This is a genomic window from Faecalimonas hominis (genome assembly GCF_054660755.1).
In genome coordinates, this window is the sequence record NZ_BAAHSH010000049.1 from 1 (window position 1) to 97,881 (window position 97,881).

The 97,881-nt window shown below is 39.6% G+C and carries 108 protein-coding genes, 1 pseudogene and 1 other annotated feature; of the genes and pseudogenes, 92 read left to right on the top strand and 17 right to left on the bottom strand.

Translation table 11 applies throughout. The annotated features are described in order from the left end of the window. Positions 1 to 97 precede the first annotated feature (97 nt). Positions 98 to 456: a binding site (T-box leader), on the top strand. 46 nt (positions 457 to 502) lie between these two features. The 3 genes from leuS to ACYQ35_RS09015 all read left to right on the top strand — a co-directional run bounded on the left by leuS (position 503) and on the right by ACYQ35_RS09015 (position 3,814). Then, positions 503 to 2,926, top strand: a complete 2,424-nt coding sequence (gene leuS / locus ACYQ35_RS09005; RefSeq protein ID WP_459832564.1) for a leucine--tRNA ligase — start codon at positions 503 to 505, stop codon at positions 2,924 to 2,926. A gap of 306 nt (positions 2,927 to 3,232) precedes the next feature. Beyond that, entirely contained in the window at positions 3,233 to 3,640 is a 408-nt protein-coding gene (locus ACYQ35_RS09010; RefSeq protein ID WP_459832568.1) for a hypothetical protein, read from the top strand. Between the two features lie 3 nt (positions 3,641 to 3,643). Continuing rightward, positions 3,644 to 3,814, top strand: coding sequence for a hypothetical protein (locus tag ACYQ35_RS09015; RefSeq protein WP_459832571.1), 171 nt, complete (start codon positions 3,644 to 3,646; stop codon positions 3,812 to 3,814). A 130-nt stretch (positions 3,815 to 3,944) separates the two neighbouring features. Here ACYQ35_RS09015 and ACYQ35_RS09020 read toward each other — a convergent pair. Continuing rightward, positions 3,945 to 4,055, bottom strand: a pseudogene (locus tag ACYQ35_RS09020) (transcriptional regulator); the annotation flags it as partial. Between the two features lie 351 nt (positions 4,056 to 4,406). Between ACYQ35_RS09020 and ACYQ35_RS09025 the strand changes: the two are divergent. From ACYQ35_RS09025 to ACYQ35_RS09035, 3 genes are all read left to right on the top strand, one after another. Then, positions 4,407 to 4,859 carry a helix-turn-helix transcriptional regulator gene (locus tag ACYQ35_RS09025; RefSeq protein ID WP_459832574.1) on the top strand — a complete coding sequence of 151 codons (453 nt, stop codon included), beginning with the start codon at positions 4,407 to 4,409 and terminating at the stop codon, positions 4,857 to 4,859. 365 nt (positions 4,860 to 5,224) lie between these two features. Beyond that, positions 5,225 to 5,749, top strand: coding sequence for a hypothetical protein (locus ACYQ35_RS09030; protein WP_459832579.1), 525 nt, complete (start codon positions 5,225 to 5,227; stop codon positions 5,747 to 5,749). A 10-nt stretch (positions 5,750 to 5,759) separates the two neighbouring features. Continuing rightward, complete coding sequence (locus ACYQ35_RS09035; protein ID WP_459832582.1) at positions 5,760 to 6,239, top strand: NUDIX hydrolase; 480 nt, start codon at positions 5,760 to 5,762, stop codon at positions 6,237 to 6,239. Between the two features lie 74 nt (positions 6,240 to 6,313). On the opposite strand, the gene ACYQ35_RS09040 is transcribed toward ACYQ35_RS09035, so the two are convergent. The 4 genes from ACYQ35_RS09040 to ACYQ35_RS09055 form a co-directional block, all read right to left on the bottom strand. Further along, entirely contained in the window at positions 6,314 to 7,870 is a 1,557-nt protein-coding gene (locus ACYQ35_RS09040; RefSeq protein WP_459832585.1) for an ABC-F family ATP-binding cassette domain-containing protein, read from the bottom strand. Positions 7,871 to 7,977: 107 nt separating this feature from the next. Next, a complete protein-coding gene (locus ACYQ35_RS09045; protein ID WP_009460702.1) occupies positions 7,978 to 8,235 on the bottom strand; it encodes a spore coat protein in 258 nt (85 codons plus the stop codon). A gap of 10 nt (positions 8,236 to 8,245) precedes the next feature. Next, positions 8,246 to 8,428, bottom strand: coding sequence for a hypothetical protein (locus ACYQ35_RS09050; RefSeq protein WP_009460704.1), 183 nt, complete (start codon positions 8,426 to 8,428; stop codon positions 8,246 to 8,248). A 63-nt stretch (positions 8,429 to 8,491) separates the two neighbouring features. Then, complete coding sequence (locus ACYQ35_RS09055) at positions 8,492 to 9,202, bottom strand: gamma-glutamyl-gamma-aminobutyrate hydrolase family protein (protein ID WP_459832590.1); 711 nt, start codon at positions 9,200 to 9,202, stop codon at positions 8,492 to 8,494. Positions 9,203 to 9,269: 67 nt separating this feature from the next. Here ACYQ35_RS09055 and ACYQ35_RS09060 point away from each other — a divergent pair, with 67 nt between their 5' ends. The 17 genes from ACYQ35_RS09060 to ACYQ35_RS09140 all read left to right on the top strand — a co-directional run bounded on the left by ACYQ35_RS09060 (position 9,270) and on the right by ACYQ35_RS09140 (position 23,857). After that, positions 9,270 to 10,235, top strand: a complete 966-nt coding sequence (locus ACYQ35_RS09060; RefSeq protein WP_459832593.1) for a dipeptidase — start codon at positions 9,270 to 9,272, stop codon at positions 10,233 to 10,235. Between the two features lie 108 nt (positions 10,236 to 10,343). Then, complete coding sequence (locus ACYQ35_RS09065; RefSeq protein WP_009460711.1) at positions 10,344 to 10,718, top strand: GntR family transcriptional regulator; 375 nt, start codon at positions 10,344 to 10,346, stop codon at positions 10,716 to 10,718. Then, the gene (locus tag ACYQ35_RS09070; protein WP_009460713.1) at positions 10,715 to 11,617 is read left to right on the top strand and encodes an ABC transporter ATP-binding protein; all 903 of its coding nucleotides are present in this window, start codon (positions 10,715 to 10,717) and stop codon (positions 11,615 to 11,617) included. Before ACYQ35_RS09065 ends, ACYQ35_RS09070 begins: the two co-directional genes overlap by 4 nt. Then, positions 11,592 to 13,589 carry a DUF6449 domain-containing protein gene (locus ACYQ35_RS09075; protein ID WP_459832598.1) on the top strand — a complete coding sequence of 666 codons (1,998 nt, stop codon included), beginning with the start codon at positions 11,592 to 11,594 and terminating at the stop codon, positions 13,587 to 13,589. Before ACYQ35_RS09070 ends, ACYQ35_RS09075 begins: the two co-directional genes overlap by 26 nt. Before the next feature lie 26 nt (positions 13,590 to 13,615). Continuing rightward, entirely contained in the window at positions 13,616 to 14,884 is a 1,269-nt protein-coding gene (locus ACYQ35_RS09080; protein WP_459832601.1) for a polysaccharide deacetylase family protein, read from the top strand. A 101-nt stretch (positions 14,885 to 14,985) separates the two neighbouring features. Then, the gene (locus tag ACYQ35_RS09085; protein ID WP_009460719.1) at positions 14,986 to 15,417 is read left to right on the top strand and encodes a DMT family transporter; all 432 of its coding nucleotides are present in this window, start codon (positions 14,986 to 14,988) and stop codon (positions 15,415 to 15,417) included. Positions 15,418 to 15,505: 88 nt separating this feature from the next. After that, on the top strand, positions 15,506 to 16,066 hold the full coding sequence (locus ACYQ35_RS09090) for a helix-hairpin-helix domain-containing protein (protein ID WP_459832605.1): 561 nt from the start codon (positions 15,506 to 15,508) through the stop codon (positions 16,064 to 16,066). A gap of 11 nt (positions 16,067 to 16,077) precedes the next feature. Further along, positions 16,078 to 16,767, top strand: a complete 690-nt coding sequence (locus tag ACYQ35_RS09095) for a response regulator transcription factor (RefSeq protein WP_009460723.1) — start codon at positions 16,078 to 16,080, stop codon at positions 16,765 to 16,767. Next, the gene (locus tag ACYQ35_RS09100) at positions 16,724 to 18,184 is read left to right on the top strand and encodes a sensor histidine kinase (protein ID WP_009460725.1); all 1,461 of its coding nucleotides are present in this window, start codon (positions 16,724 to 16,726) and stop codon (positions 18,182 to 18,184) included. Before ACYQ35_RS09095 ends, ACYQ35_RS09100 begins: the two co-directional genes overlap by 44 nt. Before the next feature lie 14 nt (positions 18,185 to 18,198). After that, positions 18,199 to 19,119, top strand: coding sequence for a GerMN domain-containing protein (locus tag ACYQ35_RS09105; RefSeq protein WP_459832610.1), 921 nt, complete (start codon positions 18,199 to 18,201; stop codon positions 19,117 to 19,119). After that, positions 19,120 to 19,776: a ComEC/Rec2 family competence protein gene (locus tag ACYQ35_RS09110; RefSeq protein WP_459832613.1), complete on the top strand. Its 657-nt coding sequence runs from the start codon at positions 19,120 to 19,122 to the stop codon at positions 19,774 to 19,776. A 196-nt stretch (positions 19,777 to 19,972) separates the two neighbouring features. After that, positions 19,973 to 20,230 carry a hypothetical protein gene (locus ACYQ35_RS09115; RefSeq protein WP_373152619.1) on the top strand — a complete coding sequence of 86 codons (258 nt, stop codon included), beginning with the start codon at positions 19,973 to 19,975 and terminating at the stop codon, positions 20,228 to 20,230. 157 nt (positions 20,231 to 20,387) lie between these two features. Then, positions 20,388 to 20,843, top strand: coding sequence for a very short patch repair endonuclease (locus tag ACYQ35_RS09120; RefSeq protein ID WP_373152618.1), 456 nt, complete (start codon positions 20,388 to 20,390; stop codon positions 20,841 to 20,843). Further along, positions 20,833 to 21,747 (top strand): group I intron-associated PD-(D/E)XK endonuclease, encoded by a 915-nt coding sequence (locus ACYQ35_RS09125; RefSeq protein WP_373152617.1) that lies wholly within the window; start codon positions 20,833 to 20,835, stop codon positions 21,745 to 21,747. The genes ACYQ35_RS09120 and ACYQ35_RS09125 overlap by 11 nt, the downstream gene beginning before the upstream one ends. Positions 21,748 to 21,825: 78 nt before the next feature. Next, on the top strand, positions 21,826 to 22,368 hold the full coding sequence (locus tag ACYQ35_RS09130; RefSeq protein ID WP_156341923.1) for a Bsp6I family type II restriction endonuclease: 543 nt from the start codon (positions 21,826 to 21,828) through the stop codon (positions 22,366 to 22,368). Positions 22,369 to 22,476: 108 nt separating this feature from the next. After that, entirely contained in the window at positions 22,477 to 23,448 is a 972-nt protein-coding gene (gene dcm / locus ACYQ35_RS09135; RefSeq protein WP_156341924.1) for a DNA cytosine methyltransferase, read from the top strand. Positions 23,449 to 23,593: 145 nt separating this feature from the next. Further along, positions 23,594 to 23,857 carry a hypothetical protein gene (locus tag ACYQ35_RS09140; protein WP_195583269.1) on the top strand — a complete coding sequence of 88 codons (264 nt, stop codon included), beginning with the start codon at positions 23,594 to 23,596 and terminating at the stop codon, positions 23,855 to 23,857. A 48-nt stretch (positions 23,858 to 23,905) separates the two neighbouring features. Here the strand turns inward: ACYQ35_RS09140 and ACYQ35_RS09145 are convergent, their stop codons facing one another. The 4 genes from ACYQ35_RS09145 to ACYQ35_RS09160 form a co-directional block, all read right to left on the bottom strand. Then, positions 23,906 to 24,172: a hypothetical protein gene (locus ACYQ35_RS09145; RefSeq protein ID WP_055179925.1), complete on the bottom strand. Its 267-nt coding sequence runs from the start codon at positions 24,170 to 24,172 to the stop codon at positions 23,906 to 23,908. Between the two features lie 41 nt (positions 24,173 to 24,213). After that, positions 24,214 to 24,579, bottom strand: a complete 366-nt coding sequence (locus tag ACYQ35_RS09150; protein WP_459832624.1) for a hypothetical protein — start codon at positions 24,577 to 24,579, stop codon at positions 24,214 to 24,216. Positions 24,580 to 24,693: 114 nt separating this feature from the next. After that, on the bottom strand, positions 24,694 to 25,254 hold the full coding sequence (locus ACYQ35_RS09155) for an ImmA/IrrE family metallo-endopeptidase (protein WP_459832628.1): 561 nt from the start codon (positions 25,252 to 25,254) through the stop codon (positions 24,694 to 24,696). A 15-nt stretch (positions 25,255 to 25,269) separates the two neighbouring features. Next, positions 25,270 to 25,596 (bottom strand): helix-turn-helix domain-containing protein, encoded by a 327-nt coding sequence (locus tag ACYQ35_RS09160; RefSeq protein WP_459832631.1) that lies wholly within the window; start codon positions 25,594 to 25,596, stop codon positions 25,270 to 25,272. Positions 25,597 to 26,177: 581 nt separating this feature from the next. Between ACYQ35_RS09160 and ACYQ35_RS09165 the strand changes: the two genes are divergently transcribed. The 48 genes from ACYQ35_RS09165 (at position 26,178) to ACYQ35_RS09400 (ending at position 68,754) form a co-directional block, all read left to right on the top strand. Next, on the top strand, positions 26,178 to 26,372 hold the full coding sequence (locus ACYQ35_RS09165) for a hypothetical protein (RefSeq protein WP_009262627.1): 195 nt from the start codon (positions 26,178 to 26,180) through the stop codon (positions 26,370 to 26,372). Positions 26,373 to 26,604: 232 nt separating this feature from the next. Next, positions 26,605 to 26,940, top strand: a complete 336-nt coding sequence (locus tag ACYQ35_RS09170) for an HTH domain-containing protein (RefSeq protein ID WP_009262626.1) — start codon at positions 26,605 to 26,607, stop codon at positions 26,938 to 26,940. 77 nt (positions 26,941 to 27,017) lie between these two features. Beyond that, positions 27,018 to 27,422, top strand: coding sequence for a DUF7768 domain-containing protein (locus ACYQ35_RS09175; protein WP_368444980.1), 405 nt, complete (start codon positions 27,018 to 27,020; stop codon positions 27,420 to 27,422). Positions 27,423 to 27,640: 218 nt separating this feature from the next. Then, on the top strand, positions 27,641 to 27,943 hold the full coding sequence (locus ACYQ35_RS09180) for a hypothetical protein (RefSeq protein WP_459832637.1): 303 nt from the start codon (positions 27,641 to 27,643) through the stop codon (positions 27,941 to 27,943). Further along, positions 27,943 to 29,073: a DUF2800 domain-containing protein gene (locus tag ACYQ35_RS09185; protein ID WP_459832642.1), complete on the top strand. Its 1,131-nt coding sequence runs from the start codon at positions 27,943 to 27,945 to the stop codon at positions 29,071 to 29,073. The genes ACYQ35_RS09180 and ACYQ35_RS09185 overlap by 1 nt, the downstream gene beginning before the upstream one ends. 5 nt (positions 29,074 to 29,078) lie before the next feature. Next, complete coding sequence (locus tag ACYQ35_RS09190) at positions 29,079 to 29,624, top strand: DUF2815 family protein (protein WP_459832645.1); 546 nt, start codon at positions 29,079 to 29,081, stop codon at positions 29,622 to 29,624. Between the two features lie 49 nt (positions 29,625 to 29,673). Next, on the top strand, positions 29,674 to 29,952 hold the full coding sequence (locus tag ACYQ35_RS09195) for an NUMOD4 domain-containing protein (protein WP_244342631.1): 279 nt from the start codon (positions 29,674 to 29,676) through the stop codon (positions 29,950 to 29,952). Then, a complete protein-coding gene (locus tag ACYQ35_RS09200) occupies positions 29,937 to 31,877 on the top strand; it encodes a DNA polymerase (protein WP_459832649.1) in 1,941 nt (646 codons plus the stop codon). The genes ACYQ35_RS09195 and ACYQ35_RS09200 overlap by 16 nt, the downstream gene beginning before the upstream one ends. A gap of 13 nt (positions 31,878 to 31,890) precedes the next feature. Then, the gene (locus ACYQ35_RS09205; protein WP_459832654.1) at positions 31,891 to 34,242 is read left to right on the top strand and encodes a virulence-associated E family protein; all 2,352 of its coding nucleotides are present in this window, start codon (positions 31,891 to 31,893) and stop codon (positions 34,240 to 34,242) included. 254 nt (positions 34,243 to 34,496) lie between these two features. Continuing rightward, entirely contained in the window at positions 34,497 to 34,781 is a 285-nt protein-coding gene (locus ACYQ35_RS09210) for a VRR-NUC domain-containing protein (protein ID WP_156341934.1), read from the top strand. Then, entirely contained in the window at positions 34,762 to 36,108 is a 1,347-nt protein-coding gene (locus tag ACYQ35_RS09215) for an SNF2-related protein (RefSeq protein ID WP_156341935.1), read from the top strand. The genes ACYQ35_RS09210 and ACYQ35_RS09215 overlap by 20 nt, the downstream gene beginning before the upstream one ends. Position 36,109: 1 nt before the next feature. Next, positions 36,110 to 36,598 (top strand): hypothetical protein, encoded by a 489-nt coding sequence (locus tag ACYQ35_RS09220; protein ID WP_459832671.1) that lies wholly within the window; start codon positions 36,110 to 36,112, stop codon positions 36,596 to 36,598. A gap of 15 nt (positions 36,599 to 36,613) precedes the next feature. Further along, the gene (locus ACYQ35_RS09225; protein WP_009262614.1) at positions 36,614 to 36,979 is read left to right on the top strand and encodes a type II toxin-antitoxin system PemK/MazF family toxin; all 366 of its coding nucleotides are present in this window, start codon (positions 36,614 to 36,616) and stop codon (positions 36,977 to 36,979) included. Positions 36,980 to 37,048: 69 nt separating this feature from the next. Beyond that, entirely contained in the window at positions 37,049 to 37,360 is a 312-nt protein-coding gene (locus ACYQ35_RS09230; protein ID WP_117468116.1) for a hypothetical protein, read from the top strand. Between the two features lie 5 nt (positions 37,361 to 37,365). Then, complete coding sequence (locus tag ACYQ35_RS09235; protein ID WP_156341937.1) at positions 37,366 to 37,785, top strand: ribonuclease Z; 420 nt, start codon at positions 37,366 to 37,368, stop codon at positions 37,783 to 37,785. Continuing rightward, entirely contained in the window at positions 37,778 to 38,767 is a 990-nt protein-coding gene (locus tag ACYQ35_RS09240; RefSeq protein WP_178601329.1) for a DNA/RNA non-specific endonuclease, read from the top strand. Before ACYQ35_RS09235 ends, ACYQ35_RS09240 begins: the two co-directional genes overlap by 8 nt. Positions 38,768 to 39,115: 348 nt before the next feature. Next, positions 39,116 to 39,469, top strand: a complete 354-nt coding sequence (locus tag ACYQ35_RS09245) for an HNH endonuclease (protein WP_029730683.1) — start codon at positions 39,116 to 39,118, stop codon at positions 39,467 to 39,469. Positions 39,470 to 39,758: 289 nt separating this feature from the next. Further along, positions 39,759 to 40,214 (top strand): hypothetical protein, encoded by a 456-nt coding sequence (locus tag ACYQ35_RS09250; RefSeq protein ID WP_009262608.1) that lies wholly within the window; start codon positions 39,759 to 39,761, stop codon positions 40,212 to 40,214. Beyond that, on the top strand, positions 40,189 to 41,445 hold the full coding sequence (locus ACYQ35_RS09255; RefSeq protein WP_244342646.1) for a site-specific DNA-methyltransferase: 1,257 nt from the start codon (positions 40,189 to 40,191) through the stop codon (positions 41,443 to 41,445). The genes ACYQ35_RS09250 and ACYQ35_RS09255 overlap by 26 nt, the downstream gene beginning before the upstream one ends. Next, entirely contained in the window at positions 41,423 to 42,700 is a 1,278-nt protein-coding gene (locus tag ACYQ35_RS09260) for a DNA cytosine methyltransferase (RefSeq protein ID WP_029730681.1), read from the top strand. The genes ACYQ35_RS09255 and ACYQ35_RS09260 overlap by 23 nt, the downstream gene beginning before the upstream one ends. Positions 42,701 to 42,766: 66 nt before the next feature. Continuing rightward, positions 42,767 to 43,531, top strand: a complete 765-nt coding sequence (locus tag ACYQ35_RS09265; protein ID WP_459832686.1) for a phage terminase small subunit P27 family — start codon at positions 42,767 to 42,769, stop codon at positions 43,529 to 43,531. Positions 43,532 to 43,666: 135 nt separating this feature from the next. Further along, a complete protein-coding gene (locus ACYQ35_RS09270; protein ID WP_459832691.1) occupies positions 43,667 to 44,557 on the top strand; it encodes an amidoligase family protein in 891 nt (296 codons plus the stop codon). Positions 44,558 to 44,653: 96 nt separating this feature from the next. Next, a complete protein-coding gene (locus tag ACYQ35_RS09275; RefSeq protein WP_459832696.1) occupies positions 44,654 to 45,112 on the top strand; it encodes a gamma-glutamylcyclotransferase family protein in 459 nt (152 codons plus the stop codon). Continuing rightward, a complete protein-coding gene (locus ACYQ35_RS09280; protein ID WP_459832702.1) occupies positions 45,096 to 45,491 on the top strand; it encodes a DUF4314 domain-containing protein in 396 nt (131 codons plus the stop codon). The genes ACYQ35_RS09275 and ACYQ35_RS09280 overlap by 17 nt, the downstream gene beginning before the upstream one ends. A 92-nt stretch (positions 45,492 to 45,583) precedes the next feature. Beyond that, positions 45,584 to 45,763, top strand: a complete 180-nt coding sequence (locus ACYQ35_RS09285; protein WP_459832705.1) for a hypothetical protein — start codon at positions 45,584 to 45,586, stop codon at positions 45,761 to 45,763. Between the two features lie 76 nt (positions 45,764 to 45,839). Next, entirely contained in the window at positions 45,840 to 46,319 is a 480-nt protein-coding gene (locus ACYQ35_RS09290) for a phage terminase small subunit P27 family (RefSeq protein WP_009266521.1), read from the top strand. After that, a complete protein-coding gene (locus ACYQ35_RS09295) occupies positions 46,319 to 47,866 on the top strand; it encodes a terminase large subunit (protein WP_459832711.1) in 1,548 nt (515 codons plus the stop codon). Before ACYQ35_RS09290 ends, ACYQ35_RS09295 begins: the two co-directional genes overlap by 1 nt. Before the next feature lie 18 nt (positions 47,867 to 47,884). Continuing rightward, positions 47,885 to 49,144: a phage portal protein gene (locus tag ACYQ35_RS09300; protein ID WP_055179977.1), complete on the top strand. Its 1,260-nt coding sequence runs from the start codon at positions 47,885 to 47,887 to the stop codon at positions 49,142 to 49,144. A gap of 297 nt (positions 49,145 to 49,441) precedes the next feature. Then, positions 49,442 to 50,149 (top strand): head maturation protease, ClpP-related, encoded by a 708-nt coding sequence (locus ACYQ35_RS09305; RefSeq protein WP_459832717.1) that lies wholly within the window; start codon positions 49,442 to 49,444, stop codon positions 50,147 to 50,149. A gap of 18 nt (positions 50,150 to 50,167) precedes the next feature. Further along, positions 50,168 to 51,370, top strand: a complete 1,203-nt coding sequence (locus tag ACYQ35_RS09310; RefSeq protein ID WP_459832722.1) for a phage major capsid protein — start codon at positions 50,168 to 50,170, stop codon at positions 51,368 to 51,370. Positions 51,371 to 51,387: 17 nt separating this feature from the next. Beyond that, entirely contained in the window at positions 51,388 to 51,657 is a 270-nt protein-coding gene (locus ACYQ35_RS09315) for a head-tail connector protein (RefSeq protein ID WP_459832725.1), read from the top strand. After that, on the top strand, positions 51,657 to 52,019 hold the full coding sequence (locus tag ACYQ35_RS09320; protein WP_009266515.1) for a phage head closure protein: 363 nt from the start codon (positions 51,657 to 51,659) through the stop codon (positions 52,017 to 52,019). Before ACYQ35_RS09315 ends, ACYQ35_RS09320 begins: the two co-directional genes overlap by 1 nt. Then, positions 51,997 to 52,374 carry an HK97 gp10 family phage protein gene (locus ACYQ35_RS09325; protein ID WP_459832729.1) on the top strand — a complete coding sequence of 126 codons (378 nt, stop codon included), beginning with the start codon at positions 51,997 to 51,999 and terminating at the stop codon, positions 52,372 to 52,374. Before ACYQ35_RS09320 ends, ACYQ35_RS09325 begins: the two co-directional genes overlap by 23 nt. Then, positions 52,374 to 52,691, top strand: coding sequence for a hypothetical protein (locus ACYQ35_RS09330; RefSeq protein WP_370771581.1), 318 nt, complete (start codon positions 52,374 to 52,376; stop codon positions 52,689 to 52,691). Before ACYQ35_RS09325 ends, ACYQ35_RS09330 begins: the two co-directional genes overlap by 1 nt. Before the next feature lie 2 nt (positions 52,692 to 52,693). Beyond that, the gene (locus tag ACYQ35_RS09335; RefSeq protein ID WP_029730668.1) at positions 52,694 to 53,281 is read left to right on the top strand and encodes a major tail protein; all 588 of its coding nucleotides are present in this window, start codon (positions 52,694 to 52,696) and stop codon (positions 53,279 to 53,281) included. Continuing rightward, positions 53,278 to 53,652, top strand: a complete 375-nt coding sequence (locus ACYQ35_RS09340; protein WP_459832732.1) for a hypothetical protein — start codon at positions 53,278 to 53,280, stop codon at positions 53,650 to 53,652. The genes ACYQ35_RS09335 and ACYQ35_RS09340 overlap by 4 nt, the downstream gene beginning before the upstream one ends. Before the next feature lie 266 nt (positions 53,653 to 53,918). Continuing rightward, a complete protein-coding gene (locus ACYQ35_RS09345) occupies positions 53,919 to 54,371 on the top strand; it encodes a VOC family protein (protein ID WP_459832735.1) in 453 nt (150 codons plus the stop codon). Positions 54,372 to 54,430: 59 nt separating this feature from the next. Continuing rightward, positions 54,431 to 54,766 (top strand): MmcQ/YjbR family DNA-binding protein, encoded by a 336-nt coding sequence (locus ACYQ35_RS09350; RefSeq protein WP_177975479.1) that lies wholly within the window; start codon positions 54,431 to 54,433, stop codon positions 54,764 to 54,766. A gap of 103 nt (positions 54,767 to 54,869) precedes the next feature. Beyond that, on the top strand, positions 54,870 to 57,860 hold the full coding sequence (locus ACYQ35_RS09355; protein ID WP_459832738.1) for a phage tail tape measure protein: 2,991 nt from the start codon (positions 54,870 to 54,872) through the stop codon (positions 57,858 to 57,860). Beyond that, positions 57,857 to 58,507, top strand: a complete 651-nt coding sequence (locus ACYQ35_RS09360) for a phage tail family protein (RefSeq protein ID WP_009262586.1) — start codon at positions 57,857 to 57,859, stop codon at positions 58,505 to 58,507. The genes ACYQ35_RS09355 and ACYQ35_RS09360 overlap by 4 nt, the downstream gene beginning before the upstream one ends. Next, positions 58,504 to 59,961 carry a phage tail spike protein gene (locus tag ACYQ35_RS09365; RefSeq protein ID WP_459832743.1) on the top strand — a complete coding sequence of 486 codons (1,458 nt, stop codon included), beginning with the start codon at positions 58,504 to 58,506 and terminating at the stop codon, positions 59,959 to 59,961. The genes ACYQ35_RS09360 and ACYQ35_RS09365 overlap by 4 nt, the downstream gene beginning before the upstream one ends. Positions 59,962 to 59,973: 12 nt before the next feature. Beyond that, positions 59,974 to 61,791: a hypothetical protein gene (locus ACYQ35_RS09370; protein WP_029730661.1), complete on the top strand. Its 1,818-nt coding sequence runs from the start codon at positions 59,974 to 59,976 to the stop codon at positions 61,789 to 61,791. Positions 61,792 to 61,802: 11 nt separating this feature from the next. Next, positions 61,803 to 62,357: a hypothetical protein gene (locus ACYQ35_RS09375; RefSeq protein WP_117468131.1), complete on the top strand. Its 555-nt coding sequence runs from the start codon at positions 61,803 to 61,805 to the stop codon at positions 62,355 to 62,357. A 7-nt stretch (positions 62,358 to 62,364) separates the two neighbouring features. Beyond that, a complete protein-coding gene (locus ACYQ35_RS09380) occupies positions 62,365 to 64,284 on the top strand; it encodes a DUF859 family phage minor structural protein (RefSeq protein ID WP_459832749.1) in 1,920 nt (639 codons plus the stop codon). A 63-nt stretch (positions 64,285 to 64,347) separates the two neighbouring features. After that, entirely contained in the window at positions 64,348 to 64,761 is a 414-nt protein-coding gene (locus ACYQ35_RS09385; RefSeq protein ID WP_117468133.1) for a phage holin family protein, read from the top strand. 31 nt (positions 64,762 to 64,792) lie between these two features. After that, positions 64,793 to 65,755: an N-acetylmuramoyl-L-alanine amidase gene (locus tag ACYQ35_RS09390; RefSeq protein WP_459832754.1), complete on the top strand. Its 963-nt coding sequence runs from the start codon at positions 64,793 to 64,795 to the stop codon at positions 65,753 to 65,755. Between the two features lie 148 nt (positions 65,756 to 65,903). Next, on the top strand, positions 65,904 to 67,400 hold the full coding sequence (locus ACYQ35_RS09395) for a recombinase family protein (protein WP_156341956.1): 1,497 nt from the start codon (positions 65,904 to 65,906) through the stop codon (positions 67,398 to 67,400). After that, positions 67,357 to 68,754 carry a recombinase family protein gene (locus tag ACYQ35_RS09400; protein ID WP_156341957.1) on the top strand — a complete coding sequence of 466 codons (1,398 nt, stop codon included), beginning with the start codon at positions 67,357 to 67,359 and terminating at the stop codon, positions 68,752 to 68,754. Before ACYQ35_RS09395 ends, ACYQ35_RS09400 begins: the two co-directional genes overlap by 44 nt. A 9-nt stretch (positions 68,755 to 68,763) precedes the next feature. On the opposite strand, the gene ACYQ35_RS09405 is transcribed toward ACYQ35_RS09400, so the two are convergent. The 6 genes from ACYQ35_RS09405 to ACYQ35_RS09430 form a co-directional block, all read right to left on the bottom strand. Continuing rightward, positions 68,764 to 69,687 (bottom strand): DUF6551 family protein, encoded by a 924-nt coding sequence (locus tag ACYQ35_RS09405; RefSeq protein ID WP_156341958.1) that lies wholly within the window; start codon positions 69,685 to 69,687, stop codon positions 68,764 to 68,766. A 2-nt stretch (positions 69,688 to 69,689) separates the two neighbouring features. Beyond that, on the bottom strand, positions 69,690 to 70,643 hold the full coding sequence (locus ACYQ35_RS09410) for a hypothetical protein (RefSeq protein ID WP_156341959.1): 954 nt from the start codon (positions 70,641 to 70,643) through the stop codon (positions 69,690 to 69,692). Further along, positions 70,640 to 71,041: a hypothetical protein gene (locus tag ACYQ35_RS09415; protein ID WP_009262575.1), complete on the bottom strand. Its 402-nt coding sequence runs from the start codon at positions 71,039 to 71,041 to the stop codon at positions 70,640 to 70,642. Before ACYQ35_RS09415 ends, ACYQ35_RS09410 begins: the two co-directional genes overlap by 4 nt. Beyond that, the gene (locus ACYQ35_RS09420; protein WP_459832766.1) at positions 70,998 to 71,783 is read right to left on the bottom strand and encodes an integrase; all 786 of its coding nucleotides are present in this window, start codon (positions 71,781 to 71,783) and stop codon (positions 70,998 to 71,000) included. The genes ACYQ35_RS09415 and ACYQ35_RS09420 overlap by 44 nt, the downstream gene beginning before the upstream one ends. Further along, entirely contained in the window at positions 71,776 to 73,644 is a 1,869-nt protein-coding gene (locus ACYQ35_RS09425) for a recombinase family protein (protein ID WP_055180006.1), read from the bottom strand. Before ACYQ35_RS09425 ends, ACYQ35_RS09420 begins: the two co-directional genes overlap by 8 nt. A gap of 124 nt (positions 73,645 to 73,768) precedes the next feature. Continuing rightward, entirely contained in the window at positions 73,769 to 74,158 is a 390-nt protein-coding gene (locus tag ACYQ35_RS09430) for a helix-turn-helix domain-containing protein (RefSeq protein ID WP_009262572.1), read from the bottom strand. Between the two features lie 219 nt (positions 74,159 to 74,377). On the opposite strand from ACYQ35_RS09430, the gene ACYQ35_RS09435 reads away from it, so the two are divergent. From ACYQ35_RS09435 to hemW, 8 genes are all read left to right on the top strand, one after another. Next, positions 74,378 to 74,590, top strand: a complete 213-nt coding sequence (locus ACYQ35_RS09435) for a hypothetical protein (protein WP_009262570.1) — start codon at positions 74,378 to 74,380, stop codon at positions 74,588 to 74,590. Positions 74,591 to 74,773: 183 nt separating this feature from the next. Continuing rightward, entirely contained in the window at positions 74,774 to 75,037 is a 264-nt protein-coding gene (locus ACYQ35_RS09440; protein ID WP_455725012.1) for a helix-turn-helix domain-containing protein, read from the top strand. 233 nt (positions 75,038 to 75,270) lie between these two features. Beyond that, a complete protein-coding gene (locus tag ACYQ35_RS09445; RefSeq protein WP_009262568.1) occupies positions 75,271 to 75,594 on the top strand; it encodes a helix-turn-helix domain-containing protein in 324 nt (107 codons plus the stop codon). A gap of 61 nt (positions 75,595 to 75,655) precedes the next feature. Beyond that, entirely contained in the window at positions 75,656 to 76,342 is a 687-nt protein-coding gene (locus tag ACYQ35_RS09450; RefSeq protein ID WP_009262567.1) for a hypothetical protein, read from the top strand. A 113-nt stretch (positions 76,343 to 76,455) separates the two neighbouring features. Then, on the top strand, positions 76,456 to 78,039 hold the full coding sequence (locus tag ACYQ35_RS09455; RefSeq protein WP_459832816.1) for a DNA internalization-related competence protein ComEC/Rec2: 1,584 nt from the start codon (positions 76,456 to 76,458) through the stop codon (positions 78,037 to 78,039). A gap of 43 nt (positions 78,040 to 78,082) precedes the next feature. After that, positions 78,083 to 79,069 (top strand): DNA polymerase III subunit delta, encoded by a 987-nt coding sequence (gene holA, locus ACYQ35_RS09460; RefSeq protein ID WP_459832776.1) that lies wholly within the window; start codon positions 78,083 to 78,085, stop codon positions 79,067 to 79,069. A 35-nt stretch (positions 79,070 to 79,104) separates the two neighbouring features. Further along, positions 79,105 to 80,919 (top strand): translation elongation factor 4, encoded by a 1,815-nt coding sequence (lepA, locus tag ACYQ35_RS09465; RefSeq protein ID WP_009460733.1) that lies wholly within the window; start codon positions 79,105 to 79,107, stop codon positions 80,917 to 80,919. 82 nt (positions 80,920 to 81,001) lie between these two features. Next, positions 81,002 to 82,126 (top strand): radical SAM family heme chaperone HemW, encoded by a 1,125-nt coding sequence (gene hemW, locus ACYQ35_RS09470; protein WP_009460735.1) that lies wholly within the window; start codon positions 81,002 to 81,004, stop codon positions 82,124 to 82,126. Positions 82,127 to 82,178: 52 nt separating this feature from the next. On the opposite strand, the gene ACYQ35_RS09475 is transcribed toward hemW, so the two are convergent. Together ACYQ35_RS09475 and ACYQ35_RS09480 are read right to left on the bottom strand one after the other, a co-directional pair. Continuing rightward, positions 82,179 to 83,336: a hypothetical protein gene (locus ACYQ35_RS09475; protein ID WP_459832783.1), complete on the bottom strand. Its 1,158-nt coding sequence runs from the start codon at positions 83,334 to 83,336 to the stop codon at positions 82,179 to 82,181. A gap of 3 nt (positions 83,337 to 83,339) precedes the next feature. After that, entirely contained in the window at positions 83,340 to 84,773 is a 1,434-nt protein-coding gene (locus ACYQ35_RS09480; protein ID WP_459832785.1) for a DUF3502 domain-containing protein, read from the bottom strand. 249 nt (positions 84,774 to 85,022) lie between these two features. On the opposite strand from ACYQ35_RS09480, the gene ACYQ35_RS09485 reads away from it, so the two are divergent. From ACYQ35_RS09485 to ACYQ35_RS09545, 13 genes are all read left to right on the top strand, one after another. Continuing rightward, positions 85,023 to 86,042 (top strand): alpha-hydroxy-acid oxidizing protein, encoded by a 1,020-nt coding sequence (locus tag ACYQ35_RS09485; RefSeq protein ID WP_459832788.1) that lies wholly within the window; start codon positions 85,023 to 85,025, stop codon positions 86,040 to 86,042. A 154-nt stretch (positions 86,043 to 86,196) separates the two neighbouring features. Next, entirely contained in the window at positions 86,197 to 87,240 is a 1,044-nt protein-coding gene (gene hrcA / locus ACYQ35_RS09490; RefSeq protein ID WP_009460743.1) for a heat-inducible transcriptional repressor HrcA, read from the top strand. Between the two features lie 27 nt (positions 87,241 to 87,267). Beyond that, positions 87,268 to 87,876: a nucleotide exchange factor GrpE gene (grpE, locus tag ACYQ35_RS09495; RefSeq protein ID WP_009460745.1), complete on the top strand. Its 609-nt coding sequence runs from the start codon at positions 87,268 to 87,270 to the stop codon at positions 87,874 to 87,876. Between the two features lie 138 nt (positions 87,877 to 88,014). Further along, positions 88,015 to 89,877 (top strand): molecular chaperone DnaK, encoded by a 1,863-nt coding sequence (gene dnaK, locus ACYQ35_RS09500; RefSeq protein ID WP_009460747.1) that lies wholly within the window; start codon positions 88,015 to 88,017, stop codon positions 89,875 to 89,877. 97 nt (positions 89,878 to 89,974) lie between these two features. Beyond that, positions 89,975 to 91,162 (top strand): molecular chaperone DnaJ, encoded by a 1,188-nt coding sequence (gene dnaJ / locus ACYQ35_RS09505; RefSeq protein WP_459832793.1) that lies wholly within the window; start codon positions 89,975 to 89,977, stop codon positions 91,160 to 91,162. Positions 91,163 to 91,164: 2 nt separating this feature from the next. Beyond that, the gene (locus ACYQ35_RS09510; protein WP_459832795.1) at positions 91,165 to 91,692 is read left to right on the top strand and encodes a GNAT family N-acetyltransferase; all 528 of its coding nucleotides are present in this window, start codon (positions 91,165 to 91,167) and stop codon (positions 91,690 to 91,692) included. A gap of 110 nt (positions 91,693 to 91,802) precedes the next feature. Continuing rightward, the gene (locus tag ACYQ35_RS09515; protein WP_459832798.1) at positions 91,803 to 92,558 is read left to right on the top strand and encodes a prolipoprotein diacylglyceryl transferase; all 756 of its coding nucleotides are present in this window, start codon (positions 91,803 to 91,805) and stop codon (positions 92,556 to 92,558) included. Positions 92,559 to 92,611: 53 nt separating this feature from the next. Continuing rightward, a complete protein-coding gene (locus ACYQ35_RS09520; RefSeq protein ID WP_459832801.1) occupies positions 92,612 to 94,018 on the top strand; it encodes an MATE family efflux transporter in 1,407 nt (468 codons plus the stop codon). 49 nt (positions 94,019 to 94,067) lie between these two features. Then, on the top strand, positions 94,068 to 94,445 hold the full coding sequence (locus ACYQ35_RS09525) for a RidA family protein (RefSeq protein WP_009460757.1): 378 nt from the start codon (positions 94,068 to 94,070) through the stop codon (positions 94,443 to 94,445). A 13-nt stretch (positions 94,446 to 94,458) separates the two neighbouring features. Further along, positions 94,459 to 95,295 (top strand): Mrp/NBP35 family ATP-binding protein, encoded by an 837-nt coding sequence (locus ACYQ35_RS09530; protein ID WP_009460759.1) that lies wholly within the window; start codon positions 94,459 to 94,461, stop codon positions 95,293 to 95,295. A gap of 123 nt (positions 95,296 to 95,418) precedes the next feature. Continuing rightward, positions 95,419 to 96,753 (top strand): putative DNA modification/repair radical SAM protein, encoded by a 1,335-nt coding sequence (locus ACYQ35_RS09535; protein ID WP_459832807.1) that lies wholly within the window; start codon positions 95,419 to 95,421, stop codon positions 96,751 to 96,753. Beyond that, positions 96,731 to 97,498: a TIGR03915 family putative DNA repair protein gene (locus tag ACYQ35_RS09540; RefSeq protein WP_459832810.1), complete on the top strand. Its 768-nt coding sequence runs from the start codon at positions 96,731 to 96,733 to the stop codon at positions 97,496 to 97,498. The genes ACYQ35_RS09535 and ACYQ35_RS09540 overlap by 23 nt, the downstream gene beginning before the upstream one ends. A gap of 123 nt (positions 97,499 to 97,621) precedes the next feature. Further along, positions 97,622 to 97,852 carry an HPr family phosphocarrier protein gene (locus ACYQ35_RS09545; protein ID WP_009460765.1) on the top strand — a complete coding sequence of 77 codons (231 nt, stop codon included), beginning with the start codon at positions 97,622 to 97,624 and terminating at the stop codon, positions 97,850 to 97,852. The last annotated feature ends 29 nt before the right edge of the window (positions 97,853 to 97,881 follow it).

Consider the following 97,881-nt stretch of genomic DNA (forward strand, 5'->3'; position numbering starts at 1 on the left):
ATCAAAAATGGTTTATACTATTTTGTCACATTTTCTTAGGAAACTTGACAAATAAAAGGCAGATGTGTACAATAAAAAGAGTTATTAATTAAATAAGATAATGACAAGGAAGAGGAGTATTAAGAGCCTATCGTTTGCAGAGAGTTGTCGTTTGGTGCAAGACAACAGCGTAATCTCCCAACTCGCCTCGGAGTTCTTTTGTTGAAATATATTTGATGAGTACCTCGAAAGTACTTCAAAAGTACCTCGTCAAGTAACATATGTGGAAACAACTACATCGCTAGGTTCGTAAGAACCTCACCAAGCCGATGAGTTGTGCCTTGTTACTAGACTCGAAAGTACCTCGTCAAGTAACATAGGCAGAAGCGGGACTTCCCGTTATAGAAGAAATGAGTGCATTTTGTGAGAGCAGAATGAATAAGAGTGGTAACGCGGATAGACCTTTTCGTCTCTTTTTTTGAGATGAGAAGGTTTTTTTATAAAGAAATAGGAGGAGAAAATCATGGCAACACCTTATAATCACAAGGCGATTGAAAAAAAATGGCGTGAAAACTGGGAAAAGAATCCGGTAAACGTCAAAGCAGATGAAAATGGACAGAGAGAAAAATATTATTGTTTGGATATGTTCCCATATCCTTCAGGAAACGGTCTTCACGTAGGACACTGGAGAGGTTATGTTATCTCAGATGCATGGAGCCGTTACAAATTATTACAGGGACATTATATCGTACACCCAATGGGGTGGGACGCATTCGGTCTTCCAGCAGAAAACTATGCTATTAAAATGGGTGTTCACCCGTCCGTATCAACAGAAGAAAATATCAAAAACTTCAAAAAACAGTTAAATGAAATCTCTGCATTATATGACTGGGATATGGAAGTAAATACGACAGATCCTGCATTTTATAAATGGACACAGTGGATTTTCGTGAAAATGTTTAAAGAAGGATTGGCATATGAGAAAGAATTTCCAATTAACTGGTGTCCGTCATGTAAAACAGGATTGGCAAACGAGGAAGTTGTAAACGGTAAATGTGAGCGTTGCGGAACAGAGGTAACAAAGAAAAACCTTCGTCAGTGGATGCTTCGCATTACAAAATATGCAGACAGATTATTAAATGATCTGGATAAATTAGACTGGCCGGAAAAAGTAAAGAAAATGCAGGCAGAATGGATTGGGAAATCTTACGGTGCAGAAGTAGATTTTAAAGTAGACGGAAAAGATGAAAAAATCACAGTTTACACAACAAGACCTGATACATTACACGGTGCTACATTTATGGTGCTTGCACCTGAACACGCTCTGGCAAAAGAACTTGCTACAGACGAAACAAGAGAAGCGGTAGAAAAATACATTTTGGATTCTTCAATGAAATCAAATGTAGACAGACTTCAGGACAAGGAAAAAACAGGTGTGTTTACAGGTTCTTATGCAATCAATCCGATTAACAATGCGAAAGTACCGATTTGGCTGTCAGACTATGTATTGGCAGACTATGGAACAGGCGCAATTATGTGTGTACCGGCTCATGATGATCGTGACTTTGAATTTGCCACAAAATTCAATATTCCGATTATTCAGGTAATTGCCAAAGACGGCGAAGAAATTGAAAATATGACAGAGGCTTACACAGACGCAGTAGGAACAATGATTAATTCCGGAGAATGGAACGGAATGGAATCAGCAGTACTGAAAAAAGAAGCCCCGCACATGATTGAAGAAAGAGGAATCGGTAAAGCGACGGTCAACTTCAAACTGCGTGACTGGGTATTCTCACGTCAGCGTTATTGGGGTGAGCCAATTCCGATTGTACATTGTGAACACTGCGGCGCAGTTCCTGTTCCGGAAGATCAGCTTCCACTTACATTGCCGGACGTAGATTCCTATGAGCCGACAGGTACGGGAGAATCTCCGCTTGCGGGAATTGAAAGTTGGGTAAATACAACTTGTCCGGTTTGTGGTAAACCTGCAAAACGCGAAACAAACACAATGCCTCAATGGGCAGGTTCTTCATGGTATTTCCTTCGCTATGTGGATAACCATAATGCAGAAGAACTTGTATCGAAAGAAAAAGCAGATGAAATGTTACCGGTAGATATGTATATCGGTGGTGTTGAACATGCAGTTCTTCACTTACTATACTCACGTTTCTATACAAAATTCTTATATGATATAGGGGCAGTTGACTTTGACGAACCATTTAAAAAATTATTCAATCAGGGAATGATTACAGGTAAAAATGGTATCAAGATGAGTAAATCAAAAGGAAATGTTGTATCTCCTGATGATTTGGTAAGAGATTACGGCTGTGACTCACTTAGAATGTACGAATTATTTGTAGGACCACCTGAATTAGATGCTGAGTGGGACGACAGAGGAATTGACGGTGTATACCGCTTCTTAAACCGTGTATGGAATCTTGTTATGGACAGCAAAGACGCTGATGTAAAGGCGACAAAAGAAATGATTAAGATTCGCAATAAAATGGTATATGATATTACAACACGTTTAGAGAGTTTCAGTTTAAATACAGTTGTTTCAGGATTTATGGAATACAACAACAAACTTTTGGACATTGCGAAAAAAGAGGGTGGAGTAGATAAGGAAACATTAGGAACGTTTGCAATCCTTCTCGCACCGTTTGCACCGCATATGGCAGAAGAATTGTGGGAACAGTTAGGAAATGCAGGAAGCGTATTCCATGCAGGCTGGCCGACATACGACGAAGAGGCAATGAAAGATGATGAAATTGAAGTTGCGGTACAGATTAACGGAAAAACAAGAGCGGTTGTGACAATTCCGGCAGAAATCTCTAAAGAAGATGCGATTGCGGCAGGAAAAGAAGCGGTTGCGGATAAATTGACAGGAACAATCGTAAAAGAAATTTATGTTCCGGGAAGAATTATAAATATTGTGCAGAAATAAGCAGTGCGAATAATGGAAGAGATGAGATTACCCTGCTTGTAGGAGTAAGATCATCTCTTTTGTTATTCATAGGGCGTATGCCCGTCAACCGACATGGAGCGAAGCGGAATGGAGGTTGCCAGCATGGGTTATGATATGTAAAATGCTTGGAAATATTGAAAAGTTCGCTTAAAATCAAGGTTTACGGACATTTTTCTTCAAAGAAAAGGTATCGTAGAATACCGCAAAATATCGTAACAGATTTTTAAAATGGAGTAAAATTGGAGTAAAGATTGAAAGAAAATGGAGTAAATATTTCAAGAAGACATGAAAGGAATGACGCAGATAGTAGGGATATTGTCTGCGTTATTTTTGTTAAGAAAAGCAGGCAAGGAATTTGCTGTGGCAGATTATTTGTCAAAGAATATAAAAGAGGTTTCTGTATTTGTTCCCTCTTCAGCACAGGAAAAGGGAATTGACTTGTTATTATATAAATTTTCTAATGGTGTGAATTTGATAAATACAATACAAGTCAAGATGTCGAGAGCTTATTATAATTTAAATTCAAAATATCAAGGTATGTTATGGTACAATAGATTTGAACCGCAAAACAATGCGGATTGGTTTATTTTAGTCGGTATATATGCAAATTGTCCTAAAGATGTAAATGCTTCAATTAAGGCATTTGAATGGGACACGATTATGCTGGCGTTTAAAAATAAAGAAATGAAGTAATTTATGGACGAAGTTCGATTGAAAACAGATATTGAAAGAAAAGATAAGATGTTTGGTTTCGGTTTCAATGAAAAGAGCAAGATAGTTCAAACAAGAGGGTATATAGAAGAACGTGATATGTCCCAGTATCTGATTGAAAATAGGATTGAAGAAATTAGAAATTCATTTCGATAAGAAAAGTTGTTTAAAGGAAATAAAAAATCGCGATATTTACATAGGCTGTAAAGAAACAAAAGAAAAGGTATATGAGGAGGAACGAGATGAAAGGTTTTAATTTGAAAAAGGAATTGAAAAAAAGGAAAGCAAGATACTCGGAGCAGGAGTTGTTATAAAAGACATATTGCAGGGGTGTATTATTTTTTTGTGTATTCTCCATAGGTACACTTTCTCCATAAAGCCAACGCAAATCTATATCTGATTTGGTGTTTGCCTATTCGGACGGTTCGCCGGTTTATTATTACAACGTTAATAGTGAAATCCATACTTTGAGGCATACATACGCTACAAGGCGCTATGAAAATGGAATAGACCAACAGGTAGTACAGAAACTCTAAGGTCATTCCACGCCGGTAATGACAACAGATTTATACATGCATGCTTCAGAAAAAAAGAAAAAGCGGTAGAAGTAAGTCTGGAATTAACAGGGAGTAGAGAAGAAGTTACAGATAAACAGTTGTTACCAAAATGGAAACAAGGAAAATACATACTGGTACTTTTATTTTAAGTTCTATCGTTATATGATGTGAATGAAAGAGAGGTATGGAGTATGGCATTAAGTGATAACATCAAAAAATTCAGAGAAGAAAAAAATCTCACTCAGCAACAACTTGCGGATAAGTTATATGTTTCAAGACAGACAATTTGTCGTTGGGAAAATGGTTCGAGATGTCCGGATTTGATTACTGCAAAAAAACTGGCATTAGAACTAGATGTAAGTATGGACGAACTTATATCTGATGAAGATGTAAATGACACTCAAGTAAATTATGGGATATGGAAATCAGAGAGGATACAAAATCGGACACGTCTGCAAGAACTCCGCAAAAAATTATTGAATTTTATGGAAATTTTGGGTTCCATATTTATGGCGATTATTCTGCTTTTTCGTGTTCAGTTAGAGAGGGATATACCATTATGGCTTACCATTAGTTTCTTTTGTATAGCAATCCCATTGATTGCAATTAACTTACTGATTTCTAAAAAAATAAGAGAAATGTAGTGAGACCAAGGAACAAGGCGAAGCCGATAGGGCGTATGACCTATAAAGGTATTGGAGAATACCGCAAAATATCGTACCTGATTTTTAAAATGGAGTAAATATTTCAAAGGTGTAATGGAAACGGCGTGGATAGTGGAAACATTATCTGCGCTGTCTTTTTGAAATAAATGATGTGAGAAATTAAAAGATATGATATCCTATAGGTAATTGGAATTGACCGAGCAGAGAGAGGGATACTCTTGAACTTATCTTCAAGAAGATGGGCAGTTAGAGAAAGTTAAAGAATTCTTAAAAAATACAGCATAGAATCATAACTTTTCCATAGTATACTTTAAATCAAGAAAGGCGAAATGGGAGGAATAGACATGAAAAAGCAAAAGAAAGGATTTTTGACATTTATCTGCTCTTTAATACCGGGAGCGGGAGAGTTGTATATGGGATTTGAAAAACAGGGAATGAGTATTTTGATTACATTTTGGGGAATCGTTGCTATATCGGCGCTTACGGGAATGACATTTATTCTCTGTCTCTTACCGATTATCTGGTTTTACAGTTTTTTCCATACACACAATTTGAAAAATTTGACCGAAGAGGAATTTATGCTGGAAAAAGACAGATACCTGATTAATTTGGGATATGTAATGGAAAACAAAGAAGAATTATTACAAAAATACCGTGCAGTAATTGCAGGAGCGTTGATTTTAATTGGTGCAGCAGTGATTGGAAAGTCTTTGGTAAGAGTTCTTTGGAATGTTATACCGATGTATCTGTATGATGTTTTTTCTTCAGCGATTCATTTAATCGGAGGAGGAGTTGTAGGAATAGGAATCATTATTTTGGGAGTATATTTTCTGCGTAAAAGAGATGAGGCCGAAGAGGCAGAAGAATAGGTGAAAAATTATGAGATTAACAACGCTTTGTTATATTGAAAAAGATGACAGTTATCTTATGCTGCATCGTGTCAGTAAGAAAAATGATGTAAATAAAGATAAGTGGATTGGAGTTGGCGGCCATTTTGAAGCAGGGGAAAGTCCTGAGGATTGCCTTCTGCGGGAAGTAAAAGAAGAGACTGGACTGATGCTTACTTCTTATCGGTTTCGTGGACTTTTGACGTTTGTGTTCAATGACAATGAAGCGGAATATATCTGCCTTTACACTGCAGACGGATTTGAGGGAGAAATAACAGATTGTGACGAGGGAACTTTGGAATGGGTTTCCAAAAAGAAAATTCCGGAATTGAATTTGTGGGAAGGCGATAAAATTTTCTTTGAATTGTTGAATAGAAATGAGCCGTTTTTTTCCATGAAATTAGTGTATCAGGGAGATATGCTTGTTGATTGCGAGTTGAATGGGGAGAAGATATTGACGAGAAAGGAATAAAATGTGTCGAAACTGTGAAAGGGGACGTAGTATTTTTTAAGTTTACTACGTCCCCTTTCACAGTTTTTTCACAATTAAAAGATTTTCGTTGTCCATTTTGTACAGTCCCAAACCTCATTTACCACATCGCGGTAAAATTCAGGTTCATGACAAATCAGAAGAACACTTCCCCGATATTCCTGAAGGGCGCGTTTTAATTCGTCCTTTGCATCTACGTCCAAGTGGTTCGTAGGCTCGTCGAGAAGCAAGATGTTTGTTTCACGGTTGATTAATTTGCAGAGGCGTACTTTCGCCTGTTCACCACCGCTTAGAACACGCACCTGACTTTCGATATGTTTTGTTGTCAGACCACATTTTGCAAGAGTGGAGCGGACTTCATACTGTGTGAAAGAAGGAAATTCACTCCAAATTTCTTCGATACAGGTTGTTGTGTTATCCTGTGCGGTTTCCTGCTCAAAATATCCGATTTGCAGATTTTCACCCAACTCTACAGAGCCGCTCAATGCGGGAATCAGCCCGAGAATACTTTTCAAAAGTGTTGTCTTTCCGATACCGTTTGCACCGACAAGGGCAATCTTGTGTCCGCGTTCCATAGCGAGTGTGAGCGGTTTGGAGAGTGGCTCGTCATATCCGATGACAAGGTCTTTTGTCTCAAAAATATATTTTCCCGGAGTGCGTCCTGTTTTAAAATGAAATTCCGGTTTCGGGCGTTCAGCGGCAAGTTCGATAATATCCATTTTATCCAGTTTTTTCTGGCGGGACATTGCCATGTTTCTTGTGGAAACGCGGGCTTTATTGCGGGCGACAAAATCCTTTAATTCGCTGATTTCCTGCTGCTGGCGTTTGTAGGCAGCCTCCAATTGTGCTTTTTTTACTTCGTAAACCTGCTGGAAGTGTTCGTAATCTCCGACATATCGGTTTAATTCCTGATTTTCCATATGATATACGATATTGATAACATCATTCAGGAATGGAATGTCGTGGGAAATCAGAATAAAGGCATTTTCATAGTCGATAAGATAACGTTTTAACCAGACAATATGTTCTTCGTCTAAATAGTTTGTAGGTTCGTCCAAAAGAAGAATGTCGGGTTTTTCCAACAAAAGTTTGGCGAGAAGGACTTTCGTTCTCTGTCCGCCGCTTAAATCTGTTACGTCTCTTTCCAATCCGATGTCAAGTATGCCGAGGGCTCTTGCAACTTCTTCGATTTTGGCGTCAATTACATAGAAATCATGTAAAGTCAGGGTGTCCTGAATGCTTCCAAGTTCTTCCATCAGTGTAATCATTTCGTCTTCATCTGCGCTGCCGAGAGAGTCGCAGATGTCATTCATTTTCTTTTCCAATTCAAAAAGATAGGCGAAAGCGGATTTTAATACGTCGCGGATTGTCATGCCTTTTTCTAAAACAGTGTGCTGGTCCAGATAGCCGACACGGACATTTTTAGCCCACTCGATTTTGGCTTCGTCAGGCTGAAGTTTACCGGTTACGATATTTAAAAAAGTGGATTTTCCCTCTCCGTTTGCACCGACAAGACCAATGTGCTCTCCTTTTAATAAACGGAAGGAAACGTCCTCAAAAATAGCACGGTCGCCGAAACCGTGTGATAAATGTTCAACGTTTAATATGCTCATAGATAACTCCTTAATATACATTCATTTTCTATCCTATTTTACATGATAAACGTCTTTTTGTCATCAGTAATTATGTAAATGAAGACACCCGAAGGTGTCCTCAAATATTATTTCATTGTCCCCTGTGTCAAAATGGATTTTACATGTTGTTTTTCTTCGGCAGTTGCTTTTGCGGCAGGCACATAATAACTTTTTTCGCGGGCAATCTGATACAGTTTTTCCTGTGACATTTCGCACTCGTTACGCAACTGTTTTAAGCATTGTTTTAATTCCTTGTTTTCTGTCTGGGAAATCATTTCTCCAAACATTTTTAATTCACCGTTTGCTCCTACAAGGGCATCTGCTACCATAGTTTTTTCGTCCATAATTGTCCTCCTATAAGAATTTTAACAATTCCTGTTTGTTTTTCATTGCACTGTCAGCACTGTCCTGAAACAGTTTTTTGATTTCAGGGTCCTGTGCAAAAGATGCGTAGTCAGTCATTTTGCAGTGTGTTGTGGAATATCCGCCGATAAGGTGGCGAAGGTTTTGTAAATCCAAAATTGAAATATCTTCCATGATACTCTCCTCCTTAAATATAATAATCATCTGACAAGAGTAGTATGGCTGCTTTCGTGCAAATTATTCATCTGCCAATCGGGACGCATGAATAAAAGAAGAGAACAGCCTCCTCATAACAGGCGTTGAGCGGTACATGGCCTCCGGGTGCCATTGGACGCCAATGGAAAAAGAGTGGTCGGTGAGTTCAATCCCCTCAATAATTCCGTCAGAAGTGTGGGCGCAGGAGATAAGCCCTTTTCCCAGCCGGTCAATGGTCTGATGATGATAACTGTTTGTATAGACAATATTCCCGATGATTCTGTGTAAATGGGTGCCGGATTTCACCGTCACTTTGTGGCTGATATCTTTTCGGGAGAAAGAGCGCTGCATATGATTTATGGAATCTTTTACTTTTATAGAAATGTCCTGACAGACGGTTCCGTTACAGGCAACATTTAAAAGTTGCATTCCCCGGCAGATGGCGAGAACGGGTTTTCCGCTTAAAAGTACATGGCGCATAAAACGAAGTTGAAAAATATCTAAAGTAATATTGGTTTCTCCAAGTTTGTCCACAGGTTCCTGTCCAAAAAGAAGAGGAGTGATATCTCCTCCTCCGCAGAATAAAAATCCGTCACAGAGGGAAATGTATTCATGAATGGCAACGTTTGATTTGACAAGAGGAATAATCAGGGGAAGACCGCCTGAATATCGCACCGCCTGTACATAGGAATTTGTTACAAACTGTCTGTTTTCCGAAAGTCCGCAGACAATAATGGCAATTTTAGGTTTCATATTGTTTTTTTTTCCTTTTTTGTATAGTATATACCATAAGCCAAAAAACATACCGGAGGGAGAGAAAATGGATAAATTAATTGACTTGCACTGTGATACGATTTGGAGACTGATGGAAGCGGGGAAAAATGCCACATTGGAGAACAATCCTTTTTGTGTGAATTTGAAAGAGATGAGACGGGCAGATACAATGGCACAGTTTTTTGCCTGTTTCGTGGATATGCAATGGTTTCAGGAAGAAAATAAATTTGAGGAGGGCTATCAATATGTAAAAAAGATGATAGAACGGCTGAGAAAAGAAGTGGAACATTTTTCGGATAAGATTGCATTTGCAAAAAACGAAAAAGAAATAGAAGAAAACAGAGAGGAAGGAAAAATTTCTGCCATACTCACAGTGGAGGAAGGAGGAATTTTAAATAATAAAATAGAAAGAATAGAAGAACTCCGAAACGAAGGAATCCGTCTTATGACAGTCTTATGGAATTACGAAAATTGTATCGGTTATCCAAACAGCAAAAATGCGGAGATAATGGCGAAGGGGCTTAAACCGTTCGGTTTTGAAGTGATAGAGAGAATGAACTATGTGGGAATGCTGATAGATGTTTCACATCTTTCGGACGGCGGATTCTGGGATATTTTACAGACAAGCAGAGTGCCGGTCGTTGCGTCTCACTCAAATGCGAGAGCGCTCTGTCCTCACCCGAGAAACATGACAGACGATATGATTCGCGGACTGGGAGAAAAGGGCGGTGTCATCGGAGTTAATTTTTACCCTCCGTTTATTCGGGAAAGTGGGAAAGCGACAGCGAAAAACATTGTAAGTCACATTCAACACATCGCAAATGTGGGAGGAATGGAAAGTGTCTGCATCGGAACGGACTTTGACGGATTTACCGGAGAAGAAGGAGAGATAGGGAAAGTTGGGCAGATAAATATTCTTTATGAGGAGTTGAAAAGGGCAAAATTTACGGAAAAACAGATAGAAAAGATTTGGCGGGGAAACGCAATGCGTGTAGTAAAAGAAGTGATATAATTGTAACATAAATGTAATACAAAGTGTGTTGACAGTACAACACACTTTTATTACAATGTAAGTGTACTAACACTGATAGTACATTTGAAACGGTAGAAAGGAGAAAAAATGATTGCAATAGATTATCAGAATAGAAAGCCGATTTATGAGCAGATAGTGGAAAAATTTCAAATGCTGATTCTAAAAGAAATTTTACCTTCGGGAAGTCAGATGCCGTCTGTGCGTTCTTTGGCAGTAGAACTTTCTATCAATCCAAATACAATTCAAAAAGCATATGCCACTCTGGAGCAGCAGGGTTACATATACCCCATCAAGGGAAGAGGGAACTTTGTTGCGGAAAGTACTGAACTGAAAGAGCAGAAGAAAGAGGCTTTCTCAGAGAAAATGAGGGAACTTGTCAGGGAAGGAATAGAGTTGGAAATTTCTAAGAAGGAATGTCTTGATGTGTTTGAGAATTGTTGGAAGGAGGAAAAGAGTTCATGATTGAAGTGCGCGATATCTGCAAGACGTTTGATGGTCTTAAAGCAATTGACCATGCGACGACAAAGATTATGGAGGGGCAGATCTTTGGTTTAGTAGGAAGCAACGGGGCAGGGAAAAGTACATTTCTCAGAATGTTAAGCGGAGTATTAAAAGCAGATGCAGGAGAGATATTAATAGACGGGGAGAATGTTTATGAGAATATAGAAGTGAAGGAAAAGATTTGCTTTTTATCCGATGTAGCGTACTTTCCGGCAAATGCGACAGGAAAGACAATGTGTGATTACTATTCGATAATGTACAAAGATTTTAATCCTTCACAATTCAATAAACTGGCAGAGAAATTTCAATTAGACATTTATAGAAAAATCAGTACATTTTCAAAGGGTATGCAAAAGCAGATGTCCATGTTATTGGGAGTGTGTACAAACACAAAATATTTATTCTGTGACGAAACATTTGACGGTTTGGATCCGGTTATGCGGCAGGCGGTAAAAAGTCTGTTTGCATCGGAAGTGATTAACAGAGGTTTTACACCGATTATCGCCTCTCATAATCTGAGAGAGTTGGAGGATATCTGCGACAGTATAGGACTTTTACATAGAGGAGGAATCCTGTTTACAAAAGACTTGGAGAATATGAAGTTCCACATTCATAAAGTACAGTGTGTAATTACAAATCCGGTGATGGAAGAGAGACTCCTTGCGGAACTGGACATATTGTACCACGAAAAGCAGGGTTCGATTTTGAGTTTTATTTCAAGGGGAACAAGGGAAGAGATAATGGAAAGAGTGGAAGAAAAAGAACCGATTTTTATGGAAACAGTACCTCTTTCTTTAGAAGAAATATTTATCAGTGAAATGGAGGTGGAAGGATATGACATCAAAAATTTCCTTCTCTAAATTGATAAAAGAAGATATAAAGAAACGGGCATGGCTGTTACTTTTGTCCATCACGATTTTTATTATTATCATTCCCGTGTTGACTGCAATTAAAATAGAGGGTGCATTGCCGGGAGGAGTAAGCAGTTCATCTGAAACATGGCGGGAAGTGCAGACATGGTTTTTATCGGAAATGGGATTTTCTAATATCTATATGTGGTCTGCGATCATTCTTGGGGGAGTTTTGAGTGGAATAACATCATTTTCATATTTACACTCAAAAAATCAGATTGATTTTTACCACAGTTTTCCGATAAAGAGGGAGACATGGTACTTTGTAAACTATATAGGCGGTGTCATTCAGATTGTAGTGCCGTATATCATAGGGTATATTTTGCTGCTGGCAATCGGTATTGTAAAAGGGGTGGCAAGCCCGCAGCTTTTTCATCAGAGCAGTGTGATTATGGGAATGATGGTGCTTGTGTTTTTGCTCGTATATGGGACAACCGCACTGGCGATGATCATTACGGGAAAACTGCTTGTAGGAATACTTGGAACGATTATATTTTTTTCGTGGGGTTCTGTAATCGTAGCATTGAAAAATTATATTATGCTTCAGATTTTTGAAAATTATATGACGGAAGAGATGGTGACGGGGTTTCTCGAAAACATGAAAGAAGGCGGGGGCTGGTATTCTCCGATATTGATGTATGATAAGATAAGACAATATTATGAGTTGGGAAAACCGATGTTTCCGCTTGTTATGGTACTGATATTTGTCATTGCACTTATTTTTCTTTTAGGGCTGTTTGCGTTTAAAAAGAGAAAAATGGAAAATGTCGGAAAAGCTATCGTATACTCCAAGTTGGAATCTATTGTACAGATTGTTATCACAGTGTCAGCGGGCGTGTTTTTCTCAGTTATAGTAAGCAGTCAGAACCAGACGCGGGGCATGAAAAACGGTTGGCTGTATGGAATAGCAGTTGTCTCGGTAGTGATCGTGTACGGTATCATTTCGTTTATTTATAACGGAGATGTGAGAATATTATTTGAAAAGAAAATACCATTTTTTCTTTCAATGGGAATAACTTTGGTAGTATTAACCGTTTTTCAGTTCGATATACTTGGGTATGATGAGTATGTGCCGGAAAAAGACAAGATAGAAACGATGGCAATAGATTCTTATGATGCAAACTATCTGCTGAATTACAGAGGATTGTGGGATAATAGAAGTTACAAAGAACATCTGGTAAAATTAAAGACAACACAGTTTGAACCGATGTATTCCCTGATAAAAGATACTCTGAAAGAGGGAAGTAAGCCAAATGCCGAAAATACAACGGTGAATATCGGATATTATCTGAAAAACGGCAGAAAAATATATCGGAAATATCAGGTAAACAGGGAAAAACTGCTGTTATGTCTGGACAGAGCCATGACAGATGAAAATTATAAAAGGGAAATATTAAAAATAGGGGAGATAGATGCTGACGAAAAAAGTTCCGTCTCATTTGAAAATATCAGATCGGAGAACATTCCGGTTAAATTGAACGAGGCGGAGAGGGAAAATTTATATGATCAGTATTATAAAGACATGGAAAAATATCCGTTGTCAGATATTTTAGACGGGGAGATTATCGGAAGATTGTATTATAAAAGCAAAAAGGACGAACGTGTTCTGTATGTTTTTAAAGAATATAAGGATTTTATTTCTGTGTTAAGTCAATATTGTGAAGTTCCCGATAAGATTACACAGCAGGAAGTGACATCTATCACGGTAGAGGATTTCAGAGATTCAAATAATCTGAAAGAGATAACAGTTCAGGCAACTGAGAAAGAGAAAATCCAAAGTATACTGGACAGTTTAAGTTACACGGAGATGGATTCATATAGTGGAAACATAGAACCAAATGTATATGTTTCCATTGCAACAGAAGATGATTTGATTAGTGCATTTATAAAAAAAGGGAAGATACCGGAATTTTTAAAATAATGGCACGGAGGAAAAGGTGAATATAAATGAAAAATACAAGGGGAAGAAGTAGAAATATAAGAAGCAGAAGACGTAGAATCTTAATCAGTAAAATAATCATTTGTGTTGTCGTTTGTATCGGAGTGATTTTTGGAATAAAAACAGCGGCAAATACATTTTTTCAAAAGGCGGCAAAAATAGTGTTAAAAGCAGACGATGCTGAGATGAGGGAGGGGCAGACCATTCCGGAAATAAAGGTCAATGTTACGGTACAGGGGGAGAAGGATATCGTATTGGATAAGAAAACGGGATATACTGTTCAGAAACTAATTGATGATTTGAAAAATGGTGAGAACTACACCGTTACAAATGAAACAGACGGGAAAACAGAGGGAAGTTTTCCGGTAAAAATTGTTTTGAAGGAAGAGATAAAAGAAAAATTAAAAAACGAGTGGAAGGGGAAAGTTTCGATTGAGACAGAAGAGTCTAAACTCGTTGTAAAAAATGCCCTGGGTGATTGGGAAGGAAATAAATTTAAAAAAGCAGACGGTCAGTATGCCATGAATGAATTTGTCAAAATGAAAGACGGAACATATTATTTTGATGAAAAAGGGGAAAAAGTAACGGGGCAGAAAGACATAGGAATTAAACGCTGCGTATTTTCCGCTGACGGAAAACTGGAGTCAGAAAAGTTTATTGGTCTGGATCCGACAAAACCGATGATAGCACTTACGTTTGATGACGGACCGGGGGCAGAAGCGGGAAGGATTTTGGACGTGCTGGAGAAATACAATGCGAGGGCAACGTTTTTCATGGTAGGACCGATGGTAAACAGATATCCGGAAACCGTAAAACGAATTTCAGACTTAAATTGTGAATTGGGTAATCACTCGACAAATCACCCGAAGTTGACAAAGTTAGATGCAGCAGGAATTAAGAAAGAAATTCAGACGACAACAGACGCTATTGTAAAAGCGACAGGTGGAAAAGGCCCTACGGTAATGCGCCCTCCGTTTGGTGCGGTAAATGAAACCGTAAAGCAGACGGTTGGATTTCCGATTATTATGTGGTCAGTAGATACATTGGATTGGAAGACAAGAAATACACAGAAAACAATTGATAATGTGTTAGCGAACGCAAAAGACGGAAGTGTCGTGTTAATGCATGATATACACAAACCGTCAGTTGATGCGGCTGTTCAGTTGATTCCGAAATTAATCGAGAAAGGTTATCAGTTAGTAACGGTAAGCGAACTTGCGGAGGCGAGAGGAATTGATTTACAAAACGGTGTAAAGTATTCACAGTTCTATAAATAATGAAAAGGCAGAGATTTCTCTGTCTTTTTTAATACTTCCGAATAGAAAAGCAATGCGAGGACATAATATGTTAAAAAGAAATGTTCTGGGAGGAATCAATTATGGTTGGATTTATTATTGCTCTTCTGTCGGGGGCGTTGATGAGCGTACAGGGAGTGTTTAATACGCAGGTGACAAAGACAACCGGAATGTGGGTGTCAAATGCATGGGTGCAGTTGACTGCATTTCTTCTCTGCGTAGTGGCATGGTTTTTCGCCGGAAGGGACAGTGTCATGACTATCGCAAAAGTTGAGCCGAAATATGTTTTGCTTGGCGGTGTTATCGGCGCAGGGATTACGTGGACGGTCATTAAGAGTATGGAACAGTTAGGACCGGCTAAAGCGGCGCTTCTCATCGTTATTTCGCAACTTATTGTCGCCTATGTAATTGAGGTTTTAGGATTGTTCGGTGTGGAGAAACAGCCTCTTGAGTGGAGGAGGGTAATCGGTATGATAATAGCGCTTGTAGGAGTGGGAATTTTCCAGTGGAAGTAGTTGTATTTGAATAGGAAATTCGTTATAATATGTATGTCTAAGCATAGAGGGGTATTGTAATTTTGATAAAGAATTACAAGGAGGATTTATGCGTAGAATATTATGTTATTGTTTGGGAATTTGTATAGCAATTTGTATACTCGCCGGCTGTCAGAAGAAGGAGACGGTTCAACTTGAGGAAGTGACTGAGAAGGAAGATGCGACAGAAGAGGAGGAAGTTTCTGAGAACATTCAGGTTGTTTATGTCTGTGGGGCGGTAAGGAAACCGGGCGTTTATAGGCTGCCTGCCGGAAGCCGCATATATGAAGCCATTGAGATGGCGGGAGGTATGACAGAGAAGGCTGATAAGGCGGCGCTGAACCAGGCTGAGAAGATTAAGGACGAAGCACAGATTTGTGTTCCTGAGAAAGCAGCAGAGGGGGAAGCCGCACAGGAGAGTCAGACGAAAGACGACGGCAAAATCAATTTGAACACGGCAACGGAGGAAGAATTGATGACGCTTACGGGAATCGGACAGTCTAAGGCGAAAAGTATTATACAGTATAGAGAGGAAAAAGGGAGATTTCAGTCAATCGAAGAAATAATGGAGATTGAGGGAATCAAAAGCGGTGTATTTAATAAAATAAAAGAACAGATTGTAGTAAGATAAGGGAGAAGGTTATGGGTAAAAAGGTTTTGGTTGTAGATGACGAAAAGTTGATTGTAAAAGGAATCCGCTTTAGTCTGGAGCAGGACGGAATGGAAGTAGATTGTGCATATGACGGAGAAGAGGCGCTTGAAAAGGCAAAAGCACAGGAATATGATTTGATTTTATTGGACATTATGCTTCCTAAATATACAGGATTTGAAGTGTGTCAGATGATAAGAGAATTTTCAGACGTTCCGGTTGTCATGTTGACGGCAAAAGGTGATGATATGGATAAAATTTTGGGACTTGAGTATGGGGCAGATGACTACATAACAAAACCGTTTAATATATTGGAAGTAAAGGCACGTATCAAAGCAATCATGCGCCGCACGGGTAAGAGTGTAAAAGAAAAAGAAGACAAGAATATTATTTTGAAAAACGATATGAAGATTGACCGCCAGAGCAGAAGGGTTTATGTGGACGGGAAAGAAATTAATCTGACGGCAAAAGAGTTCGATTTGCTGGAACTTTTGGCGACAAATCCGGATAAAGTATACAGCAGGGAAGAACTTCTTAACATTGTTTGGGGATATGAATATCCGGGCGATGCGAGAACGGTTGACGTTCATGTCAGAAGACTTCGTGAGAAAGTAGAGCCAAATCCGAGTGAGCCGAAGTATGTATATACAAAGTGGGGAGTTGGTTACTATTTTAGGGGTTAAGGAGAAGATGAAAAACAAGTTTTTTAAAAGTCTGCGGTTTCGCATTCTTTTATTGCTTGTTCTTTTTGGAATTATTCCGTGTGCGATTTTAAAGTCAGCAATTTTGGACAATTATATTGACCGGACCGTATCTGCAAGAACCGCGGAGATTCAAAATCAATGTGCAATTCTATCGAATCAGTTAAAAAGTTATAACTATCTGATTGATGCCAAATCTGAAGTAGTCAATGCGGAACTGACGCAATTATCTAATATTTATAATGGTCGTATTTTGGTGATTAACGATGAATTCCGGATTGTGAAAGACACATACGAACTGGAAGAAGGAAAGACGGTTGTTTCAGAAGACGTCTTGAAATGTTATCAGGGAAAGGGAACGACATATCACGATAAAAAGAACCACTACGCTGAGGTGACAATACCGGTTAAAGACGGCAAAAAAGTTGTGGGAGTTATTTTGATGAGCGTTTCGACTGATGCTATTTTAAATAATCAGGTGGAACTGGAAACGAAAGCTACAATTATTGTAATCACAATGGCGATTATTATTTTGCTGCTGGCATTTGTACTTTCTGCCCTTATGGTAAAACCTTTTGCAAGAATTACGAAGGCGATTGAAGATGTAAATGAGGGATATGATTCGGATAATCTTCATGAGAATGCGTATACGGAAACAACATTGATATCGGAAGCGTTTAATAAGATGCTTGGGCGTCTTAAGGTAGTCGATGATTCCAGACAGGAATTTGTATCAAATGTCTCTCACGAGTTGAAGACACCTCTTACGTCAATGAAAGTGTTGGCGGATTCCCTGCTTGCACAGGAAGACGTTCCGGTAGAACTGTATCAGGAGTTTATGGGTGACATTGCGGAAGAGATAGAAAGGGAGAATAAAATCATCAATGATTTACTTTCTCTTGTAAAGATGGACAAAACAACGATGAACCTGACCGTACAGCCGGAAAATATCAATGAACTGGTGGAACGTATTTTGAAACGTTTAAGACCTATAGCGGCGCAGCGCAATATTGAACTTGTATTTGAGTCGTTCCGTCCTGTGACGGCAGAGGTGGACGAGGTGAAACTGACATTGGCGCTATCCAATCTTGTGGAAAATGCCATTAAGTACAACAGGGACGATGGCTGGGTACATGTTTCCTTAAATGCAGACCATAAGTATTTTTATGTGAAAGTTGCGGATTCGGGAATCGGAATTCCGAAGGAAGATACAGAGCATATTTTTGAAAGATTTTATCGTGTTGATAAATCACATTCAAGAGAAATAGGCGGTACGGGACTTGGACTTGCCATTGCTCGAAATGCGATTGTTATGCACAGAGGTGCGGTAAAAGTGTACAGTGAAGAGGGAGAAGGAACGACATTTACCGTTCGTGTTCCGCTGACGTACATCGTTTAAAAGAGGGAAAGTATATGAAGAGGCAGAAAATAACAGTAATAATAGGTGTTCTGATGCTTGTACTTTTGTCGGGCTGTCAATCAAAAGAGGAAAAAGAAGGGAAAGGTCCTTTTCTTTATTATGTTAATATGGAAGGAACTGCACTGGAAAAAGAATCCTATGAAATAAAAGAAGATACACCTGAGAAAGCAGTAAATAAAATGCTTGAGAAACTGGCAGAAACGCCTGAGACAATCGAGGTAAAGGCGCCTATTCCGCCGGAAGTAAAGATAAAAAAAGTGGAAGTCAAGGCAGATGAAGTGCATATCCATATGAATGAGAAATACTTGGAACTGGAAGAGGTAGAAGAAATTCTCTGCCGCGCGTCCATTGTGCAGTCGCTGACACAGATTGATGGGATTGAAAAGGTGGCGTTTTATATAGGAGAAGAACCGTTCAGAACGAAAAGCGGAGATGTTGTAGGTTTTATGAAAGCGGATTCTTTTGTAAAAGATACGAAAAATGCGTTGAAGTCCAGCCAGCAGACGACACTGACTTTGTTTTTCGCAAATGAGAAAGGGGACGGGCTTATTTCCGAAAAAGTAAATGTAAGATATTCGGGAGATACGTCCATAGAAAAACTTGTTATTGAGCAGTTGATGAAAGGACCGGAAACGAGCGGGGCAAAACCTGTATTGCTTTCGCAGGTAAAAGTATTGAATGTTTCCGTGAAAGACGGAATATGTTATGTAAATTTTGATAAACAATTTTTGGAGCAAAAGTTTGATGTTGAACCGAAAGTTGTTATTTACGGCATCGTCAATTCACTGATCAGTAACGGAAAAGCGAGCCGTGTACAGATTTCAGTGGAGGGGGAAACATCGGTAAAATTTCAGGAGGCAGTTTATCTGAATGAGCCTTTTGACAGAAATGTGGAATTAGTAGAGCATGAATAAATGAGAAAAAGACCACTTTGTATAGTTTGCAGTATTCTTATTGCCGTACAGGTTTTCTTGTTTGTGGCGGGAATCAGAGAGATGGTTCCCGCCACAGAGTCTTTTAAAGAGTTTGAAGGGAAACGGGTCGGTGTATCGGGGCAAATCTATCGAAAAGAAAAGAGTTCTAACGGGCAAATCTTATATCTGAAAGATGCAAGGATTCTGCATCGGAATCACAGAATAAAAAATATAAAAATAACGGTGTATGATAAAACGATGATGAAAACCGCACTCGGAAATAAAATTTCTGCTGTGGGGACAGTTCGTTTTTTCGATGTGCCAAGAAATTTTGGGAACTATGACCAGAAATTTTATTATGAAAAACAGGGGATTTCTTTGTCCGTCTTTTCCACGAAAGTGAAAATGCTGTCAGAGGAAACATGGGCTGTAAGAGAAGGACTTTTAAAGTTTCGGGAAAAATGTCATCAGATTGTATGTGGCATATTGGGAAAAGAAAAAGGCGGTATGATAAGTGGAATATTACTGGGAGAAAAAAGTGAGATGAGTCCAAAATGGAAGGAAATGTATCAGGTAAACGGAATAGGGCATATTTTGGCCATTTCCGGTGTCTGTTTTCTGTGTTGGGTATTTCTAATAGGCGAAAGAATGGCTTAAAATGGGCGTTTGTGAGCATTGAGCTTAGAAAAAACACATATTTTAATTGTGTTTTTACGCCTTGTTTTGCACCTGAGAGTGATTTGCAGAACTGATGGGGTAAGTGATAATAAAACTTTCTAACGAAACTAAATACAATTTCGCAAAAGATGTACAATATTTGGCGAAAACATATTATTTTACGAAAGGGACATGTATGGAAAAAAAGATTGTGGCAATCCGATATTATAATGTATGGTTCTATTTGCATGTCAATTCAGAGCAGGATATGGTAAAAATCTCATATTTGACAGATAGAATTGATGCTGGAGAACAGATGGTAATGAAAGATATTTATCAATGGTGTCAGGGACATGGAATAAAATATAATTCAAAATTTGTATATAGAAAAGAGTTTTCCATTTGGGCAAATTTATGGAATTTATATTCATATGTACGTGCAAAAAAGAAATAGATATATTGCTTTCATAAAACAGTCATATTGTAAATTGTTTTAAATAGAAGCGGATTGTGTTCATATAAAACACGATCCGTTTTGCTATTCATTTTGCTCATAATCTGTTAAAATATATACATAAAAATGGAACTGTAGTTGGAGTATAGAAAAGCCTATGGATAATTTAACTAAAGAACAACGTCATAAAAATATGAAAAATATAAAGAGTAAAGATACAAAAATAGAGGTTGTACTTAGAAAAGAATTATGGCATCGCGGATATCGTTATAGGAAAAATTATAATGAATTACCGGGAAAGCCAGATATTGTTTTAACCAAGCAGAAAATTGTGATTTTTTGTGATTCTGAATTTTTTCATGGTAAAGATTGGGAAGTACTGAAACCAAGACTTGAGAAAGGTAATAATGCAAACTACTGGTTGAAAAAAATAGAACGCAATATTACCAGAGATCAGGAAATTAATCAACAGTTAAATTTTTTAGGGTGGACAGTAGTTCGTTTTTGGGGAAAAGAAATATTAAATAATACTGATGAATGCATTAAAGTAATAGAAGAAACTATATTTGAATCAACATGTAATAGCTTGGAGGAAGATTGGGATGGAAATTAATTTTGAACATAAAAATGATATCGGGATATTTATAAAAGACAACATTGAGAATATAAATAATAGGATTTCGGATTTTAAGGACTTATCAAATTATGGAGTTGATTTTGATGATACAGATATAAAGAGGCATTTATCTGAAAAATTGAATTCCGAATCACAAGAAACGATAGAAGCTCTTATTAAAAGATTTGAAGAATTAGGAGCTCAGAAAAATCAAATTGTTACTGTTTCAAATGAGTATGTTTTATATAAAAAAGATGTTGAAAGATTGATTGAAGCCGACACATTTAGACAATTACAAATGGAAAATTCAGAAGAGTTGCAAAATGCAATAGTATCAACGATACTAGATAATTCAGAACTGGTGGAAACAAAGAAAAAATTTATAAAAAGAGCTTTAAAAAATATTACCCGAAAAAGTTTATATTTATTATTACAGAATGGATTTCAAGTAAACATTAATCATTTGGAGAGTGGAACGATGACTGCAAATGGTGGGGATTCAGCACAATTTCTGTTTGTATCACGTGCTATTTTAGCAGGATTCAATTGTTCTAATGTTGATGTACGATCTAGTAGATATGATTCGGTAATTGATTATAAAGGACATATATTTAAAGTGCAAGTTAAAGGAATTAGTTCAGATACAATTAGTTTCAAAGATAGAGATCGTGGTGGAAGAGGAATAGACACTCATAATGAAAGAAATAGAGGTAAGAGGATTACTTCTCAGGATTGCGATTTATATGTAGCCGTAGACAAATTAGTGGGGTTATGCTATTTAATACCTATGAAAGAGATAGATCCTTGGTCAGATGAAGAAATAAAAAGTGTTAGTGTTAGTAAGCTGGGAGAGTATTTAGAAAACTGGGACGTGATTGAACGTTTATATCAGGAATTATAGTAAGAAAAATATTATTCTATGTTTTTTGAGATACCTGTGATAAAATGTACATAAACATATTTGAGGAAGGTGAGAGAAATGCCTATATACAATGAATTTGGTCATGTTACTATTGACGAGGCTAGGATTGATGAAACGTGTAATGCATATTTTAAATGGAAGGATTTAAATACATACATTTCAAACAATAGTCATAGAGGAATTAATATGCCAGATGCTATTAGTGAACCTATGGGATGCTATTGCCTAGATTTGCTTTGGAACAGGGGCGATGAAGTTGGAGATGCAACAGATCCTAGAACAGGGAAAAAAATTGAGTTTAAAGCGACATCACGTTTCGATGGAGATTTATCATCGTTTGGACCAAAATGTGTTTTCGATGATCTAGTTTTTTTACGTTTCAAACTTGATGAGAATTTATTATATATTTACGATCTGAAAATAGATTCTGAAGAGTTTGGAAAATATCCAGCCAATAAAAGTCAAACAATACAAGATCAAAAAAATCAAGGTCGAAGACCACATGTGAGTTTACAGACATTGTTTGTAGATGCACAAGGGCTTGAACCAGACATTATTTTTGATATTAGACGTTGCAGAATTATTAAAGATAATCGATAAATGATAGGCGGGAATTTATCCCGCCTATCATTTATAAATTATATTGCGGCGCGCCGCGATTTATGGTAAAATTGCAACTAGCGAATTAATAGGAGGAAATGAATAGTTATGTATAGTGTTGCATCATTTTTTGCAGGTGTTGGCGGCATTGATTTAGGATTTGAAGAAACAGGAGAGTTTCAAACAGTTTATGCAAATGAATTTGATAATTATGCGAGTGAAACTTTTGAATTAAATTTCCCAAAAGTAAAAGTTGATACCAGAGATATCCATATAGTTCCTACAGAGGATGTACCAAAGACGGATGTAATTATAGGAGGATTTCCCTGCCAAGCATTTTCAATAGCTGGATATAGAAAAGGTTTTGAGGATGAAAAAGGACGGGGGGAATTATTTTTTGAATTGGTAAGGATGCTCGAAGAAAAAAGACCAAGAGTAGCATTATTTGAGAATGTCAAAAATCTTGTAGGGCATGATAACGGAAACACTTTTCGAGTTATATGCGAGCAACTAGAAAATTTAGGATATCATTACACATATCAGGTTTTAAATGCTATGAATTATGGCAATATGGCTCAAAATCGAGAAAGAATATATATTGTGGCTTTTAGGGAAGCGGGAGATTTTAGTAAATTTCAATGGCCATTACCAGTACCATTGACAAAAACAGTAAAGGATATTATCGATTTCAAAGTAAAAGAGAACGAAAAATATTATTATACGGAAGGAAAGTACAAAGGCGATATTTATAAGTTACTGGTGGAAGCAACGAAAGATGATGATATAAATAATCCGGCAATATATCAGTGGCGAAGAAAATATGTAAGGCAGAATAAAAGTGGCGTAGTACCAACTTTAACAGCTAATCAGGGAGAAGGGGGACATAATGTGTGTATCATTAAGTCAAAATATGGCTTAAGAAAAATGACGCCGAGAGAATGTTTTAATACACAAGGATTTCCTAATAATTTCAAATTACCTAAACAAAGTGATGCACGCCTATATAAACAAGCTGGGAATTCAGTATGTGTTCCTGTAATTAATCGAATTGCAGAGGAAATATTGAAAGCGTTACAGTAATATTTTTTATGAGTTTAGAAGTGATGAAGGATTGACAAAAAGAACATGTGTTCGTATAATAAAAGTATCGCTACAGAAATACCAGGCAGGGAGTTGTTAAGCAGACCAATCAATATAGTTCCGGTATTGGAGGTGTAAATTAACAATGGAGTTAGAAGAGTACATTAAAGATGCTACGGATGAGGCAATGAGTGATTACATAAAATCTGAAAAGTATAAAGAACACAAGAAACAAATTAATGATTTATTACGGAACATGAGAGAAAATCTTTCATCAGAAAAAATGATTTTACTGAATCAGCTATTGGATGCAATATCGGTATGTGATGGAGCATTTGCATCAGAAGCGTATTTGCAGGGCGTTGTTGAAGGAATTGCGTTGTGCAAAAAGAAGATTAGATCTGTTTGAAAGAAAAGCTGATGCACACCTTGATGAAGGTAGTGCATCAGCTTTTTTCTATTCACTTTTATTGTCCAGTGTTTTATTTTTTAATGCAATTCCACTTACAACACCACGAAGATAGGCGGCGGAAGCAAAATCACTATGTTGTTGTCCCAAGACATTTACTAATCTGTTTAAGGTTGAAACTTGATCTGGGGTCAATTCGGAACGCAGAGAATATAGAAGTTTTTCGATTTCTTCTCCTTGTTGCTTGTATGTTTCGGTAGTCAGGTAATCTTTCATTTCATCGTCAATGGCATCTTTAATATATTCTTCAAGCATTTTAATACCTCCAAATGCTGCTGTGATATTTGCGGGTTACGTTATGCGAATATCATACTGTCAGCATCATCGGTATCCAGACCACGAATCTGGTTACGGTGAAGATACACATTTCGGAGTCGATATGAATAATTCCGAAATGATAAGGTGGCTGACTTGGCGATAGGAATGAATAAAACTGCTTTTATATATGCGTGCAGGGAGCAGCAGGATGAGCATCGATCCTCCTTTGTTCTGTGATATAAGAAATCATGCATGAAAGCGATTAAGCTCATTAGATGTTCATGGACTTTATCAATAAGCTCATCAATAACATTTTCTACAATTTCATAGACCAGTTTATGTAAGGCATCATGGATAACTTTTATAGAAAATGTGACTTCTTCGTTTGTTTTTTTAATAATCATCCGAGATTCTTCCATACGCTAAATTCACCTCTTTTCTTTGTTGAGTCAAAAACTCTATATATTGTAGTATGTATTATTATAATACACAATATATAGAGTTTCAAGGGTTAATTGTTATGCGGCTAATCCAAATAATTCTAACATTCGGATTTCGACTGGTTCGTAATCAGCGGGACCATATTGTAGCCACTTATGATAATAGCACATGGAATAGTATGCTGCTTGGATGGATAGGTCAAATTTAACTGCAACATCAATATAATCATCGCATTGTGCATAATGAATCAATGGTGGTGGCGCAATACTATATTTTGCAAAAAAGTTTGCTTCCGTTTCTGCGAGTTCACTCTCTTGGGTATGATCTAACCGGATATGCCCAATTTCATGAAGGATTGTCCAACGTTGGCGTTCGTGGCTGTTTTCATCATTATAAAAAATAACCCACATAAACATACCAGAGACTTTATCCTCTACTAACATATGAAAGCCATCCATACTGATGTTCATAGCGGTTACCAATTTTTTTCCCTTTAATTTAGAATAGGGAACTAATCGGTAATTTAGTCTTCTTGCAATTTCCATGCAGTCGATGGGGTATGTGGTTAATCCGCATTCTTCATACATATCGACTACATTTTCTTTAATGTTTTCATATTGAGAGTCGCTCAGATACAAAAAATCAGTCCTTTCTTAGTCATCTGGCTCAAGAAGGGCATTAATCAGTTCGTTTCTTTGTTTCCGAGTCATTTGGGATGCGTTACGTGCAATGAGTCGGTGGATTTTGTAATACTCACTCTCAAAATCGCCAACTTCTTCTGTACCTAATAAATAGTCGGAAGTTGTGTGTAATGCGGTGGAAATATTAGCGATGACAGGACCTTTGGGGGTACGATCATTGCTGATATAGCGAGACATGGAAACTTCGGTAACACCTACTTTTTCAGCCAATTCTCTTTGAGTCAAACCATTTTTTTCTAATAGTTCAGCAATCCTACCTCCTAATGTGTTTTCATTCATCTCTTAATTACCTCTTTCTAAATTGAATTTGCATATGCTCTGCAGGGCTCTTGCGGCTCTTGCGTCTTTGGCATTTTGCAGTGTATGGCTTCTCGTTTTTTGGGAATATTGTTTGTCAGCACTTTAGTTTATTGAAAAAATATATTCAATTTGGGAGTGTGCTATTACCGTTCCCGATGGTCGTTTAGCTCCAACTGGCTTGCTCTTATGACTGGCTCATTTTGTCCTTGCACTACAGCAATCATACAAATACTTCTTGCATTCTCTTTTGTGTAGTATAATATAAAATTTTAATCATAAAAAATAAAAAAGGAATACTGAACTATTTACCAAAAATATATCATAACTTACCATTTGTGTCAATCTAAAAAGATGAAATGCGTGAAAAAAGTAGTACTAAACCACGATTTAGCATTATGCAAAACTAAAAATAGGATTGACAACTTACCGATTGTTTAATATAATTCGGTTTATAAGATGAAGAAATGGAAGAAAAAGGAAATTATTTTTTTACACAATACTTACCAAATGGTTAAAAATTAAAACAAAAAATTTCCAAATAAAATCAAGAGGAGAGTGACATGATGAAAGAGAAAATGATGAGCATTCACTTACGGTGTCCGTGGTGTGAAGGAAGTGAAACATTAGCAGATGGAAAAGGAAAAGTAACGATATCAGTCCAGTGTCCAAAATGTAAACATATTTATAAAGCGGATTTAGATACTGGAAAGACCGAAAAATCAAAAGCGCAAATGCGACTCAAAAATAGAAGATAGAGCTGACTGATCGTCGGGGTTTATTATAACCACCATTAAGATCGGAGCAAGATTGTAATTTTACAGTCATGCTCCGATTTTTTTTATCACGATGTGTTTTTACTTTTTTGAAAAGCGAAACGGAGAATAAATACATAGAAAAACTTTTGCGAAAAAGTTTCAAATAGGAAATTACCCTTCCTATTTGAGTTCTATATTACAGACAGACGGAAAGGAAAGGAGGGAAAAAGCTGTGAGTGCAAACGAAAGAAGAGCAGAGATCATGAGAATCATGGTCGCACGAAGACAAGAGAATATGCAGGTTTTGGCTTCTGAGCTTGGCGTTTCAGATAGAACAATCCGAAATGATATCGTAGCACTTACAGCTGAGTATCCTCTGGAAACTTATAGAGGTAACGGAGGCGGTGTCCGTATCGCCGAATGGTATCACCCACATAAAAATATTATGTCGCAAGAGCAGATTTCTGTTTTGGAACAGTTAATGGAAAAAGCAGATGATGCACAGAAGAAGGTGCTAGACCAAATGCTCCGTGAATACGGCTCGAATAAGTACCGTCCTGCTGTTTAGGACAAGCCTAGTGACGACTTGGTGGTCCGTAAGTAGAAACTGTAAATTGACATATAGAGAAGAAAGGATAAAAGAAGATGAGTAAAAAGATTGCATATATCATTCATCCATTTAGGGATAACAAGGAAAGTAATGAAAAGAATATGAAGTTTATCGCAGCTGTTGCTGTTCGTTCCGGTACAGTTCCGATTGCAACTGCTTTGTATTTTCCACATTTTTTAAACGAAGAAGATGAAGCTGAGAGATTGGAAGGCATTGATTGTGGATTAACACTTATGGAGTGCTGTGATGAGGTGTGGCTGTTCGGTTTTAATATTTCTGAAGGGATGAAAATGGAATTGGACTGTGCAAGGGAATTGAAACTTCCGGTTCGTCTCTACGATATGCATATGAACCGTATCAATCTCAGGACACTTAAAGCAGATAAGAGAGTGACACCAGAATACAGGGATGCCATTCATCGTTTAAAACTTGTACGGTAGGTACTGAAAATGTTAGGGCAGGTAAACGCCTGTTACTTTCTGAAACCGGGTGACCGCTTGATGGTCATCCGGGCAAAAAGAAAACGGAAGGTAACGGTAGTGAAAGAGTATCCGTATCACATTCTTGTGGATGTTGGGATGTATAAGGAAAGTATCAACAAAATTGATGTGCTGACAGAAGATGTCAGGCTCATCCATCGATAGAAAGGATAACGATCATGAATAAAGGATTATTACAAATTGCGGAAGGTTTTGCAATGGTTGCAGAAGGCTATAGGAAAATGGCATCTGAAGGGATTGAAATTCCAAAAGATATTCAGACAGAGGAAAAGCCGGAAAAATCAAGTACACCGGAGAAAAAGATTTCTATTACAGAGGTCAGGGCTGTTATGGCAGAAAAATCCCGTGCAGGAAAAACGCAGGAAATCAAACAGCTATTGAAAGAGTTCGGTGCGGATAAGTTATCTTCAGTACCGGAAGAACGGTATGAAGAACTAATGAAAAGGGCGGAGGTGCTGTAATGGGGAAACATGCAAAATACTCGCCATCCAGCGGGTATCGGTATATGAATTGTCCTCCAGCTCTTTTGCTGGAGGAACAGTTCCCGGATGAAGAAAGTCCTTATTCTGCTGAAGGTACAGCAGGGCATAAGCTGGCGGAGCATCTGATAAAGAAGCATTTGAAGATTCGAAGCAGAAGACCAACTTCCGATTACTATAGCGATGAACTTTTGGAAGCTGTAGATGAATATGTTCAGTATGTGATTGAACAGATAGAAGAAGCAAAGGATATCTGCTCTGATCCGGTGTTTTCCGTGGAACAGAAAGTAGATTTGAGCTTTCATGTAAAGGATTGTTTTGGTACAGCGGACATGGTGATTGTTACGGATAAAAAGGTTCATATTATTGATCTGAAACTGGGAAAGGGCGTACAGGTGGATGCTGAAAATAATACGCAGTTGATGATTTATGGTTTGGGGATGTTGGATATAGCGGAGATGCTTTTTGATATTGAGACCATAGAACTTACCATCGTTCAGCCGAGAATCAGCCATTTTTCCACATGGGGAATCTCAGCAGAAGAACTGCATCAATGGGCAGAACAGGAATTTGAACCGAAAGCGAAAATGGCGTTGGACGGAGAAGGAGAATACAAAGCCGGGGAGTGGTGTCGTTTTTGCAAGGCGAGGTTTCAATGCAGGGCAAGAGCAGACGAGTATCTTCATTTGGCACAAATGGAATTTTCACAGCCAGCGTTACTATCGGATGAAGAAATTGCAGAAGTGTTGTCAAAAGCGGATGCACTAAAGAAGTGGGCAGAAGAAATTTACACTTATGCGCAGAACGAAGCAATCACGAATCGAAAAGAATGGCCGGGATTCAAACTGGTACTTGGAAGAAGCAACCGGAAATATACCGATGAAGAGGAAGTGGCGGAAGCTGCAAAGACAGCGGGCTATACCGATATTTACCGGACGAGTCTTATCAGCATTACAGAAATGGAAAAGCTGATGGGAAAAAAGAAATTTAATGAAATCTTGGGCAGTTATGTGTACAAGCCGGATGGGAAAGTCACATTGGTACCAGATTCAGATAAAAGAGAAGCAATTTATATTTCAACCGCAGAAGCGGATTTTAGTCAGGAGGATTAATGATTATGAGTACGAGAGTAAACAACACGAAAGTTATTATTTCAGCGAGAGCATCCTATCTTCACGCATTTGAGCCGGATTCCATCAATGGATCTGATCCGAAATATTCCGTTAGTCTGATTATCGATAAAAAAGACACGGATTTGATTGCAAAGATCAAGAAAGCAGTTGAACAGGCAAAAGAAGACGGGAAGTCAAAATGGGGAGGTAAAATCCCTGCAAATCTGAAATTACCACTTCGTGATGGAGATTTGGACAGGCCGGAAGATGAAGCCTATGCAGGAGCATATTTTATTAATGCGAATAGCAAACAGGCACCACAGGTAGTGGATAGAAATGTGCAGCCGATTTTGGATCAGGGTGAGCTGTATTCAGGATGTTATATCCGTGCTTCCGTTACTTTTTACGCATATAACAGTAACGGAAATAAAGGAATTGCGGCAGGACTTGGAAATATTCAGAAAGTTCGTGATGGAGAGCCACTTGGTTCCAGAATGAATGCAAAGGATGAATTCGATGCAGTAGACGGTGAGGATGATTTTCTGGCTTAAGAATAAACGGGGGCGGATTTCCGTCCCCTACATAAAAGGAGACGTAAGGATGGAAATATGGAAAGACATAAAAGGGCAGGAAGGCCGGTATCAGATCAGCAGTACAGGGAGACTTAGAAGAATGCCGAGATATGTAAAAGGGAAGAGTGGCTCGCTGCGGAGACTGCCAATGCAGACATTGGAGCTCACCTATGATGAGGTAAAGAAAATCAAAAGGAAGTTAGAAGAGGGAGAGCATGTGCTGAAGATTGCAGAGGAATTTAACATTTCAAGAAAAGTGGTAAGCAAAATTAAAAGCGGGAGGTCTTATGCATGGGTAGAACGTTAGCGATAGATATTGAAACATATTCGGATGTGGATCTGATTTCCTGCGGTGTATATAAGTACAGCAGTTCTCCCCATTTTGAAATTTTGCTGATTGCATATTCCGTAGATGATGAGGAAACGGTCTGCATTGACGTGGCGAACGGAGAAGAACCTCCGAAGGAATTTATTGAGATGTTATTTGATGATACCGTGACAAAAACAGCGTTTAATGCAAATTTTGAGAGAACCTGCTTTTCAAATTATTATCAGCATTCATTCAGACCAGAAGCGTGGAGATGTACGGCGGTACAGGCGGCCATGTTAGCCCTGCCTCTTTCATTGGAAGGAGTAGGTGCGGTTCTCGGATTGGACAAACAGAAAATGACGGAAGGAAAAGAATTGATTAAATATTTTTGCAGCCCGTGTAAAGCCACAAAATCAAATGGAGGAAGAACAAGAAATCTGCCGAAAGATGCACCGGAAAAATGGAGGCAGTTTAAAACATATTGTATTCGGGATGTTGATGTGGAAAAACAGATACGGCAGAGACTGACTAAATTTCCTATTCCGAAAAGGGAGCAGGAAATTTACTGTCTGGATCAGAGAATCAATGACCGTGGAATTATGGTGGATTGTAATCTTGTGAATCATGCGGTTGCTTGCGATCTTTTATATAAAGAAACCGCAACAGCGAGAGCCTATGAATTAACGGGATTGGAGAACCCTAACAGCGTGTCACTGTTGAAGCTTTGGCTTAAGGAAAAAGGCTTGGAGGTAGACTCTCTCGCAAAAGATACAGTAAAAGATTTGTCAATGAAAGCAGAGGGAGATGTGCAGGAAGTGTTAAAACTTAGGCTGGCAACTTCTAAGACTTCCGTAAAAAAATATGAAGCAATTGACCGTTCTGTATGCGCAGAAAATCGTGTTCATGGACTGTTACAGTTTTATGGGGCAAACCGGACCGGCAGATGGGCAGGAAGATTGGTGCAGATTCATAATCTTCCGCAGAATCATCTGCCGGATTTGGAACTGGCGAGAGCGTTGGTATCAGAAGGAAGATATGAAGAAGTGGAACTTTTCTATGAAAGCACTCCAAATGTACTGTCGGAACTAATCAGGACTGCTTTTGTGGCAAAGCCGGGATGCAGATTTATTATCAGCGACTATTCTGCGATTGAAGCCAGAGTACTGGCATGGCTTGCAGGAGAGGAATGGAGATTACAGGTATTTGAAACACATGGAAAAATATACGAGGCTTCTGCATCCGCAATGTTTCATGTACCGATAGAAAAAATTACAAAAACCTCACCACTCAGGCAGAAAGGAAAGATCAGCGAACTTGCATTGGGATATGGAGGTGCAGTTGGAGCATTGACATCGATGGGTGCTTTAAAAATGGGACTGACGGAAGAAGAACTTCCGGGACTTGTGAGTACATGGAGAAGTGCGAATCCTCATATTACAGCATTTTGGTGGGCGGTTGATGATGCTGCGATAACGGCAGTACGGGATAAAAAAACATCTAGAGTAGGAAGGGTATCATTTGAATATAAAAGCGGGATTTTATTTGTCACGCTTCCGTCAGGACGAAAACTTTCTTATGTGAAGCCACGGATGATGCAGAATAAATTCGGCAGGGAAGGACTGACATATGAGGGAATCGGGGAATCCAAGAAATGGATGCGCTTGGAAACATACGGTCCAAAGCTGGTCGAAAATATTGTGCAGGCAGCAAGCAGGGATATTTTAGCGGAAGCGATGCTCCGCTTGGAAAAAGAAGGATTTGATATTGTGTGTCATGTTCATGATGAGGTGGTTTTAGAAGTGCCTGATGGGAAATCTTCCGTGGAAGAAGTGAATGAAATCATGGCAGTCAATCCGGTATGGACAGAAGGACTTCCATTAAAAGCAGCCGGATTTGAAAGTCCATTTTATAAAAAGGATTAGGAGGAGATGCAGAATGAAGATTGCGGTGTCTACGGGGAACTCCCGTATGGATAAAAAATGGAATCTGACAGAAATGGAACTTGAGGATTTTAGAGAACGGATTTCCAAGACACAACGTACTGCGGAAACAATGGAACAGTATCGGAAAATGAAGAAGTCGCAACAGGACGATATTAAAGATGTCGGCGGTTTTGTGCTTGGGAGATTAAAAGGTGGGAGAAGAAAGAAGGATTGTGTAATCTCCAGATCCGCTTTGACGTTAGATATGGATTATGCAGTTGCAGATATTGGGGATCAGTTGGAATTGTTTTTTTCATTTCAATGCTATCTGTATTCCACCCATAAACATACACCGGAAAAACCGAGACTTCGTTTGATTATTCCATTGTCCCATGAAATATCGCCGGATGAATATATGGCTGTCAGCCGGAAGGTAGCTGAAGAAATAGGAATGGAACTGTTTGATGATACAACGTATGAACCAAGCCGATTGATGTATTGGCCATCCACATCTTCCGATGGAGAGTTTATCTTTCAGGAAATTAAGGGTGAGCTTTTGAAACCGGAAGATGTACTGGCACTATATACAGATTGGAAAGATGTCAGTTCATGGCCGGTATCTATCCGTCAAAGGATAATTGTGCAGAAAAGTCTCAAAAAACAAGAGAATCCATTGGAAAAGAGAGGCATTATTGGGGCGTTCAATCGGACATTTACCATTCAGCAGGCAATTGATGCTTTCATTCCGGATGTATATCAGCCAAGCGAGATGGCAGGAAGATATGATTACATTCCGGCGGATTCTTCTGCGGGAGTGGTGATTTATGATGATGTGTTTGCGTATAGTCATCATGCTACTGATCCGGCATGCGGAAAACTTATGAATGCGTTTGATGTAGTAAGGATTCATAAGTTTGGAAATTTAGATGAAAAAGTGACGGAAGAAATAGAAACTACCAAACTCCCTTCTTTTAAGGCTATGCAGGATTTCGCATCAGAAAATGAAGCAGTACGCCAGACGTTATCCAAAGAACGGGAAGAATCAGCACGGCTGGATTTTGCGGAAGAAGATTGGAAGATGCAATTGGAGTATAACAGACAGGGAATGGTAGTGAATAATCTGAGAAATTTGTTGTTGATTTTAAATAATGACGAAAAGTTGAAATCAATCGTGTTTAATCAGTTATCAGATGGTATGGAAATCAAAGGGGAAGTTCCGTGGAATCATCCATCAAAATTTTGGAGAGATGCGGATGATGCACAGTTAATTTCCTATATTGATTTGAATTATGGAAACTTTTCTGCAAGAAATTATGACATTGCGGTTTCAAAAGTAACTGATGATCGTTCCTATCATCCCATTAAAGAATTTTTAGCGGCTTTGCCGGAGTGGGATGAAATTCCGAGAGTGGATACTTTATTGGTGGATTTTCTTGGAGCAGCCGACAATGCCTATGTTCGTGCGGTTACAAGGAAAACATTGGTGGCGGCGATAGCAAGGGTAATGAATCCGGGATGTAAGTTTGACACGATGCTCGTGTTGTCCGGACCGCAAGGAAAAGGAAAATCTACGTTGATTGCAAAACTTTGTGGAGAGTGGTTCAACGATTCCCTTCTTCTTTCAGACACAAAGGACAAGACTGCAGCAGAGAAACTACAGGGATATTGGATTTTGGAAATTGGGGAACTCGCAGGATTAAAGAAAACGGACATTGAAACGCTGAGAGGATTTTTGTCAAGACAAAACGATATTTACCGTGCCGCTTTTGGGCGCAGGGCAACTCCCCATCCAAGACAATGTGTGTTTATCGGGACAACGAATGCGGACACTTATCTTAGGGTTATTACGGGCAACCGAAGATTTTGGCCGGTAAAAACACCGGGAGGAACCGGAAGGGGTTCTTGGGAGATTACTAAAGATGAAGTGGAACAGATCTGGGCAGAAGCGTTGCACTACTACAAAGATGGAGAAACCATTCATCTTCCGAAAGAGCTGGAACCAATCGCAGTCCATGAACAGAAAGAAGCGATGGAACAGGATGAGAGAGAGGGAACGATCCGTGATTATTTGGATATGCTTCTGCCGGAAGGTTGGGATTCCATGACTTTGTATGAGCGCCGGAATTTTATCAATGGTTCGGAATTTGAAGGAAGCCATAAGGTGGGAGTGAATCGGAGAACCCGTGTCTGTAATATGGAAATTTGGTGTGAGTGTTTTGGAAAAGAACGCGGCAATTTGAAACGTCAGGATGCGAATGAGATTGCTGCGATTATGAGTAATATCGAGGGATGGAAACGCCCGGAAGGAAAGATGCGTTTTTCTATTTACGGAGTCGTGAAGGGTTATGTCCGTGAGGAAGAATAACGGCAATTTATCGGAAACAATCGGCAATATGTAGCCCTTTACGGAAGTTGCCATTGCCGATGAGGTATCCGAAAAAAGAGGGGAATGGAAACATAAAAATCTTAGAATTTACAAGGAAAACAGACAGAAGTTTCCTATGTTGCCGATAGTATCTTAAATAATAAAAAATATAGAATATCGCTTTGTATGTGCGTGTAAAATGCGTGTTGCGTCATATACGCGCGAAATAGGGATGTTCGGAAACGGAGTAAAAAATGGTATTAGAAAAAAGCATAGAGCAGAAGTTAAGAACGGAGACAAAAAAGATGGGAGGCTGGGCGGTAAAGTTCAGCTCTCCCGGTTTGGATGGGATGCCCGACCGCTTGGTATTGTTCCCCGGTGGAAAGTTGGGATTTGTGGAACTGAAAGCACCGGGAAAAAAGATGAGACCACTTCAGGAAAAGAGAAAGCGGACATTGGAAGAACTGGGGTTTTTGGTATTCTGCGTAGATAGTAAGGAAATGATTGGAGGAGTGCTGCATGAAATACGAACCTTATGAATATCAATCGTACGCTTCAAGGTTTATTTTAGAACATCCTTATTGCGGATTGATTTTAGATATGGGACTTGGAAAGACAGTAATCACGCTTACGGCATTATTTGCATTGGCATTGGATTACTTTACAGCGGGGAAAATTCTTGTCATAGCACCTAAAAGGGTAGCGGAAGATACTTGGCCGAAAGAATTAAAAAAATGGGAACATCTTATAGGGATGAAAGCAAGTCTGGTAATGGGAACAAAAAAGCAGAGAGAACAGGCATTGGCAGAAGATGCCGATATTTATATTATCAACAGGGAAAATGTGGTGTGGCTGGTAGAGAATTATCGTTGGGATTTCAGTACGGTAGTAATTGATGAACTGTCTTCTTTTAAATCCAGTAAGGCTCAGAGATTTAAAGCATTAAAACGTGTGAGACCGCAAGTTTCCAGAGTGATCGGATTGACAGGAACCCCATCTCCGAATGGATTGTTGGACTTATGGCCACAAATGTATTTGTTAGATATGGGGCAGAGGCTTGGAAGATATATAGGCGGTTACAGAGAACGCTTCTTTTTACCGGACAAAAGAAATCGTGAGATTATTTATTCGTATAAACCGAAACAGGGTGCGGAAGAAAAAATCTATAGTCTTATAAGTGATATTTGTATTTCCATGAAGGCGGCCGATTATCTGAATATGCCGGAGCGGATAGAGAACCGTGTGGAAGTGAGTATGAATGCCAAAGAAGAAAAATTGTATCAGTCATTTGAAAGAGATATGGTTCTTTCCATAGGCGAGGAAGAACTGGATGCCATGAATGCAGCGGCACTTTCCAATAAATTATTACAGATGGCAAATGGTGCTGTTTATGGAGAAGATAAAAAAGTGATTTCTATTCATGACAGGAAATTGGATGCTTTGGAAGACTTGGTGGAAGCTGCAAATGGGAAACCGATATTGGTAGCGTATTGGTATAAGCATGATCTCATGAGGATATTGAAGCGTTTTCCAGAAGCCAGAGTGATTGATACTTCAAAGGACATAACGGACTGGAATCATGGTGAAATTGCGATTGGATTGATTCATCCCGCATCAGCCGGACACGGACTGAATCTTCAAGAAGGAGGATGTACTATCGTGTGGTTTGGATTGACATGGTCGTTGGAATTATATCAGCAGATGAATGCCAGACTTTGGAGACAGGGGCAGAAACATACCGTGGTTATACATCATCTGATTACGAAGGGAACACACGATGAAGATGTCATGAAAGCGTTGGAGAAGAAGGAAACTGGACAGTCCGCATTGATTCATGCAGTACGGGCGAGGATTGGAGGAATGTGACATGACAGCAGAAAGGATGTTTAAGGAATATAAGAATTTGAAGAAGGAACAGGGAATTTTACTTTTTCAGTTGGGACAATTCATCGGGATTGAGGAATCAGATGTTATCGATTCCATGATGTTCGGTCATGCTGATGACAATGACAGGGTACAGACAAGCAATCGATCAGATAAAACTGCATCCGTTGCAATAAATTATAAAAGTGTGATGGATCGGGAAAATGATGAATGGTTTGAGTTTCTTTGGAACAGATATCAGGCAGTTGTAGAAGAACTGAAATTTTTTGAACATAGTGTTGCGAGTTTGGATGGGATTCTGCCGGAACTGGTAATGGATTTGGTACGAGGAGAGCTTACATGGGAAACAATGGAACAAAAATATAATGTAAGTCATGCCATGATTGGAAAATACAGGAAAGCAGCAATGAAGGAACTGGATTTTTTGTACGAGCTTCGTGATAAACAGACGGAAGCCTTTATTTTGGGATAAGGAGGACATAAAGAAATGTGCAGACGAGGCGAAATTTATAATGTGGATTTTGGAAATAATGAAAATTCGTATAAACAGTGTGGTGTCCGTCCAGCTCTAGTCGTGAGTAATAACAGGGCAAATGAAAACTCTCCGGTGGTAACGGTTGTACCATTGACTGCGAGGGTGTGGAAGAAAAAATATCTTCCAACCCACGTACAGATACCATTAAAAGCAAGTGTTGGATTATCAAAACCAAGCATGGCATTAGCTGAACAGGTGGAGACTTTGGATAAGAATCAATTACTGGAGAAGCTGGGAGAGGTTTACGATGAGATGGTCATGCAACAGATTACGATTGCCCTTCAGATACAGATAGGGGTTTATGCAGAATATAATTGACGAATGTAACAGCGGGTCTATGTAGATACCGCTGTTCGTGTTATAATGAGATAAATGGGGAGGAGAAGGATGGAAGGAAAAAATTATTGGAGATTACGGCGTTTTTCATTGTTTTATAAATACTATGCGTTTGTAGATACTGAAGAATATCTTGGAGATCAGTTATTTATTCAGCAGAAAGTTGAGGTTTCTTTTGGAAAAGAATTTGGAAAAAAGGGAAATGATTACCTGATTATTTTTTGTAAAGTAAGAAAAAAAGATGAGAAAAATTTCCTAAAGGCATTAGATGAATTGGAGAAAAAAATGCTGTTAATGGGGCATCATGACTACCCTGCTTTTTGTGAGAAGCTGAAATTTCAGATGCCGGGAGAGAAGGTGTAGAGAATATGATTTTAATTGTTGCGGTAGATGACAGGAATGGCATGACATTTAATCATCGGAGACAGAGTCAAGATAAACGATTGAGGGAACGGATACTTTCCATGACAAAAAATGGAAAGCTGTGGATGAATGCGTATTCGCATAAACAATTTGTGGGTTTTGAAGATACAGAACAGATTCAGGAAGCAGAGGATTTTTTGGAGAAAGCAGGAGAAAAGGATTACTGCTTCGTTGAAAATTTGGAAATTGAGAATTTCCGTGATAAGATTGAAAAAATAATATTGTGTAAATGGAATCGCAAGTATCCGGGAGATTTCTTCTTTACTATTGATGTGAATGATGGAAGTTGGAAACTGAAAGGTGTGGAAGAATTTTCAGGAAGTTCTCATGAGAAAATAACGTTGGAGGTATATGAGCATGAATAAGTGGAAAAAGAGTTGGATTGCGATTTTTATGGTTCTGATGCTTATGCTTAGTGGATGTGGTGCAGATGTTCAGGGAGAATCACAGCCATCAAAGGATCAGACAGTTACGGAACAACAGCAGGAAACCGTGGAACAGGAAGATTGGGAAATTATAGATGAAAGCGAACCGACAATAAATATAGGCGAAATACCGGAGTATTCTGGAGAAGCCTATGTCACGATTGCAAATAATATTCCAAACTTTACAGATTCAGAATTAAAAACGGAATCATTTGAAACCTATAGTGATTTGGATTCATTGGGAAGATGCGGTATAGCCTATGCCAATATCGGTCAGGATTTGATGCCGACAGAAGACAGAGGTTCCATTGGTCAGGTCAAGCCTTCTGGATGGCATACTGTAAAATATGACTGTGTCGATGGAAAGTACCTTTATAACCGCTGTCATTTGATTGGATTTCAATTAACTGCTGAGAATGCAAATACAAAGAACCTGATTACAGGAACCAGATATTTAAACGTGGAAGGAATGCTACCATTTGAAAATATGGTGGCAGATTACATAAAAGAAACTGGAAACCATGTGTTGTATCAGGTAACACCAATTTATGAAGGGGATAATCTGGTCGTAAGCGGTGTGCAGATGGAAGCAAAGTCCGTGGAAGATAATGGAGAAGGAATTCTTTTTAATGTGTATTGCTACAATGTACAACCGGGCATTACTATTGATTATGCTACAGGAGAAAGCCAGCTTTCCAATGATGGTGGTTCTTCAGCAGGAAGTACGGAAGGCAATAAAGAAGCGGAAAATGAGCAAAAGACAGAGTCCACCTATGTGTTGAACACTAATACAAAGAAATTTCATTTACCAAGTTGTTCCAGTTTAAATCAAATGAACGAGAGTAATAAAGGAGAGTTTACGGGTACAAGAGATGAACTAATTCAACAGGGATATGAACCTTGTAAAAGATGTCATCCATAAAGGATGAAGATGTTTGTTAAAAAGTCGTAATGAAACAATCCCCCGTGCTGTATGTGCATGGCTGCAAAGCTACACGGGCGGACAGATGGCGTAACCTGTAACCATGCATGGGCGATTGTAAAGAGGGGCTCATTCCCCTCCGCCATATTAGAACAAAAAAACAGTATTAGCTTGGTAGACTGAAAGTAGACTAAGAGTAGACTGACATTACTTTCCTTTTGTGTTATTCTTAAGATGCGGAAAAAAGAAACGGGACTGAAAGCATTTTGCTTTTGGTCTTTTTTTCTGTCGGAGCGTGGCTTTCCATCCTTTCCCACGCTGCGTACATAAAGGAAAGGGGTAATTAGTATGCCGAGAAAACCAATGAAACCGTGCTGTCATCCCGGCTGTCCCAAATTGACAGAGGGAAGGTATTGTGAAGAACATGAAGCACTACATCGTGGAGAACGGAAAAGTGCATCGGGACGTGGTTATAACAGTAAGTGGCAGCGGGCGAGAAAAAGATTCTTAAAAGAACATCCGTTGTGTTGTAAATGTGAGGAAGAAGGAAAATATGTGAGAGCAACAATTGTGGATCACATTAAACCACATCGTGGTGATCCAATCCTCTTTTGGGATGAAGAGAATTGGCAGCCTTTATGCAAACATCATCATGATGTAAAAACCATGACGGAAGATCGGTATCAGGAATATCGATATTGATTGGAAATACCAGACAATGGTGGGGGTATCAAATCTCTACAAATTTGTTGAACATTGACCGCCGCCCCCTCAAACGTGAATTTTCGCAGAATTAAACAGGGGGGATAGGAAAAAAGGACAAGAGTTTTCGCAGAAGGTGTTGTAAAACAAGCAGTTATTCGCAAAATGGGGTATGAGTATTTTGTTAAAAAGTTAGGGAAAATAGGAATAATAAGGGTCAAAATGCAGTAAAAATGGCTGTGTTTTGACCTGTTTTTTATGTCTGGAAACAGGAAGGATGGTGAGAGGCATGACAGAATTACAAGCCGAACAGATTAGGAAAATGCGGACGCAGGGAGTTGGCTATCGTGCCATCGCTTCCGTGGTAGGGCTGTCCCGTGACATTGTGAGGAACTATTGTCGGTCGCATGGTATGGATGGATATGCTTCTGCGCTTACAAAAAACATTCAGGAACAGATGATGTTAGGAAAGGCGTGTTTGTATTGTGGAGCAGAATTGATACAACCATCTACAGGTAGACCAAAGAAGTTTTGCTCAGATAAGTGCAGACGGGAATGGTGGAAAGCACACCCAGAAAAACTGCATCGGAAAGACACGGCAATTTATACCATGACCTGTGCGAGATGCGGAAAAGAATTTACGAGTTATGGAAATAAGAATAGAAAGTATTGCAGTCATGACTGTTATATAAAAGCACGATTTTGGGAGGGATTGGAAGATGGAGTTCAGAAAGCTGCGGATTAAGGATTTGATTCCGGCATCATATAATCCGAGAAAGAAACTCAAGCCGGGAGATAAGGAATTTGAAAAAATAAAAAACAGTATTACGGAGTTCGGATATGTTGAGCCGATTATTGTGAATTCAGATATGACGATTATCGGTGGACATCAGAGAGCCACGGTTCTTCAAACATTAGGGTATGATGAAATTGATTGTATTGTCATTGAAATTGATAAAACAAAAGAGAAAGCGCTGAATATTGCCCTGAATAAAATTACAGGAGAATGGAATCAGGAACTTTTAGCAGATTTGATTGAAGATTTGCAAAAATCAGATTTTGATGTTGGATTTACCGGATTTGAACCGCCGGAAATTGAGCAGTTATTTAATAAGGTTCATGATAAAAAAATCAAAGAAGATGATTTTGATGTGGATGCTGAGTTGAAGAAACCTGCCATGACAAAGCAGGGAGATGTGTGGATGCTTGGAATGCACCGACTGGTGTGTGGGGATTCCACTTTACCTGAGACTTATGAAAAACTTATGGAAGGAAAGAAAGCTAATCTTGTAGTAACTGATCCGCCATATAATGTAAATTATGAAGGAAGTGCAGGGAAAATCCAAAATGATAATTTGGAAGACGATAAATTCTATAATTTTTTGTTTGCTGCATTCGTGAATATGGAACAGAACATGGAACGTGATGCTTCCATTTATGTGTTCCATGCGGATACTGAGGGATTAAACTTCCGCAGGGCGTTTAAAGCAGCAGGATTTTATCTTTCCGGTACATGCATTTGGAAAAAGCAGTCATTGGTTTTAGGAAGAAGTCCCTATCAATGGCAGCATGAGCCGATTTTATTTGGATGGAAGTTGGGTGGAAAGCATATGTGGTATTCAGACAGAAAGCAGTCCACCATATGGGAATATGACCGTCCGAAGAAAAATGATATGCATCCGACTATGAAACCTGTGGAACTGGTGGCATATCCAATCCGTAACTCTAGTATGAGTAATTGCATTGTCTTAGATCCATTTGGTGGAAGCGGTTCTACGATGATTGCCTGTGAACAGACAGGGCGTATTTGCAGAACGATAGAACTGGATGAAAAATATGCGGATGTGATAGTACATCGTTATATGGAATTTGTGGGAAGTGCAGAAGATGTGTATGTAATACGGGATGGGAAGAAAATAAAATATTCAGAGCTAATGAAGGAAGGTGACACGCATGACGCAGTTGACCTTCCTTGATTTATGCTCAGGTATTGGCGGGTTCCGTTTAGGTTTGGAATCTGCCGGCCATAAGTGTGTGGGATATTGTGAATATGATAAATTTGCAAGAGCTTCATACGAAGCAATGTATGATACGGAAGGAGAGTGGAAAGCGGATGATGTCACAAAACTTAAACCATCCGATGTGCCAAGAGCAGACATCTGGTGCTTTGGATTCCCCTGTCAGGATATTTCAGTCGCAGGAAAGCAGCGGGGACTGGTCGGAAAAAGAAGTGGAATATATTTTAACATTATTGATCTACTCAAAGGCAAAGAAGAAAGTGATAAGCCCACATACCTTTTTGTTGAAAACGTTAAGAACCTGCTATCAATTAATGCAGGATTCGATTTTGCCACGGTTTTGTCTGAAATGGGAGAAGCAGGGTATGACTGTCGCTGGCAGGTGCTTAACTCAAAAGACTATGGAGTTCCACAAAACAGAGAGCGCGTGTTCATTATCGCAAATCTTAGAAGCAGAGGTAGACGAGAAATATTATCTCTCAGAGGAAAAAACAAAGCAGCTCTTAACCAGATTATAGGCGGAATGCAGGGATACCGAGTATATGATTCTCAGGGAGTTTCAACTACATTGATTGGAAATGCAGGGGGAATGGGAGCGAAGACAGGACTTTATTTTATAGATCAAAGCAAAGTTGCACCGAAGATTACGGATACTGCAAGATGCCTGACCGCAAGATACACAGCGGGAATGGTAAATCATACGGCAATGAATTCTGCGGTTATGGAAGTGCATCCTGTTTTGACACCGGAGCGGATGGAAAAACGTCAGAATGGAAGACGAATGAAAGAAGATGGAGAGCCAATGTTCACGCTGACCTCCCAAGATCGCCACGGTGTGTATTTTTGTGAGAAACCCGTTAAATCCGTGAAAGTGAAAAACGCAACAAAAACTGGATACGAAGAAGCACATCTGGGAGATGGAATTGTACTTGCGTATCCGAATAGCGATACCCGCCGTGGAAGAGTCGGAAAAGGATGTTCACAGACATTAGATACCGGATGTCAGATGGGGACATTGATGAGGTGTGGAAGAATTCGGAGATTGACACCAAAAGAATGCTTTCGATTGCAGGGATTTCCAGATGAATTATACGAGCGTGCCGCTTCCGTGAATTCTGATTCACAGTTGTATAAGCAGGCGGGAAATGCCGTAACAGCGACGGTTGCGTATGCATTGGCGATGTGTCTTCCCGAAAGTCAGAAAGATGGTTAAAATGCTTGACTTTATGGGCGTTTAGAGTGATGTATGTAGTACCAAAAAAGAAGGGAGACTGCATACATGAGAATTGAAACAATCTGTGAAAACAGAAAAGAACTGGTAAAAGCGGTGGCAGAAATATTGGGAGAACCTTCAAAATATTTAGGACCACCGAGTTTTGGATACCGGATAGGGGGTGCAATTGTGGATCGTGACGGAAACATTGAAATAGAAGATGACGAAATTCTTCGGAAAGAACTGCAGCGAAGGGGATTTATTGAAAATAATCAGGGAGAGTTAAATTTACAGATTCCAATAGAAGGTCATACCGCCGAGAGCATCCGAAATCTTATTTTTATGATTCATAGTAAACAGTATCTTTTGAAGCGGGCTGTCGGTACAGAAGTGCTGCACATGAGTGAACGTCTGATTGAGAGATTATCAGAAGAAAAAGATGCGGATATGAACAGGGTAATGGAGATTTTTGAAGAAGAAAAAGTACATTGCTTTGGATTGGAGTTTGTGGCTGACAAAATTGTTTTTAACGGATTTCCGATGGAAGCAGAAAGTACAATTTCTTTTGCGGAATTGACCTGCATGATGGCAGAACGTGCAAAAGAGATGAAGTGGATTAATCCTGTGGAGACAATTGAGGCAAATGAAAAATATTATATGCGCATCTGGTTGATTCGTCTAGGACTTGGAGGAAAAGGCGGAAAGAAAACAAGGGATCTCCTTTTGAAGAATCTGAAAGGGAACACGGCTTTTCGGACGGAAGAAGAAAAGGAACGTGCAAAAGAGCGCAATCGGCAGAGAGCCGCTGAACGGAAAGTAACACAGGAATAGTTTTCTGTAAAATACACAATTTCTCTCCTGAATTTTTGTGTACATTATTGTTTGAAATGACTGGATAATATGTGCTTTTAGAGTGATATATAGAATATAGACTACGAAAAAAAAACACATAGGAGGCGCAACAAAATGAAAACACAGAAGTTCGGGATTGAAATTGAATTAACCGGAATCACCAGAAAAAAAGCGGCAGATGTTATTGCAGAATATTTCGGAACAGAGAAATTTTATATCGGGACGTATTATCAAACTTACGGGGCAAAAGACCGTAAAGGAAGAACGTGGAAAGCAACATTTGACTCCAGTATTATTGCACAGAGAAAAAAGGGTGGAAGAAGGGAGCCTGCCTCGGAAGAATATAAATGTGAAATTGTTAGTCCGATTTTAGAATATGAAGACTTGGAAGATTTGCAGGAAATTGTTCGTCAGCTTCGGCATAAGGGAGCATTCGCAAGTGATCAATGCGGCATTCATATCCACGTGGATGCAGGCAGATATACACCTAAGACTTTACGCAATCTGGTAAATATCATCGCAAGCAAAGAGGATATTTTGTATAAAGCTTTACAAATTGATCCGGCCAGGCTTCGATGGTGTAAAAAGACAAATGAACAGTTGATTCAAACGATTAATAAAAGAAAACCCAAAACGATGGAAGAATTAAAAGACATCTGGTATGAGGGGAGTCATAGAAGAAGGACAGACCATTACAACGATACCAGATACCACGGTTTAAATCTTCATGCGACTTTCACAAAAGGAACGGTAGAGTTCCGATTGTTTAACAGCACTACGCATGCAGGGGAAATTAAAGCATACATACAATTCTGCCTTGCAGTCAGCCATCAGGCATTGACGCAAAAGAAAGCGAGTGCCAGAAGAACAGTTACAGATAATGAAAAATACGCATTCCGGTGTTGGATGCTCCGGTTGGGATTAAACGGGGATGAATTCAAAACCTGCAGGCTTCATTTTCTGAAACATATGGAAGGAAATTCTGCATGGAGACATGCTACTTGAAGGGAATAGGCACAGCCCCACCAATAGCGGTCGAGAGACCGTCTTGAGGTGGTAGGAGGGAGACCTCACTATCAACAGAGAAAGGATGAAACGAATATGAAGAAGTTGTATATTGCCTATGGCAGTAACATGGATGAGGAGCAGATGGCATTCCGATGCCCGACTGCAACTTTAGTAGGAACAGCAATCGTGGAAGGGTATGAGTTAATATTCAAAGGTTCACGAACAGGTTCGTATGCTACGATAGAACCAAAGGAGGGAAGCATCGTTCCGGTATTGGTTTGGGAAATCGGTCAAATGGATGAAAGAAGACTTGACTATTATGAAGGATATCCGAATTTTTACTATAAGAAGATGCTGGAGGTGCAAATCAAGGGGAAAATAAAAAGTGCGATGGTGTATATTATGGATGAGCAAAGGAAAATAGGAGTACCAAGTGCAGGATATTATCGGACTTTGGAACAGGCATATGAAAAGTTTGGGTTTGAGGAAGATGTTCTGAAGCAGGCTTTGAAAAATTCAATCAAGGAGGTGCAGCATGGTATTTCCGAATAGAAAAATTGTGGAGAATATTCGCAGAGAATATCCAGTCGGTACCAGAGTAGAACTTGTAAGAATGAATGATAAACAGGCACCGCCAGTTGGCATGACAGGGACCGTTCTCGGAGTGGATGACACGGCATCCCTTCTGATGCATTGGGATAATGGATCAGGACTGAATGTGATTTATGGGGAAGATTGTGTAAAAAAGATACCCATAGTCAGAACTGTTTGTTATGGAAAGACAGAGGAGTGGTATTCGAGGGAGAAAGCAGAAGAATTTTTCTTTCAGGCAATTTTGGAAAGTGAAGGGAGTGAACAGAGCCGATACATGAAGATATATAATGAGTTAAAAATGGGATTGGACTTTTGTACGGATGGAGAAGACGTCTAAAGAAAATTTGTGCAGATTGTGGTACGGATATTGCTGGATATAAACAAGAGTCAGAGGTAACATGTGTGTACAAAAAGAACAGGAGAATTATTATGGGAGAAACATACAGAGGGTTTCAAATTACAATCGCTTGGAATAGTGAAACTACAGGATATGATTTTATTATTACCCCGCCGGACAATGGGAAAATAATTACAAGTGAAGATTCATATTTTTATGATTACAATGCTGTGAAAGCAGCAAAAGTAAAAATCGATGAACTTTTCAAGTAAAAACGAAAGGTGCTGAGATAAAAAAGACTTCTTCGGAGGTCTTTTTTTAGTGATGTTTTGGAAGGAGGTGAGAGCAATGGCACAGAGAGGAAGAAAACCTAAGCCTACGGCAGTAAAAGTATTGGAAGGCAATCCGGGGAAAAGAAGTCTGAATACAAACGAGCCGAAGCCTGTGAAGAAAGCACCGAGATGTCCTGCGTGGCTGGAAGATGAGGCAAAGAAGGAATGGAAGCGGATGGCAAAACAGATGGAGCAGTTGGGTATTCTGACAGAAATTGATATGGCTGCTTTTGCAGGTTACTGTCAGGCGTATGCGCGATGGAAAGAAGCGGAGGAATTTATTACTCAGCATGGAACAATCGTAAAGACACCATCCGGTTATTGGCAGCAGGTTCCACAGGTGTCCATTGCCCAGACCTATCTGAAAATCATGAATAAATTCTGTGAGCAGTTTGGACTGACACCTTCTGCAAGAAGCAGGATTGTTACGGACAATGGTGATGATAAAGAAAGCGATGCAATGGAACTTCTGCTGATAAAGGGAGGTGGTGGATAGTGTATGATCAAACAAAAGCGGATCATGCCGTAAATTTTATTAATTGTTTGAAACACACGAAAGGGCAATGGAGAGGTGTCCCGTTTGAGCTGCTTCCGTGGCAGGATAAAATCATCCGTGATATTTTTGGAACGGTAAAAGAAAATGGCTATCGTCAATATAATACTGCATATGTGGAGATTCCAAAGAAAAATGGAAAATCAGAACTGGCTGCTGCGGTGGCTCTGCTGATGACCTGTGGTGACGGAGAATGGGGGGCGGAAGTCTACGGATGTGCTTCTGACCGTCAGCAGGCTTCGATCGTATTTGATGTGGCAGTTGATATGGTGGATCAATGTCCGGCTCTGAAGAAAAGAATTAAGCCAATCATGTCTGTAAAGCGGTTAGTATATCAGCCGACAAACAGTTTCTATCAGGTACTTTCTGCTGAAGCATATACCAAGCACGGCTTGAATGTACACGCAGTAATTTTTGATGAACTTCATGCGCAGCCGAATCGGGAGTTATTCGATGTCATGACAAAGGGTTCAGGTGATGCAAGAACACAGCCATTGTATTTTTTGATTACGACCGCCGGAACGGATCGCAATTCCATTTGTTTTGAACAGCACCAAAAAGCAGGAGACATTCTTATGGGAAGAAAGATTGATCCGACTTTTTATCCCGTGATTTATGGTATTGCGGACGATGATGATTGGGGAAGTGAAGAAAGCTGGTATAAGGCAAATCCGTCTTTGGGGCATACGATAGCATTGGAAAAAGTGCAGAATGCTTATCAGAGTGCGAAAGAAAATCCGGCAGAAGAAAATATTTTCCGGCAGCTCCGATTGAATCAATGGGTAAAACAATCTACCAGATGGATGCCTATGGATCGGTGGGATGAATGTGACTTTGAAGTAGATCAGGATAGTCTGCTTGGAAGAGAATGTTATGCCGGACTTGACCTTTCCAGTACTTCGGACATTACAGCGTTTGTTTTAGTGTTTCCGCCGAGAACGGAGGAAGAAAAATATAGCATACTGCCATTTTTTTGGATACCGGAAGAAAATTTACAACTTCGTGTGAGGAGAGATCACGTTCCTTATGACGTGTGGGAAAAGCAGGGACATCTTCAGATGACGGAAGGAAATGTAATTCATTATGGTTTCATTGAAAAATTCATCGAGGATTTGGGAATGAAATATCATATTTTGGAAATCGCATTTGACCGTTGGGGAGCAGTTCAGATGGTACAAAATCTTGAGGGTATGGGGTTTACTGTCGTACCTTTCGGGCAGGGATATAAAGATATGAGTCCGCCAACGAAAGAATTAATGAAGCTGACATTGGAGAAAAAACTGGCACATGGCGGTCATCCAGTTCTCAGATGGATGATGGATAATGTTTTTGTCCGTCAAGATCCGGCAGGAAATATTAAGATGGATAAGGAAAAATCTACAGAAAAAATAGATGGGGCAGTCGCAACAGTTATGGCACTTGATCGTGCAATCCGTAATGAAGGCACAACAGGAAGTGTATATGATGAGCGTGGCATTATTTCATTTTGATAAAACAGGAGGCAGAGTATGGGATTACGGGAATTATTTGGTTTAAGGGGAGCAAGGGACAAACCGACAAATAGTTATAATTCAGGAGTATCTTTTTTATTTGGAAGAAGCACAAGCGGTATTTCCGTAAATGAAAGAACCGCCATGCAGACAACAGCAGTATATTCCTGTGTCAGAATTCTTGCAGAAGCAATAGCTTCTCTTCCCCTTCACTTGTATCGTTATACGGATAAAGGAAAAGAAAGAGTATTTGACCATCCGCTTTATCATATTCTTCACGATGAACCAAATGAAGAAATGACATCTTTCGTATTCCGGGAAGTCTTGATGAGCCATTTACTGATATGGGGAAATGCCTATGCGCAGATCATCCGTGATGGAAGAGGTCAGGTATTAGGATTGTATCCGCTTCTGCCGGATAAAATGGAAGTTGACCGTGCGGAAAATGGAGAACTTTATTATATTTACACACGGAACACAGAAGAGAATCCCAATTTTAAGGATTATGGACGGATCTACCTTCGCAGGGAAGATGTGCTGCATATACCGGGATTAGGATTTGATGGTTTAGTGGGATATTCTCCGATTGCTATGGCTAAAAATGCAGTAGGGATGACACTTGCCTGTGAAGAATACGGGGCATCGTTTTTTGCAAATGGAGCAACACCGGGTGGTGTTTTGGAACATCCGGGCGTTCTGAAAGATCCCGCAAAGGTAAGGGATAGCTGGCATAAGGTGTATGGGGGTTCAAGAAATGCAGGAAAAGTGGCTGTTCTGGAAGAAGGAATGAAATATCAGCAGATAGGGATTCCGCCGGAAGAGGCACAGTTTTTGGAGACAAGGAAATTTCAAATCAATGAGATTGCAAGGATGTATCGGATTCCTCCACATATGGTAGGGGACTTGGAGAAATCCAGTTTTTCTAACATAGAGCAGCAGTCTTTGGAGTTTGTGAAATACACATTAGATCCGTGGGTAGTCAGGTGGGAACAGGCTTTGCAGAAAGCATTGTTATTGCCACAGGAAAAGAATGAGTATTTTATAAAACTAAATGTGGATGGATTATTGCGGGGGGACTATGCCAGCCGAATGAATGGGTACGCCGTAGGCCGGCAGAATGGATGGCTGTCAGCAAATGATATCCGGGAAATGGAAGATCAGAATCCAATTCCAGAAGAAGACGGAGGAGATTTATATCTTGTGAATGGAAGCATGACAAAGCTGGCAGATGCAGGAGCCTTTGCAGGAAAGGCAGGAGGTAATATGCCGCAGGTTTAAAAGATTTATGCTCAACTGGAGTTGAGCAACACTATGTTGCATAGTGGAACAATATGCTACTGTTTGGTGACAAGAGTAAAAAGCAGAAGATCCCATGAAAGTGGAGGATTGAAGCAGAACAAGCGGAATATAACAAAAAATAGAAGGCTTTTTCTTTTGAAAGTGGAGGATAAATCCAAAATTAGATGAAAATATCAAAAATAATAAAGTGTGTTTTAAGGACGATAATCAGAAACAGAGTATCTGGTTGTGGTCCTTTTTGTGTGCTTAAAACACAGTCGTAAAAGGAGGGACAGGATGAAACGGAAGTTTTGGAACTGGGTAAGAAATGAAAATGATGAGAGCAGAACCCTGTTTCTAAACGGAGAGATTTCCGATGAAACATGGTACGGAGATGAAGTGACTCCCAAAATGTTCAAAGAAGAATTACAAGATGGAGAAGGAGATATCACGGTATGGATCAATAGTCCGGGAGGAGATGTATTCGCAGCAGCACAGATTTATAACATGTTGATGGACTACAAAGGGAATGTGACTGTGAAAATTGATGGGCTGGCTGCTTCAGCAGCATCCGTGATTGCAATGGCGGGAACGGAAGTACAGATGTCTCCTGTGGCGATGATGATGATTCATAATCCTGCGACCATTGCTATCGGTGATTCTTCAGAAATGAAAAAGGCAATCGACATGTTGGATGAAGTAAAGGAATCCATTATGAATGCTTATGAAATTAAAACGGGACTATCAAGATCGAGGATTTCACATTTGATGGATGCGGAAAGCTGGTTCAATGCAAAGAAAGCTGTAGAACTTGGCTTTGCAGATAAGCTTCTTTTTTCTAAAGAGGAAACCGAAGCGGAAGAAGAAAAAGAGTTGGAAATGGAAGCAGTAATGTTTTCACGAAAAGCGGTGACGAATTCGCTGATGTCAAAATTGATTTCCAAACCAGAAAAAAAGACACCCATTGAACAGTTAGAAAAGAGACTTAGTCTCTTGGCACATTAAAAGAGGAGGATTTTTAATATGAATCAGATTTTAGCATTAAGAGAGAAAAGAGCAAAAGCGTGGGAGGCAGCAAAGGCATTTTTAGAATCTAAACGAGAAACGGACGGGTTGCTTTCAGCAGAAGATACGGCCACTTATGACCGTATGGAAGCGGATGTGGTTAATCTTGGAAAAGAGATCGAGCGTTTAGAAAGACAGGCAGCTATTGATGCAGAACTGAATAAGCCTACTAGTCATCCGATTACAAATCAGCCGGGGAAAGGTAATGGTGGAGAAGAAAAAACAGGAAGAGCCTCAGCGGCTTATAAAACTGCATTTTGGAATGCGATGAGAAAGAAAAATTATCTTGATATTCAGAATGCTCTTCAGGTTGGAACAGATTCAGAAGGAGGTTATTTGGTTCCCGATGAATATGAAAGAACTCTGGTGGAAGCGTTGGAAGAAGAAAACTTTTTCCGAAGTCTGGCAACCGTGATTCAGACCTCCAGCGGAGATCGTAAAATTCCTATCGTGGCATCCAAAGGAGAAGCAAAGTGGATTGATGAAGAAGCGGCATATCCAGAATCTGATGACAGCTTTGGACAGATTTCCATTAGTGCATATAAGGTTGCGACCATGATTAAAGTTTCGGATGAGTTGTTAAACGATAACGTGTTTAATTTGGAAGCCTATATTTCTAAAGAATTCGGACGAAGAATCGGAACGAAGGAAGAAGAAGCATTTTTTACCGGAGATGGCAAGGGAAAACCGACAGGAATCTTTAATGCTACAGGCGGAGCTTCTGATGGAGTCACGACCGCAGGCGCAAGCATTACGTTTGACGATGTTATGGATTTATTTTATTCTCTGCGATCCCCATATCGTAAAAAAGCGGTATGGATGCTCAATGACAGCACCGTAAAAGCGTTACGTAAATTAAAAGATGGGAACGGGAATTATATTTGGCAACCGTCCGTGCAGGCGGGAGTGCCGGACATGATTTTGAACCGCCCATATTTTACGTCTTCATTTGTACCGGAAATTGCAGCCGGACAGAAGATTATGGCATTTGGAGATTTTTCCTATTACTGGATTGCGGACAGGCAGGGACGTTCTTTTAAACGCCTGAATGAGTTATTTGCTGCAACTGGGCAGGTTGGTTTTCTTGCAAGCCAGAGGGTAGACGGGAAATTAATTCTTCCTGAAGCAGTAAAAACGATGAAACTGAAAGAAACGAGATAAGAAGGAGGGGTGTCTGCATGCTGATTACACTAGAAGAAGCGAAAGAATATTTGAAGGTGGAATATGAGGATGAAGACACCCTGATTCAAACGCTGATCAATTCTTCCGAAATATTGTGTAGAGATATTATACGGCGTGATATTCTGCCGGAGGATGCTGCCGTAAAAACTGCTATATTATATGCGGTGGGTGTGATGTTTGAAAACCGTGGCACGAATGAAGAAACGGAAAAAATGATTCCTACATTGAAAAATATTCTTTCTTCCAATCGTGAGGAGGTGTTCTGATGGATATTGGTTCAATGCGACAACGGATTATTCTTCAAAAGCATATATTACACACAGACGAAATCGGAAACCACCAGTCTCATTGGGAGAAATTTTATTCATGTTTTGCTTATGTAAATCTTGCGTCTGGAAAAGAAAATGTTACGGATATAGAAACGCTATCGGAAGATACATTGGTGTTTATATTACGTTGGTGTGAAAAATTGAGAGAAATCAATAAAAAACAATATCGGATTTTGTTTGAAAATGAGGTTTATAACATCATTTGTGTGGATGATGTGCAGTTTACGCATAAAAAATTAAAACTGACAGCAGTTCGGGAGATACGAGGTGGAAAGAATGAGCAGACGGGTGACATCTAATCAATTGGCATCAGAGATCATGAATGCTTTGAAAGAGTATAAAGAAGTGACAGATGATGTTGTAAAGCAGGCGGTCAATACAGTTTCTGAAGAAACAAAGAAAATGGTACAATCTGCTTCTCCCACAGATAGCGGCGGATACAAGAAAGGGTGGACTGCGAAAAAGATGAAAGATTCTGCAAGTAAAACAGAGGTTGTCGTTTATAATCGCAGTAAACCCGGACTAACTCATTTATTGGAGAAAGGCCATGCAAAGCGAGGAGGGGGCAGGGTAGAAGCAAAAGTGCATATTACACCAGCGGAATCCTATGCCATATCACAGCTTGAAGATAAGATCGTGAAAGGATTGAAATGATGGAATTAAAAAATATTATGAAGTTATTAGGTGGTCTTGGAATTCCCATCGCATATCATCACTTTGCAGAAGGAGAATCTCCAGAACCGCCATTTTTAATTTATTTGACTCCGGGAAGCCATAATTTCTCCGCAGATGGAATGGTGTACTTTAAGGTAAAGCAATTAGATGTGGAATTATACACAGATAAAAAAGATCTTGCACTTGAAGAAGAATTGGAGAAGATCTTGGATGCACAGGGGATTTTCTATAACAAGACAGAAACATATATCAAATCAGAAAAACTGTATGAAGTGTTGTATGAATTGGAGGTATAGCAATGGGAAATAAAGTAAAGTTTAACTTGAAAAATGTTCATGCTGCAAAATTAACAGAAAAGGAAGAAGGGGGAAGTACAAAATTTGAATATGGTGTGCCAAAGGCTATTCCGGGAGCTGTTAGTATCAGTTTGGATGCAGAAGGAGAATCCAGTCCGTTTTATGCGGATGGAATCGTATATTTCCGTTCCGTGACAAACAATGGTTATAGTGGAGATTTAGAAATGGCGTTGATTCCAGAATGGTTTAGAACAGAAATTTTACAAGAAAAGCTAGATGCAAAGGGAGTGTTGGTAGAGAATAGTTCCGTTGCAGAAAGTGTAAAATTTGCCTTGTTATTTGAATTTGATGGGGATATTAATGCAATCAGGCACGTTCTTTATAATTGTAGTGCCTCACGACCATCCATTGAATCCGAAACAAAAGAAGATACAATTGAACCGGGAACAGAAACCTTGTCCATTACGGCCGATCCACGGTCTGACGGATTGGTAAAAGCGAGAACAGGAGATACTACGGATGAGACAACCTATAAGGAATGGTACAAAACTGTGTACACACCAACGGAAGAAGGAGGCGGAATGGCATGATTAAAAGAGAAATAGAAATCTGTGGGAAAATGATCCCTTTTCGTTCTTCAGCAACAATTCCCCGATTATACAGGGCAAAATTCAAAAGAGATATTTTTAAAGATTTGAGCAAACTGGAAAAATCGTATGTTGGAACACAAAAAGATGGTGCGGAATTTCAGATTGATGATCTGGAAATTTTTGAAAATGTGGCGTATATCATGGCATACCATGCGGATAACAGTATACCGTCTACGATAGAAGAATGGCTCGACCAGTTTGATATGTTTTCTATTTATGAGGTGCTGCCACAAATTTTGGAATTATGGGGAGACAATGTGGCTACGGATATCAAAGCAAAAAAAGGCTTGGCAGAAGTGAGCGGGAGATGACAACGCCCCTGTTCCTTCTGCGATGTACGGAAATCGGGATTTCAATTGTAGATTTGGATTTTTTGACGATTGGTCTTGTGATTGATATGTGGACAGAAAGAGTTAATGATAGTGTGAAATATAAGCGCCTAGCTAGTCAGGAAGACTTTGATAAATTCTAGTTATGGATTGAAGGAGCAGCCTTTTCTTGATATAATTTATTCAACAAAAGAAAAGGCTGTTTTTAAACAAATAAGAATTTATTGTTTATTAAGGAGGAATAGTAAATGGTTGGAAGAATATATCATGTTGGATTGACAGTTTCAGATTTAGATAAATCAATTGCATTTTATAGAGATGTGCTTGGACTTGCATTCCAAGGAGAAATTATGATGGTTGGCGAAGAGACAGACAAAATGTTTCAAAAGAAGAATTGTAAGGCAAGAGTTGCTTATTTGAATGGTTCTGAAAATATTGAAACACCACCTGTTGAATTGATTCAATTTGTAGATAATGAATTCAAAAAGGCTCAATCAAATTTATTTAAGACATCTATTTCAGAATTATGTTTTTATACTGATGCCATTGATACAGTTTATAAAGAACTTATTGAAAATAATGTAGAGTGTTTATCTGAACCGCAGTATTTTGATTTTAGTTCACAAGGATTTGGCAAAAGCAAAGCATTTTACTTCAAGGATCCTGATGGAATTATACTTGAAATGATGCAGCCTTTGTAAAATAAGAAACAATTCCAGTTTGTGTAAGACAAATCATATATGAGAAGAGGGTGAAGAATATGTTATCAAGAGAAGATGTTTTAGAGTATGGTTTGACATTTTCAAATGTATATGTGGATACCCCATTCCATGATCCAAACTGGGTATTGCTAAGGTATGAAAAAAATAAAAGAGCTTTTGCATGGACTTATGAAAGGGAAGGACATATATGGGTAAATGTAAAGGTAGATCCAGAATGGAGAGATTTTTGGAGAAATACATATTCCTCAGTAATTCCGGCATATCATCAAAATAAAGAACACTGGAATTCTATTATATTAGATGGGACAATACCGGATACTGATATTAAACGCATGATTGCGGAAAGTTATGATTTGATATGTAAAAAGAAATAAATAAAATAGTGGGATGGCATCGGTTCAGAAAAAGAATCGGTGCTTTTTTCATGCTCGGAGAAATCCGGGCTTTCTTTATGTCTTTTTGGGAGGAGGTGCAGACATGGGAAACAGGATTAAGGGAATCACAGTTGAAATCGGAGGAGATACCACAGGTCTTGATAAAGCATTACGTGGTGTGAATTCTTCAATCAACAAGACACAGTCTGCCCTCAATGATGTAAATAAATTGTTGAAACTCGATCCATCAAATACTGTATTGGTGGCTCAGAAGCAGCAGTTACTTTCGCAAGCGGTCAGTCAGACAAGTGACAAATTGGAAGCATTGGAATCTGCACAGGAGCAGGTTACGGCAGCTTTTCAAAGGGGGGATATAGGTCAGGACAAATATCAGGCATTTCAAAGAGAGATAGAGGAAACACGAGGAAAGCTGAATCAGTATAAAAATGATTTATCCTCTCTCCAAACGGAACAAGACCGTCTTTCTTCCAATACGGCAAGATTGGAAAAATTATTTTCTTCGACAGGAACACAAGTGGATGATTATGCAGATGTTCTTGGAAGTAAATTAGTATCTGCGATTAAAAATGGAACTGCCAATTCAGATCAAATGAAGACAGCCATCGAGAAAATTGGAAAGTCTGCAACAGGCGGGAAAGCAGATATCCGTCAATTGACCGATGCGTTAGATACGGTTGATGATGGAGAAGCTATCCGTAATCTGATTGAAGAATTAAAGCAGGCAGGGGATGCAGCTCAGGATACTGCCGAGGATGTGGGGCAGATTGCGGAAAATACAAAAGGTGCTGCCTTGATGCAGACAGCAGATCAGCTTTCTGCTGTAGGAGATAAAATTCAGGACATCGGAACAAAAGCAATGGATGCTTATTCGGAAACAGAGAACGCGGTCACAAAAGTAAATGCGTATTTTGGAGAAACCGGACAGGCAGCAGAAGAGTCGGCAAATGTTATTAAATCTGTGTATTCGGATGGTGTGGGAGAAAGCATGGACAGCGTGGCAGATGCTGTCCTTATGGTAAAAAAGAACTTAGGTGATCTGAGTGAAACAGACCTTACAAATTTAACACAGCAGGCCATTACGTTGGATGAACTGTATGGAATTGATATGAATGAAACGCTTCGTGGTGTGAATTCCTTAATGCAGCAGTATGGTTTAACTGCACAGGAAGCGATGGATTATATCGTAGTTGGTACACAGAATGGCTTGGATAAAACAAATGAGTTAGGAGATAACCTGAGTGAATATGCAGGAAAGTTTTCTCAGGCGGGATATTCGGCATCGGAGTATTTCCAATTGCTGGACAATGGCTTGAAGAATGGTGCGTATAATCTTGACAAGGTAAACGATGCCATCAATGAAGTGACTACCCGTCTTGTGGATGGAACAATTGGAGAGTCCATAGGTTCTTTTTCTACAAAAACACAGGAATTATTTACTTCATGGCAGAATGGAGGGGCAACACAGAAGCAGGTCATTGATTCTATCGTGGCAGATATCGGAAACTGTACGAATCAACAGGAAGCGTTAAACCTTGCTGCTTTAGCGTTTGGAACAATGGCGGAAGATGGAAACTTAAAATTCATTACGTCCCTGACTTCTGTCGGAAGCACCTATGAGAGTGTAAAAGGTTCTGCACAGGGGATGTTCGATGCGACAACAACACCGATGCAGCAGATGGAGTCCAATACAAGAAAATTACAGCAGGCATTAGTACCTTTAGGAGAAAAACTGGCGGAATTGGCAAATGCAATCCTTCCACCATTGGTATCCGTGATTACCACGATTGGAGGATGGTTTGAGAGATTACCGGGACCGGTTCAAAATTTCGTCATTATTTTAGGGGCATTGCTGGCGGCGTTCACAGCCCTTACTCCGGTCATTGCAGCGATTTCCGTGGCGATGGGTGCTTTGAATGTTTCAATGCTTCCTATTATTGCTGTCATTGCAGCGGTGGCAGCGGCGATTGCCGGAATTATTGCGATTATACAAAATTGGGGTGCGATTACACAATGGTTCGGAGAGCTGTGGAATACCATCTGTACCGGAATTGGTGCAATGGTAGATTCCCTAAAAGCATGGTTTTCAAATTTGTGGACGCACTTGCAGTCTGTATGGGAAGGAATATGTAATGTGGTACAGACGGCGGTCATGCTGCTCGGCTCTATTATTCAGGGTGCGATTGATATTATAACGTTACCGTTCCAGATGATTTGGGAGAACTGCAAAGGAATTGTTTCTTCCGTATGGGAGGGCATTAAATCTGTAGTGTCATCTGCAATCCATGCAGTTTCCAGTACAATCTCATCTGTGATGGGAGCGATAAAAAATGTGATTTCCACAGTATGGAATGCAATAAGCAGTAAGGTCTCATCTGTTTTAAATACCATAAAAACTACGGTATCAACAGTATTTAATGCCGTGAAATCCGTGGCATCATCGATATGGAATGGAATTAAATCCGTAATTTCTTCGGTGGTGGATGGCATAAAAAGTAAGGTCAGTTCCGTATTCAATGGCGTGAAAAGCACGGTTACTTCTATCTTCAACGGGATTAAAAGTACAGCTACTTCCGTTTGGAATGGAATCAAAGATGCGATTATAAAACCAGTGGAAGCAGCAAAAAATGCGGTGAAGGGAATCATAGATAAAATTACAGGATTCTTTTCCGGTATGAAACTGGAACTTCCTAAAATCAAGCTGCCACATTTTAAGATTTCAGGAAAGTTGTCACTTTCGCCTCCGAGTGTACCGCATCTTTCCATTGATTGGTATAAGGAAGGTGGTATTTTAACCAAGCCTACTGTTTTTGGGATGAATGGAAGCAGCTTAATGGCAGGAGGAGAAGCAGGTAAGGAAGCGGTTCTTCCATTGAAAGGGTTTTATGATCAGTTAGAGCATATTTTATCAAGCTGGATGAATACAGGAAAAATGGAGCAGTATCTTGCCGTAATCGCCAATAACAGCAGTAAGGGCATTTATTTGGAAGATGGAACATTGGTGGGACATCTGCTTCCGGTTATTGACAGTCGTTTGGGACAGGCACAGAAGTTGAACAGGAGGTTGAGTTTATGATCCCTGATGTGAAATTAAATGGAAAATCTGTTCGTGAGATGGGATGGATTCGGGAAAATATTGATTTTCCGACACCACAGTCCCAAACGAATACAATCGTTGTTCCGGGAAGAAATTCTCCAATCCGATATACAGAAGCGTTAGGAAGGGTATCGTATCAGCCACGGAGTTTTACCATTGTTCTGTCAATGCTAGGTACCAGAAAGCAATATGATCAGAAGGTTTCCGAACTTGTGAATCAATATGCTGGAAAGCTGATTAAGGTAATCCGTTCTGAAGAACCCGATGTATATGCACTTGGGACTGTAGAGTTTGCCCCTGTATATGATCCGCTGCTTAGAAAAGGCACAATCACGTTGGAGTGTACGGATGGAGATTCCTATTTTTACCATGTGAAGGAAAGTGAAGTCGTGATTTCTGGAAGCGGCACGGTTACACTACAAAACGATTTTATGCCTGTGGTTCCGGTAGTGATCACCACAGGGGAGACCGCATTTTCTTGGAGAATAGGAGAAGATACCTATGAAAAATCCGTAAGTGCTGGAACATGGGAGTTCCCAGAAATGGAACTTGGAGCAGGGGAAAACCGCCTGAGTGTTAAGGGAGAAGGTGTCACAACATTCCGTTATCGGGAGGGGAGATTATGAAATTATTTCGTGTTTATGTGGATGGAAAGTTGTTCTACCATCCACATTTTTCTCGTCTTGCAATTACTCAGGCACAGGTAAAAGAAGATGCAGAAAACATTGACAGTCTGATATTGTCTGCACCGTATAACCATCCGTATTTGAAAGATGTGAAACCGATGTCTTCCGAAATTGTGTGTAAAAAAGGGGAGAATACGGTATTTGAAGGAAGGGCGCTGGATGACGGGATTGATTTTTATAATACCCATACATGGACTTGTGAATCAGCACTTGCATATCTGAAAGATTCCATGCAGCCGCCGTATTCATATAAAGGAAATTTAAAGGGGCTTTTGGAACTGTTTCTGACAGAGCATAACAAGCGGGTAGAAAAAAAGAAACAGTTTCATATAGGAAATGTGACTGTGAAGGATAACAATGATTATATTTCTTATAGCAGCTCTGAATATTCCGTAACATTGGACGCAATACAGGAGAAACTGATGAAAACGCATGGCGGTTACTTACAGGTACGATATACACGAGAAGGGAAAATGCTGGATTATCTAGAAGATTTTACAGCCTTTTCTTTACAAAAAGTGGAGTATGGGAAGAATCTTTTAGATGTAAAAATTACTCAGGACCATACGGAGAGAATCACGGTTTTGATTCCACTTGGAGCAAAAATTAAAGAAATGGATGAAGACGGGAATGAAGTGGAAACTGGAAAAAGAGTGACCATTACAGGCGTAAATGAAGGAGTAGAGTATGTTTATGATGAAAAAGCATTAAAAGAGATAGGGTGGATTTGGACAGTAGAAGTTTGGGATGACGTAACCGAGCCGGGGAATCTTCTTAGAAAAGCGAAAAGCCGGGTGGCAGAATTGGCAAAAGGTATCACAAGCATGGAACTTTCCATTGTGGATGAATCGGATGCAGGTGTTGATATTATGGATATTCATGCCAGACAATACGTGGACTGCTTGTCTCCACCGCATGGAATTGATGGAAGATACCTTTGCGTGAGTAAAACAAGGGATTATCTGAATCCATCAGGAAACACCATTACAATCGGTGCGTCCAGCATAACACTGACTTCCTTATCGGCGAAACAACATGGGAATCTGAATACATTGGAAAAAGATATCATGGATCAAGATTCCAAATTGGAAGATATGTCAGGGAAAGTAGAAGAAATACAATCTTCAAAGATGTATCGGACGGAACTATTGGTGGAGGGAGTAAATATTTTCAAAGACCGGGGACAGAAAAGCACCATAAGGTGCCGGGTATATTCTTGGGATAAAGAGATAACGGATACATTGGATGCGTCTGCATTCTGTTGGCATCGTAACTCTGGAAATGAGGAAACAGATGCGGATTGGGATCGGCTTCATGCAGGAAGGAAATCGATTGTAATCACGACAGAAGATGTGCAGGATAATGCATCCTTTTATTGTGAGATTAAGATTTAGGAGGAATTTTATATGGCTACAATTTTAACTTCCAGTCAGCAGACATTCGTTGACATTACAGATCAAAGAAAACTATCAGCGTATATCACGTCCAATCTGCCGAAGACGCAGAGTGAAAATCCAAACGTGCTGCCACATACCTATGCTCCAAGCTGGGCGGTCACGAATCTGAAGTTAACCCCTGTTATTTTTCTGGATCAGACGAATCTTTCATTAGGTGCGTCAGGATTATCTATCAATTGGAAACGAAAAGATGGGACAGGGGCGGAAAGCGCATTGATCGCAGGAGAGACCGTGGCGGGAGGAATCCTTACCGTAAATAAGGATAATCTTGCTACGTCATCTTCGGGGATGATCACTTACATTTGTTATATCAGTTACTACGATTCAGAAACAAAAAACACCGTTAATATTTCTTCAGATATTACCTATACGCTGGTTAAGAATGCACAAAATGCTAAGTTGGCATCCGTGACGGCAGATACCCATGTATTTAAATACGATGCGGGTTCTTCTTTGGTAGGGGCGGCACAGGCTACGCTTACCGCACAGGTACAGGGAGTGTCTATCAGCAAATGGCAGTATAAAAATAGTTCTGGAAACTGGGTGGATTATCCAACTACTTCTGATAATGGCAGCATTACTGGTGGAACGTTGGTGGTTAAACCGACACATTCCGTTTTCTTTAATAATGTAGCTCAGATTAAATTATTGACAGATGATGTGGATGTTTATGATACGGTAACCATTACAAAAATTTATGATGGAGAAAAAGGTGATCCGGGTGCTGCTGGTGGTGATGGAAAAGGTGGTCTTTCGGTTATTTTAGGAAATGAAACACAGTCCATTGCTTGTACAGCAAATGGAGCTGTAGCGGCAGAAGTTCTTGTAAACATTCCTTTTACTGGGTATGTCGGAATTGAACAGACTCCCTGTACATGTACGGTAGGAACATTGCCGGATGGTGTTACGGTGAAAACGAACACGGCAGCCACGGCAACGATAGCTGGTAAGCTGTCCCTTTTATTCGCGGCAAATGCAACATTAGGTGGAGCGTCTGTATTAAATGGAACGATAGAATTAACTTTTACAATTTCAGGGAAAAAGGTAATAAAACAGTTTTCATGGTCAAAATCCAATAAAGGAAATGCAGGAGCGAGTGCAGTCGTGTTTTCTGTATACGCACCAAATGGAACTGTGGTGCTAAATCAGTCGGGGACATTACTTCTTTCAACATCTGCCTATAGCGGTTCAACAGCAATTACAAGTGCTACCTATCAGTGGGCAAAATATGTAGGAGGAACATGGAATAATATCAGCGGTGCGACATCTTCGTCCCTTACCGTATCGGGAGCGGATATTGTCAACATTCAATCCTACCGTTGTACGATGACGTATGGCGGAAAAAGCTATGCGGATGTGATAACCGTGGAAGATAAGTCAGATCCCTATGTGTCAGAAATGCTGTCCATCGGAGGATTTACGGTAAAGAATAATTTAGGCGGAGTTGTTCCATATGTGATTGTGCGGACGAATCAGAAAGAAGTGGATGCCCTGCTTGGAAACATTGGGGAAACTGCTCCGTCAAGTCCAAAATCAGGAGATTTCTGGTACAAGGTGGATCATACTGCCCAAAGTGTTGTTTTAATGAAGTATGATGGCGCAGAGTGGAAAAATGCTACGGAAAAGCAGACTCTGACCTATACATGGTATATGCAGGATAAAGATGGAAAAGCGATTACTTTTGAAAAGAGTGGAAAAGTGATCTATTTATCCGCAAAGGATATTGACAGTCTTGTAACCCTGCAATGTGACGTGTCCAAAGGATAGGAGGTGGCCTAATGGCATTATTGACAACGTGCCAAGCCAGTTTCCAGAGCATGAAAGACTATGAGGATGTCAAGGATGATGTGGAGTCGTTAAAAGAGAATATCCATGAGTGCTATTCTGAAATCAGTAAAACTTCAGAACAGATTCAGCATACCGTCAGGGAAACGTATCTTACGAAATCAGAATTGGAAACAATCCAAAAAGACTTTCAGGCAAGCATTACACAGAACAGTTCAGAAATCCGAATGGACTTCACAAAGATAACAAATGAAATCATTAATAATGTCTCTGCCAATCAAACACTTTTGGAAGAATACATTCGTTTCAAGGGAGCATTGATTGAATTAGGAAAAGTCGGGAATGCATTTACAGCGGAATTATCCAATGAAGAACTCTCATTTAAGGAGAATGGGCAGAAAATTGCTTATATTTCCAATCAGATTCTCGTCATAACCAATGCAGAAATTCGAAACAAACTGTCTCTGGGCAATGAAGTCCGGGGATGGTTTGATTTTATACCGAGAAGCACAGGAAATTTGTCAATCAAATGGCGTGATCCGTCTTAGAAAGAAGGTGAGAAAGTTGGCATCCAGTGGAAGTTTTTCGGGATCTATCCGTGATGGACATTATGCGGTGCGGGTAGATTGGACGCAGACGAAGAATGTGTCGGAGAATACATCTACAATTACCTGCAGGATTTATCTTGTTAATGACTGGTCATTGTCGATTAACAGCAGAAATAACAATACGATGACGATTGATGGAAAGGCGCAGAATTTCACATCCCCTTCCATCGGTTCAACAGGAACACATTTGTTGGGAACGGTATCTCAGAAAGTCATGCATGGAAGTGACGGTGGGAAGGCAATTTCCATGAGTGTTGTGTTTAAGATTCAGGCAACATTATCAGGAACTTTTTACGATTCTATTACGGCAAATACAACCGTAACTTTGGATTCCATTCCAAGAGCATCTTCCGTGACAGCTTCAAATGCAGAGTTGGGGAAGGCGTCCGTGATACAAATTTCCCGTGCATCTTCTGCGTTTACCCACACACTGGTATACGCTTTTGGCGGTGCGACGGGGACGATTGTTTCAAAAACAGCATCCACCTCGGTTACATGGAATCCACCGATTTCATTGGCAAATCAGATACCAAAAGCGGTTACGGGAACCTGTACGATTACCTGCACGACCTATAACGGAAGCACAAATATTGGAAGTAAGACATGTACATTGACTTTGAGCGTTCCGGCCTCCATTAAGCCATCTATTACCAGTCTGACTGCAGCGAGGGTGGATGGAGAAGTGCCATCTGCATGGGGCATTTATGTACAGACAAAATCAAAAGCAACCTTAAAAATCAATGGTGCAGCAGGTAGCTACGGATCGAGTATTACTGCATATTCCATAACAGGCGGAGGTTATACCAGCACGGCATCCAGCTTTACAACAGGGTTTCTGAATACGGAAGGTACGATCACATTCTCTGCTGTTGTTACGGATTCTAGGGGAAGAACTTCAGATGAGAAGACAGTATCGATTACGGTAGTTCCCTATTCGTCTCCGTCTTTTATCAATTCAACATCGCAAAGATGTTTGAGTAATGGGGCGGTCAATGAGGACGGGGCTTATGTACGAAGCGTGATAAATTTTAAATTTGCATCATGTGGGGGAAAGAATACTGCATCTGGAACAATTCATTATAAAAGAACAACAGCAGAGTCATGGATAGCAGCAGGGGCATTTGTATCAGGAGCGGCTGTTGTTTTTGGCGGGGGAAATATTTCTACAGAATATTCCTTTGATGTTCGTTATACCCTGAAAGATACGTTTTCTTCTGTTTCAATACAAGAGATCATTTCTACAGCAGCAGTAGTAATGGATTTTAAACGTGGCGGCAAAGGAGTAGCTGTTGGTAAAGTTGCAGAGGATGAAAATGTGTTTGAAGTGTCAGAAGACTGGGATGTGCGGGTTTATGGAAAACTTCTTAAGGATTATATCCAACAGTTTGCGAAAACAATCTATCCGGTTGGAAGTATTTATATGAGTGTGGTTAATACAAATCCGAGCCAATTTTTTGGAGGAACTTGGGTGGCGTGGGGAGCAGGAAGAGTCCCTGTAGGTATCAATACTGGTGATGGGAATTTTAATACTGTGGAAAAAACAGGTGGTTCTTCTGTGGTAACACTTACTGCAAATCAAATGCCCTCCCACACGCATACTTTTACAGGAAACGCCACAACAACAGGAAGTGCCGGAGGTCATACACACAACATTGGACGTGATACAGACGGAGGTGCAGGGAGCAGCAGATATACCGTGCATGGAAGCGGTGTATCGGGAGCAGATGCAACAGCACCGACAAGCAATGCTGGAAGTCATACGCATTCCCTGACACCAAAGGGGACGATCGCAAAAGCGGGTGGTGGAGCTTCCCATTCGAATTTACAGCCATATATTGTCTGCTATATGTGGAAACGTACAGCATAAGGAAATGACAGCCAATCGGCTGTTTTTTTTAATACCCGAAAGGGAGAAAGAGAGGAAAAGACTATGAAGCAATTTGTAACAACCATGCAATATGTTTTTGCAGCGATGGGAGGAGCAATCGGAGCAGTTCTTGGAGGCTTTGATGGATTTTTGTATGCCCTGATCGTCTTTGTGGTGGTGGATTATATCACGGGACTTATGGCAGCAGTCATCAATAAAGAAGTTTCCAGTGAGGTTGGTTTTCACGGAATCGTGAAAAAAGTCGTGATTTTTTGTCTGGTAGCAGTCGGGCATATCGTGGACACACAGATTATTTGTGATGGAAGTGTTGTCCGTACAGCGGTAATTTTCTTTTATTTATCTAATGAAGGAATTTCCATTTTGGAAAATGCGACAAGAATCGGTCTTCCGGTACCACAGAAGCTGAAGAACGTATTGGAACAGTTGAAAGAGGATGACGAAGAGCACCGTGATTAAACGGTGCTTTTTTCGGGAAATGGAGGAATCTATGAAGTTAGTACAGAGTATCATGACTAAAAATCCATGCTATACAGCAGGAAGAAAGATTACGGTAAAAGGATTAATGCTGCATTCCGTGGGATGTCCGCAGCCAAATGCATCGGTGTTTATTAAAAATTGGAATACGCCATCTTATGGAACAGCCTGCGTACACGGCTTTATTGACGGAAATGATGGTACGGTATATCAGACGCTTCCGTGGAATCATAGGGGATGGCATTGCGCATCAGGTCCAAAAGGAAGTGGAAATAATACCCATATTGGTGTAGAGATGTGTGAGCCTGCCAGCATCCGTTACACAGGAGGTTCTAGCTTTACCTGTTCGAATCTGTCGGCGGCGAGGACTTCTGTGAAGAAAACGTATGAAGCGGCGGTGGAGCTGTTTGCATATCTCTGTAAACTCTATGGTCTTAATCCGACTGCCGATGGCGTGATTATCAGCCACAGAGAGGGGCATGCCAGAGGTATTGCGTCAAATCACGGAGACCCGGAACACTTATGGAACGGTCTTGGAATGGGATATACCATGAATACTTTTCGTAAAGATGTAAAGGAAAAAATGCAGGGAGGGACTGTAAAGCCAGATGAAACAAAGGAAATGTATCGTGTCCGCAAATCTTGGGAAGATGCCGTTTCACAAAAAGGAGCATTTCATGAACTGGAAAATGCGAAGAAGTGTGCAGATGCGAACAAAGGATATGCCGTGTTTAATACATCTGGAAAACAGGTTTATCCAAAAACTGATTTTTCGCCATATTTAGTGGAAGTCACCGCGACGGATTTAAATATCCGTAAAGGTCCGGGGACAAATTATGGAAAAACAGGGAAGTTTACGGGAAAAGGAGTTTTTACCATTACAGAAGAACGGGCCGGTACAGGTTCCAATAGAGGGTGGGGAAAACTGAAATCCGGTGTAGGCTGGATTTCACTTGATTATGTAAAGAGATTATAAAATTCTGCCGGGCGGTAAAATTCTGTCCGGCAGAATTTTTTTACGTTATTTCCCATCATAGAAAACAAACGGTATCGGAAAAAAGACTTGCTATTCTTGGGGGTTAGAGTGATATATAGACTACCAAAAAAGAAGGGAGGAGACCATTATGCAAATTGAAGTCAGAAAAGCTGAGATGGGAAAAGAGAAAAAACGTTTAAAAGTCTGCGCATATGCGAGAGTATCCACGGAAGCATCTGAGCAGGAAAACTCATTGGAAAATCAAGTGTCTCATTATACAGAGATGATTCAGGCCAATCCTGCTTATGAGTTCGCAGGTGTCTATGCAGATTTTGGAATTTCCGGTTTTAAGGAAAGCCGCCCTCAGTTTCTGAAAATGATGCAGGATGCGAAAAATGGAAAGATTGATTTGATTATTACAAAATCCGTATCACGGTTTGCCAGAAATACCGCAATTGTTCTGAAAGCTTCCAGAGAGCTGAAGGAACGAAATGTCGGTATTTTTTTTGAACTGCAAAACATCAATACGCTTACGGAAGCGGGAGAATTGCTGCTTACCATATTGGCAGCATTTGCACAAGCAGAAAGTGAATCTGCAAGTGAGAGTTCCAAGATGGCTTATTTACACCGTATTGAGAATGGCGAAGTCGTAGCCTATTTGGAAAGATCTTATGGATATGAAAAAGATGAAAATGGAGAATATCGGGCAAAAGAACCAGAAGCGTCCGTTATCAGGGAAATTTATGATTTGGTAATTCAGGGCGTGAACTGCACGAACATTGCAAAAGTATTGAATGCAAGAAATATTCAGACCGTTCAGGGGGCAGAATGGACAGCGAGTACCGTTTTCCGCATTGTGGAAAATGAAATTTACAAGGGTGATGTTCTTATGCAGAAAACTTTTATAGATGGGAAAAGACACCAAGTGCAGAATCGCGGCGAAAAAGCCATGTACTATGCAAAAGACAATCATCCGCCGATTGTATCGGAAAAAATATGGGAAAAAGCACAGCGGAAGCTGGAAGACATGAGGGCAGAAAGAGCCGAACACTCTGTGATTCAGGAATTCACGGAAGAAAATTATCCTTACATGAATCATATTTTTTGTGCAAAATGTGGATGGCCTTTGAAGCCACGGGTGTACAGTCATGGGCATCGGCTTTCTTGGGATTGCTCCGGACAGAAGAGAGGGACAAAAAAATTCTGTACAGGCATTCACATTTTGGATAATGATTTACGGAAGATGAAGATTGAAGGAAACAGATATTTTTCAGAAACTGTAGATAAGTATGGAGAGGTACATTTAAAGCATGTAGGTGAGAGAACATGGAAGAATAAGCATAAAAAGAAAAAATTCAATCACAAAGATTTATATCCAGAATTAAATGAGGAAAATTATCCGTACTATAAACGATTGTATTGTGCAAGATGCGGAAGCAGGCTTGGACGGTATATTTCACACGGAACAGTAAGATGGATATGTTCGAGCTATAAAACAAAGGGGCAGGCAAAATGTCCGGGAGTCCGTATTCCCGATGAAATTATAAAGGGATGGAATCTGCCTGATGGCAAAATATATATTATGGGAAAGGAAGATAAAAATGGCGAGAAGCATTACAGTTATACCAGCGAGTCAGCCTTATAGAGTGGGTGGCAGGACTCAGCAGAAAACGAGAAACCTTCGGGTAGCGGCATATTGCAGGGTTTCTACAGATCAGGAAGAACAGTTGAACAGTTTTGAAAATCAAGTGGAGTATTACACAAAATATATTCAGGATAATCCATTGTATCAGATGGCAGGCATTTATGCGGATGAGGGAATTTCTGGCACAAATACCAAAAAGCGTGAGGAATTTAAACGTATGATTCGTGACTGTGAAGAAGGGAAAATCGACTTGGTCATTACAAAATCCATATCAAGATTTGCTCGTAACACGCAGGATTGTTTGGAATATAGCAGAAGGTTAAAGAATCTTGGAATTGGAATATTTTTTGAAAAAGAGCACATCAACACTTTAGATGCATCAGGAGAATTATTGTTTACCATATTATCTTCGCTGGCTCAGGACGAATCAAGAAATATTTCGGAGAACTGTAAATGGGGCATACGAAGCAAGTTTAAAAAGGGAATTCCGCAGGTGGATTGTACAAAATTCCTTGGATATGATAAAGGTGATGGTGGGAAGCTGATTGTAAATAAGGAACAGGCAAAAATAGTGAAGCGAATTTATCGGGAGTTTTTGAATGGCTATAATCCGGCTGCTATTGCAAAAATGCTGATGGAGGATCATATCAAGACTGGTACAGGCAGGGAAGAATGGAGAAGTGCATCTGTAAGGGCGATTCTGAAAAATGAAAAATATATGGGTGATGCCCTTTTGCAAAAAACTTATACAGCAGATTTCCTTACCAAGAAAGTAAAAAAGAATCATGGGGAAGTGGAGCAGTTTTATGTAAAAGAGAGCCACGAAGCAATCATTCCAAAAGAACAATGGGAAGCAGCACAACTTGAATTGGAAAGAAGGGATTCCTACATGCAGAAATTGGGATTGACTTTCTATGGATATGGATCGGAGATCAATCCGTTTTCTTGCAGGGTAGTCTGTGGAAAGTGTGGTGCGGTTTGTGGAAAGAAAAGTTGGAAAAGCAGGGGAGTAGAGTTTTGGCAATGTAATAACAGAAGTAAAAATCATGGAGTGAAAGGATGTGCCAGTGAGAATCTCCCGCATGAAAACCTGCTTAAGGGGTTTATTACGGCGTGGAACCAGATTGTTGTGGAAAGAGAACAATATCTTCCAAAATGGGAGAAAAAGAAGAAGGAAGGAAATCCGTTAGAAAAACTTCGTGCGGAACAAATGATAGAATTGACGTTGCAACCGCCTCTTACAAAGATGCTGCCAGAACTTGGACAGATGGTTTTGGAAAGGGTAATTGTACAGGGGAAAGAAATAATGGTGATTCGCTTTTTGGATGGCACGGAGATTAAGGTAAGGATATAGGCTCTGAGGTTATTCCAACAGAGCCATATTTTCTTCGGTTTCTTCCGTAAAAATAGCGAGCTGTCCATCAACCATATCATCTTCGAATACATCGGTATTTTCTGATGTTTCAATATCCGCCTTTTTTCCCCGTGGAGTTTTATGAGCGTAGAGGGTATCCATGCGTAGAGGGTGTTTGGATTTTTTGTTATAGGCAATCAGAATCGCTTCTGCAAATCCAAGAGATCCTCCGCGGCGTTCTCTTGCCTGACGTCCAATTTCACGGACAGAAACACGGCCAACCCTTTCTTTGAAAGTGGTATCACTCATTTTATCTCCGAAAGCATTATCTAACCTTGCGACTGCGTTCAGCATATTGGAACTGAAGGACATAGGTGCGCCTTCCCAAGTGGCCACGCATAAGCGGAGTACACGGTCAAGAGTATGGAAACCATATTTGTCATATATGTTTACCAATGTTGATACCGCACAGATTCCGCCGGGGTGAGAAGAGGATGTGATAGATAAATCATAGGATTCCACTAAATCTTTGATAATCAATTCTTTTTCGCTTCCAGCCTCAATGTTAGCCATGAAGATTTCATAAGGCAGCAGAGGCTTTACATATTTCATTTGGTTAGCAAAGATATCTGCTTCCTGAGTATAATTTAAATCATCATAGATCATACACCAGACAGGAGTTTCACGGGAATCGGATACCAATGCCACGATTTCAATAGTATGCTGTCCATTAAACACATAATTAATGCCATTCCTACGGCTTACTTTTACAGGATTGATTTGATACAAATCGAAGTTTGCAGCCGCTTTTTCAACATGGCGCAAGGATAGGTTTCTTTGATAATTTTGGTCTGAAACAAGGTTTTTGATAGGTATCTGTTCAAAATGAACGTTTGGGACATATCTTTGTAATTCTTCAATATTTTCTTCCATAATCATGCTTCCTCCAAAATCTTTGTAATCTTATCAATTACAGTCATTAGATTACTCACTTGTATTTTTAAACGCTTTTTTCCTTCTTTAGAAGAACGTTGGAAATCAGTCACATTCATTACCCGTTCGATGGAGCTGCACCAAGAAGGAATTGTGAGAGAAAGACTGGAAAGCTCGGCATCGGGATCAAATTTTGGCATTTGCTTGATGACGGGTTTCGGCTCTGTGATTTTTTCCTTTTGGGTTGGAGCAACAACTTTTCTCCATTGAAGTTCACGCTTCATATCAGGATAGCTCAGATGTTCAATGCCTTTTTCAATCATGTAATCATATAATTTTTTGAGTTCATAATGAGGCAGTCGGGAAAGCTCAATAATATTGGCGTGAGAAATGCGAAGTTTACCGGAACGGATTCGTTCTACCATTTGGGGAGTTTTCTCGCAAATATTATCCAATGCGCGACTATATTCATTGTATTTGTACACGGAAGCAGGAGATGTGTTGCATTCAGATGCTATCTGTGTGGCGGAAATGTGTCTGCAAGGAATTTTCTTTTCTATACGATATGTATGACCGCCTTTTCCGGTGGTGGAATTTTCAGATGAAATACGGGCAGTAATCGCTTTTACGGCATCATATTTCTTTCCAATCACATATTTACGGTTGGCTTCTGTAAGGTCTTCACGTTTAAGTTGCTGTGTGCAGATCCATGAGATTGCATCCTCCCGGCTTAAAAAGTACATGCGTTTGATACGAAATTTGACTCCACGTTTATGACAGATTTGATATGCTTCAACTCCATCCACAATCAATCCATTCCAAGTGTAAATTGGCTCGCTGTATGCGTGGGAGCTTATTTTGCGTTCCAGTGATTTATGTTCGCGATCTTCTAAAGGCTGAATGAGATTTGTAAATTCTGGATCAAATTTAAGGGTATAGTTGTTATAGTTGCTCATAATGTTTGTTCACTCCATTCAGTATTCTGTTGCATAGAAGGGGACGTTTCCAACATGGAAAACTGTATAACTCCTGCTTTGGAATTAAATTGCCCATATAAGCGGAAAATATTTCCATATTCCCAACCGCAGTCTACAGTCATCATGGTTTGTAATAAATCTTTACAGTATAATTCATAACTGTATCCTGTTTCAAAACGATATTTTCTAACTTTATGTGCGAGATAATCCCGTTTATCGCCAGCCTTTATTGCTATCATTTTGGCATTGGGATTAATCAGTAGCTGAATATAATCAGGATCACCGAGAAGCCGTAGTGTATTGCGATGAACACGAATAAGGCTCTTTTTTAAATCAATACTCAGGATGGGTTGATATAGATTTTCTCGACTCATCATCTAGCACCTCACTTTCGTTTGGGACTGGTATCTGCTCCGGTATAGGAGACTGTGTTTTCTTTTTTTCATGGACATCAAATACTGCATATCCATCAAAAATATTGATCTGCAGGGCATTTTGATGCTCTTCGACAGGGACTCCGAATTGATTCTGCCACTCAGAAGGATAGCTTGCAGTTCGGGATACTCTTGGCTTTTCTCCTTCTTTGGAAGTGCGCATGAATATTTCCGGGGTTGTCAGGTCAAAAATGAATAATACTTCATCGCCGGATCGGATGAGTTTTCCTAAAAGTTTGTAACGATAGTTAGGATTCCAGTTCATCAAAGAGATAACTTTCGCAAAGAATATCCGGCAGGTGATTTGTTTTGGATTTTTCTTTTTTCCTGCTGAACACCAACGGAAAGAGTCTTTTTCTTCCTCACGGCATGGCCTTACAGCAAGTTTTTTTTCTTCTGGATTTACGAGTATCTGTACATATTCTACAGAAGGAAGTTTTTTTATACAGGCCATATTTACAGATACTTTGTAATTGTTAAATGTAAAGGAAGGCTCAAATGTATGGGCGAAAAATTCGCCACGGACAACTTGATATCCATCAAAGCTGAAATCCATATCTTCAATGAAATCAGATTGTCCATCTCTTCCCGGCGTGATAGTTACTGGCAGGGGATTTTGAGGTTTGCTCATATCTTCGGGAATATTTTGTGCCAGTTCCCATGTGTTTACAGGTGTGTCAGTCATTACGATTCTCCTTTATTTCTTCCATAATTTCCACGATTCCTTTCGTAAGATCCGCTTTGGACGTGGTATGCAGTTCTGATTCCTTATAGGGTTGTCCTTCAGAGGTGATCTGCCAATTCTTATTATTGGTAAAAGCAACCAGTTCTCGTGCGTGGGTTTGACTATAATAATTGTTTCCAAAGCTATTCATCCATTCTGCCGGATAGCCGAGGATAGTTTTAGGCGTGGAAGAAGCCTCTGCTGATTTATTAGGGGAATCTTTGTCTGTTGTTGCAGGTACTTCATTCGGAATGCGTACTTCGGTTTCTTTCATATTGAAAATCAGAACATTTTCAGATCCCTTTTGATGTGCTACTCCGAGAACACGGTATTTGCAGTTGGGATTCCAACCAAACAATTCATAAAGTGTTGGTAGGAAAGCTGCTCCATATATATAGCGAGGGACCAGAACGCCATTTCGCAGACGCGCCCATTGGACTTTATTTCGATTATCTTCAAGTGTGCAAGGCCGTACAGCGAGAAGATAAGAACTTGGATGTATCAGCAATTCTACGGTTTTGATTTCTCCAAATTTTCTGAGAGCCTCCGTACTAAAATTTAATTTTTCATAAGACAGAGTTGCTGATATTTTTCCTGTGGTTTCAAAAAACTGACCATGTGCGATTTCATATCCCCTTAAGTCGAAAGAACCAAGTTGTGCAGTAATGGGAATTGTATCTGAAGGTGTGCTTTCTGAATCGGATATACTTGATGAGGCGGCACGGTAATCATCTGGTTTGAAGCCAGCCCAACGGGGATTAACTGTGATGAATCCTTTTAATGCTCCATCCGGGATTACGTGAAGTTCAGGAAGCAAGGCTTTGTTTCCATATTTAGCATTACTGATTAGTTTTTGAACCGCAATGAAATCGTCTCTTGAAATAATAGCCTCATGATGTTCACGTTTTCTATATTGATTACGGTCTTGGTTATTTTTCCGTGACTTATGATCTAGATAATTTGGTGTCCATGTTTTACGGGCAAGAACATCGCCACAATGTCTTTCATTTTGTAAAATTTGAAGAATAGAACCGGAAGACCATACTTCATTATTCTTTTTTGTTTTGCAGCCAAGTTCCGTAAGTGTGTCAGCAATTTCCTGACAGGTATTTCCATTTAAATACATATAAAAAATCAGTTTTACGATTTTTGCCTCGTGTTCATTAATTTTTAATTCTCCGTTTTCGTCTTGATCATATCCAAGCAAAGGTGGTGTCAGGAAAATTCCTCTTCTAAAACGCATCTCAATAGAGGCATTCATGATTTCACTTTTTGTATGACTCTCCTCTTGTGCAAGGGTAGACATGAAGGAAAGGATCATTTCGCTTTTGGGATCAAGGGTATTTAAATGTTCGGTTTCAAAAAATACACCGACTGGAGGGCGGAGAGAAAGAAGCTCCCGTACATAGCCGATACAGTCCACCACATTACGGGCAAATCGAGATACGCTTTTTGTGAGGATAAGGTCAATTTTTCCATCTTCGCAGTCTTGTACCATCTGTTTGAAGGCTTCTCTATGCTGCAGAGATGTACCGGAAATTCCTTCATCGGCATATATTTTTACGAGATTCCAGTTAGGATTACGATCTACTACATCCTGATAATGATTTTTTTGAAGTTCATATGAGGATGTCTGCCGAGGATCGTCTGTGGAAACTCTGGCATAAACAGCTACCCTTAACATGGAAGATGTTTTGAATATATCCGGTTTGGGGAGAGCAGGAATGACATCAAGTTCATCTGGATTTATTCCTTTATATCGCTCACGAATGAGAGCTTTCTGCTGTTCGATTGTTTCAGTTCTTTCTTCATATTCTTTCATAGGTCATCAATTCCTTGTATTGCGATTTATTCTCATTATAATTTTTTTGTGAAAAAAAGACATAAACCACCAGTTAATCAAATAACGGATGGTTTATATAAAGTGAAATGGATTTGTGGTTCAATTATAGGTCTTTTAAATTGTTATCTTTTAGAAGTATTTTTTCAATTAAAGACCAATCATTGCTCCGAAGAATATCCTTTACTGCGGAAAGAATCAGATAGATGAAGCGTTTTTCGTTTTTGGAACAGTCTGCCATAAGTAAGTCAATATCTGTTTGATATTCTGTAGGATTGTAAAGCAGATTTCCATAGAGCAGTTCATCCAACGTAATTCCCAGTGCATTGCAGATTTTGATAAGAGATTCTAAACTGGGTTTCCGCTTGGCATTTTCAATGTAGCTGATATAGACAGAAGATAAATTTGCCAGTTCAGCTAATTCTTCCGCAGAGATTCCTTGCTGATTTCGGGTTTCTTTGATGCGGATACCAATTAATGAATAGTTTATAGGCATGTTATCACCTCCTTTCGCCGTTTGAGCAAGTTCTATTTGGAAATCTGCTCCCGGCTTTTAAAGGTGAATTGTACAAAAGTACATACTACACTAAAGAGGAGTATAGCACATGTTAAAAATAACGAGAAGATGTCGGAATAAAGGGAATTTCGTCGATGGATTTTTATTGCAGAATTTGTCTTCAAATGGTATTATCGTAGCGAAAGGAAGGTGGAATAATTGTCAGAATATGAAGAAGAAATACTTTTGAAAGAGCTTCAAAAATGTGGATTACATTTAAGAAAGTTAAAGGAGAAGTTATACCGCTACTGCGAAAAAAGAGTCTTTGTAAAAGGTTCGACAATTTTAAAGATGTATGCTAAAATTGAAGAAACTCAAAGAGAGTATAACAGACTGGATAATCGTCTGATAGAACTGGAGAATGCACAATAGCATCTTATTTTTTTGCCTATATAGTCAAGTGTAGTTGAGTAAATACTAAAGAAGTATGGTTCTAATAAATCTTTCGATTTACGTTTAAAATGAAAGTAACGTATATCGGAAGAGAGGTGTATTTACTTGTGTGCAGAGGACTACATAGCTGATCGTCTTGTTGATTTATGTGAAAAGCGTGGATTGACAAAGTATCGTCTTGCTCAACTGACCGGAATGTCCCAAACTGCAATTGGAAGCATAATATCAAAAGAGAGTATTCCGACCATACCAACTCTTGAAAAGTTATGCAGTGCCTTCGGCATTACATTAGCGCAGTTTTTTTCGAATGAGGAGAGTCATCCAAATTTGACAGAGACTCAAAGAGAAATCCTTATGATATGGGATTCGTTGGATGTTGAGGAACGGAAGGTATTCATGACAATGATTCGTGGACTGAAGAAATAAGAGGGACAGTTCTAAGAAAATATTGGACTGTTTCTTTTTTTATACGAAAGCGAAACAGGATAGCGATTATTGAATTAAGAAGAACGATATACTTATGAACCATCCATATAATTTTTTTTGTACTAATACTAATCTATAAGTTAGTAAAATACTAAACTATTACGGTTCTAATCAAACCTCTGATAACGGGATAAAATAAATACATCTAGTATCAGAGGAGAGGTGTAGATTACTTGCTTACAGAAGACTATGTTGCATTGAGGATTATTGAGTTGTGTGAAAAGCATAAAATTTCAAGATACCGTCTCTCTCAATTGACTGGAATGTCACAGACAGCATTGGGGAAAATTGTTTCAAAAGAAAGTATCCCAACGATTCCAACTATAGAAAAAATATGTGATGCATTTGGAATTACGCTGGCACAGTTTTTTACCAAAGACGGAATCCGCCCTGACTTATCAGCAGGTCAACTGGAACTGGTAGAAACTTGGGAGTATTTGGATGATAAAGAGAGGGAGATATTACTTACCTTCGTGCGGAGTTTACAGAAAAAGTAGGACAGTTCATAAGTGAAAACACTATGGGCTGTTCTTTTTTTGCCCTGAAAGGTAGGAGTTTATGAAAAAATTAGTAATTCCGTTACTATTGGCATCAATGTGTGTGTTGTCTGGATGTACAGAAAAAGCAACCCAATCCGATTTTAAGGATAGAGTTCTTTCTGAAAGCATAGAAGAAAAAGATTATAGTATTCAGGTTGATTCTGAATTAAAAGGAGACTGTTACATTTGTGGTGACAATGAAAATAGTTTAATGCCATATTTCAGAAAAAGTGGAATGATAGGATTGGTGTGCCTTAATACAATGGATATTAGCAATTTGGATACGAGAGCTTATTCTGATGACGGTACAGAAGTTCTGGAGAATGGTACAATGGGGATTATGACAAGTGGACATGGTGATGGAGAGTGTATGTTCCATATTTCTGGTATGCCGGGACGAGGGATATTCGAAGCAAGTGTTACTTATGACGATGGTAGTGGATTGGACTTTGATAAGGCAAAGCAATTTCTATGTCAAAAATGTTTAGACAAAGTGTGTGAGATGTACAAAGAAGAAATGGAGTGGAGTGATGGGAATGGCCGACTTCCTGAAGTATTTATTGTGGATTTTGCAACAAATGAATTATATGCGATAGGTAACCATAGGGTAGGATTTTGGATCAGAGATTTTTGGATTAGAGTAGATCACAAAGAAAATGAAGAAGAAATTATGGCTATCTATGCACCGGAAGGAAAGATGGAATAAAGCGTTTACCCCCTTATCCCCCTTTTGAAAGTGGGGTAAGGGGGTAAAATTCTTTCTATATAAAAGAGTTTTTTTATAATGTGTACCGAGAGTGAGGTTAAACGGGTCTTCATCTGTCGTTTATTGGAAATTTCCTGTATAAAGGTCTTCGGAAAATGGGATTTTCCTACAAAATATCAGGGGGAGCGGTCAGTGTTTTTCTGATTTTGTATACGGTGATGACGGGAGCGGGAGTATCCACCCTCAGAGCGTTAATGATGTTTCTTATTAAAATCGGGGCGGATATAACAGGGAGAGTATATGATTTGCCGACAAGTCTTAGTGTGGCTGCCGCTGTTATTATCTGCCGGTCTCCACAGTATTTCTTTGATGCGGGATTTTTACTTTCTTTTGGTGCGGTTCTTGGTATTATTTTGTTGAAGCCGATTTTAGAAAAACTCTTTCCATGTGAAAAGAAATGGGCGGAAGGTATCTGTTTCAGCGTAGCAATCCAACTTTTTCTGTTTCCGGTTACGCTGTATTTCTTTTTTGAAGTGCCGACGTATGCACTTTTGTTAAATATATTTGTTATTCCGCTTATGCCTTTTTTGCTTGGAATGGCGCTTTTTGGAGTTGCTATCTGCTTTATATTTCAGTCCTTAGGCGTATGGATTTTAAAAGGGAGCGGATTTTTTCTAACGCTGTACAACCGTTTATGTGAATTGGCGATGGAGTTTCCGCACCCGAGAATAGTTTTGGGAAAACCAAAATGGTGGCAGGTTGTAGTTTGTTATCTGCTTTTACTTCTTTTTATACTATATATGCAGAGAAAAGAGGAAAAAGTGGAAAAGAGATATAGGAAGGCGGTAATCTTTTTTTCTATATTTTTATTTACAGTCCCAAATAATCTCGCTAGAGGTGAATTGGAAATCACTATGCTGGACGTGGGGCAGGGAGATGGAATTTTCATGTGTGGTCCTGAAAAAGTGACCTATCTGATTGACGGTGGAAGCAGTGACGTGAAACAGGTGGGGAAATACAGGATAGAACCCTTTTTAAAGGCGAAGGGCGTGGAAACGGTGGACTATGTTTTTGTTTCCCACGGAGATTTGGATCATTTGAGTGGAATTGATGAGATGCTTGCGAGACAGAAAACAGGAATTACAATCAAAAATCTTGTTCTTCCCGCGAAAAAAGTGTGGGATAAGACGTTGACAAAGTTGGCAAACAAGGCGATTCGTTTCGGAACCAAAGTATTTGTTTTGCAAAAAGGGCAGCAGTTGACAGAGGGTGATATGAAAATACAGTGTATTTTTCCGAGCGATACTTATGAAGGGGAAGTGGGAAATGCAAGTTCCATGGTACTTTCCCTGCAATACGGAGAATTTGACGCACTGTTTACCGGGGACGTGGAAGGGGAAGGTGAAAAGGAATTGGAAGAGGAAATAAGCGGAAGGTATGATGTACTGAAAGTGGCGCACCACGGTTCGAAGCATTCTACGAAAGAGGAAATATTGGATAAACTGCGGGCAAAAATCGGGCTGATTTCAAGCGGGCGGAAAAACTCTTACGGACACCCGCATAAAGAATTGCTGGACAGGTTAGAAAAAGCAAATATATCCGCATACGGTACAAAAGAAAATGGGAGTGTTACCTTAAAGACGGACGGAAGAGAAATGGAGATAGAGTGCTATTTATTTTCCTTGCAGAAAAAATAAGATTTGATTATACTGTAGAGAGAATGTATGCGAGGAGAGAACGATGAAGAGTCTGAATGAAGATTTAAAGACAGGGAACTTTAAGCAGGTTTACCTTCTGTTTGGAGAGGAAAACTATTTAAAAAAACAATATAAGGACAGATTGACAAAGGCGTTGATTTCAGATGGGGATACGATGAATTATGCTTACTACGAGGGAAAGGGAATAGACGTTAAAGAAATCATTGATTTGTCGGAAACAATGCCTTTTTTCAGTGAGAGAAGGCTGATTGTCATTGAAAATTCAGGATTTTTCAAAAATGCTACTGCTGAACTTGCGGAATATATGAAAGAAATTCCGGAGACCACTTATTTCATTTTTGTGGAAACAGAGTTGGATAAAAGAGGAAAAATGTTTAAGGCGGTAAAAGATAAGGGGAGAATAGTTGAACTTGCAAGGCAGGACGAGAAAACTTTAGTGCGTTGGATTTATGGCAATGTAAAAAAAGAAGGAAAACAGATTGCGGAGTCAACTATTTACTATCTGTTGTCAAAGTGTGGAACGGATATGGAAAATCTGCAAAAGGAGATGGAAAAACTTTTCTGTTACACATTAAATAACGATGTGATTAATATGGAGGATATAGATGCAATCTGTACAACGCAGATTACAAATGAAATCTTTGACATGGTCAACGCGGTTGCGGAGAAAAAGCAAAAGAGGGCGTTGGACAGATATTATGATTTGCTGGCGTTAAAAGAACCGGCAATGCGAATTTTGTATCTTCTTTCCAGACAGTTCCGTCTTTTAATGGAAGTAAAGGAAATGGCAGGAGAAGGGTATGACAAAAAAACGATTGCTTCCAAGGCGGGGCTGCACCCTTATGCCGTAGGAAAATATATAGAGCAGTCGAGAAGTTTTTCGCAGGAAGAATTGAGAAAGATTTTGGAAGAAAGTGTGGATATAGAAGAGAGAGTAAAAACAGGACGTTTGGGAGATGTGCTGGCGGTGGAACTTTTCATTGTCAAATACTCTTCAAATAGTGTATAATAATCAATTAGATTAGAGTAATTGGAGGAAAAAACGTGGCAGGAATAGAACAGAGTAAAATACGAAATTTTTGCATTATTGCACATATAGATCACGGTAAGTCAACTTTGGCAGACCGTATTATTGAAAAGACAGGACTTTTGACGAGCAGGGAAATGCAGTCTCAGGTGCTTGACAATATGGAATTGGAAAGAGAACGTGGGATTACGATTAAGGCACAGACAGTCCGTACGGTTTACCGTGCAAAGAATGGAGAGGAATATATTTTTAACCTAATTGATACACCGGGACATGTAGATTTCAACTATGAGGTGTCGAGAAGTCTTGCTGCCTGTGACGGGGCAATTCTTGTTGTCGATGCGGCGCAGGGTGTGGAGGCACAGACATTGGCGAATGTATATTTGGCGTTAGACCATGATTTAGATGTTATGCCGGTCATCAATAAGATAGATTTGCCAAGTGCAGAGCCGGAGAGAGTTATCGAAGAAATCGAAGATGTCATTGGGATTGAGGCGGAAGATGCCCCGCGCATTTCAGCAAAAACCGGATTAAACGTAGATGACGTCCTTGAACAGATTGTAGAGAAAATCCCTGCACCGACAGGAGATGCAGACGCACCTTTGCAGGCGTTGATTTTTGATTCCGTATATGATTCGTATAAAGGTGTCATTGTATTTTGCCGAATCAAAGAGGGAACAGTGAAAAAAGGAACAACGATTCAGATGATGGCAACAGGGGCAAAGGCGGAAGTTGTGGAAGTCGGATATTTTGGAGCGGGACAGTTTATTCCTTGTGATGAATTGAGTGCGGGAATGGTTGGTTATATTACAGCGAGCCTCAAAAATGTAAAAGATACACGCGTGGGTGATACGATTACAAATGCGTCAAATCCTTGTAAAGAGGCGCTTCCGGGATATAAGAAAGTACAGCCGATGGTATACTGCGGTATGTATCCGGCAGACGGTGCAAAATATCAGGATTTAAGAGATGCTTTGGAGAAATTACAGTTAAACGATGCCGCGCTTCAGTTTGAACCGGAAACATCAATTGCATTGGGATTCGGTTTCCGATGCGGATTTTTAGGTCTTCTTCATTTGGAAATCATTCAGGAACGTCTGGAGAGAGAATATAATTTAGACTTGGTGACAACGGCACCGGGAGTTATCTACAAAGTGCATAAGACAAACGGAGAAGTCATTGACTTGACGAACCCGTCAAACCTTCCGGATCCTGCAGAAATTGACTATATGGAAGAACCTATGGTAAAAGCAGAAATTATGGTAACCTCAGAGTTTATCGGAGCGATAATGGATCTTTGTCAGGAAAGACGAGGCGTATATCAGGGAATGGAATATATCGAAGAAACGAGAGCGGTTCTTCATTATCATTTACCGTTAAATGAGATTATCTATGACTTCTTTGATGCATTAAAATCCCGTTCAAGAGGATATGCTTCCTTTGATTATGAAATGCTCGGTTACGAGAAATCCGAACTGGTTAAACTGGATATTCTTATTAATAAAGAAGAAGTCGATGCTTTATCTTTCATTGTGTTTAGTGGAAGCGCATATGAGCGTGGAAGAAAAATGTGTGAAAAACTGAAAGAAGAAATACCGAGACAGTTGTTTGAAATACCGATTCAGGCTGCTGTGGGAAGTAAAATCATTGCAAGAGAAACAGTAAAAGCAATGCGTAAAGACGTACTTGCAAAATGCTACGGGGGTGATATTTCCCGTAAGAGAAAATTGTTGGAGAAACAAAAAGAAGGAAAGAAGAGAATGCGTCAGGTGGGAAATGTAGAAATCCCACAGAAAGCATTTATGAGCGTATTGAAACTGGACGATAAATAACTTGAATTGGGGACGTAGTAAAATTGAGAAATGCTACGTCCCCAATTCAAATTTACCCCGTCCCTTTTTGGAGGAAATGAAGATGAGAAGAGATTTAGAACTATACATTCACATTCCGTTTTGCGTGAAAAAGTGTGCATACTGCGACTTTTTATCGGGGCCGGCAGACGAAGAAACAATGGAATATTATGTTCGGGCGCTTATCCGTGAGATAGAATCGATTGAAAGTATGAAAGAGATGTATCGGGTGGTCACTGTTTTTGTGGGTGGCGGCACCCCGTCTGTTTTGGGTGGTGAACAGATAGAAAGAATTTTTGCGGCATTGAGAGAAAAGTTTGCTATGGAAAGTGTAAGGGAAGTGACTATTGAGGCAAATCCCGGAACGGTAACGAGGGAGAAACTGAAAGCGTATAGGAGTGCAGGGATAAATCGAATTAGTTTCGGTTTACAGTCGGCAAATAACGGAGAATTGAAACAGTTGGGCAGAATACATACATATGAAGAATTTTTGGAAAGTTATATGCTGGCGAGGGAGGAAGGATTTGATAATATTAACATTGATTTGATTTCCGCCATTCCGAATCAGACGGTGGAAAGTTGGAAGAGTACGGTGGACAGAATTTTGAAATTGCAGCCGGAACATATTTCAGCGTACAGTTTGATTGTAGAAGAGGGAACTCCTTTTGAAAAAATGTATGGGGAGGACGGAAACAGAAAAGAAGAACTTCCAAGCGAGGAAGAAGAGCGTTTGATTTATCAAAAGACAAAGAAGTGGCTTCAAGAAGCGGGATATGAGCGATATGAAATTTCCAATTATGCAAAGAAGGGATATGCCTGCAGACATAATCTCGGTTACTGGGAGAGAAAAGAATATTTAGGTTTGGGACTTGGAGCATCTTCACTTATAGGAAATGTACGTTTTCAGAATACGGAAGAAATGAAAACATATTTGAAATATTCTGACGATGTAAGAAAAAGAAAACAGAATGAGGAAGTTCTGACAAAAGAGGAAGAACTGGAAGAAATAATTTTTCTCGGATTGCGTAAAAAGGACGGAATTTCTAAAAAGGAAGTGGATTTTTTTTGCGGAGAGCAGATAGAAAAAATGATTTGTCAGGGATTTTTAGAGGAAAAAGATGGGAACATTAGATTGACCGAGAGAGGAATTGACATCAGTAACTATGTGTTTGCGGAAATATTGGCGTAAATATACAGAAAGAAACAGCCTACCGCTGTTTCTTTCTGCATATAGGTTTTAATTAAAATTTTCCGATTACCTGTACTTTTTTCCAGTTCTTTTTCTCATAATCTTTTTTAGAAATACAGACAAATCCTTCTTCTTCCGCAAAACTAATATACCAGTCGGAAGGGTTTTCGTATCTTCCTAAATAAGTATATTCTTCTTTGGAAAGTTCTTTTTCTGTTTTGTTTTTCAAATCGTAAGATTTCATTTCTCCTGTGGCTTCTTTTATGTAATATATGACATTATCATAAACTTCAAAATACATAAAACTGTTCTGATGTTCCGTGCGGAAAACTTCTTTTGTTTCTTTTGTTTCTACATTAGTTTGAAAGACAATACAGTTTTTTTCGTCCCTGTTTAAATGGTATGCCATGCGATGTTTTTTATCATAATTTAGAAAAGTAAGTTGCTTTTCTTCAGATAAGTCAAAAAGTTTTTCCTCTTTTTTGGAGGTAGTATCGTAAATATAAAAACCACCGTCCGTTCCTATTTTTGTGTAAATGACAGAAGTTTCGTTTACTCCGACTAATAATATGGAATTGTTTGTATTGGAATAGATTTCAGGTTCTTTTAGAAGAGTAACATCACCTGTATCCAATGCGATTTCTACAATTCCCCATTTATATTCTATTGTATCAGCAGTTCCGTCTTCGTGTACAATCGGCTCGTCCAAAAGAGTGGAATACTCTACATTAAGAATCAATTTATTATCTGCGAAAAACATTGGCAGAGAAATTGAGCAGGATTGTGTGCTTTCTGTATCATTTAATTTAGCGATTACTTTTCTGTTCTTTCCGTTTTTATCACACTGATAAAGTGGAAGAGTTGGCTTATTAATATCAAAATAATAAAGTTTTCCTCGATAACAACCCATACCTGACTGGAATCCATTTTCTAAGTAAGCGTTACATTTGGCATTTTTATGTTTACAGTTCGGTTTATCGCAAAGAGGGATAGAGTCCTTTAATGCAAAGTCATAAAATTTCATCAGTTTTGTGTAACCGTCAATGTAATAAATACCTTCTTCCGTAATCTGCATACGGTTCGAGTGAACTTGTGAATAGTTTTCCTGTTTATTTGGTTTGTTTTGAGGTTCTTTCTCTTTTCCGCACGAGCAACAGAGTATGCAGCAGAGGAAGAGAGAAAGGAAAGTAAGTGTGTGTTTCTTTTTCATAGTCTACCTCGCTTTCTGTGTTTCTCTCCATTCCTGAAATTCCCTGTTCCATTCGGCAATGACTTTATCAATGCCCGCATTTTTATATTGTTGACGGAGATTTCCCTGCTCTAGTAAGGAATTAGCGGGGTTAGTTACAAGTGCAGAATAATCTTTATACCAAACTTGAAAAATGTTTTCCAATTCTGTCGTACAATTTTTGCCGATAAAATTAAATCCTAATAATTTAGAAGGAGTGGCGTTTTTCATTCGCTCAGGATAGAGAGTTTCTCTGTTTGGATCTTGTCCCACTTCTGTGTACCCGATAAGCGGGTTTCCCAAATGATTATTAATAGCATTTCTATTTTTAGTACCCAATTCCACTGCAAAATTTCCGTTTACATTGAAGTGTACATTTTTTTCACCCCAAAGTATTGCATTTGTTAAGTCTTTATCGGTGTAAACGGCACAGAGCAGACGGAAAGCATCTTCAGGATAAGGGCATTCTGATGAGATGCCTGTTTCTACAGCACTACAGGTAAGTTTCCATAGAGGTTCTTCTTTTAGAATTTTAGCTTCATGGGTTTCCCAAAAATGTTCATCTCCTATTTGGAAAGCATATGCTTCTTTACTGACGAAGGTAGATGATGCTTCTAAAAATATTTTAGGATTGTCAAGTGCGGTTTCCTGTTCCGGAGAGTATAAACCGGCATTATATAAAGAAGAAATTCCCTTAACATTTTCTCTATATTTTTCTGAATCATAAAGAAACTGTGCGGTAGTAAGGTCTTCCTTTTCGTTTATAACTAAAGGATAACAGTGTCCGAGAACATAAGTATATTCAAGTGGACAGGAAAGGGTTTCCCAAAAGTATGCGGTTGTTAAAAAGTTATTTTTATTTTCACCATTATATACTTTTTCCAAATCTTCTTTATATTTCCAAATTTCTTCAGTCCATGTTTCGGGGTGAATCTGATATTTATCAGCCAAAGTTTTATCCCAAATATATGCAGTTTGAAATGGGGCATATCCCGTACTTAATACGCCATATTGTTTGCCATTTACTTTGTAAGCGTCCCAAACATTTTGAGGTAAAGTTGCTTTTAATTTTTTCCCTTCTTTTGTTTGAAAATAGGAATCAAGAGGAATTACTTTTTTATCGACAATTGGTTTTATGTCGTTATACGTTTTTTTCCACAAATTTGAGCCAATATCTAAAATATCTACTTTTTTATTTTCTTCTTTTGTACTGAATTCAACTTGATAAGGATAGCCCTTTTCTTTTAAAATCTGATTGAAATAATCCTGATAATCAGACAAATCTCGTCTGGTTTGCCAGGTGATTGTTTTTATTTCCTTTTTGTCAGATGTGTCTTTGTCGTCTTTATTGCTATCACAACCTATTAAAAGCCCAATAAATGTAAAACTAAGAAGTCCTAACAGTAAATATTTTTTCATAGATAAACACCTCTTTTCTTTAGTCGAAATAATGATAAAAATTACTATATCATAGTTTTTTTAAGTTGTTTGTTAAATATATTATACAAAAATTTTGATAAAAATTCAATATAAGTATAAAAGATAAATAAAAATGATGAATTGACAAACAAAACTGACAATTCAATGATAGCCATCTTTTGACGCCACCACTAAAATCAGATATAATATATTTCATAAAGTAATCGAAACTACAAAGGAGAGAGAAACATGACATATAATGAATTGTTAGAACAGGCAAGACAGGAAGTCGGACCGTACTGCAAAGCCTGTCCGGTATGCAGCGGAAAAGCGTGTAAAAATCAGATACCCGGACCGGGAGCAAAGGGAACAGGAGATACTGCCATACGCAATTATGAAAAATGGCAGGAAATTCGTCTGCAGATGGATACGATTGGGAAAAATCAAAAAGCAGATACAACTTTCAATATTTTTGGAAAAACTTTTCGTTATCCGTTATTTGCAGGCCCGGTAGGTGCTGTCAATTTACACTACGGGAAAAAATATAATGATGAATCTTACAATAATATTTTAGTTTCAGCCTGTGCGGAAGCGGGGATTGCAGCGATGACAGGGGACGGCGTAAACGAAAATGTTATGCAGGTTGCGACAGAAGCGATTAAAAAAGCCAATGGAATCGGAATTCCGACAATAAAGCCGTGGGATATGGAGAAAATTAAAGAAAAAATGAAATTGGTAGATGCGTCAGGTGCATTTGCGGTGGCTATGGACATAGATGCGTCAGGATTACCGTTTTTACAGGCGGAAAATTCAGGGGCAGGGAAAAAATCGGTGGAAGAATTACATCGCATTGCGAAAAGTACATATGCTCCGTTTATCGTAAAAGGAGTTATGACAGTTCGCGGAGCGTTGAAGGCGGAGTCTGCGGGAGCAGATGCGATTGTTGTTTCTAATCATGGCGGAAGAGTGCTTGATCAATGTCCTGCAACAGCGGAAGTGCTTGAAGAAATTGCAAACGCAGTAAAAGGAAAGATGAAAATTTTCGTGGACGGGGGTATCCGTTCGGGAGCAGACGTATTTAAGGCACTTGCTTTGGGAGCGGACGGCGTCATTATTTGCAGACCATTTGTAACTGCGTTATATGGCGGCGGAGAAGAAGGTGTAAAATTATATATTGAAAAGGTAGGACAGGAACTTGCGGACGCAATGGAAATGTGCGGTGCAAATTCATTGAAAGAGATTACAAAAGAAATGATTTGGCGTCCTTAGGAAGAGAAAGGCATGGGAAAAAACTCATGTCTTTAATTTTATAAAAAATATATAAACACTATTGACAAACGAAAAACATAGTGCTATCTTAATACTCGCAAGGTGTTAGCACTCGAAAGTTATGAGTGCTAATAAAAAGAAAAGGAGGTAAGAGATGAAGTCAAATCAGGAACTAGATGCGAGAAAGATGAAAATTCTTCAGACAATCATTAAGACGTATTTAGAAACAGGCGAACCGGTTGGCTCAAGAACAATTTCAAAATATACAGACTTGAATTTAAGTTCTGCGACAATACGAAATGAAATGGCTGATTTGGAAGATTTAGGCTACATTATTCAACCTCATACATCGGCAGGAAGAATTCCTTCGGATAAAGGATACAGACTTTATGTCGACATGCTGATGGAAGAGAAAGAGCAGGAAGTCACCGATATGAAAGAGCAGATGCTCGAAAAGGCAGATAAGATGGATCAGTTGTTAAAGCAGGTGGCGAGGGTGCTGGCAAACAGTACCAATTATGCGACAATGATTTCTGCTCCGACTTATAATAGGAATAAACTAAAATTCATTCAACTGTCGCAGGTAGATGAGAATCAGATTATTGCCGTTATCGTAATGGAAGGAAATATCATTAAGAACAAGATTGTGACCGTATCAGAGTGTTTGGGAAATGAAACATTATTGAAATTAAATATGTTGCTGAATACAAACCTGAACGGAATGTCTATTGAAGAAATTAATCTTGGAATGATTGCAAGACTGAAAGAACAGGCGGGTATCCATAGCGAAGTTATCAGCGAAGTGTTAGATGCGGTTGCTGAGGCGATACAGTTAGACAATGATTTGGAAATCTACACAAGCGGGGCAACCAATATTTTCAAATATCCTGAATTGAGCGATAACCAGAGTGCACAGGAGATTATCAGTGCATTTGAGGAGAAACAACAGTTGGTAAGTCTTGTGACAGAGACACTTTCCAGTGAAGATAACAAAGGAATTCAGGTGTATATAGGAAACGAAACTCCGGTACAGACAATGAAAGATTGCAGTGTTGTAACGGCAACTTATGAATTGGGAGAGGGAATGCAGGGAACGATAGGAATTATCGGCCCGAAACGAATGGATTATGAAAATGTAATGAGGACGCTGAAGACACTTATGGTAGAGTTAGATGCGATATTTCATAAAGAACATTAGAAAGGTGGAACACCGGTGGATAAGAAGATGAGTAATGAAGAAATGGTAAAAGAAGCGGTGGAAGAGGCAAAGAAAAATGCTCAGTTGGAAAATGAAGAGACTGAAGAAGCCGTTGAGGAGGCAGAAGTAGAAGAAACTGAAGCCGAAGAGACAGAAGATAAAAAAGACAAAAAGTTATTCAAACGCAAGCCGAAGAAAGATAAGAAAGACGAGCAGATTGAAGACTTAACAGATAAATTAACAAGACAGATGGCAGAGTTTGATAATTATCGTAAACGTACAGAGAAAGAAAAAACAGCAATGTACGAAATTGGAGCAAAAGAGGTAGTTGAAAAAATCTTACCGGTTGTGGATAACTTTGAAAGAGGTTTGGCAGCAGTTCCGGAAGATAAGAAAGATGATTCTTTTGTAGCCGGAATGGAGATGATTTACAAACAAATAATGACTTCATTGGAAGAAATCGGAGTAAAACCGATTGAAGCAGTAGGAAAAGAGTTCAATCCGGATTTTCATAATGCGGTCATGCATATTGAAGACGAAGAACTCGGAGAGAACATTGTGGCGGAAGAATTCCAGAAAGGTTACACTTACAGAGAAAGCGTAGTACGTCACAGTATGGTAAAAGTAGCGAATTAAACCTGAGCACTTAGTGAGGTGTTTTCGAACTTAGTGCGAAGGTTGTCCGAGGAACTTGGCGAGGTGTTTCACGAGCCTGGTGAGTTGGACTTCCTTAATAGAAATTATAGGTATTTTAGAATTTAGGAGGAATTAATCATGGGAAAAATTATTGGTATTGACTTAGGAACAACAAACAGTTGTGTAGCAGTTATGGAAGGTGGACAGCCAACAGTAATCGCAAATACAGAAGGGGCAAGAACAACACCATCAGTTGTAGCATTTACAAAAACAGGAGAACGTTTAGTTGGTGAACCTGCAAAACGTCAGGCTGTAACAAACGCAGATAAAACAATTTCATCTATTAAAAGAGAAATGGGTACAGATTACAAGGTTACTATTGATGATAAAAAATATTCTCCACAGGAAATTTCAGCGATGGTACTTCAAAAATTAAAGGCAGATGCTGAAAGTTATTTGGGAGAAAAAGTTTCAGAAGCAGTTATCACAGTTCCTGCTTATTTCAACGATGCTCAGCGTCAGGCAACAAAAGACGCAGGTAAAATCGCAGGCCTTGATGTAAAACGTATCATCAACGAACCAACAGCAGCAGCACTTGCATATGGTCTTGATAACGAAAAAGAACAGAAAATTATGGTATATGACCTCGGTGGAGGTACATTCGATGTTTCTATCATTGAAATCGGTGACGGAGTTATCGAAGTATTATCGACAGCCGGAGATAACAAACTTGGTGGAGATGACTTCGACCAGAAAATCACAGATTATATGTTAGCAGAATTCAAACGTATGGAAGGTGTTGATTTATCTACAGATAAAATGGCACTTCAGAGATTAAAAGAAGCAGCAGAAAAAGCAAAAAAAGAACTTTCTTCTGCAACAACAACAAATATTAACTTACCGTTCATCACAGCAACAGCAGAAGGTCCAAAACACTTTGATATGAACCTTACAAGAGCAAAATTTGATGAATTAACACATGACTTAGTTGAAAGAACTGCAGAACCTGTTACAAGAGCATTGTCAGACGCAGGACTTACAGCATCAGAATTAGGTCAGGTATTATTAGTAGGTGGTTCTACACGTATTCCTGCTGTTCAGGATAAAGTAAAACAGTTGACAGGAAAAGAACCAAGTAAATCATTAAATCCGGACGAATGTGTTGCTTTAGGAGCATCTGTTCAGGGTGGTAAATTAGCAGGAGATGCAGGTGCAGGCGACATTCTTTTACTTGATGTAACTCCACTTTCATTATCTATCGAAACAATGGGTGGTATCGCAACGAGATTAATTGAAAGAAATACAACAATTCCAACAAAGAAAAGCCAGATTTTCTCTACAGCAGCAGATAACCAGTCAGCGGTAGATATCAACGTTGTTCAGGGAGAAAGACAGTTTGCAAGAGATAACAAATCACTTGGACAGTTCAGACTTGACGGAATTGCACCGGCTCCACGAGGAATCCCTCAGATTGAAGTTACATTCGATATTGATGCAAACGGTATTGTAAATGTATCTGCAAAAGATTTGGGAACAGGAAAAGAACAGCACATTACAATTACAGCAGGTTCTAACATGTCAGACAGCGACATTGAAAAAGCTGTAAAAGAAGCGGCAGAATTTGAAGCACAGGATAAGAAACGTAAAGAAGCAATCGATGCAAGAAATGATGCTGATGCAATGATTTTCCAGACAGAAAAAGCATTAAGCGAAGTTGGAGATAAGATTGATGCAAATGAAAAAGCAGCAGTTGAGGCTGATATTCAGGCATTAAAAGATATTTTGGCAAAATCGACACCTGAAAACGTTACAGACGCACAGGTTGAAGAAATCAAAGCCGGAAAAGAAAAATTAATGACAAGTGCACAGCAGTTATTTACAAAAATGTATGAGCAGGCAGGAGCACAGCAGGCAGGACCGGCACCTGAACAGCAGGCAGGTCCGGCGCCGGAAGGATTTAACGGTGACGATGTAGTTGACGGAGATTACAAAGAAGTTTAATTCTAACAGGAATAGGTAAGGAGATGTTCTGCGGAATTTGAGGAAATTCAGGTTTCGCAGAACTTCCTTGTAAATAAATATGAAAGGTAGATAAAAAATGGCTGAAACAAAAAGAGATTATTATGAGGTGTTGGGTGTTGACAGAAATGCTGATGACGCAGCACTGAAAAAAGCATATAGAGTGTTAGCCAAAAAATATCACCCTGATATGAATCCGGGAGATGCAGAGGCGGAGAAAAAATTTAAGGAAGCCTCAGAAGCGTATGCTGTGTTAAGTGATCCGGAAAAACGCCGTCAGTATGACCAGTTTGGACACGCTGCATTTGAAGGAGGCGGTGCAGGCGGAGCGGGAGGCTTCGGCGGATTCAGCAGCGCTGATTTCGGAGACATTTTTGGAGATATTTTTGGAGATTTCTTTGGCGGCGGACGTCGTTCAGGGCGTGCTAACAACGGTCCGATGAAAGGGGCGAATGTCCGTAAAGGAGTTCGCATCACATTTGAGGAGGCAATCTTTGGCTGTGAAAAAGAATTGGACGTTATTTTAAAAGAACCTTGTAAAACATGTAACGGAACAGGAGCGAAACCGGGGACAAGCCCTGAAACCTGTTCGAAATGTGGCGGAAAAGGACAGGTTGTCTATACACAGCAGTCTTTCTTTGGAACGGTGCAAAATGTACAGACTTGTCCTGATTGTCACGGAAGCGGAAAAATTATTAAAGAGAAATGTTCAGATTGTGGCGGAACAGGCTATGTTTCTACGAAAAAGACGATTAAAGTGTCCATTCCTGCAGGAATTGATAACGGTCAGAGCGTAAGAATCCGTGATAAAGGCGAACCGGGTGTAAACGGTGGCCCTAGAGGAGATTTACTCGTAGAAGTTACAGTGTCAAGACACCCTATTTTCCAGAGACAGGACGTACATATTTTCTCTACGGCGCCAATTACATTTGCTCAGGCGGCGTTAGGCGGAGATGTGCGCATTAAGACAGTTGATGGGGAAGTTATTTATACGGTAAAAGCGGGAACAAAGACAGATACGAAAGTAAGGTTAAAAGGAAAAGGTGTTCCTTCTCTCCGCAATCCGCAGCTTCGCGGTGACCACTATGTAACGTTAGTGATTCAGACACCGGAAAAATTAAGTGCGGAAGCAAAAGAGGCTCTTCGCAAGTTTGATGCATTGACGGGGAATTCTTTACATCAGGAAGAACCGGTGGCCGAAGAGGAAAAGAAAAAACCGAAGAAAAAAGGTTTTATGGATAAACTAAAAGAAACCTTTGAGGACTAGTCATGGAAGAAAAGATGATATGTCGCAGGGCGGAAATAGCTGATTTGCCTGAGATAATGGAAATCATTGATAATGCGAAAGTATTTATGCGGGCATTTGATATGGACCAGTGGCAGAATGGTTATCCGAATGAGGAAGTGTTTCGACGTGACATTATTTTGGAAGAATGTTATGTGGCAATTTGTGATAACGAAACGGCGGGGGTTATGGTTGTGACACCTGTGCCGGAAGAGTGTTATAAAGAAATAGAAGGACAGGGCTGGCTGACGGATAGCGAACCATATATGACAATTCACCGCATGGCAGTGGCAGAAAAATACCGAGGCACAAAAGTTGCGGAGGAAATGATTTCTTTTGCGGAAAATTTGTGTATGAAGAAGGGGCGAAAAAGTCTCAGAACAGACACGCATAAGAAAAATCTGGCTATGCAGAGATTTTTGGAAAAGCAGGGATTTTCTTATTGCGGTGTAGTGGATTATAAAGATACCGCAGGGGATACTTTGCGGATAGCATATGAAAAAATAAATTAGAGATTTCCCAAATGTCAGATGGGTTGGCGGCATTTGGGAAATTTTTGTATGAAAGGGAATGGATTTTTTTACTGTTTTCATGTAGAATAGGGAAAAAGAGAGGTGAAAAGATGCAATATAAATTATTTGAAATAGGGCCGGTTACGGTGTACAGTTATGGATTGCTTATTGCAATCGGAATAGTTTCGGCGTTTTTTGTCGCTGAAGGGAGAGCAAAGAAACAGGGTTTAAATGGAGAAGAAATATATGGTTTGGGAATATTAGGACTTATCGGAGGCGTAATAGGAGCAAAATTATTATTTTTTCTCACGGAAATAAAAAGTATTATGGAGAACCCGAAAATTTTGTTAAGTTTCTCGGAAGGGTTTGTTGTTTACGGGGGAATACTCGGAGGAATACTCGGAGCGTATATCTATTGTAAATGGAAGAAACTCCCGGTGCTTAAATATTTTGATGTGGCAGTTCCCTCACTAGCACTTGCGCAGGGATTCGGAAGAATCGGGTGTTTTTTGGCGGGGTGCTGCTATGGACGGGAAACAGGTGCGTGGTATGGAATTACTTTTCACGATTCCCCGTTTGCACCGAACGGAGTGTCTTTGATTCCGACACAGTTATTGTCAAGCGGAGCAGATTTTCTGCACTTTTTCCTGTTGATTTACATTGCGGGAAAGAAGAAAAAGGACGGTATTGTCGTTGTTTCCTATATGATTTTCTATAGTATAGGAAGATTTCTTATCGAGTGCCTGAGAAATGATCCGCGTGGAAATGTAAGTATTTTATCTACGTCCCAGTTTATTTCTATTTTCATGCTTATAGCAGGTTTAATTGCACTGGTGATGTTGAAAAAGAAAGAACAGGATAATTAAGAAAGAGGAATTGCATTTTGCAGTTCCTTTTGAATGTACAGGAGGAGGGAATTATGTTTACCGGAGTGAGAAAACGGCAGACAAAAAATGAATTGGGTATTGACTGGAAACAGTTTTACAAAAATGTACTTGTGCTGGTTGTTCCCATGGCGTTACAGAATTTGATTAATGTCGGTGTAACGGCAGCGGACGTAATGATGCTTGGAGCGGTAGGGGAAGACGTACTTTCAGGCGCTTCTCTGGCAGGGCAGATTCAGTTTATTATGACGCTGATTTTTATGGGAATTACATCGGGAGCAACGGTACTTACAGCACAGTATTGGGGAAAAGGCGACACGAGAACGATTGAAAAAATATTGGGAATGGGACTTCGTTTTGGCTGTATTGTCGCACTTCTTTTCAGTTCGGGAGCGCTGTTTTTCCCGGAGACGCTGATGAGAATTTACACAAGTGAGCCGGCTGTCATTGCAGAGGGTGTAAAATATTTGCAGATAGTGGGTTGTTCCTATATTTTTATGGCGTTTACGCAGGTGTACCTAAATATTATGAGAAGTATAGAGAGAGTAGTGATTGCGACAGTTGTGTATATGATTTCTCTCTGTGCAAACATCACTATCAATGCGATATTAATCTATGGCCTTCTGGGATTCCCTGCCTTGGGTGTGCGCGGTGCAGCCATTGGAACGCTCATATCAAGAATTATTGAATTTGCCATTGTGATGTGCTATGCACATTTTAAAAACAAAGTGGTGAAAATCCGCTTATATGATTTATGGCACACAGACAGGGTATTGTTGAAAGATTATTTAGTTTATTCTATGCCGGTTGTTTTAAACGAATTGATGTGGGGAATGGGAAGTTCAGCGAACACGGCGATTATCGGACATTTGGGAAGCGCGGCGGTGGCAGCGAACTCCGTGGCACAGGTTGTGAGACAGTTGGCGCAGGTGGTTGTGTTTGGTATTTCCAATGCCACGGCAATTTATTTGGGGAAAACAATCGGTGAAAAGAAATTGGAGCATGCAAAGGCATATGGAAAAAGATTTACCGTGCTGAGTTTGATTTTGGGAATTTTAGGAGCTGCGGTGATTTTGATTTCCGCACCGATAGCAAATGCGACTATGGCTTTATCCGAGGAAGCACAGGGGTACCTTGTGTTTATGTTCTTTGTTATGTCTTATTTTGCGATTGCGCAGGCAGTCAACTGTACGCTTGTCGTGGGAGTTTTCCGCTCGGGCGGAGATACAAAATTCGGTCTTGCACTGGACGTTGGAACGATGTGGGGCTGCTCGATTCTTTTGGGAGCGGCGGCAGCGTTCATATTCCATTGTAGTGTGCCGGTAGTTTATGTTATACTAATGAGTGATGAAATTATTAAACTGCCATTTACGATTAAACGATTCTTCAGTTACAAATGGCTGAGGGACGTTACCCGTGATGATTTGGCAGATGTTTCATAAATAAGATGCAAAAGCATTTTAAATTTATAAATAAAAGGAGAGTTTAATTATGAAAGTAGTATCAACAGAGAAAGCACCAAAAGCATTAGGACCATATTCACAGGGATATGTACATAACGGAATTTTTTATTCCGCAGGACAAATCGCCATCAACCCTGAGACAGACACTGTTGAGGCGGACGATATTGCAGGACAGACAGAGCAGGTTTGTAAAAATGCAGGAGAAGTTTTAAAAGCAGCAGGAAGTTCATTTGACAAAGTGCTAAAGACAACATGTTTCTTAAGTGATATGGCAGACTTTGCAGCATTTAACGAAGTTTATGCAAAATACTTCACATCAAAACCGGCAAGAAGTTGTGTGGCAGTAAAAACTTTACCGAAAAACGTACTTTGTGAAGTGGAATTAATCGCAGTAGTGGAAGAATAGGAAGTGAAATAAAATGGCAGAACAGGAAAAGAATGGTTCATGTTCACCGGAGAGTTGTTCTTCATGTGAACATGCCGGCTCTTGCCCAAGTAAAATGGACTTAAAAGTTCCGGCAAATGAATACACACATGTAAAAAAAGTAATCGGAGTTGTCAGTGGAAAAGGCGGGGTCGGGAAATCAATGGTAACGGCTTCCCTCGCCAGAATGATGAGAGAACAGGGATATTCAGTAGGTATTCTTGATGCGGATATTACAGGACCTTCCATTCCGAAAATGTATGGAATTCATGAGCATGCAGTTGGAAACGAATTAGGAATGTTCCCGTGTATAGCGAAAGATGAGACAAGAATCATGTCTGTAAATCTTCTGTTGGATTCGGAAGATACGCCTGTTATCTGGAGAGGACCTATTATTGCGGGAGTGGTAAAACAGTTTTGGAACGAAGTGCTTTGGGGCGATTTAGACTATCTGTTTGTAGACATGCCTCCGGGAACGGGAGATGTTCCGCTTACAGTGTTCCAATCACTTCCTCTTGACGGTGTTGTGATTGTATCTTCTCCTCAGGATTTAGTACAGATGATTGTAAAAAAAGCGTACTATATGGCGAGACAGATGGATATTCCTATTTTAGGAATTGTGGAGAATTTCAGCTATTTGGAATGCCCCGACTGTAAGAAGAAAATTTCCGTATTCGGTGAAAGCCATGTGGAAGAAATCGCAAAAGAATTAAATATAGATGTACTTGGGAAAATGCCGATTGATCCAAAATTGGCGGAAATGGTAGAACAGGAAAAATTCTATGAAGTACATCATGATTATCTGAAAGATGCCATTGATAAATTAGCATAAAACAAGAAAGACAGTTGATTTCAATAAAAGAAGTTGACTGTTTTTTTTGTTGAATAAAACAGTTGCAAACGTGTGTTCTGTGTGATAAGATATAAGAAACAGAACATATATTCGAGGTGTGGTATGAGAATTGCGGAAAAGATGTCCATAGAGGAGAAACTGAATATATTGACAGATGCGGCAAAATACGATGTTGCCTGTACTTCCAGCGGTGTGGATAGGAGAAATGACGGTACGGGAATTGGAAATTGTGTGAAATCCGGTATATGTCATAGTTTTTCGGCGGACGGACGTTGTATTTCTCTGTTGAAGATTTTATTTACAAACGAGTGTATTTTTGATTGCAAATATTGTATTAACCGTTCTTCTAATGACGTTCCGAGAACTTCTTTTACTCCTGAGGAGGTCTGTACACTGACGATGGAATTCTATAGGAGGAATTATATTGAAGGGTTGTTTTTAAGTTCGGGAGTATTGAAAAGCCCTGACTATACAATGGGGCTTCTCTATGAGACACTTTATAAATTGCGGACAAAGTATAAGTTTCAGGGCTATATTCACGTAAAGGCAATTCCGGGTGCAAGTCAGGAATTGATACAGAAGACGGGTTTTTTGGCAGACAGAATGAGTGTGAATCTGGAACTTCCCACAGCAGAAAACCTGCGCCTTCTTGCACCCCATAAGACAAGAGAGAACATATTGAAACCGATGAGACTTGTTCAGAATGTTATGAATGAGAATAAACAAGAGGTGGCGTTATACAGAAATGCACCGCGTTTTGTTCCTGCCGGACAAAGTACACAGATGATTATTGGCGCAACACCGGAAACGGATTTTCAGATTATGCATGTGGCAGAGTCTTTATATAAGAAATTTGGGCTAAAGAGAGTGTTTTACTCCGCATTTGTGCAGGTGAATGAAGATTCAAACTTACCGGCAAGGACCGATGAAGGTCCTCCGCTGCTTCGTGAACACCGCTTATATCAGGCAGACTGGCTGCTGCGATATTATGGGTTTGAAGCGAAAGAACTTTTGTCGGAGGACAGTCCAAATTTTAATGTTCTATTTGATCCAAAGTGTAATTGGGCGCTGAAGCATTTGGACAACTTTCCGGTGGAAGTAAATAAGGCGGATTATTATACGCTTTTAAGAGTTCCGGGTATAGCACACAAGTCGGCATCAAGAATCATTAAAGCGAGAAAGACGACAGTTCTCGGGTTCGATGATTTAAAGAAAATGGGGGTAGTGTTAAAACGGGCATTATATTTTTTGACCTGCAATGGGAAAATGATGTACCCGACGAAAATCGAGGAGGACTATATTACAAGGAATTTGTTGAGCGCACAGGGGAAAACGCCGGCACATATTCAACAGATGACGTACAGACAGTTATCCTTGTTTGATGATGTGAACTTCAGAAAGGAACAGGTTTTTGATGAAAAAAGTATTTATTTGTGAGAATACGATGACAGGTATATATTCGGGAATTTATGATGCGTGGAAGATGAAACCGACAAGAGAGCAGGTGGGGGTTGCTCTAAGAGGGAATATAGAGCAGGAACTGTTCTGCGAATATGTGGAAAGTGAGCCGTCAGAAAAGAAAGCGGACGCAGTTGAGCATATGATTCAGAAGCACTTGGGAATGGAAGTGTACCGGGAAATCTATCATGCGATGCTTTCGCATAATACCGAAAAAGGCAATGCTGTACTAGGAATGATGATTGAGGCAAGGAATATTCCAAATAGCAGAAGGATAGCGGAACATTTAGGAAATGAAGATGTCTGTAAAGTATTTGAACTGAGCAGGAGAGTATCGAACGAAGCGCACTTTTTCAAGGAGATTGTACGGTTCAGGGAATTGTCAAATGGAGTTCTATTTGCGGAAATTGAGCCGGAAAATCAGATACTTACATGTATCGCGGAACACTTTGCTAACCGTCTTCCGTTAGAAAACTGGCTGATTTATGATGCAGTTCATAATATGACTCTGATACATCAAAGAGAAAAGCACTGGTTTTTGGTTACTGGAGAAAAGCCGGACAGAGAAAAAACTGCTTTGTACTCTCACAAAGAAAGGCAAATGGAAACCTTGTGGAAAGGGGTATGCGAAAGTATTTCCATTAGTGAGAGAGAAAATTATCGCTTACAGAGACAGCATCTTCCTCTGAAATATCGCAAGCATATGGTGGAGTTTACACAATAATTTTGTCGAATCAGGTCGAAAATTGGTAAACCATGACATTGACGAGTGCTGTGGATATGTGGGATAATAATAGATGGCTCAAATGAACAAAGTTTGATATAAAATAGAAAAGAGGGTTCGTATATGAGACGAGAATATAAAATCAGATTGTCAGAAACATCCGATGTGAAAGATTTTGTGACTTCGGCAGAAAAATGCGATTTTGATATTGATATATCTTACAATAGGTTTATTATTGATGCAAAATCTATTCTTGGCGTATTGAGTTTGGACTTGACGAAAGTTTTGACAGTACAATGTGCAGAAAAAAATGCAGACTTTGAGAAGACAATCCAAAAATATTGTGTGGCATAAAAGAAGAAGTGAAAGGGGCTGTTGCAAAA

Excerpts from the sequence above, each read along its gene's own strand:
- leuS (WP_459832564.1), top strand. The coding sequence starts at position 503 with ATGGCAACACCTTATAATCACAAGGCGATTGAAAAAAAATGGCGTGAA.
- ACYQ35_RS09010 (WP_459832568.1), top strand. The coding sequence starts at position 3,233 with ATGAAAGGAATGACGCAGATAGTAGGGATATTGTCTGCGTTATTTTTG.
- ACYQ35_RS09015 (WP_459832571.1), top strand. The coding sequence starts at position 3,644 with ATGGACGAAGTTCGATTGAAAACAGATATTGAAAGAAAAGATAAGATG.
- ACYQ35_RS09025 (WP_459832574.1), top strand. The coding sequence starts at position 4,407 with ATGGCATTAAGTGATAACATCAAAAAATTCAGAGAAGAAAAAAATCTC.
- ACYQ35_RS09030 (WP_459832579.1), top strand. The coding sequence starts at position 5,225 with ATGAAAAAGCAAAAGAAAGGATTTTTGACATTTATCTGCTCTTTAATA.
- ACYQ35_RS09035 (WP_459832582.1), top strand. The coding sequence starts at position 5,760 with ATGAGATTAACAACGCTTTGTTATATTGAAAAAGATGACAGTTATCTT.
- ACYQ35_RS09040 (WP_459832585.1), bottom strand. The coding sequence starts at position 7,870 with ATGAGCATATTAAACGTTGAACATTTATCACACGGTTTCGGCGACCGT.
- ACYQ35_RS09045 (WP_009460702.1), bottom strand. The coding sequence starts at position 8,235 with ATGGACGAAAAAACTATGGTAGCAGATGCCCTTGTAGGAGCAAACGGT.
- ACYQ35_RS09050 (WP_009460704.1), bottom strand. The coding sequence starts at position 8,428 with ATGGAAGATATTTCAATTTTGGATTTACAAAACCTTCGCCACCTTATC.
- ACYQ35_RS09055 (WP_459832590.1), bottom strand. The coding sequence starts at position 9,202 with ATGAAACCTAAAATTGCCATTATTGTCTGCGGACTTTCGGAAAACAGA.
- ACYQ35_RS09060 (WP_459832593.1), top strand. The coding sequence starts at position 9,270 with ATGGATAAATTAATTGACTTGCACTGTGATACGATTTGGAGACTGATG.
- ACYQ35_RS09065 (WP_009460711.1), top strand. The coding sequence starts at position 10,344 with ATGATTGCAATAGATTATCAGAATAGAAAGCCGATTTATGAGCAGATA.
- ACYQ35_RS09070 (WP_009460713.1), top strand. The coding sequence starts at position 10,715 with ATGATTGAAGTGCGCGATATCTGCAAGACGTTTGATGGTCTTAAAGCA.
- ACYQ35_RS09075 (WP_459832598.1), top strand. The coding sequence starts at position 11,592 with ATGACATCAAAAATTTCCTTCTCTAAATTGATAAAAGAAGATATAAAG.
- ACYQ35_RS09080 (WP_459832601.1), top strand. The coding sequence starts at position 13,616 with ATGAAAAATACAAGGGGAAGAAGTAGAAATATAAGAAGCAGAAGACGT.
- ACYQ35_RS09085 (WP_009460719.1), top strand. The coding sequence starts at position 14,986 with ATGGTTGGATTTATTATTGCTCTTCTGTCGGGGGCGTTGATGAGCGTA.
- ACYQ35_RS09090 (WP_459832605.1), top strand. The coding sequence starts at position 15,506 with ATGCGTAGAATATTATGTTATTGTTTGGGAATTTGTATAGCAATTTGT.
- ACYQ35_RS09095 (WP_009460723.1), top strand. The coding sequence starts at position 16,078 with ATGGGTAAAAAGGTTTTGGTTGTAGATGACGAAAAGTTGATTGTAAAA.
- ACYQ35_RS09100 (WP_009460725.1), top strand. The coding sequence starts at position 16,724 with ATGTATATACAAAGTGGGGAGTTGGTTACTATTTTAGGGGTTAAGGAG.
- ACYQ35_RS09105 (WP_459832610.1), top strand. The coding sequence starts at position 18,199 with ATGAAGAGGCAGAAAATAACAGTAATAATAGGTGTTCTGATGCTTGTA.
- ACYQ35_RS09110 (WP_459832613.1), top strand. The coding sequence starts at position 19,120 with ATGAGAAAAAGACCACTTTGTATAGTTTGCAGTATTCTTATTGCCGTA.
- ACYQ35_RS09115 (WP_373152619.1), top strand. The coding sequence starts at position 19,973 with ATGGAAAAAAAGATTGTGGCAATCCGATATTATAATGTATGGTTCTAT.
- ACYQ35_RS09120 (WP_373152618.1), top strand. The coding sequence starts at position 20,388 with ATGGATAATTTAACTAAAGAACAACGTCATAAAAATATGAAAAATATA.
- ACYQ35_RS09125 (WP_373152617.1), top strand. The coding sequence starts at position 20,833 with ATGGAAATTAATTTTGAACATAAAAATGATATCGGGATATTTATAAAA.
- ACYQ35_RS09130 (WP_156341923.1), top strand. The coding sequence starts at position 21,826 with ATGCCTATATACAATGAATTTGGTCATGTTACTATTGACGAGGCTAGG.
- dcm (WP_156341924.1), top strand. The coding sequence starts at position 22,477 with ATGTATAGTGTTGCATCATTTTTTGCAGGTGTTGGCGGCATTGATTTA.
- ACYQ35_RS09140 (WP_195583269.1), top strand. The coding sequence starts at position 23,594 with ATGGAGTTAGAAGAGTACATTAAAGATGCTACGGATGAGGCAATGAGT.
- ACYQ35_RS09145 (WP_055179925.1), bottom strand. The coding sequence starts at position 24,172 with ATGCTTGAAGAATATATTAAAGATGCCATTGACGATGAAATGAAAGAT.
- ACYQ35_RS09150 (WP_459832624.1), bottom strand. The coding sequence starts at position 24,579 with ATGATTATTAAAAAAACAAACGAAGAAGTCACATTTTCTATAAAAGTT.
- ACYQ35_RS09160 (WP_459832631.1), bottom strand. The coding sequence starts at position 25,596 with ATGAATGAAAACACATTAGGAGGTAGGATTGCTGAACTATTAGAAAAA.
- ACYQ35_RS09165 (WP_009262627.1), top strand. The coding sequence starts at position 26,178 with ATGATGAAAGAGAAAATGATGAGCATTCACTTACGGTGTCCGTGGTGT.
- ACYQ35_RS09175 (WP_368444980.1), top strand. The coding sequence starts at position 27,018 with ATGAGTAAAAAGATTGCATATATCATTCATCCATTTAGGGATAACAAG.
- ACYQ35_RS09180 (WP_459832637.1), top strand. The coding sequence starts at position 27,641 with ATGAATAAAGGATTATTACAAATTGCGGAAGGTTTTGCAATGGTTGCA.
- ACYQ35_RS09185 (WP_459832642.1), top strand. The coding sequence starts at position 27,943 with ATGGGGAAACATGCAAAATACTCGCCATCCAGCGGGTATCGGTATATG.
- ACYQ35_RS09190 (WP_459832645.1), top strand. The coding sequence starts at position 29,079 with ATGAGTACGAGAGTAAACAACACGAAAGTTATTATTTCAGCGAGAGCA.
- ACYQ35_RS09195 (WP_244342631.1), top strand. The coding sequence starts at position 29,674 with ATGGAAATATGGAAAGACATAAAAGGGCAGGAAGGCCGGTATCAGATC.
- ACYQ35_RS09200 (WP_459832649.1), top strand. The coding sequence starts at position 29,937 with ATGGGTAGAACGTTAGCGATAGATATTGAAACATATTCGGATGTGGAT.
- ACYQ35_RS09205 (WP_459832654.1), top strand. The coding sequence starts at position 31,891 with ATGAAGATTGCGGTGTCTACGGGGAACTCCCGTATGGATAAAAAATGG.
- ACYQ35_RS09210 (WP_156341934.1), top strand. The coding sequence starts at position 34,497 with ATGGTATTAGAAAAAAGCATAGAGCAGAAGTTAAGAACGGAGACAAAA.
- ACYQ35_RS09215 (WP_156341935.1), top strand. The coding sequence starts at position 34,762 with ATGAAATACGAACCTTATGAATATCAATCGTACGCTTCAAGGTTTATT.
- ACYQ35_RS09220 (WP_459832671.1), top strand. The coding sequence starts at position 36,110 with ATGACAGCAGAAAGGATGTTTAAGGAATATAAGAATTTGAAGAAGGAA.
- ACYQ35_RS09225 (WP_009262614.1), top strand. The coding sequence starts at position 36,614 with ATGTGCAGACGAGGCGAAATTTATAATGTGGATTTTGGAAATAATGAA.
- ACYQ35_RS09230 (WP_117468116.1), top strand. The coding sequence starts at position 37,049 with ATGGAAGGAAAAAATTATTGGAGATTACGGCGTTTTTCATTGTTTTAT.
- ACYQ35_RS09235 (WP_156341937.1), top strand. The coding sequence starts at position 37,366 with ATGATTTTAATTGTTGCGGTAGATGACAGGAATGGCATGACATTTAAT.
- ACYQ35_RS09240 (WP_178601329.1), top strand. The coding sequence starts at position 37,778 with ATGAATAAGTGGAAAAAGAGTTGGATTGCGATTTTTATGGTTCTGATG.
- ACYQ35_RS09245 (WP_029730683.1), top strand. The coding sequence starts at position 39,116 with ATGCCGAGAAAACCAATGAAACCGTGCTGTCATCCCGGCTGTCCCAAA.
- ACYQ35_RS09250 (WP_009262608.1), top strand. The coding sequence starts at position 39,759 with ATGACAGAATTACAAGCCGAACAGATTAGGAAAATGCGGACGCAGGGA.
- ACYQ35_RS09255 (WP_244342646.1), top strand. The coding sequence starts at position 40,189 with ATGGAGTTCAGAAAGCTGCGGATTAAGGATTTGATTCCGGCATCATAT.
- ACYQ35_RS09260 (WP_029730681.1), top strand. The coding sequence starts at position 41,423 with ATGACGCAGTTGACCTTCCTTGATTTATGCTCAGGTATTGGCGGGTTC.
- ACYQ35_RS09265 (WP_459832686.1), top strand. The coding sequence starts at position 42,767 with ATGAGAATTGAAACAATCTGTGAAAACAGAAAAGAACTGGTAAAAGCG.
- ACYQ35_RS09270 (WP_459832691.1), top strand. The coding sequence starts at position 43,667 with ATGAAAACACAGAAGTTCGGGATTGAAATTGAATTAACCGGAATCACC.
- ACYQ35_RS09275 (WP_459832696.1), top strand. The coding sequence starts at position 44,654 with ATGAAGAAGTTGTATATTGCCTATGGCAGTAACATGGATGAGGAGCAG.
- ACYQ35_RS09280 (WP_459832702.1), top strand. The coding sequence starts at position 45,096 with ATGGTATTTCCGAATAGAAAAATTGTGGAGAATATTCGCAGAGAATAT.
- ACYQ35_RS09285 (WP_459832705.1), top strand. The coding sequence starts at position 45,584 with ATGGGAGAAACATACAGAGGGTTTCAAATTACAATCGCTTGGAATAGT.
- ACYQ35_RS09290 (WP_009266521.1), top strand. The coding sequence starts at position 45,840 with ATGGCACAGAGAGGAAGAAAACCTAAGCCTACGGCAGTAAAAGTATTG.
- ACYQ35_RS09300 (WP_055179977.1), top strand. The coding sequence starts at position 47,885 with ATGGGATTACGGGAATTATTTGGTTTAAGGGGAGCAAGGGACAAACCG.
- ACYQ35_RS09305 (WP_459832717.1), top strand. The coding sequence starts at position 49,442 with ATGAAACGGAAGTTTTGGAACTGGGTAAGAAATGAAAATGATGAGAGC.
- ACYQ35_RS09310 (WP_459832722.1), top strand. The coding sequence starts at position 50,168 with ATGAATCAGATTTTAGCATTAAGAGAGAAAAGAGCAAAAGCGTGGGAG.
- ACYQ35_RS09315 (WP_459832725.1), top strand. The coding sequence starts at position 51,388 with ATGCTGATTACACTAGAAGAAGCGAAAGAATATTTGAAGGTGGAATAT.
- ACYQ35_RS09320 (WP_009266515.1), top strand. The coding sequence starts at position 51,657 with ATGGATATTGGTTCAATGCGACAACGGATTATTCTTCAAAAGCATATA.
- ACYQ35_RS09325 (WP_459832729.1), top strand. The coding sequence starts at position 51,997 with ATGAGCAGACGGGTGACATCTAATCAATTGGCATCAGAGATCATGAAT.
- ACYQ35_RS09330 (WP_370771581.1), top strand. The coding sequence starts at position 52,374 with ATGGAATTAAAAAATATTATGAAGTTATTAGGTGGTCTTGGAATTCCC.
- ACYQ35_RS09335 (WP_029730668.1), top strand. The coding sequence starts at position 52,694 with ATGGGAAATAAAGTAAAGTTTAACTTGAAAAATGTTCATGCTGCAAAA.
- ACYQ35_RS09340 (WP_459832732.1), top strand. The coding sequence starts at position 53,278 with ATGATTAAAAGAGAAATAGAAATCTGTGGGAAAATGATCCCTTTTCGT.
- ACYQ35_RS09345 (WP_459832735.1), top strand. The coding sequence starts at position 53,919 with ATGGTTGGAAGAATATATCATGTTGGATTGACAGTTTCAGATTTAGAT.
- ACYQ35_RS09350 (WP_177975479.1), top strand. The coding sequence starts at position 54,431 with ATGTTATCAAGAGAAGATGTTTTAGAGTATGGTTTGACATTTTCAAAT.
- ACYQ35_RS09355 (WP_459832738.1), top strand. The coding sequence starts at position 54,870 with ATGGGAAACAGGATTAAGGGAATCACAGTTGAAATCGGAGGAGATACC.
- ACYQ35_RS09360 (WP_009262586.1), top strand. The coding sequence starts at position 57,857 with ATGATCCCTGATGTGAAATTAAATGGAAAATCTGTTCGTGAGATGGGA.
- ACYQ35_RS09365 (WP_459832743.1), top strand. The coding sequence starts at position 58,504 with ATGAAATTATTTCGTGTTTATGTGGATGGAAAGTTGTTCTACCATCCA.
- ACYQ35_RS09370 (WP_029730661.1), top strand. The coding sequence starts at position 59,974 with ATGGCTACAATTTTAACTTCCAGTCAGCAGACATTCGTTGACATTACA.
- ACYQ35_RS09375 (WP_117468131.1), top strand. The coding sequence starts at position 61,803 with ATGGCATTATTGACAACGTGCCAAGCCAGTTTCCAGAGCATGAAAGAC.
- ACYQ35_RS09385 (WP_117468133.1), top strand. The coding sequence starts at position 64,348 with ATGAAGCAATTTGTAACAACCATGCAATATGTTTTTGCAGCGATGGGA.
- ACYQ35_RS09390 (WP_459832754.1), top strand. The coding sequence starts at position 64,793 with ATGAAGTTAGTACAGAGTATCATGACTAAAAATCCATGCTATACAGCA.
- ACYQ35_RS09395 (WP_156341956.1), top strand. The coding sequence starts at position 65,904 with ATGCAAATTGAAGTCAGAAAAGCTGAGATGGGAAAAGAGAAAAAACGT.
- ACYQ35_RS09400 (WP_156341957.1), top strand. The coding sequence starts at position 67,357 with ATGGCGAGAAGCATTACAGTTATACCAGCGAGTCAGCCTTATAGAGTG.
- ACYQ35_RS09405 (WP_156341958.1), bottom strand. The coding sequence starts at position 69,687 with ATGGAAGAAAATATTGAAGAATTACAAAGATATGTCCCAAACGTTCAT.
- ACYQ35_RS09410 (WP_156341959.1), bottom strand. The coding sequence starts at position 70,643 with ATGAGCAACTATAACAACTATACCCTTAAATTTGATCCAGAATTTACA.
- ACYQ35_RS09415 (WP_009262575.1), bottom strand. The coding sequence starts at position 71,041 with ATGATGAGTCGAGAAAATCTATATCAACCCATCCTGAGTATTGATTTA.
- ACYQ35_RS09420 (WP_459832766.1), bottom strand. The coding sequence starts at position 71,783 with ATGACTGACACACCTGTAAACACATGGGAACTGGCACAAAATATTCCC.
- ACYQ35_RS09425 (WP_055180006.1), bottom strand. The coding sequence starts at position 73,644 with ATGAAAGAATATGAAGAAAGAACTGAAACAATCGAACAGCAGAAAGCT.
- ACYQ35_RS09430 (WP_009262572.1), bottom strand. The coding sequence starts at position 74,158 with ATGCCTATAAACTATTCATTAATTGGTATCCGCATCAAAGAAACCCGA.
- ACYQ35_RS09450 (WP_009262567.1), top strand. The coding sequence starts at position 75,656 with ATGAAAAAATTAGTAATTCCGTTACTATTGGCATCAATGTGTGTGTTG.
- holA (WP_459832776.1), top strand. The coding sequence starts at position 78,083 with ATGAAGAGTCTGAATGAAGATTTAAAGACAGGGAACTTTAAGCAGGTT.
- hemW (WP_009460735.1), top strand. The coding sequence starts at position 81,002 with ATGAGAAGAGATTTAGAACTATACATTCACATTCCGTTTTGCGTGAAA.
- ACYQ35_RS09475 (WP_459832783.1), bottom strand. The coding sequence starts at position 83,336 with ATGAAAAAGAAACACACACTTACTTTCCTTTCTCTCTTCCTCTGCTGC.
- ACYQ35_RS09480 (WP_459832785.1), bottom strand. The coding sequence starts at position 84,773 with ATGAAAAAATATTTACTGTTAGGACTTCTTAGTTTTACATTTATTGGG.
- ACYQ35_RS09485 (WP_459832788.1), top strand. The coding sequence starts at position 85,023 with ATGACATATAATGAATTGTTAGAACAGGCAAGACAGGAAGTCGGACCG.
- hrcA (WP_009460743.1), top strand. The coding sequence starts at position 86,197 with ATGAAGTCAAATCAGGAACTAGATGCGAGAAAGATGAAAATTCTTCAG.
- grpE (WP_009460745.1), top strand. The coding sequence starts at position 87,268 with ATGAGTAATGAAGAAATGGTAAAAGAAGCGGTGGAAGAGGCAAAGAAA.
- dnaK (WP_009460747.1), top strand. The coding sequence starts at position 88,015 with ATGGGAAAAATTATTGGTATTGACTTAGGAACAACAAACAGTTGTGTA.
- dnaJ (WP_459832793.1), top strand. The coding sequence starts at position 89,975 with ATGGCTGAAACAAAAAGAGATTATTATGAGGTGTTGGGTGTTGACAGA.
- ACYQ35_RS09510 (WP_459832795.1), top strand. The coding sequence starts at position 91,165 with ATGGAAGAAAAGATGATATGTCGCAGGGCGGAAATAGCTGATTTGCCT.
- ACYQ35_RS09515 (WP_459832798.1), top strand. The coding sequence starts at position 91,803 with ATGCAATATAAATTATTTGAAATAGGGCCGGTTACGGTGTACAGTTAT.
- ACYQ35_RS09520 (WP_459832801.1), top strand. The coding sequence starts at position 92,612 with ATGTTTACCGGAGTGAGAAAACGGCAGACAAAAAATGAATTGGGTATT.
- ACYQ35_RS09525 (WP_009460757.1), top strand. The coding sequence starts at position 94,068 with ATGAAAGTAGTATCAACAGAGAAAGCACCAAAAGCATTAGGACCATAT.
- ACYQ35_RS09530 (WP_009460759.1), top strand. The coding sequence starts at position 94,459 with ATGGCAGAACAGGAAAAGAATGGTTCATGTTCACCGGAGAGTTGTTCT.
- ACYQ35_RS09535 (WP_459832807.1), top strand. The coding sequence starts at position 95,419 with ATGAGAATTGCGGAAAAGATGTCCATAGAGGAGAAACTGAATATATTG.
- ACYQ35_RS09540 (WP_459832810.1), top strand. The coding sequence starts at position 96,731 with ATGAAAAAAGTATTTATTTGTGAGAATACGATGACAGGTATATATTCG.
- ACYQ35_RS09545 (WP_009460765.1), top strand. The coding sequence starts at position 97,622 with ATGAGACGAGAATATAAAATCAGATTGTCAGAAACATCCGATGTGAAA.